Raw genomic sequence first — 94,808 nt, 5'->3', positions numbered from 1 at the left:
CACTTCCACAACCTTGGCGGCGAAGCGGATGTTCATGCCGGCCAGCGGGTGGTTGGCGTCGACCACGGCTTTGCCGTCGGCGATGTCGGTGACGCGGAACAGCAGCAGTTCGCCGGTTTCCGGATCATCGGCTTCGAATACCATGCCGACTTCCACGTCAGCCGGGAACACTTCCAGGTCTTCCACGCGGATCAGCTCTTCTTCCGGATCGCCGAAAGCGTCGTCGGCGGTCAGCTTGACGTCAACGGCATCGCCGACGTTCTTGCCTTCCAGCGCCTCTTCCACCAACGGGAAAATGCCATCGTAGCCGCCGTGCAGGTAGCTGATCGGCTCTTCGGTCTTGTCGAGCAGGTTGTTTTCGGCGTCGAACATCTCGTAGTGGAGCGTGACGATGGTGTTTTTGGCGATTTGCATGAGTCGATTATCCGTGAGGATGGTAAAAAAACTTGACAGGGGCAGGCACCAGGGTGTTCCTTCCTCCGCAAGATAGGGCGTCTGTGCGCCTGGCCGTATTGTAAACCATAGACGGGTGAATGAGCCCGTGAAAAAACCGATGAATACTGTAAACCTGCTGGGCGGCATGTCGCCCGAACAATTTCTGGCCGAGTACTGGCACAAGAAGCCGCTGCTGATCCGCGGCGCCTTGACCGATGTCGGCCCGCATGTCGATTTTTCCGTACTGTCGCAATTGGCGCAGCGCGATGACGCGGAGTCGCGGCTGATCGAATACAAGAAGGAAAAGTGGCATCTGGAGCGCGGCCCTTTCCGCGCCTCGCGTTTCCGCCGGCTGGGCGAAACCGACTGGACGCTGCTGGTGCAGGGCGTCAACCATCACCTGCCGCATATCGACGACATCCTGTGGCGTTTCAACTTCATCCCTTATGCCAGGCTGGACGATCTGATGATCAGCTACGCGCCGCCCGGTGGCACCGTGGGGCCGCATTTCGACGCCTATGATGTGTTTCTGCTACAGGTAGGCGGCCAGAAGCGCTGGCAGATCTCTTCACAGCATGACGATGACTTCATCGAAGACGCGCCGATCCGCGTGCTGAAGGATTTCCGCATGGAGCAGGAGTTCGTGCTGGAACACGGCGACATGCTGTATCTGCCGCCGCATTGCGCGCACTACGGCGTGGCGCTGGAACCGGGCATGACGTATTCGATCGGTTTCCGCGCGCCGCCGGCGCAGGAGCTGGCGACGCAGTTCCTAGTGTATCTGCAGGACCGCATGTGCTTGGACGGCGTGTATGCCGATCCGAATCTGAAGCTGCAGGCCGAGCCGGCCCGCATCGGCGATGAGATGATAGAGCAGGTGGCCGGTTTGCTGTCGCAAATACGTTGGGACAAGGACACGGTGTGCGATTTCCTCGGCCATTACCTGACGGAGCCTAAGGCGCATGTGTTCTATGACGCGCCGGAAGATGAACTCGATGAAGACGAGTTTGCCGAGGCGGTGGCGGCGCGGGGCTTGGCGCTGGATCGCAAGAGCCAGATATTGTTCTGCGACGCCTGCGTCTATTGCAATGGCGAAAAGGTGGAAACTGCGGATGAAGATCTGGATGCCTGGCGGCGTTTTGGCAATCTGCGTCGACTGCCGGCGGGAAGCTATTCCGATGAAATGCTGGCCACGCTGTTCGATGGTTATCTGTCGGGGTACTGGCATTTATCAGACGTTGTTGTAGAATGACCACAAATTCTTGGCTTGTATCGAATTGGCAACGCTCGGAACGTGAATATTTCGCGTGCAAACGCCCGTTTTTGCGTCTGTGCGGCCTATTGGCCGGCTCGGGTCGGCTATGTGGTTTTTTTAGATTTTTGCCCTCTATACAGCCATTTTTTTCGTGATACAATTTGCTCACTGATGGATTTTCAGTCGCGCGGCTTTTCGTCGAGACCGTGCGATAACTGACGTCTTGTTCAACTTATCCTCAAAGGTAAAGAAAAAATGAAACAGTCGCTCCTCGTTGCTGCCCTGCTGGCCGTAGCCCTGTCCGCTTGCGGTAAGAAAGAAGCTCCGGCTGAAGCTTCCGCTCCGGCTGCCGAAGCTTCCGCTCCGGCCGCTTCCGCTCCGGCTGCTGAGGCTTCCGCTCCGGCCGCTTCCGCTCCGGCTGCTGAGGCTTCCGCTCCGGCTGCTTCCGCTGCTAAGTAATTCGCGGAAAGCAACAACAAAAAAACCGGCTTCGGCCGGTTTTTTTGCGTTCTTTTTCCAGGACGTATGTTTGTCTATTGGCTGATTTGATGCAAAAACCACAGAATCGCTTGCAAAATACAAAGCGTTACATACTGGCGATTAGCGCTTGAACGCGCTTGCGCAACGGACTGATCAATCATCAAGCCGGTCAATCAGATGAGTTATGCATAAAAACAGCCCGCATTGCGCGGGCTGTTGCATTTGTGCTGACGGCTGTTGTTTTATTGCAGTTCGGTCTGCAGTTTGCCCAGCGCGGCTTTGACGAATTCGTCGGACAGCGGTTTGCCTTGCTTGTCCTGGATCTGCAGCGAAGTGGCGCCGTTGTTCAGCTCCTGCAGCTTGATCCGGTATTCCTGCTCGCTCGGTTTGACGGTCTTGCCATCGCTGCTCTTCCAGAAGGCCAGGCTGGACCAGAAGCCGCCGCTTTCTTCCTTGTCGGTTTCGCTCTTGGCCGGCTTCACGTAGTACAGGCCTTGCGAGCGGTCGCGGTCGGTGACGACCAGGCCGACGCGGTCCAGCGCCAGGCCGACGCGGCGCCAGGCGCGGTCGAAGCCGTCGGACAGCTGCAGTTGGCCGTCGATGATCGGGTCCTGCGGTTTGACCGGCTTGGCCAGCGTCTGCTGAACCTGGGCTTTCGCCTTGTCCTCGGTCAGGCCCAAACGGATCATGAAGCGGCCAAGCAGTTCGGCTTCCAGGTTCGGGTCGGCCGGGCGGGCCTGCCAGATGGTGTTGGTCTTGCTGTTATCGGCGTAGACCTCTTCCATGCCGCGATGCGAGAAGTACACCTCGGTGCCTTGCGGCGTGTTTTCCAGGCGGATGCGGAACTTGTCGCGCTCGCCGGTGGAGTAGACGCTGCCGAGGCCCACGGTTTCCAGCAGCTTGCGCAGGCCGTCGTTGGGCAGCTTGGCGCGGTTTTCCGCCCAGTCCGTCTCCATGATGCCCAGGCTCGGGTCTTCGGTCTTGATGACGAAGCCGTTTTCCTGCCAGAACGCTTTCAGCACCGGCCACAGCTCGGCGGCCTTCTTGTTGCCGACCAGCAGCCAGCGTTGGGTGCCGGCGCGCTCCATCTTGATGTTGTCCAGCTGGTTCACGGCGACCGGGGAGGATACGGCCGGCGCGGTGGCGTCGTCAGTGGCGGAGACCACGCCATTCGGCAGGTTGTATTTGTTCTGGACTTGCGGCGCGGTCAGGTCCGGCGGCACTTCCAGGCTGTTGCCGGTGGTTTTCGGCGCATCGGACTTGTAGTCCAGATTCTTGCTCAGGGGTTGTTGAGTGCTGCTGCACGCGGCCAACAGGCCGGTTGCCAGCAGGATCGCGACGGACGCGCTGCGTTTCATGCGGACTCCCATCAAGCAGGGGATGATCAAATGACTTCGGCTTGTTTCATGGCCGCTTCAACCACCGCTTCAGCGGAGGCGCTCAGCGGCGTCAGCGGCAGGCGTATGCCGGCGGGGATGCGTTGCATCCGCGTCAGCGCCCACTTGGCCGGAATCGGGTTCGGTTCGACAAACAGCTGTTTGTGCAGGCCTTGCAGCTTGTCGTTGATGGCGCGCGCCTTGGCGGTGTCGCCGGAGGTGGCGGCCACGCACAGCTCGCTCATCAGTTTGGGGGCGATATTGGCGGTGACCGAGATCACGCCATGGCCGCCGGACAGCATGAAGGCCATGCCGGTGGCGTCGTCGCCGGAATACAGCGCGAAGCCTTCCGGCGCGCGCAGCGCCAGGTCGCAGGCGCGCCCGATGTCGCCGGTGGCATCCTTCAGGCCGACGATGTTCGGGTGCGCAGCCAGGCGCAGCGCGGTGTCGTTGCTCATGTCGGCCACGGTGCGGCCCGGCACATTATAAAGAATGACCGGCAGCGGGCTGTGGTCGGCGATAGCCTTGAAATGTTGATAGATGCCTTCCTGGGTCGGCTTGTTGTAGTACGGGACCACGGACAGCACCATGTCGGCGCCGGCTTCGGCAGACAGGCGGCCCAACTCGATGGCCTCGCTGGTGGCGTTGCCGCCGGCGCCTGCGATCACCTTGATCCGGCCTGCGGCGTATTTGACCACCGCTTTGACCACTTCGATGTGCTCTTCCACCGACAGGGTGGCCGATTCGCCAGTCGTGCCGACGGCGACGATGCCGGATGTGCCGTTTTCGATGTGGAACTCAACCAATCGTTGCAGCGCCGCAAAATCCACCTCGCCGTCGTTAGACATCGGGGTCACGAGCGCTACCAAGCTGCCGGTAAGCATAGTTCTGCCTATCTGGAATAAGGATTTACAAGGTTTACGATTGTAGCGGAATTCGTCTGGCTGGCAAAAGTTCATGGCGAACAACCGCGGGAGGCTTCGGGAATTCATGGCGCTTGTGCTAGAATCCTACGTTTTTCCGATACTTACGGCTTACGGCTGAAGGATCCTCAAGCGTGATTACCACAAGCAATATTACGATGCAGTTTGGCGTGAAACCTCTGTTCGAGAAGGTTACCGTCAAATTCGGCGAAGGCAACCGTTACGGCCTGATCGGTGCCAACGGTTCCGGCAAATCCACTTTCATGAAGATTCTGGGTGGCGACCTGGAGCAAACCGCTGGCGAAGTCGCCATCGAGAACGGCTTGCGCCTGGGTAAACTGCGTCAGGACCAGTTTGGCTACGAAGATCAGCGCGTGATCGACGTGGTGATGATGGGCCATACCGAGATGTGGGCGGCGATGAGCGAACGCGACGCCATCTACGCCAACCTCGAAGCCACCGAAGAAGATTACATGCACGCGGCCGAACTGGAAGCCAAGTTCGCCGAATACGACGGCTATACCGCCGAGGCGCGCGCCGGCGAGCTGTTGATGGGCGTGGGCATTCCTGTGGAGCAGCACTTCGGCCCGATGAGCGAAGTGGCGCCGGGCTGGAAGCTGCGCGTGCTGCTGGCGCAGGCGCTGTTCTCCAATCCGGACATCCTGTTGCTGGACGAACCGACCAACAACCTGGACATCAACACCATCCGCTGGCTGGAGAACGTGCTCAACGAGCGCAACTCCACCATGATCATCATCTCGCACGACCGCCACTTCCTGAACTCGGTGTGCACGCACATGGCGGACTTGGACTACAACACCATCCGCATCTACCCGGGCAACTACGACGACTACATGATCGCCTCGGCCCAGGCCCGCGAGCGACAGCTGAGCTCCAACAGCAAGGCCAAGGAGCGCATCCAGGAACTGCAGGAGTTCGTGGCCCGCTTCTCCGCCAACAAGTCCAAGGCGCGCCAGGCAACCAGCCGTCTGAAGCAGGTGGACAAGCTGAAGTCCGAAATGGTGGAAGTGAAGCCATCCAGCCGCCAGAACCCGTTCATCCGCTTCGAGATGGACGACAAGTTCAAGCTGCACCGCCAGGCGGTGGAAGTGGAAAACCTCAGCAAGGCCTACGACAACAAGGTGTTGTTCAAGGACTTGAACCTGATCTTGGAAGCCGGCGCCCGCCTGGCCATCATCGGCCCCAACGGCGCGGGCAAGACCTCGCTGGTCAAGCTGCTGGCCGGCGCATTCGATCCCAAGTTCGCCGAAGGCCTGACCGCCGACTACGGCACCATCAAGTGGGCGGAAAAGGCGCAGATCGGCTATTTCGCCCAGGACCACGAAGCCGAATTCGACAGCGACGCCACTCTGACCGAGTGGATGCGCGAGTGGGGCCAGGAAGGCGACGACGAGCAAGTGATCCGCGGCACGCTGGGCCGCCTGCTGTTCGGCGGCGACGAGGTGGGCAAGCCGGTGCGCGTGCTGTCCGGCGGCGAAAAGGGCCGCATGCTGTACGGCAAGCTGATCCTGCAGAAGCCGAACGTCATGATCATGGACGAGCCGACCAACCACATGGACATGGAGTCGATCGAGTCCCTGAACATGGCGCTGGAAAAGTACAAGGGCACGCTGATCTTCGTTTCGCACGACCGTCAATTCGTGAGCTCTTTGGCCACTCACGTGCTGGAGCTGGACGGCAAGGGCGGTTACGACTACTACACCGGCAACTATGAAGATTACCTGGCCAGCAAGGGCCTGGAGTAATTTGGTTACGAGCTGTCGCGGCTCGTAACTTTACCGGCGGGAGGGGGTGCGCTATATTGCAGTGCACAAACTCCCGCCTTTTTCATGCGTCCCACTCAGGCGCGATAACAATAATCAGGGACCCGGCCAGGGAGGTCGATGCCGGAGACATCTGGTCCTCATCCGCCCTCGGGCGACCTGATGAGATCTGCAAAGCAGTGAGAGAAGGAAACCATATGCGCTTAAAAGGGAAAGTCACCATCATCACCGGCTCCGCCAGCGGCATCGGCAAGGCTACCGCGGAGAAGTTCGTCAAGGAAGGCGCCATCGTCGCGGTGTGCGACCTGAACCAGGAGGCAGTCAACTCCGTGGTCGGCGAGCTGAAAGCGCTGGGCGGCGAAGCCTATGGCTACAAGGTGGATGTGACCAACAAGGGGCAGATCGCCGAGATGGTGGCGGATCTGAAAAACCGCTGCGGCCGCATCGATGTGCTGGTCAACAATGCTGGCATCGTGCAGGACGCGCAACTGACCAAAATGACCGAAGACCAGTTCGACAAGGTCATCGACATCAACCTGAAGGGCGTCTACAACTGTGCCCGCGCCGTGGTGGACACCATGGTGGAGCAGGGCGGCGGCGTGATCCTGAACGCTTCGTCCGTGGTGGGCGTCTACGGCAACTTCGGCCAGACCAACTACGCGGCGGCAAAGTTCGGCGTCATCGGCTTCGTCAAAACCTGGGCCAAGGAGCTGGGCAAGAAGGGCATCCGCTCCAACGCCGTCTGCCCTGGTTTTGTCGCCACGCCCATCCTGAAGGCCATGCCGGAAAAGGTGTTGCAAGCGATGGAAGACAAGGTGCCGATGCGCCGCATGGCTGATCCGGTGGAGATCGCCAACGTCTACGCATTCCTGGCGTCGGACGAGGCCAGCTACATCAACGGCGCCGCCATCGAAGTGACCGGCGGCCTGACGCTGTAAGCGCTGCGCCGGCATCATGGAAAACGCCCCGCTTGCCGGGGCGTTGTCGTTTTGGCCTGATGCGATGGCGCATGCCAGGCATTTCAGTTGAGCCACGAAATCCACGAAAAACACGAACCATCAAGGGGTGAGCCTTCCGGGTATTCGGTTTGACGATGTGGGCCGGCGACTTACCGCTTTCGTGTCATTTCGTGGGGTTCGTGGCAATGAACTGCTTGGGTTTTGCGCTTGTCGCTGCGGCCGGGCTGGCTGGAGAAGCTATTCATCCAGATCCACATCATGCGCCAGCAGCGCCGAATCCACCTCGCGGCGATGCAGGTGCGGCGCGAACAGCTCGATGAAGGTGTAGGCGAAGCCGCGCAAATAGGCGTCCTTGCGGATGCCGATCTTGGTGGTGGACGGTTCGAACAGATGGCTGGCGTCTATCGCCACCAGATGGCGGTCGCGCTCCGGCTCGAAGGCCATGCTGGCGATGATGCCCACGCCCAGCCCCAGCGAGACATAGGTCTTGATCACATCGGTGTCGATGGCGGTCAGCACCACGTTGGCGTTCAAACCCAGATCGGCGAAGGCCTTGTTGATCTTGGAGCGGCCGGCAAAGGCGAAATCGTAGGTGACGATGGGGTACTGGGCGATGTCGGCCAGCGAGATCGGATGCTTTAGCTCTGCCAGCGGATGGCCTGCGGGCACCACCACCGAGCGATTCCACTCGTAGCAGGGCAGCATGGCCAGCTCCTTGTACAAGGAGATGCCCTCGGTCGCGATGGCCAGATCGGCTTCGCCGGAGACCACCATTTCGCAGATCTGCGTCGGGCTGCCCTGTTTCAGCGACAGCCGCACCTTGGGGTAGCGGCGCACGAATTCGGCGATGGCCTGCGGCAGCGCGTAGCGAGCCTGGGTGTGAGTGGTGGCGATGGTCAGCGCGCCTTCCGATTCGCGCGAGAACTCCTCGCCGACGCGCTTGAGATTCTGCGCCTCGCGCAGGATGCGTTCGGAGATGCGCAGCACTTCCTTGCCTGGTTCGGAGACCGATACCACGCGCTTGCCGTTGCGGATGAATACCTGGATGCCCAGCTCATCCTCCAGCAGGCGGATCTGTTTGGAGATGCCCGGTTGCGAAGTGTGCAGTTTCTCGGCCGCTTCCGAGACGTTCAATCCCTGCTTGGCCACTTCCACCAGATAGCGCAGTTGTTGTAGCTTCATGTTGACGGCCTGTCCTCTATAAAACCTGTAGTCATTAAATACTAACACAATATTCTTTTAGGTTTATAAGCCCTTTGGTTAGGATGAGCTCGAACCATTCCCGGAGCGCTTGATGAGCTTGGAATCCAAACTGGCCGCTACCACGGCGCTGCTGCAAACCATTGCCGCCGAGCATCCCGATGCCTTGCTGGCCAACAGCTACGGCGCCGAAGACATGGTGCTGACCGATCTGATCGCGCGTCTGAACCTGCCATTGCGCAGCTTCAGCCTCGATACCGGCCGCCTGCCGGCGGAAACCTATGATCTGATGCAAAAAGTAGCCGAGCGCTACCCCAGCCATCCGGTCACGGTGTATTTCCCGGACACCGCCGCCACCGAGCAATACGTCAACCTGCACGGCATCAACGGCTTTTACCAGAGCGTGGCGCTGCGCCAGTCCTGTTGCGCGGTGCGCAAGCTGGAGCCGCTCAAGCGCGCGCTGGCAGGCCGCTCCGCCTGGATTACCGGCTTGCGCCGCCAGCAATCGCCGACGCGGCAGGATCTGGCGGACAAGCAATACGACGCCGACAACAGCCTGTGGAAGTTCAGCCCCTTGCTGGAGTGGAGCGAGGCCGAGGTGTGGCAGTACCTGAAGGAAAACCAGGTGCCGTACAACGCGCTGCACGACCGCCACTATCCATCGATAGGCTGCGCACCCTGTACCCGCGCCATCAGCGTGGGCGAGGATGTCCGCGCCGGCCGCTGGTGGTGGGAAAACCCGGAAACCAAGGAGTGCGGGCTGCATGCGAAGGCTAGCCCGCTGCAAAGCCCCGTCTGACCCGCCGGCCATCGCCGTCGGCATTCCCGCTGGAATCCAACCATGTATCGATACGATGAAGTAGATCATCGCCTGGTGCGCGAGCGCGTCGACCAGTTCCGCGACCAGACGCGCCGCTTCCTGGCCGGAGAGTTGTCGGAAGATGAGTTCCGTCCGCTGCGGCTGATGAACGGCCTGTACATCCAGCGCCACGCGCCCATGCTGCGGGTGGCCATCCCGTACGGCCATTTGCGCAGCGAGCAGCTGCGCAAGCTGGCCGACATCGCCCGCCGCTACGACAAAGGCTACGGACACTTCACCACCCGCCAGAACATCCAGTTCAATTGGCCGGCGCTGGAAACCGTGCCGGACATCCTGGAGGAGCTGGCCACCGTCGAAATGCACGCGATCCAGACCTCCGGCAATTGCGTCCGCAACACCACGACCGATGCCTTTGCCGGCGTCTCCGCCGATCAGTTGTTCGATCCGCGGCCGTATTGCGAGATCATCCGCCAGTGGAGCACGCTGCATCCGGAATTCGCCTTCCTGCCGCGCAAGTTCAAGATCGCCGTGTCCGGCAGCGTGGAGGACCGCGCCGCCACTATGGTCCACGACATCGGCCTGCACGTCAGCCGCAACGAAGCCGGCGAAGCGGGATTCCGCGTCATCGTCGGCGGCGGCTTGGGACGCACGCCCATGGTGGGCGAGGTGATCCGCGAATTCCTGCCCAGGCAGCACCTGCTGACCTATCTGGACGCGGTGCTGCGCGTGTACAACCGCTTTGGCCGCCGCGACAACAAGTACAAGGCGCGGGTCAAGATCCTGGTCAAGGCGATGACGCCGCAAGGCTTCGCCGCCAAGGTGGAGGATGAATGGCTGCATCTGAAGGATGGCCCGGCCACACTGCGCGACGAGGATGTCGCCCATTACGCCAGCTTCTTCGCCGATCCCGACTATCCTCCGCTGTTGGACAACCCGGCAGAGCTGACAGGCCTCTTGGCTGAAGACAAGGCGTTTGCCCGCTGGTATGAGCGCAACACCCGCCCTCATCGCCAGCCTGGCTATCGCTCCGTGGTGCTGTCGCTGAAGGAAACCGGCGCGCCGCCGGGCGACATCACCGCAGAGCAAATGGAGGCGGCGGCGGACTGGGCGGACCGTTTCGGCTTTGGCGAACTGCGCGTCGCGCATGAGCAGAACCTGGTGCTGCCGGATGTGGCGCAGAAAGACCTGCACGCCTTGTGGCAGGAGGCTCGCCGGCACAGAATGGCCACGCCGAACATCGGCCTGTTGACCGACATCATCAGCTGCCCGGGCGGGGATTTCTGCTCGCTGGCCAATGCGCGGTCGATTCCCGTCGCCAATGCGATCCAGCGCACTTTTGATGATCTCGATTATCTGTACGATCTGGGCGACATCGCCTGCAACTTCTCCGGCTGCATGAACGCCTGCGGCCACCACCACATCGGCAACATCGGCATCCTGGGCGTCGATAAAAACGGCGAGGAGTGGTATCAGATCACGCTGGGCGGCAGCCAGGGCAGCGACACCGCCATCGGCAAGGTGATTGGACCCTCATTTGCGCAGGCCGATGTGCCGGTGGCCTTCGGCAAAATCATGCAGGTTTATCTGGAGCGGCGGCTGGATGGCGAGCGCTTCATCGACACCCTGCGCCGCGTCGGCGTGGAACCATTCAAGGAGAGGGTCTATGCCCCGGTACATTAAGGATGGCAAGGCGCAGATCGATACCTGGACGCTGCTGCGCGCGGACGAGTCAGGCGCGCTGCCCGCCGCGCCCGCCGACGCGGATGTGATCGTGCCGCTCGTGGCCTGGCTGGCCGATCCGGCAGGCTGGCAGGCCCGGCCGGGGCGCGTAGGGGTGTGGCTGGCGCCGGATGACGAGCCGGCGCGGCTGGCGCCGTATCTGGCCAGCCTAGCCGTGATAGCCGTTGACTTTCCGGTTTTTACCGATGGGCGTGGTTATAGTCTCGCCAGACTGCTGCGGGAGCGTTATGATTTCGCCGGCGAGCTGCGGGCCGTCGGCGACGTCTGGCAGGATTTGATCCATCCTCTGTGGCAGGTAGGTTTTGACGCCTTCCTGATCAAGGATGGCAAGGCGCTGAATGAGGAAGATTATTACAATACCTTCAGCGATGGCTATCAAGTGACATATCGGCAGCCGCAACCACTGTTTCGCCGGCGCGTCACACTATCGTAATGTGTCGCGTGTGAGAGACAGGTCTTAACGATAATTAGCGAAATGTGATGCATTTGTGCAACGTTTGGCAGGCTTGCCGGCCGGCCTCGTGTTGACATGGTGTTGCTGGATTCCTATAGTGCGGGTTAACTGCATCAACACAGCATGTAGCCATCTCTGATGTTTGCAGTCAACTTGTTCGCGTGGTCTTTGCGTCAGCCCGCATTGCTACCCATTTTATAGATTAAAGAGGGAATAACATGACTAAACAGCTGAAACTGAGCGCACTGGTTGCCGCCCTGTTGGTTTCTGCTAGCGCTTTTGCTGCTAAACCGGGTTATGCCGTTGACCAGTCCACCGACTCCGTGGTCCGCAACAACTATGGCGAATGCTGGCACACCGGCACCTTCGACAAGGCCGCCAATGGTCTGGTTGAGTGCGGCGACCGCGAAGCAGCCAAGCCGGCTCCGGCTCCGGTAGCTCAGAAGCCGACCCTGGTTCCGATGAAGGAAAAAGTGACTCTGTCCGCCAAGGTGCTGTTTGACTTCAACAAGTCGGTTCTGCGCGCTGACGCCAAGAACGAACTGGACCCGCTGGTTGCCAAGCTGAAGGCTCACGCTGGCAAGGGCTACCTGAACGGCGTGGAAGTTGACGGTTACACCGACTTCATGGGTTCCGACAAGCTGAACAACGCTCTGTCCCAGAAGCGTGCTGACGCCGTTAAGGCCTACTTCGTGAACGAAGGCGTGCCGGCTGACAAGGTTACCTCCGTAGGCAAGGGCAAGGCCGAAGCCAAGATGACCGAAGAGTGCAAGGCCAAGTTCCCGAAATACGCGAAGAACAAGAAGCAAAATGCCGAAATCAAGGCTTGCATCGAGTCTGATCGTCGCGTTGAAGTTGTGATCGACGCCGTGAAGGAAACCATGGTTGAGCAACCGGCCAAGTAAGCCAAACGCTCCGATTGGAAAAGCCCCGCGCCATGCGGGGCTTTTTGTTTGCGCGTCAGATGGATGACGGCTGGACGCTATTGACCGCGGGCGGCTACAATCGACGGTTTCAGGACGTGTACAAAGACCGCAAATGCAGGTATTTCTGGGGGATCCGCGTCGTTTCGCCCTGCCGGGCTGCGCGTTGACCATAGGCAATTTCGATGGCGTGCACCAGGGGCACCGCCGCATGCTGGAGAAGCTGCGCCAGGAGGCGCAAGCGCGGGCATTGCCGACGGCGCTGCTGACGTTCGAACCGCATCCGCGCGAATTCTTCAGCCGCGCCAAGCCGCCGGCCCGGTTGTCCACGCTGCGGGACAAATTCGTCTTGCTGCGGGAGCTGGGTCTGGTGGACTATGTGTTTGTCTACCGTTTCAATCACAGCTTCGCCAACATGACGGCGGCGGATTTTGTCGACCAGGTGCTGGTTGAGCAATTGCAGACGCGTTATCTGCTGATCGGCGATGATTTCCAGTTTGGCGCCGGCCGCCAGGGAAATTTCCAGTTATTGGCCGATTGCCGGCATTTTGCCACCGAGGCGATGCCGTCGGTGCTGGTGCAGGGCGAACGGGCCTCCAGCACGCTGGTGCGGGAGAAGCTCGCCGCCGGCGATCTGCCCGCGGCAAACGCGCTGCTGGGGGACATCTACCGGATTTCCGGCAAAGTCATGCATGGCAAGAAGCTGGGCCGCACCATAGGTTTTCCCACGGCCAACATCCATTTGCCGCATTTGAAGCCGGCGCTGCAGGGGGTGTTCGTGGTTGAGGCGGATACGCCGCACGGGCGGCTGGGCGGCGTGGCCAGCCTGGGCCTGAACCCGACGGTCAGCGACACGCCGGACTACAAGCTGGAAGTGCATCTGTTCGATTTCGCCGGCGACCTGTACGGCCAGCGGCTAACGGTGCGCTTCCTGAAAAAACTGCGCGACGAAGCGCGCTATGATGATTTGGCCACCCTGGTGGCGCAGATCGAGCGCGACGCGGCCAGCGCCAAGACCTATTTGACAAGTTTGCAGCGAGAGCAGGCATGACCATTGATTATCGTAAAACCGTAAACCTGCTGGATACACCTTTCGCCATGCGCGGGGATCTGGCCAAACGCGAACCGGCCTGGGTCAAGCGCTGGCAGGAAGAGAAGCGCTACGACAAGCTGCGCAAGCTTTCCGCCGGCCGCCCCAAGTTCATTCTGCATGACGGTCCGCCGTACGCCAATGGCGACATTCACATCGGTCACGCCGTCAATAAGGTGCTGAAAGACATCATCGTCCGCTCCAAGACGCTGGCCGGTTTCGACGCGCCGTATGTGCCGGGCTGGGACTGCCACGGCCTGCCGATCGAGCTGATGGTGGAAAAGCTGCACGGCAAGGATATCCCGGCCGCCAAGTTCCGCGAGCTGTGCCGCGAATACGCCAAGGAGCAGATCGCCCGCCAGAAGAAGGACTTCATCCGTCTGGGCGTGCTGGGCGATTGGGACAATCCGTATCTGACCATGGATTTCAAGACCGAGGCCGACATCGTCCGCACCCTCGGCAAGATTTATGAAAACGGCTACCTGACCAAGGGCGAGAAGCCGGTGCACTGGTGCATCGAGTGCGGCTCGTCGCTGGCCGAGGCCGAAGTCGAGTACGAAGATAAAGTATCGCCGGCGATAGACGTCGGCTTCAAGGTGGTCGACGCCGACAAGGCATCCGCCGCTTTCGGCGCGGATGCCGCCGACGCGATGGCCGTGATCTGGACGACCACGCCGTGGACCTTGCCGGCCAACCAGGCTGTCGCCGTCGGCGCCAACCTGGATTACCAGCTGATCGACACTCCGAAGGGCAAGCTGATTTTGGGCAAGGACCTGGTCGAATCGGCGATGAAGCGCTACGGCGTCGAAGAGTGCCGCGTGCTGGGCGAGGCCAAAGGCCAGGCGCTGGAACTGATTGCGCTGCAACATCCGTTCTACGCCCGTCAGGTGCCGGTGATCCTGGGCGACCACGTCACCACCGATGCCGGCACCGGCCTGGTGCACACCGCGCCGGCCCACGGCCTGGAAGACTTCCAGGCCGGCCTGCAGTACAAGCTGCCGGTAGATAATCCGGTCGCCGACAACGGCCGCTACAAGAGCACGACGGAGATTTTTGCCGGCATGCTGGTATGGGACGCCAATGCCCGCGTGATCGAAACGCTGGAAGCCAACGGCGCGCTGGTGCACCAAGCCAAGCTGGAGCATAGCTATCCGCATTGCTGGCGCCACAAAACCCCCATCATCTTCCGCGCCACGCCGCAATGGTTTGTCAGCATGGACCGCCAGGCCCACGGCGGCGAGACGCTGCGAGAGATCAGCCAGCGCGCGGTGGATGCCACCGAGTTCTTCCCGTCCTGGGGCCGCGCCCGCCTGGACGCGATGATCAAGAACAGCCCGGACTGGTGCGTATCGCGCCAGCGCAACTGGGGCGTGCCGATGACCTTCTTCATCCACAAGGAAACGGGCGAGCTGCATCCGCGCTCCGCGCAATTGCTGGAAGAAGTGGCGCTGCGCATCGAGCAGCAGGGCATCGAAGCCTGGTTCAGCCTGGACGCCAAGGAGCTGTTGGGCGAAGAGGCCGAACACTACCGCAAGCTCAGCGATACCCTGGACGTGTGGTTCGACTCCGGTTCCACCCACTTCGCTGTGCTGAAACAGCGCCCGGAGCTGGCCTGGCCGGCCGATCTGTACCTGGAAGGCTCCGACCAGCACCGCGGCTGGTTCCAGTCATCCTTGAAGACGGGTTGCGCCACCATCGGCCGCGCGCCTTACAAACAGCTGCTGACCCATGGTTTTGTGGTGGATGGCAAGGGCATGAAGATGTCCAAGTCCAAGGGCAATGTCGTATCGCCGCAAAAGGTCAATGATAGCCTCGGTGCCGATATTCTGCGTTTGTGGGTGGCATCGACCGACTATTCCGGCGAACTGGCTATTTCCGACGAAATTCTGAAGCGCGTGACAGAAAGCTATCGCCGTCTGCGCAACACCATCCGCTTCCTGCTGGCCAATCTGTCCGATTTCGATCCGATCGAGCACGCCGTGCCGCTGGCCAATATGGTGGAGCTGGACCAGTACGCGCTGCTGCGCGCGCGCCAGATGCAGGAAAAGGTGGTGGGCGAGCTGTACTCCCGCTACGCCTTCCACCACGTGGTGCAGGAAGTGGTCGGCTACTGCTCGGAAGATCTGGGCGCGTTCTACCTGGACGTGATCAAGGATCGCCTGTACACCACTCAGGCCGACAGCCGCGCCCGCCGCAGCGCCCAGACCGCGCTGTACCATATCACCCGCAGCCTGTTGCTGATGGTGGCGCCGATTCTGTGCTTTACCGCCGACGAGGCGTGGAACGTGCTGGTGGACAGCGAGGAAGAGTCCACGCTGTACCACATCTGGCACGAATTCCCGGCGCAAGCCGTGGAGCGGGAGGAGGCGCTGTCCATCAAGTGGCAAGCCATCCGCGAGCTGCGCGCCGTGGTCAACAAGGAAATCGAGGAACTGCGCAGCGCCGACAAGCTGGGCTCCTCGCTGCAGGCCGAGGTGGAGATCGATGCGCCGGCCGACTTGGCCCGCCAACTGCTGAGCCTGGGCGAAGAGCTGAAGTTTGTATTGATCGTGTCCAAGGTGACGGTGCGCGAGGCGGCCGAGCTGGCCATCCGCGTATCGCCTGCCGCGCATGAGAAGTGCGAGCGCTGCTGGCATTACCGCGCCGATGTGGGCAGCCATGCCGGCCACGGCGCCGTCTGCGGCCGCTGCGTGGACAACCTGGACGGCCAGGGCGAGCAGCGTCTGCACGCCTGATCCGTCGGTAACGGGGCCGCGCGGGCGGCCCCGTCAGCAATGGGAAACCCATAAATGGATTCTGCAATGACTATGCCTGGCGCAAGCCGCTGGTCCAAGTGGTTCGTGCTGGCGGCGCTGGTTGTTGTGCTGGACCAGATCAGCAAGCTGTATTTCAACGGCAACTTCCAGTACGGCGAAGTGCGTCAGGTGATAGCCGGCTTTTTCAGCTTCACCCTGATTTACAATCCGGGCGCGGCGTTCAGCTTTTTGCATGATGCCGGCGGTTGGCAGAAATATCTGTTCACCATCCTGGCTTTCGCGGTGTCGGGCTGGCTGGGCTGGAGCATCGTCAAGGGCCGCTTCAGCGGCGTGATGAATCTGGCTGCCGCCTTCATCATCGGCGGCGCGCTGGGCAATGTGATAGACCGCCTGGCTTACGGCCACGTGATCGACTTCATCCTGGTTCACTACTACAACCAGTGGTACTACCCGGCGTTCAATCTGGCCGATTCCTTCATTTGCGTCGGCGCGGCGCTGATGGTGCTGGACAGTTTCAAAAAGCCATCGCGTTGAGCGGACTAGGATTGGATTCAAAGCAATGGCCCGCGGTGCGGGCCATTGGCGCATGCGCCGGGTAAAACCCTGGCTTGAATAAGGAAATACGGATGTCGAAGACCATCATGCTTGCCAACCCGCGCGGCTTCTGCGCCGGCGTGGATCGGGCCATCGCCATCGTCGAACGCGCCATCGAACTGTATGGCGCGCCCATCTATGTGCGCCACGAAGTGGTGCACAACCGTTTTGTGGTCGATGATCTGCGCGCCAAGGGCGCCGTGTTCATCGAGGAGTTGAAGGACGTGCCGCCTGGCAGCACCTTGATTTACTCCGCCCATGGCGTGCCGCTGTCTGTGCGCGCCGAAGCTGAGGCCTTGGGCCTCACGGTGTACGACGCCACCTGTCCGCTGGTGACCAAGGTGCATATCGAGGTCAAGCGCATGCGGCAGGCGGGCATGGAGATCGTCATGATCGGCCACGCCGGGCATCCGGAAGTGGAGGGCACCATGGGCCAGGCCGATTCCGGCATGTATCTGGTGGAGAACGAGGCCGATGTGGCCAAGCTGCAGGTGAGCAATCCAGAACAGCTGTCCTATGTCAGCCAGACGACGCTGTCGGTGGACGAGACGCGCGACATCATCGCCGCCTTGAAGGCGCGCTTCCCGGCCATCCATAGCCCCAAGAAGGATGATATTTGCTACGCCACGCAGAATCGCCAGGATGCGGTGAAATTGCTGGCCGAGCAGTGCGACATGGTCGTCGTGGTGGGCTCGCCCAACAGCTCGAACTCCAACCGCCTGCGCGAAGTGGCGGCGCTCAAGGGCGTGGACGCTTACATGGTGGACAATGCCGATCTGCTGAAGCCGGAGTGGTTTGTCGGCAAGAGCCGAGTCGGCGTGACTGCCGGCGCCAGCGCGCCGGAGGTGCTGGTGCAGGCGGTGATAGACCGCATCAAGTCTTTCGACATCAGCCAGGTGACGGAACTACCTGGCGTGGAGGAGACGACGGTGTTTGCGCTGCCGCCCGCGCTGCGGCCGGCTTGATTTATCCAGTTTCGCCGCGAAAAGGCCGCCCGATTGGGGCGGCCTTTTTGTTTATTCCAACAGCGGGGTTTTTGAGTCTGGAGGCGAAAAGAATGTATACGTTAATTTACAGATCGGCACTATTTGAATAGGATAATGGAATGAAATCTATATCAATGCGCCGACGCCAACTGATAACTTTTTTGCCGGATGAACATCTCTATGAAATCTATTAAGGCTCTCTTGCTGTTGTTAGTTCTACTGCTGTCTGCTTGCGCTGTAACGCCCTCCAGCATTAAGGAAAGCGAGGATGATCAAAGCTGGAACGCTCCAGATTATTCGGTAGGTAGTAATATTCCACATCATGCCAATGGTCGGACGGAAACTTTGTCTGACCAAGCGCAGCAAGAGCTTGCCAATCAGATCTTGAATGGCAACCCTGCTAGGGTTAACAAATAAGTTGCCTGTACTTTCATTCTGAGAGCTAGAACGGAAGTTCCGGCTGCACGCCTTGCGGATGTTCGATCCGCGCCTCGGTGCTGCCTTCGGCCAGCCGCAGCGTCACTCTTTCATGGTCTTGAAGTTCGGCCGGGTTCTTGACTGCCTGGCCGTTCCGCTTTTGCACGATGGCGTAGCCGCGCGCCAGCACCGCCTCGGGGTTGAATGCGGTCAGCGTGGCGGACAGTTGCGCCAGTTGCTGGCTGCGCCGCTCCAGCAATCGATCCTGCGCGCGTTGCAGCCGGGCTTGCTGTTGTTGCAGGCGCTGGCTCTGCGCAGCCAGGTCCGGCTGATGACGCGTCAGGTGGCTGGCTGCCAGTTGCAAGCGCCAGCGGCCCTGATCGAACATGGTGTGTACCCGTTGCCGCAGGGTTTGGGACAGGGCGCCAAGCTTGTCGCGTTGCGCTTGCAGCTTGGAGCCGGGGTGGGTCAGCCGGCGTCCCAGGAAGTCCAGCTGCTGCGTCTTGTCGGTCAACAAACGGCCCAGCGCCCGTTCCAGCGCGCGCTTGGCCTGTTCCAGCTGAATGGCCAGATGCTCGCGGTTTGGCGACACCAGTTCCGCCGCCGCGGTCGGCGTCGGGGCGCGTCGGTCGGCGACGAAGTCGCAGATGGTGAAGTCGGTTTCATGGCCGACGCCGCTGACGGTCGGGATCGGGCAGGCGGCCACGGCGCGGGCGACGATTTCTTCATTGAACGACCACAGGTCTTCAATGCTGCCGCCGCCGCGGCAGATGATCAGCACGTCGGCCTCGCGCCGCTCGCCGGCCTGGCGGATGGCATTGGCGATCTGCTGCGCGGAGCCTTCGCCCTGAACCTGGGCAGGGTAGAGAATGAGCGGAATGCCGGGCATGCGGCGTCGCAGCGTGCTGACTACATCGCGCAACGCGGCGGCGGCCGGCGAAGTGACGATGCCGATGGCCGCCGGATGGGCCGGCAGCTCGCGCTTGCGGCTGCTGTCGAACAGACCCTCGGCCTGCAGCCGCGCTTTCAGCCGTTCGAACGCTTCGTACAGGCGGCCTAGGCCGGCGGCGCGCATCTCGCCGACACTGATCTGGAATTCGCCGCGGGCCTCATACAGCGTCACCTGGCCGCGCAGCTCCACCTGCATGCCTTCCTGCGGGCGGAACGGCAGCAAGGCCAGTTTGTGGCGGAACATCACGCAGCGCACTTGGGCGCCGCCATCTTTCAGCGAGAAATAGCCATGGCCGGATGCGGCCAGCGTCAGGTTGGAGATTTCCCCGCCTATCCAGACTGGCGGGATGCCTGCTTCCAGCAGGTCGCGCGCCATCCGGTTAAGGGAGGAGACGCTGATCACATCCTGGTTGCGATCAAGAAAATTAGGTCTTGTCAAGTGATCCACAATCGCTCGCTGGAGTAAATATTCAATCTTGGCCACGGAACAAGCGTTGGCGTAGCGTTTGATATCTGACTGAATAATCAATCAAATCAATGGTTTGATAAAATCTGTCCCCGGGTGGGCAAAAGCAATGCAAGCCAATGGCTGCGGGCGTTTACCGCAGCTATGCACCGGCTTATCAACAAAGTTATCCACAGCCGGCGGCAGAATTCCGCAAGGCCACGGCTAGGCTTGGCAGAGCGGACTTTATCGCCGTACGTCAGCTTGACGTGATGGATAAAGGCTGAGTAAGCACTTGCTATTTGAACCCGGATGGCGACTGTCGCAGCCGCAACAACAGGCCGCGCAGCCGCAAGGCTACATGATAGCAATCGCGCTACCATCAGGTATATCAAACTGGGGGATGAATATGGACGCACTGCTGCGCAGCATCCAAGCCGACATCACGCAGATGGATGTGGACGCCATCGTCAACGCCGCCAACAACAGCTTGTTGGGCGGTGGCGGCGTCGATGGCGCGATACATCGCGCGGCGGGGCCGGCTTTGCTGGAGGCGTGCCGCGCGCTGGGCGGTTGCCCGACCGGAGAGGCGAGGCTCACGCCGGGCTTTAATCTGAGGGCGGCTTATGTGATCCATACCGTGGGGCCGGTATGGCAGGGCGGCGACCATGGCGAGGCGGCCTTGCTGGCCGCCTGCTACCGCAACAGCCTGGAGCTGGCGCGCTTGCATGAGGCGCGGCGCATCGCTTTCCCGGCCATCAGCTGCGGCGTGTATGGCTATCCCTTGGACGCGGCGTGCGAATTGGCGGTCAGGGAGTTGCGGTCCTGGTTGTCGGAACGGCCGCACGCCCTGCGCGAAGTCTGGCTGGTGGCCTTCGATCCGCGCGCGCTGGAAGCCTACCAGCGCGCGCTCAGCTGACTTCGCCTTTGGCTGGGCGCGGCAATTGACCTCCGCAATGCTTGCAGTACTGGGCGTCCCAGTCGTGGCCTTCGCTAAAGCAATGCGGACACAGCCGGGTGGCCGAGCGATTGTCGCTGCTGACGGGGTCGGGCACGCTGCGGGCGATTTCGGCGCTGACGATGCCGGTGGGCACCGCGATGATGCCATAGCCGGTAATCATCACCAGGCTGGCCAGCGCCTGGCCCAGCGGCGTTTTCGGCGTGATGTCGCCAAAGCCGACGGTGGTCAGCGTGACGATGGCCCAGTAGATGCTGATCGGAATGCTGGTGAAGCCGTGCTCCGGGCCTTCTATCACGTACATCAGCGTGCCCAGCACGATCACCAGCAGGATGACCGTGACCAGAAAGACGGTGATCTTGCGCCGGCTGGCCAGCAGGGCCCGCCGCAATTGCGCGGCCTCGCCCAGGTGGCGGCTGAGCTTCAGTATGCGGAACATCCGCAGCAGCCGCAGAATGCGGATGTCGGCGAGGAAGCGGCTCTCCGGAATGAACAGCCCCAGATACAGCGGCAGGATGGACAGCAGGTCTATCACGCCGAAGAAGCTTTTGACGTAGCGCAGCGGCTTGTGGACGCATACCAGCCGCAAGGTGTACTCAATCGTGAACAAGATGGTGAAAGTCCAGTCCAGCACGGTCAGCAACGTGCCGTACTGTTGCCGGATAGAGGAGACGCTTTCCAGCATCACGCAGGCGACGGACAGCAGGATGGCGATGATCAGCGCCATATCGAAAATTCGCCCGGCGCGGGTATCGGCCTCGTAGATGATGATGTAGAGCTTGCGGCGCCAGCCGGATAGCGGAATCAGATTTTCCTGGGTGGGCATGGGAATCTTGCCTGTGTTGCATTGACTATAACAAAGCCGGTTAGAGAGTATGGCCGGCATTTGGTTTGCTGGATATAAGCAAAGAATATTAGGCTGCCTGTCTGGCATTGATTATGATGCTGGGGAATATCAGAACCGATATTTCTGGTTGATGAGGAATAAGACGATGCGCATTGCCAATACCATCACCGACCTGATCGGCAACACGCCGCTGGTCAAGCTTAACCGCGTTGCCGAGGGCGTCGGCGCCACCGTGGTCGCCAAGCTGGAATTCTTCAATCCGGCGCACAGCGTCAAGGACCGCATCGCCGTGGCGATGCTGGACGCGGCGGAGAAGGCCGGCAAGATCAAGCCGGATACCGTCATCGTTGAACCGACCTCCGGCAATACCGGCATCGGCCTGGCCATGGTGTGCGCGGCGCGCGGCTACAAGCTGGTCATTACCATGCCGGAAACCATGAGCAAGGAACGCCGCCAGCTGCTGAAGGCCTACGGCGCGGAGCTGATCCTGACGCCGGGACCGGAAGGCATGGGCGGCGCCATCGCCAAGGCCAAGTCGCTGGTCGACGAATACCCCGACACCTATTTCATGCCGCAGCAGTTCGAGAATCCGGCCAATCCGGAGATTCACCGCAACACCACGGCGGAAGAGGTGTGGAACGATACCGACGGCAAGGTGGACATCTTCGTGGCCGGCGTGGGCACCGGCGGCACCATCACCGGCGTGGGCGAAGTGTTGAAGGCGCGCAAGCCTGGCGTGCAGATCGTGGCGGTGGAGCCGGACGCCTCGCCGGTATTGTCCGGCGGCGCCAAAGGGCCGCACCCGATCCAGGGCATAGGCGCGGGCTTTGTGCCGGGCATCCTGAATACGCAGATCTACGATGAGATCATCCGCGTCAAGAACGAAGACGCGCTGCAGACCGCGCGCGACGTGGCCACCAAGGAAGGCATCCTGGTGGGCATCTCTTCCGGCGCGGCGGTGTGGTCGGCGCTGCAACTGGCCAAGCGCCCCGAAAACGCCGGCAAGCTGATCGTGGTGGTGATTCCGTCGTTCGGCGAGCGTTATCTGTCGACGGTGCTGTTCGAGCATCTGGCGTAAACCGTTTCGCGGTTAGCGCTGAAGCCCGGCTGCCGCCGGGCTTTTTTGTCGCAATCCGTCATCGATTGTGAAATCCGCGCCATTGACGGCGCAAGGGCCTGACGGGCTACAATGGCCGCCATGAAAAGACTGATCATCGGTTTGACGGTGCTGGGCGGCTTGACCGCCTGCGGCAGCCTGCAACAGATCGCGGCGCCGGTGCATCCTGGCGGCGGCGCGGCCTCGACGCCAACGGTTCGCCCCGCCTCCAGCAAGGTGGACCAACTGCTGGATGAGGCGAATCGGCTGGCCGATCGCGTCAAGTCTGGCGAGCTGACCCGCACCGCGGCGGCCGACCAGCTTGGCGCGGCGCGCTTGCGCATTGCCGGCGCCAATGCCGTCGACAACGACAATTTCGCCATCTACCGCCAGCTGACGGTGGAGCGCGAAGCGGGACGCATCGATTCCGATGCCTTCCGCGCCAGGCTGGAGGCCCATCTGCGCGAATGGATGCGCCGCTGGCCCAAGTACACGCCGAAACCGGCCGATCCCGCTTTCAGCAATTTTCTGCTCAAGTTGTACGGCCTGCCCCCGCTGGGTTACTGAATGAAGTCGAAGAAACACGCCTATGTCGCCTGCCCCTGCGGAGGCGGCGATCTGGCGGCCTGCTGCGGCCGCTATCATCAGCCCGACGCGCCGCCGGCGCCCACCGCGCAGGCGCTGATGCGTTCCCGCTACAGCGCCTATGCGCTGGGGCTGGAAGACTATCTGCTGGCCACCTGGCATGCGTCCACCCGGCCTGAACAATTGAATCTGGCCGAAGACGCTGGCGTGGTGAAATGGATAGGGCTGGAAATCCAGCGTTGCGAGGCCGGATTGGACGGCGATGAGGCAGGGCTGGTCGAGTTTGTCGCCCGTTACAAAGTGGGCGGCAAGGCTGAGCGCCTGCACGAGGTCAGCCGCTTCGTCCGCGAGGATGGACGCTGGTATTACGTGGCCGGCCAAGTATCCTGATCCGCGCTTGCTCTGGCGCAAATGTGCCGCGAACAAGGTTTGACCCCTGGCATGCCATGGCGGGAGCATAGAGTTTTCCATTGCCGGAAAAGTCCATGCTTACCATCTATTCCGATTCCCACCGTCTGCAGCACGGCCGTTCCGAGTTGATAGACGGCACGCTGAAGCCTTGTTTCGAAACCCCTTCCCGCGCCGACATGGTGCTGGCCGCGGTGCGGCAGCGCGATCTGGGCGACGTCGCGCATCCGCGCCGGCATGGTCTGGAGCCGATTCTACGCGTGCACGACGAGGGGTATGTCCGCTTCCTGGAAACTGCCTGGCAGCGCTGGAGCGAGATGGGGCGCGATTATGACGCCTTGCCCAAGATGTGGCAGATCCGCCGCTTGCGCGAGGCCGTGCCGGAGCATGTGGAAGGCCAGCTCTGTTACTACTCGATGGACTGCGGCACGCCGATCACCGCCGGCACCTGGCAGGCGGCCACCGCTTCCTCCGATGTGGCGCTGACCGCGGTGGACAGGCTGATCGGCGGCGAGCGCGCCATCTTCGCGTTGACCCGGCCGCCCGGTCATCATGCCGCGCGCGACTATTGCGGCGGGTATTGCTTCTTCAATAACGCCGCCATCGCCGCCCAGGCGCTGCGCGATCGCGGCGCGCACCGGGTGGCCGTGCTGGACGTCGATTACCACCACGGCAACGGCACCCAGGATATTTTCTATCACCGCTCCGACGTGCTGTTTTTGTCCATCCACGGCGATCCGCGCACGGAATATCCATTCTTCCTGGGTTTTGCCGACGAAAAGGGCGAGGGCGAGGGGCTGGGGTACAACTTCAATTTTCCGCTGGCGGCGGGTTCCTGCGTCAGCACCTGGTTCTTCGCGCTGGACTGCGCGCTGGAGCAGATCGCCCGCTTCGGCGCCGAGGCGCTGGTGGTGTCGCTGGGCGTCGACACCTTCGAGGGCGACCCGATTTCCCGTTTCCAACTGGGCACGCCGGACTTCGTCACGCTGGGGGCGCGTCTGGCGGGACTGAAACTGCCGACGCTGTTCTGCCTGGAGGGCGGCTACGCGGTGGGGCCGATAGGCGACAATGTGGTGAATGTGCTGGCCGGTTTCGAGGCGCGCAGCTAGCCCGGTTTTTTACCGCCGCTTGGCCTATGTTCAAAGAGTCTTCGCCGCGGATGGGGACGCCGCGCGGGGCATGAAACGGAGAGGCTATGGGGAAGAGTATTGACGGCTTGATCGATCGCTTGGGCACGCCGCGTCCGCCTTTGGGCGGCATATCCGCCGTGTCGCAACGCCGCGTCAGCGCGGCGCTGTCTGGCGATCTGGCTTTGGAGTTGATGGCCTTGGCGGCTGTGTTTGAAAACAGCAGCGAGGCCTTGGCTGGGGAATTGTTGGGCGCCGCCATCGCGGATGCCTGGGAGGCGCTGGATGATAGCCAGATGCTGCGCGCCACCCAGGCTTGCCGCGACATCTTGAGCGGCGCGGGGGACGGAGGCCTGCGCAGGCATTAAGTCGAAGTTTGGCGGAACGGGGCGAGGGGACGACGCAGCCGTTTTGCACGGCGGAATGCCGCAAGGCCAATACGCTTTTGCATCTGGCAACGCAAAGGGAGGCAATGATGGGATTGGCCTTGAAAACCCTGCTGACCGCGCTGGAGAGCCAGCGCATCGGCAATGTCGATTCAGGAGCGGAGCTGGATATGCCGACGGTGCGCGTGCTGGAGGTGCCTTTGGATCTGACGGCCTGCCGCGAGCTGCGCGTGTTGGCGCATGTGTTCAATGGCGAGCAGTCGGCTTTGGCGGCGGCGGTGCTGCGCGCCGCCTTGCTGGATATGCAGGCGCATCTGGACGATGAGCTGGATCAGCTGGCGCATTTGGCGCGCAACTCGCTGGATGATTGCCAGTCCTGATGGCGGCAGCGCAATAACAGGCCGGACAGCGATGTCCGGCCTTTTGTTTGGGCGCGGCGTAAGGCTTACAGCAGCTTTTCTATGGCCGTGGCCAGTTCGGCCGGCTCGGTCTGCGGCGCATGGCGGGCGACCACGCGTCCTTCGCGGTTCACCAGAAACTTGGTGAAGTTCCACTTGATCATTTCAATGCCCAGCAAGCCCGGTTGCTGCTGCTTCAGATAGCGCCACAGCGGATGGGCGTCGTTGCCGTTGACCTGGATCTTGTCGGCCATCACGAAGTCCACGCCGTAATTCTTCTGGCAAAAGTCACCGATCTCGTCAGCCGTGCCCGGCTCCTGCGCGCCGAACTGATTGCAAGGGAAGCCTATCACCGTCAGCCCTTGGTCGGCGTAGTCGGCGTGCAGCTGTTGCAGCCCGGCGTATTGCGAGGTAAAGCCGCAGCGGCTGGCGGTGTTGACCAGCAGCAGCACGCGGCCGCGGTAGTCGGTCAGTGATTGTTCGGCGCCATTCAGGCGACGGAAGGAAAAGTCGTAGATGTCCATCAGGTCCCTTTGTTTGCGTGAGCAGGCAAGCATGCGTGCGGACTTAGGGCCTGGCAAGGGGCGGAGCATAAAAAGGGGGCGTAGCGGCAAGGGGGAACCGCGACGCCCCAAGAAGAAACAGCTTGCTGTGCAAAGGGTCGGCACAACCGGGATGTCAGCTAACCCTTTGTTTAGCCTAGAACAGTTGGTGGAAATTGCGAGAGGGTTTTTTGCGGCTGCCGCAAATGCAACAGGATGGCCGGGGCCATCCTGTCTGGACAATCGTACGAAAGTACGGTCAGGGGCGGGGCAGGGTAACGCCCACCTGGCCCTGGTATTTGCCGGCGCGGTCCTTGTACGACACGTCGCAGATTTCATCGGACTCGAAGAACAGCACCTGCGCCACGCCCTCGTTGGCGTAGATCTTGGCCGGCAGCGGGGTGGTGTTGGAGAACTCCAGCGTGACGTAGCCTTCCCATTCTGGTTCGAACGGGGTGACGTTGACGATGATGCCGCAGCGGGCATAGGTGGATTTGCCCAGGCAGACGGTCAGCACATTGCGCGGGATGCGGAAGTATTCCACGGTGCGCGCCAGCGCGAAGCTATTGGGCGGGATGATGCAGTAGCCCTTGCCGGAGACTTCCACGAAGGAGTTGGGGTCGAAGTTTTTCGGGTCGACGATGGTGCTGTTGATGTTGGTGAACACCTTGAACTCGTCGGCGCAGCGGATATCGTAGCCGTAGCTGGATGTGCCGAAGGAAATCAGCTTCTGGCCGTCTTCGTCCATCTTCACCTGATTGGGCTGGAACGGCTCGATCATGCCCTGTTCCGCCGCCATCCGGCGAATCCACTTGTCCGATTTGATGCTCATAGTCGTTGGCCCGTGTGTCGTTTATTGCAATGGCTGCAATTTTAACCGTTTAGCGGCGCTTCCGGCTATGGAATTGACCGGCGGCGGCGTGAGCGTGAAGCGTTTGACCTCGGTCAAGCCGACCCGGGATTGCGACAAATTGTCGCAAGAGGCAAGGAGGCGATTCGATATACTAATGCAAATTATTCCCGTTATTATCAGGACAAAAAACATCATGTCGTCCCTGGACATCTTTCCCGCCGGCGCCCACGGCATCGTCGAGCGGCTGAATCTGGCTGAAGAAGCCTTCCGCCGCGTGGCGGCTTTCGGCCTGGTGCCGGGCTGCCGTTTCCACTTGCGCAAGGCCGCGCCCTGGGGCGGCCCCTTGCTGCTGGAAGTGGGCGCCACCCGCTTCCTGTTGCGCCGCAGCCTGGCGCGCCATATCGAAGTGAGGGCGGCGGCATGAAGCGGTTTGCCTTGATCGGCCTGCCCAATACCGGCAAGTCCACCTTATTCAACCGCTTGACTGGCATGTCGCAGCGCGTGGGCAATTGGCCCGGACTGACCGTGGAGCTGATCAGTTCGCGTTTGCTCTTGGGCGGCAAGATGGTGGAGCTGATCGACTTGCCCGGCGTCAACGATCTGACCGGCTATACCGACGACGAGGCGGTGGTCCGCGACGTGCTGCTGTCCACGCCGTTTGACGGCGCGGTGCTGGTGCTGAACGCCAGCCAACTGGACCGCCAGCTGCCGCTGGCCTTGCAAGTATTGGCCAGCGGCCTGCCCTGCCTGGTGGTATTGAATATGGCGGACGAGGCCAAGCTGCTGGGCGTGACGGTGGATGCCGACGCGCTGGCCGAGCGCCTGCAGGCGCCGGTGGTGCTGGTGTCGGCCAAGCGTATGGAAGGCTGGCCCAAACTCAATGCCGCCTTGAACCAGCTGGCCGCGCAGGATGGCCCCGCGGTGCACGCGCAACTGGAGAACGTGCCGGAGGCGCAGCGTGCCATCGACATGGCCCGCCGCAAGCTGGAAGGCTGCTGGCGCTTGCCGCCGGTGCTGCCGGTGCTGCTGACCGAGAAAGTGGACCGCTGGCTGCTGCACCCGTGGCTGGGCCTGCCGCTGTTCTTCGCCTTCATGGCCTTGCTGTTCAATCTGACCTACCAGATCGGCACCCCATTGCAGGACGCCGTGGGCGGCGTGCTGGACTGGGTCAAGGACCAGGCGCTGGCGCCGGCCGTCGCTTCGCTGCCGGCCATCCTGCAGAGCTTGGTGCTGGACGGCGTGTGGCAGGGCGTGGCGACTGTGCTGACTTTCGCCCCCATTCTATTCGTCTTCTTCGTGCTGATGGCCATGGTGGAAGACAGCGGCTATCTGGCGCGCGCCGCTTTCCTCACGGATGCGATGATGGCGAAGCTGGGGCTGGATGGCCGCGGCTTCGTGATGCAATTGATGGGCTTCGGCTGCAATGTGCCGGCCATCCTCGGCACGCGGGTGATGCGCGAGCGCAAACAGCGGTTGCTGACCATGCTGGTGATCCCGTTTTCGCTGTGTTCGGCGCGCCTGCAGGTGGTGGTGTTCTTCGCCGGCATTTTGTTCAGCAAGGCGCAGGCGCCGTGGGTGGTGTCCGGCCTGTATCTGATGACTTTCGTCGCCGCCATCATCACCGCCTGGGTGTTCAAGCGCCGCTACCGCGGCGACGAGGCCTTCCTGCTGGAAGTGCCGCCGTATCGCCTGCCGGGCGCGCGCCACATGCTGACGCGGGCGGTGGGGGAGGTGAGTGCCTTCCTGCGCCTGGCGTCCACCTTCATCCTGGCCGGCGTGGTGATGGTCTGGCTGCTGACCCACATCCCGGCCGGCCACGACAAGACCCTGGCCTACGTGCTGGGCGAGACGATGTCGCCGGTGCTGGACCCGATAGGCATCCGCGCGGAGCTGGCGGTGGCGCTGCTGTTCGGCTTCATCGCCAAGGAGATTCTGCTGGGCAGCCTGGCGGTGATTTACGGCGTGTCCGAGGCCGGCTTGGGCGGGGTGCTGGTGCAGCATCTGGACTGGGTGTCGGCGATGAGCTTCCTGATCTTCACGCTGGTGTATGTGCCTTGCCTGTCCACGGTGGCGGCTATGCACCGCGAGTCCAAGGATTGGCGTTTCACCGCGATGTCGGTCGGCTGGTCGGTGTTGCTGGCCTGGCTGCTGTCTTTCGCTTTCTATCAGGGCGTGCATCTGATGCGCTGAGCGCCTAGAATGACGGCTTGAATCACCAAGAACAACAGGAAACGATCATGCAAGGCGATCCCCAAACCCTGGCGCTGCTCAACGACCTCTTAGCCGAGGAGCTGTCCGCCGCCGACCAGTATTTCATCCATGCCGAGATGTACAAGGACATGGGGCTGAACAAACTGTTCGAGCGGATTGATCATGAGCGCGAGGATGAGTTGGAGCACGCCCGTACGCTGATTGCCCGCACCCTGTTCCTGCAGGGCAAGCCCAATGTGGCGCGCCGGGTGGCTATCAAGGTGGGCGAGGACGTGCCGGCCATGCTGCAGGCGGACCTGGAGGTGGAGTACCGCGTCGGCGCGCTGCTGAAGCAAGTGATCGCCCACTGTGAAAGCGTGCGCGACTACGTGACGCGCGACGCTCTGATGGTGCTGCTAGAAGAAACCGAAAACGACCACGCGCACTGGCTGGAGCAGCAATTGAAGCTGATTGAGCTGATGGGCGTGGAAAACTACCAGCAGGCGCAGATGTAAGCCGTTTCCTTGTGCGGAAGCGCGCCCAATGCCCGGCCATGAGCCGGGCATTGTCTTTGGCGGCGTAGTTTCTGCCAGGGCGGGAACGAAGGCAGAGGCAAGGATGCCATCCGCCGCAACCTTGACACCGCTCAGCGCGGCGCGAGGCTATTTCCTTGATACTGCGGCGGTTTCAATCCAAACCGGAGCCCGCCATGCCTGACCATTCCTCCATCGACCTGTCCGTCACCTGGCTCGGCCAGACCATGCCTGGCTGCCTGTACAACGCTTCCGGCGTGTGGTGCCGCGAGGAAGACGAGCTGGAAACGGTGCGCGCCTCCGCCGCTGCGGCGGTGATCAGCAAGAGCGCCACCTTGCACGCGCGCGAGGGCAATCCCGAGCCGCGCTACTACCGCACGGCTTTGGGCAGCATCAATTCCATGGGGCTGCCGAATCGCGGATTCGCCTATTACCTGGACTATGCGCGCCGCTACGATTACGGCTGCGGCAAACCCTTGTTTCTTTCCCTGTCCGGCATGACGCTGGATGACAATCTGACCATGCTGCGCACGCTGGCCGCGGCCGGCCTGCCGGCGATTCCGGAGATCAATCTGTCCTGCCCCAATGTGCCGGGCAAGCCGCAACTCGGTTACGACTTCGTGGCGACGACGGAGGCGCTGAACGCCTTTGACCAGGCCTGGCCCGGCCGCTATGGCGTCAAGCTGCCGCCTTACTTCGATCCGGCGCACTTCGCCGCGATGGCGGAGATTCTCAATCGCCATCCGCGGCTGGCCTACGTCACCTGCATCAATTCCATAGGCAACGGCCTGGTGGTGGATGTGGACAGCGAAGCCGTGGCGATCAAGCCCAAGGATGGCCTGGGCGGCCTGGGCGGCGATTACGTGCTGCCGACTGCGCTGGCCAATGTGCGCGAGTTCTATCGCCTGCTGCCGGGCAAAGACATTGTCGGCTGCGGCGGCGTGAAGAGTGGTCGCGAGGCATTCATGCATATCCTGGCCGGCGCGCGCGCGGTGCAGGTGGGCACCTGCCTCTATCACGAGGGGCCGGCGGCCTTTGCCCGCATCGCCGCCGAGATGGCGGAGCTGATGCGGAGCAAGGGCTATCGCCGCTTGGACGATTTCCGCGGCAAGCTGCGGACGCTCTAGTCAAAACGCCAGCACGCCATCGACAGCGAGCCCGCCCGCCAGTCGTCATGCAGCTTTTGGGGCTCCGCATCGTCGCTGGCGGCGCCAAGCGCCACCAAGAGCGGCTGGAAGTGTTCGTCGCTGGGGTGGTTCTCGCGCGCATGGGGCGCGCGCTGGCGCCAGTTCACGACATCGTCGCGCCGGTTTTCCGTCAGCGCTTGATCCATCCAGCCGGCGAATTCCGTCGCCCATGGCGCCGGCGCGCTGCCTTCCGGCTGCAGTTCCCACAGATTATGGGTGTAGCTGCCGCTGCCCAGCACCAGCACGTTCTCGTCGCGCAGCGGACGCAGCGCCCGGCCCAGGGCATAGTGTTCGGCTGCGCCTGCCTGGCGATGCAGCGAGATCATCACCAGGGGAATGTCCGCCTGCGGGAACATCAGCATCAGCGGCGTCCAGACGCCATGGTCCAGCGGGCGTTGCTGGGTCGTCGCAACCGGCAGGCCGGACGCGGAGAGCAGGCCGACAATGCGCTCGGCCAGTTCGAGGTCGGTCGCCGCGGGGTAGCGCAGCGTGCGCAAGACTGCAGGAAAGCCGCCGAAGTCGTACAGCATGTCGGGGCGCGCTTGCAGATTGACGGTCAGCGCATGCGTTTCCCAGTGGGCGGAAACGATGACGATGGCGCGCGGGCGCGGCCAGCCGCGTCCCAGCGTTTCCAGAAAATGGCGCGTGGGGCTGTCTTCTATGGGAAGCGTCGGCGCGCCGTGCGAGATGAACAGCGCGGCTTGTCGGGTATGCATGATGTGCTGCCTGCAATAAGGTATGGCGACAGCTTACGCCGCAGCGGCGGGTAAAAAAATCCCGGTTTGCTCACTGAATTGTTTCTTGCTGTTCAATAGTCTTGGCAGGATGCGCGCCATATAGGTCTTGCGCCATCATTGAAGCCAGGCAAAGCCGGCCCACATCTCTTGCAGGATCTTGCGCCAGTCTTGTTTCATCGTTCTCTCCCGGATACTGGATGCTTGCAGTATCCGCAATCCTCATAGTCTTGTTAAATTAATTGTTTGTAGTAAATAGTTAGGGTTTGGCTATGGCCCAGCGGCCAGCGCGCCGTTCGGGCGTAAAAAAACCCGGCCAGGCCGGGTGGGGTTTGCTTGGGTAGGATCTTAATCCCAGGGCACGTCGACGGCATCGCCTTTGCTTGGCGCCGACGCGCTAGCCTGGGGGGCAAGCGGCTGCGCCTGGCTGTCTTCCAGTCCGCCCAGCGCTTCCACCAGTGCTTCCACCAGTTCGCCCAGCTCTTCGCTCATCAGAATGAAGGTGGCCTGGAACAGGCTTTCGCGGTCGTCCCCGGCCTGGCTGGCTTCGTCTTGCAGCACGTCCAGGAACTGGATGCGCTTCAGTTGCAGCGTATCGGTCAGTTGGAAGCGGATTTTCTCGTTCCAGATCAGGCCCAGCTTGGTGGCCTGTTTGCCGGTGGCGATATGCTGGCGGATCTCGTCGCTGGTCAGGTCGATGCGGCTGCAGCGTACCACCGCGCCGTTTTCGCTGCCGTCTTTCAGCTCGCAGTCGGCGTCCAGCTCGAAGCCGCCGGGCGCTTCGCCTGCGGCCAACCAGTCGGTCATGGCGGTATGCGGCGCGATCTTGGTGCGCGGCAGCGCGGCCGGGAAGGGCGGCAGCGCCTCGCGCAGTTTGGAGATCAGCGCCTCGGCCTTGCTGGACGACCCGGAGTCCACCATCAGCCAGCCGCGGGCGATGTCCAGATAGGCGCTGGTGCGGCTGCTGCGGACAAAGGCGCGCGGCAGCAGGTCGTCAGTCACTTGTTCCTTCAAGGCCAGCTTTTCCTTGCGGCCTACCTTGCGCAGCTCCTTGTCTTCGATCTCCTGCACCTTCATTTCGACGAAGTCGCGGATCACCGAAGCCGGCAACACCTTGTCCTCGCGCCGCATCGAAACCATCAGGCTGCCGCGTGCCGCATATACTGGCGCTTCTAGATGGGAAGCCGGCGCAACCCACCCTTCGCTGAACCAATCGAGCCCCATGCAGGGTTGGAATGGGCGTTTTTCCAATGCCTGCAACAGCTTGTCGGCGTCCACCAGGCTTTCTTCGTTCAAACGATAAAAAGATAGTTGCCTAAACCACATATTTGTTCCATAATGCGCGTCCTCTGAAGCCGCTGATTGTACCGCAGCAAGCGATGCAGCAGCAGATTTTCAGACAAGCAGTTTTGACCGGTCGTCGGAGTGTAGCTTAGCCTGGTAGAGCGCTACGTTCGGGACGTAGAGGCCGGAGGTTCGAATCCTCTCACTCCGACCAGTTAAACAAAAATCGCTTGTCAGAAAACAGTAAACGAGGTAAAGTAGCTTCCCTCGGCGCTAGCTGAGGAAACAGTAAATCGGAGTGTAGCTTAGCCTGGTAGAGCGCTACGTTCGGGACGTAGAGGCCGGAGGTTCGAATCCTCTCACTCCGACCAGAATTCAAAAAAGCCTTGATTTTCAAATTCAGAGAATCAGGGCTTTTTTAACAGATTGGATTGCCGGTATAGCTCAGTTGGTAGAGCAGCGCATTCGTAATGCGAAGGTCGTAGGTTCGACTCCTATTACCGGCACCATAAAGAATCAGGCTCGTCAGTTTGGTTTATCTGTCGGGTCTTTTCTTTTGCTTGCATCTGTATGTTTGCTGATTTCTGCGGGTGAGTGGTTTATTGATTGCCCAGCGCAAAAGATAATATAAAACGCTTGCCAGAATTAATCAGTTAAGGTATAGTTCTTTTCTCTCAAGTCGCTGCGCGGTTTGAGATAGTGTTGGCAGTTAGCTCAGTTGGTAGAGCATCGGATTTTGATTCCGAGGGTCACAGGTTCGAGCCCTGTACTGCCTGCCAGAATTCAGAAAAAGCCCTGGAGTCAATCCGGGGCTTTTTTGCGTTTGTTCACTGGATGTGAAAAAGCCCGCGGAAGCGGGCTTTGTTTATTATTGCCCGCTGGGAGCGAGCAATGGCGCGTAGCCCAGTTCGCGCAATTTCTTCATGGCTTCGTCAGCCTCGGCCCGGTTTTTGAACGGGCCGACCTGGACGCGGGTGACGGTGTGCGCCGCAATGCCGTGTTTCTGCAGTTCTTTCACCAGTTTTTGGGCGTTGCCCATGCTGGCGAACAGGCCTAGCTGCACTTGATAGCCCACAGAGCTGCCGGCGGGTTCGGCTTTGGCGGGAGCGCTTGGCAGGGCTGTCGCGACGGGCGGCGCAACTTTTGGCGCGGCGGCGTTGTCCATGCTGGGCGCTGTGGCCGCTTCGTTGCGCGCAGGCGTGCTGGGTGGGCGAGCGCTTGCCGTTTTGCTCGGAGGCGTCTCGCGTTCCTGGCTTGCGGCTTTGCTGGCGGGTTGCGTCTGGCTTGGCGCCGTTGCGTGGGGGCTGGCCGGGTGTCGGCTGGCCGCTTGCTGGTTGGCGATGGCGGGCGTTTTGCTCAGGTCCGGCGTGGTCGGGGGGGGTGCGGCAGGCGCGACGGGCGCACCATTGCCGGCTTCCGCTGTCGGCGCGCTGCTTTGCTGCGCGGGCGCGCTGGCGATCTTGGGCGGCGTGATGATGCCGGCCTCGGGGCTGGATGCCGGTTTGACGATCTTGCCGGAGCTGGGAGTGGGGGCGTCGCTGCTCATCTCCACTTTGGGTTTGGTCAGCGCGTCCATCAGTGGAATGGCGGCCACGGCGACGGCGACCAGTCCGCCGGCAATCCATAGCCGTTTTTTCAGCTTGCTGTTGAGGTCGGATTCGTCCGGGCCGATTTGCGGCGCTTGCTGCTGATTTTGTTCTCGCATGGTGCCTGTATGGAATGTGCAGCACGTGTTTGAAAACGCTGCTAAAATAGCGGGTTCGTCAGAATTGGGTAACCCGAGTGGCGTCATAATACTCAAGTTTAGCCACTTGTCTTGTCGTTAGGGAGAATTTATATGGCAATCGAACGTACCTTGTCCATCGTTAAGCCGGATGCCGTTGCGAAAAACGTAATCGGTAAAATCTACGACCGCTTCGAATCCGCCGGCCTGAAGGTTGTGGCCGCCAAGATGAAGCAACTGTCCCGCGCCGAAGCCGAAGGCTTCTACGCCGTGCACAAAGAACGCCCGTTCTTCAACGATCTGGTGAGCTTCATGGTGTCCGGCCCGGTGATGATCCAGGCGCTGGAAGGCGAGAACGCCGTGCTGAAGAACCGCGAGCTGATGGGCGCGACCGACCCGAAGAAGGCTGAAGCCGGCACCATCCGCGCCGATTTCGCCGACTCGATCGATGCCAACGCCGTGCACGGTTCCGACAGCGTGGAAAACGCTGCCATCGAAGTGGCCTACTTCTTCGCCGCTTCCGAGATCTGCTCGCGCTAATCTCGAACTGTAGTTGATTGACCGGAGGCTGCCGCGCAAGCGGCGGCCTCTTTCCCCTCTCGAGGATTGCATGAAAACCAACCTGCTCGACTTCAATCTGGACCAGTTGACCCAGCACTTTGCCGAAATGGGCGAGAAGCCGTTCCGCGCCAAGCAAGTGATGCGCTGGATGCACCAGATGGCCGAAGACGATTTCGACGCGATGACCGATCTCGCCAAGAGCCTGCGCGCCAAGCTGCACGAGCGCGCCGAGGTGCGCGTGCCGTCGCTGATGACCGGGCAGGAGTCCAGTGATGGCACCCGCAAGTGGCTGCTCGACGTCGGCACCGGCAACGGTGTGGAAACCGTGTTCATTCCGGAAGACGACCGCGGCACTTTGTGCGTGTCATCCCAGGTGGGTTGCGCGCTGGAGTGCACGTTCTGCTCCACCGGCCGCCAGGGATTCAACCGTAACCTGAGCACTGCCGAGATCATCGGTCAGCTGTGGTGGGCCAACAAGGCCATGGGCGTGACGCCGAAGAACGAGCGCGTGGTGTCTAATGTGGTGATGATGGGCATGGGCGAGCCGCTGGCCAATTTCGACAACGTGGTCAGCGCGATGCAGATCATGCTGGACGACCATGGCTATGGTTTGAGCCGCCGCCGCGTCACGTTGTCCACCTCCGGCCTGGTGCCGCAGATGGACCGTCTGCGCGAGGAGTGCCCGGTGGCGCTGGCGGTGTCGCTGCATGCGCCGAACGACGCGATCCGCGACGTGATCGTGCCGATCAACAAGAAATATCCGCTGTCGGAGCTGATGGCCGCCTGCAGCCGCTATCTGGAAAAAGCGCCGCGCGATTTCATCACCTTTGAATATGTGATGCTTGACGGGGTCAACGATAGACCGGAACATGCTCGCCAGTTGATGGAGTTGGTGAGGGACGTGCCGTGCAAATTCAACCTGATCCCATTCAATCCTTTCCCCAACTCGGGTTATGATCGTTCCAGCAACAACGCGATCCGCATTTTCCGTGAACTTCTGCAAGAACAAGGCTATGTGGTGACCGTGCGCAAGACGCGCGGCGACGACATCGATGCAGCCTGTGGTCAACTGGCCGGCCAAGTGCAAGATAAAACCAGGCGTCAGGCCAAATGGATGCAAATAAGCGAGGATAAGAAACTATGAATAAATGGCGGGGATGGTTGGCTGGATGGCTGTTGGCATTTGGCGTCGCCACCTCCGCCATGGCGGCTAATTCCAGCGAGCTGGCGCAGATACGCAGCCAGCTTGCCGTGGAGTACGCCAGGATAGGCAATCTGAAGGCGGCGCTGGACAACGCCAATCAGGCGGTGCAGGCGGATGCGTCCTATGTGGCCGCGTATGTCGCCCGGGCCTATGTGCTGGGCTTGCTGCAGCAGAACGATCAGGCGGAACAGGATTTCCGCCGCGCCTTGCAGTTGGACCCGGCGAATTCGGCCGCCAACAACAATTACGGCCTGTTTTTGTGCGAAAACGGCCGAGTGCAGGATTCGCTGCCGCTGTTTCTGAAGGCGCTGGCCAATCCGCTGTATGATTCTCCTCAATCCGCCTATCTGAACCTGGGGCGTTGCAACCTCAAGCTTGGGCAGGCGGACAAGGCCAATGAGTATCTGCTGGACGCTTTGCGCGCGGCGCCCAATTATCCGCCGGCGCTGCGCGAACTGGCGGAGATGCATCTTGGCCAGGGTAATGCAAAACTAGCCGCTTTCTATTTCGGCAGGCTGCGCAGCGCCAGTCCCGAGGGTTTGGGCGCCGCCGACCTGTGGCTGGGAGCCAGAATCGCCCGCAAGACCGGCGACGGCACGTTGGAAAGCGAATGCGCCGGCGAGCTGAAGAACCGGTATCCGGACTCTAGAGAAACACAACTGCTGTTGAGTGGAAGCTGAGGATGGAAAGAACAAACGAACATCTAGACGCTCCGATGCCCAAAGGCATCGGCCCCAGTTTGAAAGCGGCGCGCGAGGCGGCCGGACTGGGCTTGGGGGAAGTGGCTGATCGGCTGAAGCTGTCGATGCGGCAGTTGGAAGCGATTGAGCGCGACGATTTCGACGCTTTGCCCGGAGCCACCTTTGTCCGTGGCTTCGTCCGCAATTACGCGCGCTTTCTGGGCGTGGATCCGGAGCCGCTGATGCAGGCTCTGGAGCAGCATTTCCCCTCGGCCGTCAATGATGTGGCCAATCTGGTAAAAGGCACCGCCGCGCGCGACTTGCCGCACGAGCCGGAGGAGGCACCGGCGGAAAGCCGCGAAGGCTCGTCCATTGGCAAATGGCTGGCGCTGGCGGTGATTGTCGCCGGCATAGCGGGCGGCGGCTTCTGGTACGCCAATCGCGACGATGGCGGCGCCAAGGCGGAGCAGCATGCGGACGACCAACTGGCCCCGATGCTGACCCAGCAGCATGATGCGTCTGCCGTGGCGGCATCCGCTCCGGCGGCTGCGACGCCGGCGAACTCTCCCGCCTCCGCTGCGGTGGCGGCCGCCAAGCCGGCAGCCAGCAGCCCGGCCCAGCTGGCTGCTGCCAAGCCTGTTGCCAGCGCGCCAGCCAAGGCGATTGCCGCCAAGCCGGTGGCGAGCGCCCCGGTCAAGGCCGCTGCGGCCAAGCCGATGGCCAGCGCGCCGGCAGCGGCGCCAGGCAACGACAAGGTCAGCGTCAACGTCAAGGACGCGGCCTGGATATCGGTGCAAGACGCCACCGGCCGCAAACTGATTTACAAAGTCATGCAGCCTGGCGATGCCACCGAGGTTTCCGGCACCGCGCCGTTCAAAGTGGTGGTGGGCAACGCCAGCCAGGTGGAGCTGAGCTACAACGGCAAGCCGGTGGACTTCAGCGACAAGATCCGCGGCACAACCGCCAAGATTCAACTCAAGTGATGCAGGGTAGCGAATGGATAGCGTGAATATCGCGCGCCGCCCCACTCGCCTAGTGCGGGTGGGGCATGTTTTGGTAGGCTCCGCCGCGCCAGTGGTGGTGCAGTCGATGACGAATACCGATACCGCCGACGCCGCCGCGACGGCGGAACAGGTGTATCAGCTGGCGCAGGCTGGTTCCGAAGTGGTGCGCATCACCGTCAACTCGCCGGAAGCGGCGGCGCGCGTGGCGGAAATCCGCCAGCGGCTGGATGATCAGGGTTGCAATGTGCCGCTGGTCGGCGACTTCCACTTCAACGGCGACCGTCTGCTGAAGGAATACCCGGATTGCGCCCAGGCGCTGGCCAAATACCGGATCAATCCCGGCAACGTCGGCAAGGGCGCCAAGGGCGACGACAAGTTCGCCTTCATGATCCGCACCGCGATGGAGCTCGACAAGGCGGTGCGCATCGGCGTCAACTGGGGCAGCCTGGACCAAGCCTTGCTGGCTCGGATGATGGACGCCAATAACCGCTCCGCCGCGCCTTTGCCGCTGCCCAAACTGATGCAGGAAGCGCTGATTGTTTCGGCGCTGGAGTCGGCCGATAAAGCCATGGAAATCGGCCTGTCGCCGGACAATATCATCCTGTCCTGCAAGGTCAGCAATGTGCAGGACCTGATCAGCGTCTACCGCGAGCTGGGCAGCCGCTGCGACTACCCGCTGCACCTGGGTTTGACCGAAGCCGGCATGGGCAGCAAGGGCATCGTCGCTTCCAGCGCCGCGCTGGCCGTGCTGTTGCAGGAGGGCATAGGCGACACCATCCGCATCTCGCTGACGCCGCAGCCGGGCGAGGCGCGCACCAAGGAAGTGGTGGTGGCGCAGGAGTTGCTGCAAACCATGGGTCTGCGCAGCTTTACGCCGCTGGTCACCGCCTGTCCGGGCTGCGGCCGCACCACCAGCACCTTCTTCCAGGAGCTGGCGGACGATATCCAGAACTACCTGCGCGAGCAGATGCCGGTATGGCGTCTGCAATACCCTGGCGTCGAGGACATGAAGGTGGCGGTGATGGGCTGCGTGGTCAATGGCCCGGGCGAGTCCAAGCTGGCCGACATCGGCATCTCCCTGCCCGGCACCGGCGAAGTGCCGGTGGCCCCGGTCTATGTGGACGGCCACAAGGATGTGACGCTGAAGGGCGATAACATCGCGGCCGAGTTCACCGCCATCGTCGACAACTATGTCAAAACCCGCTATGGCGAAGGCGGCGCCAAGCGCCGCGAAAACGCCAGCCGCACCATTCCGATCCAGCCGGTGAAAGCCTGACGGAACCAGAATTCAGCTGATACAAGAAGATAGCAATGGCTCAGAAATACCAAGCGGTCAAAGGCATGAACGATGTGCTGCCGACCGAATCCTACCAGTGGGAATATTTTGAAGGGGTGCTGCGCAAGCTGCTGGCCGACTACGGCTACCACAACATCCGCACCCCTATCCTGGAAAATACCGCGTTGTTTGTCCGTTCCATCGGCGAAGTCACCGACATCGTCGAAAAGGAAATGTACACCTTCATTGACAGCCTGAACGGCGACAGCCTGACGCTGCGCCCCGAGGGCACCGCAGGCACGCTGCGCGCGGTGGTCGAGCACAATCTGCTCTACAACGCCACCCAAAAGGTGTGGTACATGGGGCCGATGTATCGCCACGAGCGTCCGCAAAAGGGCCGCTACCGCCAGTTCCACCAGATGGGCGTGGAAGCGCTGGGCTTTGCCGGCCCGGACGTGGACGCCGAAATCATCGCGATGACGGCCGACCTGTGGCGCCGTCTCGGCATCAGCCAGTATGTGCGTCTGGAAATCAACTCGCTGGGCAACAAGGAAGAGCGCGCCGCCCACCGCGACGCGCTGATCCAGTACCTGGAGCGCCACGTCGACATCCTGGACGAGGATGGCAAGCGCCGCCTGTACACCAATCCGCTGCGCGTGCTGGACACCAAGAATCCGGCGCTGCAGGAAATGGCCAACGCCGCGCCCAAACTGTCCGACTATCTGGGCGAGGCGTCGCGCGCCCATTACGAGGGCTGGAAGGCGATGATCGCCGCGCTGGGCGTGGAGTATGTGGAAAACCCGCGGCTGGTGCGTGGTTTGGACTACTATAACCAGTCCGTGTTCGAGTGGGTGACCACCGAGCTGGGCGCCCAGGGCACCGTCTGCGCCGGCGGCCGTTACGACGGCCTGATCGAGCAGCTGGGCGGCAAGCCGGCGCCGGGCATCGGCTTCGGCATGGGCATGGAGCGCGTGCTGCTGTTGCTGCAAGACAAGGGCCTGCTGCCGTCGCAGCGCGGCGTCGATGTCTACCTGGTCAACCAGGGCGAGGGCGCGGGCCTGTACTCGATGAAGCTGGCGCAGCAATTGCGCGCCGCCGGTTTCTCCGTGGTGCAGCACCTGGGCGAGGGCAGCTTCAAGTCTCAAATGAAGAAGGCCGATGCCAGCGGCGCAGCGTTCGCCGTCATCGTCGGCGAGAACGAGATCGCCGCCGGCCAGGCCGTGATCAAGGCCTTGCGCGCGGAAATCGAACAAAAGACCGTGGCAGCCGCGGATGTCGCCGCGACGCTGGCCACTCTGAAAGCTTGATTGAATAAGGGGGAACGCAATGGCGTTCGACTTGCAGGAACAGGAACAGATCGATTCGATGAAGGCCTTCTGGCAGCAGTGGGGCAAACTGATCGGCGGCGCAGTGCTGGCGGTCAGCCTCGGCTACCTGGGTTACAAGGCCTATGGCATGTATCAGCGCCAGCAAGCGGAAAAAGCCGCCGTCGCGTATGAAGCAGTGGACGCAGCCATCGCCGCCAAGGATGTCGCCAAGCTGAAAACGGCGGCCCAGCAATTGCAGGGCGAGTTCGCCAGCACGGTTTACGCCAGCCGCAGCGCGCTGGTGCTGGCCAAGGCGGCGTTCGACAAGAACGATCTCGATCTGGCCTCCAGCCAGCTGCAGTGGGTGGTGACGAACGGCAAGGACGAGGCCATGCAGGCCATCGCCCGCCTGCGTCTGGCTTCGCTGCATCTGCAGCAGAAGAAATACGATGCCGCGATTTCTGAGCTCAACCAGCCGCACCCGGCGGCTTTCGACGCCGAGTATCTCGAGTTGAAGGGCGATGTGTTCTCCGCCAAGGGCGATACCGCCGGCGCGCGCGACGCCTACAAGGCCGCGCTGGCCAAGCTGGTGGAAGAAAATCCGAGCCGCGAGCTGGTTCGGATGAAACTCGACGCGCTGGGAGGCTGATCGCATGCGCCGCCAACTGTTGCTTACCGCTGTCATCTCTTCCTTGTCGCTGGCTGGTTGCGCCAGCTGGTTTGAAGGTTCCTCGCAATTTCAGCCGACGCCGCTGGCCGCCATCAAGCCGCTGCAGACGCTGGAGCTCAAGTGGACGCTGCAGCAGGCGGCGCCGGCCGGCAGCTTCCTGCCGGTGTACGCCAACGGCAATGTGGTGACGGCAGACGCTGCGGGGCGCATCCGCAGCATCGATGCCCTGTCCGGCCGTATCCAGAGCGATGTGTCGCTGAAGCGCGGCCTGAGCACCGGCGTCGCCGTCAGCGGCGATACCGTGCTGGTGGGCACGCAGGACGCCAAGCTGCTGGCGGTGGACCGCGTCAGCGGCAAGACGCTGTGGGAGCAGTCCCTGACCAGCCTGATGCTGGAAGCGCCGCAGATCGCCGGCGACAAGGTCATCGTGCGCACCAACGATGCCCGTCTGACGGGGTTCAACCTGGCCGACGGCAAGCAGCAGTGGTCGGTCGGCAACGTATTGCCGCAGCTGACGGTGCGCAACGACGGCTCGATGCGCGCGGTGGGCCGCGAGGCGGTGATGGTGGGGCAGGCCGGCGGCCAGCTCGACATCATCAATCCGCAAACCGGCAATTCGCTGTGGCAGGGCGCTGTGGCCACGCCGCGCGGCGCCACCGAGCTGGAGCGCGTCACCGACGTCACCAGCCGCCCGGTATTCGATGGCGGCCAGGTGTGCGCCGTGGCCTATCAAGGGCGCGTCGCCTGCTTTGAGGCGCGCAGCGGCAGCCTGCAGTGGGCGCGCGAGATCTCGTCCAGCCGCGGCCTGGCGGTGGATGCCCGCAATGTCTACGTGACGGCGGAAAACGGTTCGGTCTGGGCCTATGATCGTCAGAGCGGCCGCAACGTCTGGAAAAACGACGATCTGAAGTACCGCGATGTCTCCGGCCCGGTCATGCTGGGCCGCTTCGTGCTGGTGGTGGATGGCGAAGGCTATGCGCATCTGCTATCCAACGAGAGCGGCGGCATTGTCGGCCGCAGCAAGATCGGCACCTCCGGTCCGGTCAATCAACCGGTGTCGCTCGGCTCCTCCGCCCTGGTACAGGGACAGGATGGCCGCTTGGCGATGCTGAATTTGGGATAAAAGCAGTTTTACATGAAACCTACCGTAGCGCTGGTCGGCCGCCCCAATGTGGGCAAGTCGACCCTCTTCAACCGGCTGACCCGCAGCCGTGACGCCCTGGTCGCCGACCAGCCGGGCCTGACGCGTGACCGTCATTACGGTCACGGCCGGGTCGGCGAGAAGCCGTATCTGGTGGTGGACACCGGCGGTTTCGAGCCGGTGGTGGACGAAGGCATCCTGTTCGAAATGGCCAAGCAGACCTTGCAGGCCGTTGACGAAGCCGATGCCGTGGTGTTCCTGGTGGACGGCCGTTCCGGCCTGACGCCGCAAGACAAGATCATCGCCAACCGCCTGCGCCAACTGGACCGTCCGGTGTTCCTGGCCGTCAACAAGGCGGAAGGCATGAAGCATGCCATCGCCGGCGCCGAGTTCCATGAACTGGCGCTGGGGGAGCCGCTGGTGATTTCCGCCGCCCACGGCGACGGCGTGCGCGAGCTGATGGAACTGGTGCTGGAGGGCTTCCCCGATGAAGTGGAGGAAGAAGACAGCCGCCATCCGAAGTTCGCCGTGATCGGCCGGCCGAATGTCGGCAAGTCCACCCTGGTGAACGCCATTCTGGGCGAGGAGCGCGTCATCGCCTTCGACCAGGCCGGCACCACCCGCGACAGCATCTATATTGATTTTGAGCGCGAAGGCCATACCTATACCATCATCGACACCGCCGGCGTGCGTCGCCGCGCCAAGGTCAACGAGATGCTGGAGAAATTCTCCGTCATCAAGACCATGAAGGCGATTGAAGACGCCAACGTCGCGGTGCTGGTGCTGGATGCCCAGCTGGACATCTCCGAGCAGGACGCCACCATCGCCGGTTTCGCGCTGGAAGCGGGCCGCGCCCTGGTGGTGGCGGTCAACAAGTGGGACAACCTGGACAGCGAGCAGAAAGACACCGTGCGCCGCGAGATCGCGCGCAAGCTCAACTTCCTGGATTTCGCAAAGTTTCATTACATCTCGGCCATCGAGGGCCGAGGTGTGGCAGACTTGTTCAAATCGATCGACGAGGCTTACCGCGCCGCGATGGTGAAGCTGGCGACGCCGAAGCTGACGCGGGTGCTGCAGGTGGCGCTGGAGCGCCAGCAACCGCCGCGCAGCGGCCTGATCCGCCCCAAGATGCGCTATGCGCACCAAGGCGGGCAGAATCCGCCTATCATCGTCGTGCACGGCAACGCGCTCGACAATATACCCAACAGCTACACCCGCTATTTGGAACATACTTTCCGTAAAGTGTTCAAACTGCAGGGCACCCCGCTGAGAGTGCAGTATAAATCGTCGGAAAACCCGTTCGACAACGACGACGGCAAGGAGAAATCCCGGGCCAAGCCTAAGCCGATGTCCAAGATGCGGGGCAGGGAAAAAGAAGTTCGCTACGGCAAAAACAGCAAAAAATAGTACGCCGGAATGTTTTCTGCTAAAAATAAGCAGGCCGCCGCGCTGTTCGCTGTACAGTTAATACAACAATCAACGATTCGGAGAAAAACGAATGAGCTCTAAAGGGCAAATGTTACAAGACCCGTTCCTGAACATCCTGCGTAAGGAACACGTGCCGGTCTCCATCTATCTGGTCAACGGCATCAAGCTGCAGGGTCAGGTTGAATCCTTCGACCAGTACGTGGTTCTGCTGAAGAATACGGTCACCCAGATGGTTTACAAGCACGCCATCTCCACCGTGGTCCCGGCTCGCGCGGTTACCATCCCGCACGAACACCCGGCGCAGAAGCAGGAACAGGCGCAGGACGCCTAAGGCAGCCGGCCTCGCCGCCCGGGCCGATTGGCCGCATCATGCATGCGGCCTTTCGGCCTTTGTCTTTTATCGCCGCACTAGATTGCTACAGCATGTTTGATCGTCCCGACTTAGGCGACCAGGCCGTCCTGGTCAGCCTGGATTTTGGTGATGCCGACTACCAGGAAAGTGTCGCCGAGTGCGCCGAGCTGGTGCGCAGCAGCCATGTCGAAATTCTCGGCATGGTGCAGGGCAAGCGTCAGCGCCCCGACGCGGCCCTGTTCGCCGGCAAGGGCAAGGTGGAGGAGATCGCGTCCATGGTGCGGGCCACCGGCGCCAACGTGGTGATCTTCAACCACGCGTTGTCGCCGGGCCAGGAGCGCAACCTGGAGCGCGTGATCCAGTGCCGCGTGATCGACCGCAACAGCTTGATCCTCGATATTTTCGCTCAGCGCGCCCGCAGCCATGAAGGCAAGCTGCAGGTGGAACTGGCCCAGCTGTCGCATCTGTCCACGCGGCTGGTGCGCGGCTGGACCCACTTGGAGCGGCAAAAGGGCGGCATCGGCCTGCGCGGCCCAGGCGAAACCCAGCTGGAAACCGACCGCCGCCTGCTCGGCATCCGCGTCAAGGCGCTGAAGGAGCGTTTGGCCCAGGTGCAGAAGCAGCGCAACACCCAGCGCAAGGGGCGCAATCGCGCCGGCATCGCTTCGGTGTCCATCGTCGGCTATACCAACGCCGGCAAATCCACCTTGTTCAATGCGCTGACCAAGGCCAACAGCTACGCCGCCGACCAGCTGTTCGCCACGCTGGACACCACCAGCCGCAAGCTGTTCCTGAACCACCAAAACTCCGTCGTGCTGTCCGACACCGTCGGCTTCATCCGCGATCTGCCGCATACCCTGGTGGCGGCTTTCCGCGCCACGCTGGAGGAGACGGTCCAGGCCAATCTGCTGCTGCATGTGGTGGACTGCGCCAACGAGATGCGCGATGCGCAGATCGAGGAAGTGAACAAGGTGCTGGCCGAAATCGACGCCGATGGCATTCCGCAGCTCATCGTATGGAACAAATGCGATCTGAAAGCGCTGCCGCCGGAGATCGAGCGCGGCGAGGATGGCCAGATCGTTTCGGTACGCGTATCGGCGCTGAAGGGCGAGGGGCTGGAACTCTTGCGCGAGGCGATTGCCGAACGGGTGCAACCTTTCGCAAACAACCATAAAGAACCATACGAGCATGTCGCAGAATGACCCGAACCGTGGCCGAAACGGCCAGAATGGGCCACCGGACCTCGATGAAGTGTTCCGTGATCTGAACCGCAAACTGTCCCGCCTGCTGGGCGGCAAGTCCGGCAATGGCGGCCCGAACAATCCGATGGGCCAGGGCGGACGCCCCGGTTCCGGCATGTCGCCGCCGTCGTTCAAAGGCGGCGCCGCCGCCGTGATCGGCGTATTGGCCGCCTTGTGGCTGGCCAGCGGCTTCTACGTGGTGGATGCGCGGGAAGCCGGCGTGGTGCTGCGGCTGGGCAGTTTCAATCGCCTGACCGAGCCGGGCCTGCAATGGCGCGCGCCGTATCCGTTCGAGAAATCCGAGATCGTCAACCTGACCGAAGTGCGCAGCGTCGAAGTCGGTTATCGTGGCAGCGCGCAGAACCGCGTGCCGGAAGAGTCGCTGATGCTGACCGAAGACCAGAACATCATCGATGTGCAGCTGTCGGTGCAGTACGACATCAAGGATGCGCGCGCGTTTCTGTTCAATAACGCCGCGCGCGAGCGCGACGGCAAGGACCTGGTCAAGCAGGCGACGGAAACCGCCATCCGCGAGGTGGTCGGCCGCAACAAGGTGGACTTCGTCCTGAACGAGGGCCGCGCCCAGATCGCAGTCGACGCGCACAAGCTGATCCAGGAAGTGCTGGACCGTTACCAGGCCGGCATCCGCATCGCCAAGGTCAACATCAACGACGTGCAGCCGCCGCAGCAGGTGCTGGCGGCGTTCGACGACGCGGTGAAAGCGGGCCAGGACAAGGACAAGCTGCTGAACGAGGGCATGGCCTACGCCAACGAGGTGGTGCCCAAGGCCAAGGGCATGGCCTCGCGCCTGGTGCAGGAAGCCGAGGCTTACCAGCAGCAGGTGGTGGAACGAGCCGAGGGTGATGCCCAGCGATTCAAGCAAGTGTTGCCTGAATACAACAAGGCGCCCAAGGTCATGCGCGACCGCATGTACCTCGACATGATGCAGCAGATCATGCACAACAGCAGCAAGGTGCTGGTGGATCAGAAGGGCGGCAACAGCCTGCTCTACCTGCCGCTGGACAAGCTGATGCAGATGACCGCTCCCGGCGCCGCCGCGCCGGCTCCCGCCCAACCCTCCGCGAGCCCGGCCCCTGCGGCCCCGGCCCAGCCGGCTAATCCGCCGGCGGCCAAGAACGGGCGCGATACCTCGCGCGGTCGCGATATTTTTGGAGCGGAGCGATGACGCAAAGACTGATCCCAACCCTGGTGGCGATCGCCGGCGCGCTGTTTGTCGCCAGCTTGTCGCTGTTCACCGTCGATCAGCGCCAGTACGCGCTGGTCTTCCAATTCGGCGAGGTGGTCAAGGTGATCTCCCAGCCGGGCATCCAGTTCAAGATTCCGCTGCTGCAGAACGTGCGCTACTTCGACCGCCGCGTGCAGACCATCGATGCGGAAACGCCTGAGCTGTTCAACACCCGCGAGAAGAAGAACGTGCTGGTGGACAGCTTCGTGAAATGGCGCGTGGTCGATGTGTCGCAGTTCTACAAGAGCGTCGGCACCGAGGCTGCCGCCGTGGCGCGTCTGAAGCAGACCATCAATGATGGCCTGCGCGCGGAGTTCGGCCAGAAGACCGTTGCCGACGTCATTTCCGGTCAGCGCGACCAGGTCATGGAGACGGTTCGCAAGCGCGCGGACGCGGATGCGCGTAAAATAGGTGTGGAAATTCTCGATGTCCGCTTAAAACGCGTCGACTTTCCGGATAAAATAAGCAGTTCCGTCTATGACCGCATGCAGTCCGAGCGCCGCACCGTGGCCAGCAAGCTGCGCAGCGAAGGCGCGGCCGATGCCGAGCGGGTGCGGGCGGAAGCCGACAAGCAGCGCGACGTGATCCTGGCTGAAGCCTATCGCAAGGCGCAGGAGCTGAAGGGCGTGGGCGATGCCAAGGCGGGGGCGATCTACGCCGAGGCCTACGGCAAGAATCCGGAGTTCTACGCCTTCTGGCGCAGCATGGATGCGTACAAGGAGTCGTTCAAGAACAAGAGCGACGTGCTGGTGCTGGACCCGAGCAGCGATTTCTTCAAGTACCTGAAGAACCCGCAGGCGGGACAAGGCAAGAGCAAGTAAGCGACAATTTAGTATAAAGAAGACTGGCCGGGGCGACCTGGCCAGTTTGCTGATGACAAGGCGGGGCTCCTCCCGCCTTTTATTCTGTTGAAACGAAATGCGTAATTGGCTGTTACCTGAATATATCGCGGACATCCTGCCGGCCACGGCGCGCCAGGTTGAGTCCGCCAAGGCCGCGATGCTGGAAGGCTTTCGCGTGGCTGGCTACGAGCTGGTGCTGCCGCCGCTGATCGAGTACATCGATTCGCTGGTCAGCGAAGGCGACGTCACGCTGGATCTGAAAACCTTCAAGCTGGACGATCAGTTGTCCGGTCGCCAGCTGGGCCTGCGCGCCGACATCACGCCGCAGGTGGCGCGCATCGACGCCCACCTGTTGGGCGGCCGCACCGGCGTCACCCGCCTGTGCTACGCCGGCAGCGTGGTGCATAGCCGTCCGTCCGGCCTGACCAGCTCGCGCGAGCCGCTGCAGGTGGGGGCGGAGCTGTACGGCTATGCCGGCATTGAGGCCGATCTGGAGATCATCGATTTGATGCTGTCCACGCTGGAAAAAGCCGGCGTGGAAAAACTGCGTCTGGACGTGGGCCATATCGCCATCTACCGGGGCTTGGCCGCGGCGGCCGGCCTCGCGCCGGAGGTGAGCCGCGAGCTGTTCGGCCTCTTGCAGAATAAGGACGCCGCCGGCATCGCCGCGCTGGTGGCCGGCGTGGCCGAACCTTACAAGGGCGCTTTCCTGGCGCTGCCGGAGTTGTATGGCCCGGCTTCTGTGCTAGAGAAGGCGCGTACCCGTCTGCCTTCGCTGCCGGAGGTGGAGCTGGGGCTGATGCAGCTGTCCGCCATCGCCCGCGCGATGCAGGGCAGGGTGGAGCTGAGCTTCGATCTGGCCGAGCTGCGCGGCGACTTCTATCACACCGGCCTGATGTTCGCGGCTTACGCGCCGGGCTGGTCCGACGCCATCGCGCGCGGCGGCCGCTACGACAATGTGGGCCGGCGCTTTGGCCGCGCCCGTCCGGCCACCGGCTTCAGCCTGGATTTGCGCGACCTGCTGCGCATCCTGCCGGAGCGGGACTCCAGCCGAGGCATCCGCGTGGCGGCCCGCCATCTGCCGGCTGCCGCTGAGGAAGTGGCGCGTCTGCGCGCCTCAGGCGAGATGGTGGTGGTGGATTATCTGGGCGAATCGGCGGAAGCGTTGAATTGCGATCGCGAGCTGGTGCCGGCCGAGCAGGGCTGGCAGCTGGCGCCGTTTCATTGATTTTTTATTTGAATCTGACTGACGAAGAGGTTTTTTCCAATGTCCAAGAACGTTGTCGTGATTGGCACCCAGTGGGGTGACGAAGGCAAGGGCAAAATCGTTGACTGGCTGACCGACCACGCGCGTGCCGTGGTGCGCTTTCAGGGTGGCCACAACGCCGGCCATACGCTGTGGGTGAATGGCAAGAAGACCGTGGTGCGCCTGGTGCCGTCCGGCATCCTGCGTCCGGATGTCGAGTGCTTCATCGGCAATGGCGTGGTGCTGTCGCCGGAAGCCCTGCTGAAGGAAATCGACGAGCTGGAAGCCGCCGGCGTCAACGCCTCCGCCCGCCTGAAGATTGCAGAAGGCTGCCCGCTGATCCTGCCGTACCACATCGCTCTGGACCAGGCGCGCGAAGCCGCCATGGGCGCCGGCAAGATCGGCACCACTGGCCGCGGCATCGGCCCCTGCTACGAAGACAAGGTGGCACGCCGCGCGCTGAAGGTGATCGACCTGTTCAACGCCGAGCGCTTCGCCGCCAAGCTGAAGGAAAACGTAGACTACTACAACTTCCTGCTGACCAGTCTGTTCAAGGCCGAGCCGGTGAGCTACGAGGCCATCCTGGCCGACACCATGAAGATGGCTGAGCGCATCAAGCCGATGGTGGCTGACGTGTCGCGCACCCTGTACGACATGGACAAGGCTGGCACCCCCATCCTGTTCGAAGGCGCGCAAGGCACGCTGCTGGACATCGACCACGGCACCTACCCGTACGTGACCTCGTCCAACTGCGTGGCCGGCGCGGCTGCGCCGGGCGCCGGCGTGGCGCCGCAAATGCTCAACTACGTGCTGGGCATCGTCAAGGGTTACGCCACCCGCGTCGGTTCCGGTCCGTTCCCGACCGAGCAGGAAAACGATATCGGCGCCTTCCTGGCCAAGCGCGGCAACGAGTTCGGCTCCGTCACCGGCCGTCCGCGCCGCTGCGGCTGGTTCGATGCCGCCGCGCTGAAGCGCTCCATCCAGATCAACGGCGTGTCCGGCTTGTGCGTGATGAAGCTGGACGTGATGGACGGCTTGGAAGAGATCAAGCTGTGCACTGGCTACATGCTGGACGGCAAGCTGATCGACATCCTGCCGTTCGGCTCCGATGCCGTGACCAAGTGCGAGCCGGTATACGAAACCCTGCCGGGCTGGACGGGCACCACCGTCGGCGTGAAGCGTTGGGAAGACCTGCCGGCCAACGCCCAGGCTTACCTGAAGCGCATCGAAGAAGTTTGCGGCGCGCCGGTCGACATCGTGTCCACCGGTCCGGATCGCGAAGAAACCATCGTGCTGCGCCACCCGTTCGGCCTGTAAGCCGTTAGCAGGCGCAAGCCCAAGCAAAAGCCCACCGTTCGCGGTGGGCTTTTTTGTTGGCTGCCCGCCTGATCGGGGGCGAGCAGGCTCAGCTCTTCTTCGGCTTGGGCGGCTTGTAGCCGTCGTTCAGCGTTTTCAGGAAGGCGAGCATGTCGTTGATGTCTTTTTCGTCGAAAGCCGCCTTGGCGCCGGGTTTGCCGCCGAATGGCGGCTCCATGTTGACGTTGCCGTGGTAGCGCGCGGGCAGGTCATCAAACTTCGCCACCTTGCCATCCTTGCCCTTCGGGTACCACTTTTCCGGATGCGTGTCGCGCTCGGCGTAGAAGCGCAATACCTGGCGCAGATCGTTGAACGCGCCGTTGTGGAAGAAGGTTTTGCGCGTGGCGACATTGCGCAGGCTGGGCGTGCGGAACAGGCCGCAGTATTCGGGGTGGTTCTTGAGGTCGGTGCGATAAGGACCGCACAGGCCCAGGTCGTAGTAATGGCTGTTGTGGTTGGCGGCGATGGCCGGGTTGCGCGGCGCGCCGACGGCGATGTGGCCGAAATCGCTGAACAGCGGAAACGCGCCGTTTTCGCTGCGCGCGCTCAGGTGGCAGGACGCGCAATTGCCCTTGGCCGGGTCATTGAAGGCTTTCAGCCCGCGCATTTCCTGGGCGCTGAGCTTGGTTTGGCCGCGCAGATAGGCATCGTACTTGCTGTCGTAAGGCGCAAATTCCCTGGGGTTCTGCTGGAAGACTTCCAATGCCAGCACCGCCTTGGCAAAGGCCATGTCGGGATGGCTGAAGATGTCGGCGCCGAATAGCTGGCGGAAGCGGCCGGCAGCGGGCGACGCCTGCAATTTTTTCACTACGGCAGCCGGCGTGCCATTGGCCATTTCGTTGGCGGCCAGCAAGGGCAGGGAGGCCTGGCTGTGGGTAGAGTCGGCGCGGCCATCCCAGGTGAAGCCGCCAGTCGGGCCGGCATCCTCGCTGTCATTGCCATCGTCGTCATGGAAGTGTTCGCTGAAGGCCGGCACGGTTTGCAGATAGCGCAGGGACGGCACGGCGCGGGTGCCCGGCTGCTTGCCATCGGCGCCGCCCAGTTGCACGGCCAGTCCGTTGGGCGGGCCATAGGCATGCGCTGGGCTATGGCAGGTGGCGCAGGACATGGCGCCGGATGCCGATAGCGAGCGGTCGAAGAATAGCTGGCGTCCCAAACTTTCCAAGGCCTTGGCGCTGACCGGGTGGGGGCCGGGCGCATAGGCGGCGCCGACGTGGGCCGGTTGGGCGGGCGGCGCGGCAAGCGGAGCGGTGGAAAGGGCGGCCAGTATCGATAGCGGGATGAGTGTGCGCAGCATGATGTCGGATGAATGAGGTGTGGCGGCGACTGTACTGCGTGAAAGTGACGGAAATGTGACAGCAGGCGATTTGTTTCCCGGATGTGGTGAGGGCGGAGAATGTTAACAACTTGTAAACGTGCTGAAACATTCCATCAGGATAATCCGCACACTCCATCAAACCGCAAGGATGATCATCCCATGCAACGCTTGACCTGTGGCTTTGCGCTGACCCTAATCGGCGCGGCCGTATTGACCGCCTGCGGCGGCGGCAGCTCCTCTTCCGCCAGCGCGGCCCCCTCCAGCACCAGTGGCGTGGTGACCGGCAGCTATTTCCGCCACGCCAAAGTGTGCCTGGATCAAAACGGCAATGGTCATTGCGACAGCAATGAGCCGTTTGCCTACACCGACGACAACGGCGCGTTCTCGCTGAAAGGCAGCGGCGCAGTGCTGGTGGAGGTGGGAACCGATGCGACGCGTTATGATCCCGATACCGGCACGGCCAGCCCGGTAACCGATCCGCTGATTTTCCGCGCCCCGTCCGGCGCCAATAATGTGGTGGTCAGCTCATTGACCACCGAAGTCGCCGACCTGATGGACGGCGGCATGGATCTGCCCACCGCGCGCAAGGCCGTGGCGGATCGCCTGGGCGTCGATCCGGAAAAAGTGATGGCCGACCACAACAAGGAAAGCGATCCGGACGTCAAGGCCACGCTGAAGGCGGCGATCAACCAGAACATCGACGCCATCGCCAGCGCTGTGAAGGAAGCCGGCGCCACCGGCGATATCAAGGGCAATCTGCACAAACGTCTGGGCCTGAGCGATATCAAGAACGTGGTGGTGATCTACGCCGAGAACCGCGGCTTTGATAACTTGTACGGCCTGTTCCCTGGCGCCAACGGCATTCCGGGTGTTAACCCGGCTTCCAAGGGCAAGGTGGAGCCGCAGAAGGATTTTGACGGTTCGGTGCTGCCGGTATTGCCGCCGACGTGGGGTGGCCTGACCGCTGGCGGCCAGAGCGTGAGCTTGACCCAGCAGCAGACGGCGAACTTCGCCAACAAGCCGTTCCAGATCGACGATCCTAAGGGCCTGAACGGCACGGGTGTGGTGGTGTCGCAATCGGTGATCACCCGCGATCTGGTGCACCGCTTCTTCAATAACCAGATGCAGATCAATGGCGGCGCCAACGACAAGTTCGCCGCTTATTCCGATGCCGGCGGCCTGGCCATGGGCTACTACGACGGCAGCAAGATGGCGATGTGGCAGCTGGCCAAACAGTATACGCTGGCCGACAATTTCTTCATGGGCGCTTTCGGCGGTTCTTTCCTGAATCACCAGTATCTGATCTGCGCCTGCGCGCCGGAATATCCGAATGCGGACACCTCGGTCGCCAAGGGCAGCATCTCGGCGATCGATACCGACGCCAAGGGCAATTTCGTGCGCCTGACGCCGGCCGCCAATAGCCCGGCCTCCGTTCTGACAGGCAAAGCCCTATACAAAAATGACAGCACGCTTACGCCTAAATTCAAGAGCGACGGCACGCCGGCAGCCAAGGATGGCAAGTTTTATGCCGTCAACACCATGCAGCCCCCGTTCCAGCCGACCGGCAACGCGTCTGCTGACAAGAAGCAATACGGCGATCTGACGAAGGCTTCTACCTTGCCGGTGCAAACCCAGGCCACCATTGCCGACCGTCTGGACGACAAGAAGGTCAGCTGGGCTTGGTATGCAGGCGGCTGGAATACCGCCCTGGCCGACAGCACCCAGATCTACGGTGGCGCGATCCAGTTCCAGCCGCATCACCAGCCCTTCAACTACTTCGCCAATTTTGATCCGCTGAAACAGGCCGACTACCGCGCCAAGCACCTGAAGGACTTCGACCAGAGCTTCCTCGCCGATGCCGCCAAGGGCCAGTTGCCGCAAGTGGCGTTCTACAAGCCGCAGGGCAATCTGAACCAGCATCCTGGTTATGCCAGCGTGACCGATGGCGACCAGCACATCGCCTCGGTGATTGCCCAGTTGCAGAAGAGCCCGCAGTGGAAAAACATGCTGGTGGTCGTCACCTATGACGAAAACGGCGGTTTCTACGACCATGCCGCGGTGCCGAAGGGCGATGGCTGGGGGCCGGGCACCCGCATTCCGGCGATTGTGATCTCGCCGTTCGCCAAGAAGGGCTTTGTCGATCATACCCAGTACGACACCGCATCGATCCTGCGTTTCCTGACCCGTCGTTTCGGCCTGAAGCCTTTGCCGGGTGTGAACGCGCGCGATGCCGCGCTGGTGAAGAACGGCGGCAAGCCGATGGGCGACTTCCTGAGCGCCCTGTCGTTCAACTAAGCGGGAGCATCGTTCCTTTGCAACCGCCCGGCTTGTCCGGGCGGTTTTGTTTGTGCGGGCGGTGGGCAGCGCCGCGCGTAAGCGAGACGCAATGGTTGGCAGGGAGGATGAGGGGCAGGAAACGGCGTCAGGCAAAGAAAAAGGCAGGCCGAGAGGCCTGCCTTCATGGCGAATTCCAGCGTAACGGCTTAGCGTTCGACGTGGTAGTTCGGCGCTTCCTTGGTGATCTGCACGTCGTGGACGTGGGATTCGCGGATGCCGGCCGAAGTGATCTCGACGAACTGAGCCTTCTCGTGCAGTTCTGCAATGTTCGGGCAACCCAGGTAGCCCATGGACGAGCGCAGGCCGCCCACCAGTTGGTGTATCACCTGGCCGATCGGGCCCTTGTAAGGCACGCGGCCTTCGATGCCTTCCGGCACGAACTTGTCGGCGGCGTTGGAGCTGTCCTGGAAGTAACGGTCGGCCGAACCCTGGCTCATCGCGCCGAGGGAACCCATGCCGCGGTACGACTTGTAGGAGCGGCCCTGGAACAGTTCCACTTCGCCCGGGGCTTCCTCGGTGCCGGCGAACATGCCGCCCAGCATCACCGCGTTGCCGCCTGCAGCCAGCGCCTTGGCGATGTCGCCGGAGAAGCGGATGCCGCCGTCGGCGATCATCGGCACGCCAGTGCCCTTCAGCGCTTCGGACACGTTGTGGATGGCGGTCAGCTGCGGCACTCCCACGCCGGCCACGATACGGGTGGTGCAGATCGAGCCGGGGCCGATGCCGACCTTGACGCCGTCGGCGCCGGCGTCCACCAGGTCCCGCGCGGCTTGCGCGGTGGCGATGTTGCCGCCGATCACATCAACATGCTTGAAGTTTTGCTTGACCCAGCGCACGCGGTCCAGCACGCCTTGGCTGTGGCCGTGGGCAGTGTCCACCACGATGACGTCCACACCTGCGGCCACCAGCGCCTTGACGCGCTCTTCGGTGTCGGCACCGGTGCCGACGGCCGCGCCTACGCGCAGACGGCCCTGGCTATCCTTGTTGGCGTTCGGGTGTTCGCTGGTCTTGATGATATCCTTGACCGTGATCAGGCCCTTCAGCTCCCAGGCGTCGTTGATCACCAGCACGCGCTCCAGGCGGTGCTTGTGCATCAGTTCGCGGGCCTCGTCGATGCTGGCGCCTTCCTTGACGGTGATCAGGCGCTCGCGCGGGGTCATGATGGAGCCGACGGTTTGATCCAGGCGGGTTTCGAAGCGCAGGTCGCGGTTGGTGACGATGCCCACCACCTTGCCGGCTTCGATGACCGGCAGGCCGGAGATCTTGTACTGGCGGGTCAGCAGGACCAGATCGCGCACCAGCATGTCCGGTGCGATGGTGATCGGGTCTTTCACCACGCCGCTCTCATGGCGCTTAACCTTGGAAACTTCGGCAGCCTGCTTATCGACGCCCATGTTCTTGTGCACGATGCCAATGCCGCCTTCCTGCGCCATGGCGATGGCGAGGCGGGCTTCGGTCACGGTGTCCATGGCGGCGGAAACCAGCGGCAGGTTCAAGGTGATGTTGCGAGTGAGGCGCGTAGCGAGCGATACGTCGCGCGGCAGAACTTCAGAATGAGCTGGGACGAGGAGAACGTCGTCGAAAGTATAGGCTTTCTCGATGATACGCATCGCGTTTCCTTAGGCGGCAAAGCCGCATTGTACCGGATCGGCGACTGTTCTGCAAAAACGCGTTCCGACCGCTTTTGCGCGGCCGGATGGCAAGCCTTACAATCCGGGACATACAGCCAGAGGGTTCAGGGATAGCGACAATGAAGTCATCTTTAGTATGGACGTTTTTGCTGGTTTTGCTGACGCCGGCCGCCGCGTTGGCCGAGGTCTACACCTGGACCGACGCCAACGGCAAAAAGGTGTATTCCGATCAGCCGCCGCCCAATGTCAACGCGCGCAAGCTGAACGTGCGGACGCACCCTGCGCCGATGCCGGCCTCCGCGCCGCAACCGGAAAAAAAGGCGGAAAAGAAAGCCGAGAGCAAGCCCGTGGCATCCGACAGCGCGGCCATCGCGGCCGCCAACGCCAAGATCAAGGAGCAGAACTGCAAGCAGGCGCAAAACAATTTGTCCACGCTGCAGCTGAACGGGCGCATCCGCCTGCCGGGCTCCACCGCGCTGGCCACCGACGCCCAGCGCAACGAGATGATCCGCCAGGCTCAGAAAGACGTACAGACTTGGTGCAATAAATAAGTGTCCAAGCCCGAATTCGACTACCGGAACGTATTGCAGAACCTGCCGTCGCTGCCCGGCGTCTACCGCATGCTGGGCGAAGACGGCAAGGTGTTGTACGTGGGCAAGGCGATAGACCTGAAGCGCCGCGTCAGCTCGTATTTCCAGAAGAACGACCTCAGCCCGCGCATCCGGCTGATGGTGCGGCAGATCGCCAATATCGAAACCACGGTCACGCGTTCCGAGGCCGAGGCCTTGATTCTGGAGAACAATCTGATCAAGGCGCTGTCGCCGCGCTATAACATTTTGTTTCGCGACGACAAGTCCTATCCCTATCTGATGCTCAGCGGCCATGCCTTTCCGCAGATGGCGTATTACCGCGGCGAGCCGAAAAAGCCCAACCAATACTTCGGACCGTTTCCCAACAGCTACGCGGTGCGCGAGAGTATCCAGATACTGCAGAAAGTCTTCCGCCTGCGCACCTGCGAGGACGCGGTGTTCGCCAATCGCTCCCGCCCCTGTCTGCTGTATCAGATCAAGCGCTGCTCCGGCCCCTGCGTCGAGCATATTTCCAAAGAAGAGTACGCGGCGGATGTCTCCAGCGCGGTCGCCTTCCTGAATGGGCGGCAGAGCGAGCTGATAGACGAGCTGACGCGGCGGATGACGGCGGCGGCGGAGGCGATGGCTTTCGAACAGGCGGCCGAGCTGCGCGATCAGATCCAGGCGCTGGCGCGGGTGCAGGAGAAGCAGTTCGTCGCCAGCAACCAGAGCCAGCAGGACTGCGACGTGGTGGCGGCGCTGATCCGGGACGGTCAGCCTTGCGTCAATCTGGTGATGATACGCGGCGGCCGCCACCTGGGGGACAAGAGCCACTTCCCGATAGGCGGCGAGGCCGATACCGCCGAGGAAATCCTGCAGGCCTTCGTCGCCCAGCACTACCTGAATGCCACGGTGCCGACGGCGCTGGTCGTCAACGGCCCGCTGGATGACGCGCTGCAGCAGTTTTTGCTGGAGCGGGCCGGCCGCAAGATCGCCATCGTCAGCAATCCGATAGGCGAGCGCCGGGTATGGCTGGAGATGGCGGAAAAGAACGCCGAGCTGGCCATCCAGCAGCGTTTGGGCAGCAAGGCCACCCAAACCCAGCGGCTGGCGCAGCTGAACGAGGTATTGGAGCTGGAGGATGCCGCTCGTTTCGAGTGCTTCGACATCAGCCACACCATGGGCGAAGCCACGGTGGCGTCCTGCGTGGTGTACGACAAGGGCGCGATGCAGCCTAGCGAATACCGGCGCTTCAACATCACCACCGCCACGCCGGGCGACGATTACGCCGCGATGCGCGAAGTCCTGTCACGTCGCTACGGCAAACTGGCGGAAGGCGAGGGCAGATTGCCGGACGCGGTGTTCATCGACGGCGGCAAGGGCCAGGTGGGCGTGGCGCTGGAGGTATTCGGCGAACTGGGGCTGAATTTGCCCATCGTCGGCATCGCCAAGGGCGAGGAGCGCAAGCCCGGGCTGGAAACGCTGATCCTGCCGTACTTGGAAAAGACGCTACAATTGCGCCAGGACCATCCGGCGTTGCATCTGATCCAGACCGTGCGCGACGAAGCCCACCGCTTTGCCATCACCGGCCATCGCGCGCGGCGGGCCAAGGCGCGCACGGCATCGACGCTGGAAGATATCCCCGGCATCGGCGCCAAGCGCCGCCAGCAGCTGCTGACGCGCTTTGGCGGGCTGCGAGGCGTGGTGGCCGCCAGCGTGGATGACCTGACGCAGGTGGAAGGCATCAGCCGAACCCTGGCGGAAAAGATTTACAATGCCTTGCATTAGTTGATTGTAAGCGGCGGGCGCCCCTGATCCAGGCTCGGGGCGCCGGCCCGCGTTGTTGACGAGCCTGAAGCGACAAGACCAAAACCGATGCCCTTCAATTTGCCGATATTACTGACCTGGATCAGGGTCGCCTTGATCCCGATCTGCGTGGCGGTGTTTTTCCTGCCGGACTCCATCTTGCTGCTGCATAGCCGCAATGTCGTGGGGGCCGGCATTTTCGCATTGGCGGCCGCCACGGACTGGCTGGATGGCTTTCTGGCGCGCAAGCTGGGGCAGACATCGGCATTCGGCGCCTTTCTCGACCCGGTGGCGGACAAGCTGATCGTGGCCGCCGCGCTGATCCTGCTGGTGCAGCTGGGCCGCACCGAAGGCTGGATGGCCATGATCATCATCGGCCGCGAGATCACCATCTCGGCGCTGCGCGAGTGGATGGCGGGCATGGGCAACCGCAACAGCGTGGCGGTCGCCTATATCGGCAAACTGAAAACCGCGGCGCAAATGCTGGCGATCACTCTGCTGCTGTACGATGGCGCCTTGTTGCCGGGCATCGATGCCCGCTGGTTGGGAAATTTTTCCATGTACGTCGCAGTCATATTGACTTTATGGTCAATGGTTTATTACCTGCAAATGGCCGCCAAAGAGTTTGCGGGTAAAAAAATAGATGTATGAAGTGTTGACAGCCTCAAACAAATCTCTATAATTCGCAGTCTCTCGCCGCCGCTGACAAAGCAGCAGCGAGATCAAGATGGTTGTAGCAAGTTTATGCAGCGCGGGAATAGCTCAGTTGGTAGAGCGCAACCTTGCCAAGGTTGAGGTCGCGAGTTCGAGCCTCGTTTCCCGCTCCAGCAACTTGAAACAATTTTCGATGCGGGAATAGCTCAGTTGGTAGAGCGCAACCTTGCCAAGGTTGAGGTCGCGAGTTCGAGCCTCGTTTCCCGCTCCAAAAGTCTTGAAAAAATTTGTGATGCGGGAATAGCTCAGTTGGTAGAGCGCAACCTTGCCAAGGTTGAGGTCGCGAGTTCGAGCCTCGTTTCCCGCTCCAAACAAGTTTGAAAAATCTGCACTGCGGGAATAGCTCAGTTGGTAGAGCGCAACCTTGCCAAGGTTGAGGTCGCGAGTTCGAGCCTCGTTTCCCGCTCCAGAATCAAGCTTGAAAAAATTTGCACCGCGGGAATAGCTCAGTTGGTAGAGCGCAACCTTGCCAAGGTTGAGGTCGCGAGTTCGAGCCTCGTTTCCCGCTCCAAATTCAAATGGATCAGATATAATCTGGTCGATACGCCGGTTACGGCGGGGTAGCAAAGTGGTTATGCAGCGGATTGCAAATCCGTCTACGCCGGTTCGATTCCGACCCCCGCCTCCAGATAAAACCCCGTAAGTCAAAGACTTACGGGGTTTTTCTATTTTCCTGTTCAATTCCTTCCCGGCCGTTTTTGCTATCTTTTTCTGGTCAGGTAGTTTTCCATTTTCACTGCCAGCGCCGCAGCAGTATCTGCGGAAATATCTCCATAAAGCGCGTTTTCATGTCCCATCAACCGCGGTAGTCTGCGCAGCAAGCGTGAATTTAACGGCGGGCCCTTAGTCAGACTCTATTCAATCAAGACAATCACCCATGAGCAGCGGGTAGGGCCCATGGACAAAGGAGAAGGCTCGATGATCAATCGCAGGCAGTTTTTGTATCGTGGCGGCCTGGTGCCGCTGGCCTGCGCCGCTACGGGAGGCGTGCTGACGAGCAGGGCATGGGCGGCGGATGTGTCGGCGGCGGATTGGATTGATGAATCGATAGCGTCGGCTAGCCAGGACTCTCGCGTCCGGACGCTGGTGTTTCATTACACCGCCGTCGATTACCCGACTTCGCTGCGTCTGCTGACCGACGCGCAGTACCGCGCCAGCGCGCACTATCTGGTGCCGGACGCCCAGACCCTTGCGCGCAAGCCTGCCGTGTTGCGCCTGGTGCCGGAGGCGCGGCGGGCCTGGCATGCCGGCGACAGCTATTGGCAGGGCGTGCGTTATCTGAATACCAGCTCAATCGGCATCGAGATCGTCAATCTGGGGTATCCATCGCCGCAGCAGGATGAATGGCCGCTGATGCAGCGGACGTGGTTTGACTTTTCAGAAGAGCAGATCGCTCTGCTTGGCAGGCTGGCGTCCGATATCGTGGCGCGGCACCAGATCCCGCCGAGCAATGTGGTGGGGCATGCCGACATCTCGCCGGGCCGCAAGGTGGATCCGGGGCCAAGGTTTCCCTGGGAGCGGCTGTATCGCGATTTTGGCATAGGCGCCTGGCCGGACGATGAGGATATCCAGCACTTCCTGCCGCGGCAATCGGCGCAGCCGGATGTGGCGAGCTGGCAGCGGCGATTGTCGGCCTACGGTTACGATGCGCCGCAAAGCGGCGTGTTGGACGACGGCACGCGCGCGGCGATCGCGGCGTTCCAGATGCACTTCCGTCCGGCGCGCTTTGACGGCGAGCCGGATGCCGAATCATCGGCCAGGCTCGATGCCCTGTTGCGGAAATATGTCGACCCTGAGCACGCTGTCGATAAAGCCGAGCATCCTTGAGGCCATAGGCGTGGTTACGCTGGTTACAGGGTAGGCGGTTTACGTCGCCGGAAGCGGTTTGTAATGTGGCGGCATGTTTTCCCTTTCATGGCATCGCGCCGCGCAGATCCTGTGCGTCGGGAGCCGATGCCCAGTCCGCCAAGGAGTGTTTCTCGATGCGTATCCAAAAAACGTCGGCGCTGGCCGGCTTGTTGGGCTGCCTTTTCCTGTATTCCGGTTTGACCAGAGCGGCAGTGAATGCGCCGCCGGCCATTGCTCAGGTGGTGGATGCGACGATCCCGCCCTTGATGAAGACGCACGACATCCCCGGCATGGCGATAGCGGTGGTGGCCAATGGCCGGACGTACTTCTTCAATTATGGTTTTGCATCGAAACAGAGCCGCCAGCCGGTCACTCAGGACACGCTGTTTGAACTTGGCTCCATCAGCAAGACTTTTACCGGCATCTTGGGCGGCTATGCGCGGAGCCAAGGCAAGCTGTCGCTGTCCGATACGGCCGGCAGCCGCTTGCCGGCGCTGCAGGGCAGTGCCATCGGCCAGGCTACGCTATTGCAGTTGGCGACGTATACCGCAGGCGGCCTGCCGCTGCAGTTCCCGGATGCCGTAAACAGCGGGCAGCAGGCGATTGGGTATTACCAGGCTTTCCGTCCGGCTTTCGCGGCCGGAGAGCGCCGCTTGTATTCCAATCCCAGCATCGGCCTGTTTGGTTATCTGGCGGCGCAAAGCCTGGGACAGCCGTTTGACGAGGCGATGGAAAAGACGCTGTTGCCTAAGCTCGGACTGAGCAGCACCTATGTCCGGGTGCCGGCCTCCCAGATGGATCGCTATGCCTGGGGCTACGCCCGCGATGGCAAGCCGGTGCGGGTGGGTCCGGGCGCGCTCGATTCCGAGGCCTACGGCATCAAATCCAGTGCGGCGGATATGGCCAAATACATGGCGGCCAATTGGGGCGATGCCCGCTTGCGCCAAGCGCTGGACGCCAGCCATGCCGCTTATTACCGGACGGGCGACTTGGAGCAGGGCTTGGGTTGGGAGGGTTACCGCTATCCGGTGAGCTTGCAGCGCTTGCTGGCCGGCAACGCCAATGAAATGGCTTTCCAGCCGCAGCGTGTCAGCTGGCTGACTCCTGCGCGGCCGGCCAAGGAAGCGGTGTTATTGAACAAAACCGGCTCCACCAATGGTTTTGGCGCGTATGTGGCGCTGGTGCCATCCCGCAAAATCGCTGTGGTGATGCTGGCCAACCGCAATTACCCGAATGCGGCGCGCGTGACGGCGGCTTATCGCATCTTGGCGGTGCTGGATTCGGCAGGGCTGTCCTGATTGTCAGTATGTCAATAAACAGTGACGGCATGCCGCTTGGCTTCGGCTCGCGGTAGCGCTTGTAGAGCGGAGGGAAATTACGTCTTGCTGTTTGGATGTGGCGTGATTTCCCTGCTATTTAGGCTTTGAATTGTTGATATTTGATGGATTTTTCTCATTAAGCTGCTGTCTTTTTGTATATAAAAAATTAAAAATGTAAATTGCTGCTTTGTAATGAGAATGAGTAAGATATCTGTATATTATCGACTTGTAATGTTGATCCTTTTCATTGAGGACATTGTCTTTTCTGTGCCAAGCCGGCCTGACGCGCGTTGACAGTTTTTCCCTTTCTGGTTAAAGTGCTGCTCCATCCGCGTTGTGGCAATTCTTTAAAATCAGGCTGTTGTCTTCAGTGTTCCCGCTGTTACCTCTGCTGATCTGGAATTTCCTCCCAGTATCTGAATTTGCCAGTTGCCTGCGACATTTCAGGCCCGCGCGGCAAGGATTCTTGATATTTAAAATGCATTGTCAGTCCAGTTTTGCTGGGCTACAATCGCCTGCTCTGTAGCGGCCCCGGTGGTGAAATTGGTAGACACAAGGGACTTAAAATCCCTCGGCTTCGGCTGTGCCGGTTCGATTCCGGCCCGGGGCACCACGCTGAGTAAGGGCGCGATGATGATTCTGCTAGGCGTACATGCTGTCAGGTTTAATCTGGCAGCATTAAAATGACGCCAAGTGGCGCCCATCGTCTAAACTGGACAAGTGGCCGGTTGCATCACGCCTCTTGATTGGGCAGCATGCGCTGTCTTTAGCATCAATGGATCTAGATAGAAGTTCATGAAGCCAAATACTGAAACGGCACTCGGTGCTGCTCTCAAGTCTGCTGTTCAAAGCTTGTCCAAGAAAAAGCAGACCGAGATGATCGCAGATCACATTTACGGCAAGTTCGACGTGTTTCGTCAGTTCCGGCCCTTGGCGCTCGGCATTCACGAGAGCCTGATCGCTTCGCTCCCCCAGTTCGATTCCGCGTTGATCTCGCGCGTGGTAGCCAACCACTGCCGCAAGCCGCGTTATCTGAAGTCCCTGGCGCGCGGCGGCAAGCGCTTCGACCTGAGCGGCAAGCCGCAAGGCGAGGTGAGCGCGGAAGAAAAACGCGCCGCCGAGTTGCAGATGCAGCCGAAGAACGCCGCTCCGGCAGAAGAGGCCGCCCAGGTGCAGCCGGCTCCGGCTGACGCGGCGCCCGCGCAGCAGCAGGAAGGCCAGGCCGAATCCTGAGCCTGCTTGCCGGATCAAAAAGCCCTGTCTCTGGACAGGGCTTTTTGCATTTTGGGTCTTGAAATGCGCGGAACACCCACCATCTTGCAGCTATCGCCAACCTCAATAACATTGACGACCATGAGTGCACAGAAAGAAACCCTGGGTTTTCAGACCGAAGTGAAACAGCTGCTGAAGCTGATGATCCACTCCTTGTATTCCAACAAGGAGATCTTCCTGCGTGAACTGATCTCCAATGCGTCGGACGCGGCCGACAAGCTGCGCTTCGAGGGCATGGCCAAGCCGGAGCTGTTCGAGGAAGATCCGGAGCTGAAGATCCGCATCACCTTCGACAAGGATGCCCGCACCGTCACCATCGCCGACAACGGCATCGGCATGAGCCGCGACGAAGTGGTGGCCAATATCGGCACCATCGCCAAATCCGGCACCAAGGCCTTCTTCGAGCAGTTGTCCGGCGACGCCAAGAAGGATGCCAACCTGATCGGCCAGTTCGGCGTCGGCTTCTACTCCGCCTTCATCGTGGCCGACAAGGTGACGCTGACCACCCGCCGCGCAGGCGAAGTCGTGGCCACCCGCTGGGAGTCGCACGGCGAGGGCGAATACACGCTGGAGCAGGTGGAGAAAGCGGAGCGCGGCACCGAGATCGTGCTGCACCTGAAGGAAGGCGAAGACGAGCTGCTGAACGACTGGCGCCTGAAGGGCATCGTCCGCAAGTACTCCGACCACATCTCCATCCCGATCGAAATGAAGAAGGGCGCCGGCTACGGCGAGAACGGCGAAGTGACCAACAGCGACGAGCTGGAAGTGGTCAACTCCGCCTCCGCGCTATGGACCCGTTCCAAGAACGACATCACCGACGAGCAGTACCAGGAATTCTACAAGCACGTAGCCCACGACTTCACCGATCCGCTGGCCTGGAGCCATGCCCGCGTAGAGGGCCGCCAGGAATACACCGAACTGCTGTACATCCCGTCGCGCGCGCCGTTCGATCTGTATGACCGCGAGCGCAAGCAGGGCGTCAAGCTGTATGTGCGCCGCGTCTTCATCATGGAAGACACCGAAAAGCTGATGCCGCACTACCTGCGTTTCGTGCGCGGCGTGATCGACAGCAACGACCTGCCGCTGAACGTCTCGCGCGAAATCCTGCAAGAGAGCAAGGATATCGACGCCATCCGCGCTGGTTGCGTCAAGAAGGTATTGGGCTTGCTGGAAGACCTGTCCGCCAATCAGCCGGAAAAGTACGCCGCGTTCTGGAAAGAATTCGGCCAGGTGCTGAAGGAAGGCGTGGGCGAAGACTTCGCCAACAAGGAGCGTATCGCCAAGCTGCTGCGTTTCACCACCACGGCATCCGAGGGCGAGGATCCTACCGTCACGCTGGCCGACTATATCGGCCGCATGAAGGAAGGCCAGGACAAGATCTACTACATCACCGCCGATACGCTGGCGGCGGCCAAGAACAGCCCGCACCTGGAAGTGTTCAAGAAGAAGGGCGTGGAAGTGCTGCTGCTGACCGACCGCGTCGACGAATGGGTGGTCGGCTCGCTGTTCGAGTTCGACGGCAAGCAGCTGCAATCGGTCGCCAAGGGCGCGCTGGACTTGGGCAAGTTGGAAGACGAAGCCGACAAGGAAGCGCAGAAGCAGGTTGAGGAGGCGTCCAAGCCGGTGGTGGAAAAAGTGCAGAAGGCGCTGGGCGACAAGGTGAAGGAAGTGCGCGCCACGGCCCGCCTGGTGGAAAGCCCGGCCTGCCTGGTGGCCGGCGAGCACGATATGAGCGCCCACCTGGAACGCATGCTGAAGGCCGCCGGCCAGAAGATCGAAGGCAGCAAGCCGACGCTGGAAATCAACCCGGAACACGTGCTGGTGAAAAAGCTGGCCGAAGAGTCCGACGAGGCCCGCGCCGGCGATCTGGCCGCTGTGCTGTACGACCAAGCCTTGCTGGCCGAGGGCGGCAAGCTGGAAGACCCGGCCTCCTTCGTCAAGCGCATCAACAAGCTGATGCTGGAGCTGTCGGCCTGATAGCCTGGCAATCCGCTAGAACATTTCCTGTTCTGAAGAAACCGCCCTTTCGCAGGGCGGTTTTTTTATTGCCATTCTCATACAATCAAGTTCCCGCTATTCCTTCCCCAAGCAGGAGCGTGCGATGAACCAGACCAGAGCCTTGCCAGGCGTCTATCCGTGCTTGTGTTACGACGATGCCGTTGCGGCGATGGCGTGGCTGCAGCGGGTATTCGGTTTCCAACAGCGCTTTGCCGTGATCGAGGAGGGCCGAGTGTTGCACTCGGAGTTGAGTCTGGGCAACGCCGTGATCATGTTGTCCAGCCCCAAGCCCGAGCAACAGTGGGTCAGCGCGCGCAGCGTGTCCGGTCTGGCCCAGGCCTTGTGCGTTTACGTGGCGGATCCTGCGGCGCATTACGAGCATGCCAATACGCAGGGGGCGCATATCGTCCAGCCGCTGAAGCGCGAGGATTACGGCGCCAGCGGCTATCTGGCGCGCGACCTGGAAGGCCAGCAATGGTATTTCAGCGACTATCTGCCGGGAGAGTATTGGCAGGCATAGTCGATATGATATGGCATCATGTCGTTTAAATTTTTTGAGACCGAATGATGCCCACCCCATTTTGTTTCACTTCCTCTTCGCCCTTGCTATTGCTGATCGATATGCAACAGGCTGTCGATCATCCCGACTGGGGCCCGCGCAACCATCCGCAGGCGGAGCAGGTGTGTGGTCATCTGTTAGCTGGTTGGCGTCAGCGCGGCCTGCCGCTGATCCATATCCGTCACGACTCCATTGATCCAAATTCAACATATCGGCCCGGCCAAGAGGGCCATGCATTCAAGCCAGAGGTTGCGCCATTGCCGGGCGAGACGGTCATCGCCAAACAGACCAACAGTGCCTTTATCGGAACAGGTCTGGAAGCCTTGCTGCGCGATAAGGGGTGGCTGGAACTGGTCGTCGTCGGCGTCAGTACCAGCAACTCGATCGAGGCGACGGTGAGAATGGCCGGCAACCTTGGATTTAAGGTCTGGCTGGCCGAGGATGCTTGCTTTACTTTCGACAAGACCGATTGGCAGGGGCGTCATCGGCGTGCGGAAGAGGTGCACGCGATGAGCCTGGCCAACCTCGATGGCGAATACTGCCGCGTGCTGACCAGCCAAGACGTGCTGGCCGCGCTGGAGCATTCCTGATTTCATGGGGCGCTCGATGGCCTGGAGGCGCGGCCGGGTCAAGGAACTGGTATCCTAGTCGCCATGATCGCCGTACCCGATACCCCCGCCACCGGCGATGCCGCCGACTTCCAATTGACCGCGCCAGAGTTGCCGCCCAGCGTGCCGATTGCGCACGTTTTCGGCCAGCCGGTGCTGGAAGTGCCGCAAGACTTGTTCATCCCCCCCGACGCGCTGCAGGTCATTCTGGAGAGCTTCGAAGGTCCGCTTGATCTGCTGCTGTACCTGATCCGCAAGCAGAACCTCGATGTGCTGAACATCCCCATGGCGGAGATTACCGCCCAGTACCTGTCCTACATCGACGCGATGCAGCATGGACGGCTGGAGCTGGCGGCGGAGTATCTGCTGATGGCGGCGCTGCTGATCGAGATCAAATCGCGGCTGCTGCTGCCGCGTCCGCCACTGGACGAGGACGGCGAGCCGGACGATCCGCGCGCCGAGCTGGTGCGCCGCTTGCTGGAGTATGAGCAGATGAAGCTGGCGGCGCTGGAGCTGGACAGGATTCCGCAGGCCGACCGCGATTTCGCCTGGCTGGCGGTGCTGGTGGAGCAGTCCGCCGAGCAACGGCTGCCCGATGTCAGCGCCGCCGACCTGCGCCAGGCCTGGATGGCCATCTTGTCGCGCGCCAAGCATAGACGCCACCACAAGGTGGAGAAGGATGAGCTGTCGGTGCGCGAGCAGATGAGCTGGATTCTGCGCTACTTGGACGGCAAGGAGTATGTGCCGTTCGAGGAGCTGTTCGACATCGACAAGGGCGTGGCGCACTTGGTGGTCAATTTCATCGCCGTGCTGGAGCTGGTGAAGGAGGGCATGGTCAAGGTCAGCCAGGACGCGCCGTACCAGCCCATTTATGTGAGGATCGCGCTGGTATGAGCACGATTTGCCTAGCCCTGGCGCAGTATTGCGCCCCGGATGACGCCTCTCGCCGCCTGCCGCTGTTGCGGCAGTGGTGCGCAGAAGCCGCGGCGGGCGGTGCGAGCCTGCTGCTGTTGCCGGAGATGTGGTCCACCGGCTACGCGCCGGAGCGGATGGATCATGCCCATGCCTGGGAGGACGGCGAACCGGCGTTGGCCGCAGTGGCCAGTCTGGCGGCCGAGCATGGTTTGGCTATAGGTCTGACTTATCTGGCGCGCCATCATGGCGCCTTGCGCAACCGGCTGCGCCTGTATGGCGCGGACGGCGCTCTGGCCTTGCAGTACGACAAGGTCCACATCTGCGATTTCACCGATGGCACGGAAACGGCGCTGCAAGGCGGCGATGGTTTCGCCTGCGCTGATCTGGCCTTGGGCGGCGAAACCTTGCGCGTCGGCGCGATGATTTGTTACGACCGCGAATTCCCGGAGGCCGGCCGCGCCTTGATGCGGCAGGGCGCGGAGCTGGTGCTGGTGCCGAATGCCTGCCCGATGCGCCACGATGCCGAGCTGGGCGATGTCCGTCTGCAGCAGTTGCGCGGCCGGGCGCTGGAGAACCGCTGCGCCATCGCCTTGTGCAACTATCCTGCGCCGCAGTATGACGGCGCCAGCTGTCTGATCGACGCGCGCGGCCGTTTGCTGGCGTGTGCGGACGACGGCCCGACGCTGCTGATGGCGGAGCTGGATCTGGATGCGCTGCGGCATTGGCGCGCGGAACAGGACGAGGTGTGGGGCGAGAGCGCGCTGCGGCCCACATATTATCGCTGAGCGTCTGTCTATGTTTTTGTCATTGCTGTGCTATTATTTTTGCCGTGAAATTGACCAGGGGCAGGACGAATGGCGCAGCATCAGGCGGAGGTGTTATGGCAGCGCGCCGGGCAGGATTTTCTGGACCGCCGCTATAGCCGCAAGCATGTTTTGAAATTCGATGGCGGCGCGGAGGTAAGCGGGTCGTCCTCGCCGCATGTGGTTCCCGTGCCGTACTCCGATCCCGCCGCAGTGGATCCGGAAGAGGCTTTCATCGCCGCCTTGTCCAGCTGCCATATGCTGTGGTTTCTGGACCTGGCCGCCCGCGCCGGTTTCCGGGTGGACGAATACCATGACGTCGCCGTCGGCGAGATGGGCAAGAATGAGGACGGCAAAGCCTGGGTCGCGCGCGTCACCCTGCAGCCCAAGGTCGCTTTTTCCGGCGACACGCTGCCGACGCCGGAGCAGCATGAGCGGCTGCACCACGCCGCCCATGCCGAATGTTTCATCGCCCTCTCGGTAAAGACCGAAGTATTGTGCCAGCCGCGGCTGGATTGATTCAGGAGAGCTCCCATGCGCAAGTTTCTCATCCTGCTGTCGCTGCTGCTGGCCAGCGCCGCTACGCTTGCCGGCGATTTGCCGTATGACGAAAAAGCCGACGCACAGGCCGAACTGCGGCAGACGCTGGCCGCAGCGCGGCAAAGCCATCAGCCGGTGCTGTTGATCCTGGGCGCCAACTGGTGCGAGGACTGCCGCGCGCTGGATGCGGCGCTGAAGACGGGCAAGAGCGCCGATCTGCTGGCGAGGGAATTCAAGGTGGTGAAGGTGGATGTCGGCAATTTCGACCATAACCTCGACATCGACGCCGCTTACGGCCACCCTATCGCCAAGGGCATTCCGGCGGCGGTGGTGCTGTCGCCGGACAACGAGGTGATCTACGCCACCCGCGCCGGCGAACTGGCCGACGCGCGGCGCATGAGCGAGACTGGCATCTACGAATTCTTCGAACGCGTCAGCAAAGTCGGGCGGGATGCGAAGTAGGGCGGGCAGGCCCGCAGGCTTTGCCCGCGGCGCGCGTTTTTAACCGGCGCTCCAGTTCACCAAGCCAGTCTGCCAGCTGGCCAGCACGATCAGGCCAAAAGCGATTCGATACCAGGCGAACACGGCGAAGCTGTGGGTGGAGATGAAGCGCAGCAGCGCGCGGATGGCCAGGAAGGCGAAGACGAAGGACGCGATAAAGCCGACGGCGAACACGCCGATGTCGTCCGCGCTCAGCGCCTCGCGGTGCTTGATCAGGCTGTACAGCGAAGCCGCGCCTAGCGTGGGAATGCCGAGGAAGAACGAGAACTCCGTCGCCGCCTTGCGCGACAGGCCCAGAAACAGGCCGCCGATGATGGTGGCGCCGGAGCGGCTGGTGCCGGGAATCAGCGCCAGGCATTGGCACAGCCCCACTTTCAAGGCGTCCTTCAGGCTCAGATCGTCCACCGTCTCCACCGCCACCTTGTGCTGCCGCTTTTCCGCCCACAGGATGATCAAGCCGCCTACGATGAAGGCGACAGCCACGCAGACCGGGTTGAACAGCACCGCCTTGATCTGCTTGGAGAACAGCAGGCCGGCAATGGCTGCCGGGATGAAGGCGATGACAATGCCCAGCAGCAGATTGCGCTCGCTGCCGGGGCGGATGGCGCCGCTGACGGTGCGGCCTATCTTGGCGCGGTATTCCCACACCACCGCCAGCATGGCGCCCAGCTGAATGAAGATCTCGTAGACGTCGCGCTTTTCCATGTCGAGAAAGTTCAGCAGGTCGCCGGTCAGGATCAGGTGGCCGGTGGAGGAAATGGGCAGGAATTCGGTGATGCCTTCCACCAAGCCCATGATCAGGGAGTGGAACAACAGGATCGGGTCCATGGCGTGTCGGTGCGATAGTTGTAGTTGGGGTGGCGCGATTATAAATGAGAAACGCATGCCGTGTTGGCAGCTTGTTGCGGCTGGCTTTGCTATGCGATCTGAAGATTGCCGGCAAAAAAAGCTGCGCCGATAGGCGCAGCCTGATGTCGGTAGCGCGCGGTTAAGCTATAGCCGGAAGCGCGTAGCAACGCTTTGCAGATTGGCGGACAGCGCATTCAACTGGCTGGAGGTGGTGGCCAGCTCCTGCACGGTGGCGTTGTTCTCCTCGGCCATGCGAGACACTTTTTCCATATCCTGCGCCAGGCTCAAGCTGGTGCTGCGCTGTTCGGTCAGCGCGCCGGTGATGCTGTGGATGGTGCGAATGATGGTGTCGGCGCTGGTTTCGATTTCCTTCATCGATAGCGATGCCTGCTCCGCAGTGCCGGACACGCCCTCCACGCAATCCAGGCTTTGACCCATGCTGTGCACCACCTGGCCCACGCCTTGCTGGATGGAGCCTATCATGGCGGTGATTTCCTGGGCCGAGGTGGTGGTGCGCTCGGCCAGCTTGCGCACTTCGTCGGCCACCACGGCGAAGCCGCGGCCGGTTTCTCCGGCGCGGGCGGCTTCGATGGCGGCGTTCAGTGCCAGCAAATTGGTCTGGTCGGCTACATCGCGGATCACGGTGACGATATTGCCTATCTGCTGAACCTCACGCGTCAGGCTGTTCATCTGCTTCGCCGTGTCATCCACCGAGGTGGTGACGAAGCGGATCTTGCCGACGGATTCCAGCACCTCGGTGCCGCCGCGATTGGCCAGCTGCCCTGCGGCCTGCGCCTGCTGCGAGGCCTCGCTGGAGTTGTCCGCCACCTGATTGATGCTGACGGTCAGTTGTTCGATGGACGCGGCGGCCGACGAGGTGGCTTCGGCCTGGGTCTGAGCGCCGGTGGCCACCTGTTGCGCCATGCCGGACAACGCTCGCGCCGAATCCGATACCTGGTAGGCGTTTTCCTGGATACTTTGTACCATCTGGCGCAGGCCGTCGCGCATTTCCTGGATGTCGCGGGCGATCTGCATCGCTTCGTCGCGGGCTGGGGGGATAGGTTCGCTGTCCCCGGCCAGATTGCCCTGCTTGATCTGATGCACCAGATCGGCCGACTTGCGCAGCGGAGAGGTGATCAAGTGCGAGATCCACAATGCGACCACGACCGCGAGCAGCAGCGACGCCAGAGCCGTGGCGAGCAGGATGATCACCGCATCCCGGCTGGACTCCAGCGCGATCACCATCGATTTATCCAGCCGGCCTTGCTGACGGTCGCGCAGCGACAGCAGCGAGTTGATGAAGTTGTTGTTGGCCGGCGCGAACTTGGTTTCCAGAAAATCGCGGGCGGCATCGGTCTGGTGACTGCGAATCAGCGCATACAAGGGCTCGAATAGTGGTCGTTGCTCATCTTGTGCTTGCCGGATTTTCGCGAACAAAGCCCTGCCTTCCGGAGTGGACAGCATGGGCTCCATTTTTTCCAGGTCGGCGCGGTTGCTGTCGCGTCTCGCATTCACTTCCTGAATTTTCTTTTCCGCCGTGCCGCTGTCGCGCGCCAGCACGCCATCCCGCACTTCGCGGCTGATGTAGAGCAGATTCAGGGCGATGCGTTGGGACAGAATGATCTTGGGGTAGCGGTCCTCCTTGATCTCTGTGACGTTGTTCTGAATGGTCTGCAGTTTGTTGTAGGCCACGACGACGACGACGCAGAGCAGCAGGATCAGCAGCGAGAAACCGCCGAGCAGTTTTTGTCGAACGGTGAGTTGGTGCAGCATGCAAGCCTCCTGGTTCGCATTTTTGATTCCCATATAAATGGTTCTAGCGCACTAGATAATGAAAATTCATAAGGGGAAACGCGTAGGAGGGCAGAAAAACGGGCCGAGGGACCGGCTTGCGGAGGGGGCGGACTCGCCCCAATACCGCGCGGCGGCTTGCCGGGCAAGGGCTGAGGGCGGGCAAGAGGGCGTTGACCGCTACCATGCTGGCAGAGCGCGCCGGCGCTCTGCCAATCGTCGCTTACTGGGCGTTAGTCCAGCTCGACTTGCAGATTCGCGGCATAATCCGCCACTTGTCGCAACAGCTGCCTATGCTCGGGCGGGAGCTCGCTTGCCTCTAGCTCCGCCATTTCCCTTTGGAAGCCTGGCAGGGCGGCGGCCAGCCGTTCCCGGCACCATTGCTTCCAGCGACGCTGGTCGCTGTCGGACAAGGAGTCGGGAAAGTTGCGAGCGCGGTAGCGGAACAGCAGTTCCGCCAACTGCGGATCTTCAAACAGCGCCATCTCGCCGGCCAGCTGCGGGGCGGACAGCCGGCGCATTTTCTGCAGCACCTTGCGGTCGTTGTTGGAAACGAAGCCGCCGTACAGGTTTTCGTCGACGTCCAGCGGGTCGCCTGCTTCGCGTTGATAGACGCGGCGCCACAGCGCGGACAGGTCCGGCAAGGTTTTCGCTGCCTCGGCGTGGCGGCGCATGGCGGCCAGGTCCATGCCCCAGCGCGCCGCGGCTTCCTCGCTCAATACCTTGAGATTGGCGACCACGAACGGCGATTTGTTGATGTGAATGGTCTTGATCGGCAGCCGTTGCGTGCCTGCCGGCAGTTCGTCGGCGCGGCTGAACAGGCGCAGACGGATGTCGTCGGCGGACAGGCCGCGCAGCTCGGCCGGATCATGCGCCAGGTCCCAGACGATGACCTCGTTGGCGTTGGTCGGGTGAGCGGCCAGCGGCCACACCAGGGCCAGATTGCCGCGCTCGACGCCATACATGCCGGAAACGTGCAGCACCGGCTTGGGGTCGTGCAAGGACAGCTGCACCTTGACTGCATCCTTTTTGCGCAGCGTCAGGTAGTAATCGAACAGCTTGGGTTGGCGCTGGCGGATCAATCTGGCCAGGGCGATGGTGGCGCGCACGTCGGACAGCGCGTCGTGAGCCGATTCATGCGCCAGGCCGTTGGCGGCGGACAGGTGTTCCAGCTTGAAGCTGACGCGGCCGTCTTCGTGCTGAGGCCAGACGATGCCGTCCGGCCGCAGCGCGTAGGTGGCGCGCACCAGGTCCAGCAGATCCCAGCGCCCGCAGTGGTTCTGCCATTCGCGCGCGTAAGGGTCGATCAGGTTGCGCCAGAACAGAAAGCGGGTGACCTCGTCGTCGAAGCGCAGCGAGTTGTAGCCGACGCCTATGGTGGCCGGCGTGGCCAGTTCGCGTTCTATCACGCCGGCGAACTCATGCTCGGCCACGCCGCGCTCGCGGCATAGCTGCGGCGTGATGCCGGTCAGCAGGGTGGCCTGCAGCGTGGGCAGGTAGTCGGGCGCCGGGCGGCAGTACAGCATCACCGGTTCGCCGATTTCGTTCAGTTCGGCATCGGTGCGGATGCCGGCGAATTGCGACGGGCGGTCGCGGCGCGGCACGGCGCCGAAGGTTTCGTAGTCGTGCCAGAAGAAGGTGTGGTTGGACATGGGGAACCAGGCAATCGTCGATGCGGGCTATTGTCGCATCGACGCGCCCCGATGAGCCAGCCGGGCGTCACTCCAGCCAGGACGGCTTGCGCATTTCGATCAGCGCCTGGATGCCTTCGCGGCCCTCGTCGCTCATGCGCACCGCGAGGCTGTGTTCGATGCAGCGCTGTATCACCTGCGGCGTGATGTCCTGATGCCCGACTTCTCCCACCAGATGCTTGGCGGCGCGCATCGCCGCCGGGCCGTTCAGCAGCAGCTGCGCCAGCATGTGCTGGACGGCGGCGTCCAGTTCATCGTTCTCCAATACCTGATGAATCAATCCCAGCCGTTTGGCCTTGCCGGCATTGAAGCGTTCGGCGCTGATGCAATAGCGGCGGGTGGGGCGCTCGCCGATGGCGCGCACCAGGTAAGGTATCGCCAATGCCGGAATCTGGCCGAAACGGACATCGGACAGGCTGAACAAGGCCTCCGATGCGCCGATGGCGATGTCGCAACAGGCGACCAGCGCCACGCCCAGGCCAAAAGCCGAGCCTTGCACGCGGGCCACTGTCGGCTGGGGCAGGGTGTCCAGCGTGTGCAGCAGCCGTGCGTGCTGCTGCGCGTAGCGGTTGAGGTCGCTGGCGCTGAACTGCGACAAGCGGCGCAGCCAGTCGGGGTCATGGCCGGCGGAGAAGCTGATGCCGCTGCCGGTGAGCACCACCGCTCGCACCGAATTGTCCTCGGCCAGCGTCTCCAGCGTGGCGGCCAGCAGGCTGATGGCTTCATCATCCAGCGCGTTGTGCAGATCGGCGCGGTTCAGCGTCACGGTGGCGACGCCCTGTTTGTCAACATTCAACAGTACGGCTTCAGCGCTCATCGAGTCTTCCCCCTTGGTGTTGTGGCCGCCTCAGCGGGCGCCGAAACGGATGATGCTGCGGACAAAGGCTTCCGCGGCTTCGATGTGCAGCACATGGCCGACGCCGGGGAGGATTTCCAGCTCGGCGTTCGGAATCAGTTCGTGCAACAGCCGGGCCTGATATAGCGGCGTCAGCCGGTCTTCGTCTCCGACCAGTATATGCACCGGTAGTTGCAATTGTGATAGCCAGGTGCGGGAATCGTGCTGCTTGACGCCCTCGATCAGGCGGATCACCGCGTCCCAGTCCACCATGCCGGCCAGCACTTTCAGGTTTTCCAGCATGCCGGCGTTGCCGGAGAGGAAGCGGCTGGAAAACAACCAAGGGACGCTGATCTGGTAGCGCAAGTCCAGGCCGCCCTGGTGATGGGCGGCGATCCAGCTGTCGCCGATATGGCTATTGACGCTGTCGGCCCAGGCCAGCGTGCCGGCCAGCAGCAGCCGCGACACGCGGTCTGGATGACGGTGGGTCAGGTGCTGCGCCACCATGCCGCCGTAGGACAACCCTACCACGTAGGCTTGCTCGATGCCCAGCCACTCCAGCAGCCCGGCGGCCAGATCGGCTTGTTCCGTCAGCTGATATTGCTCGGCGGGCGGATGATCAGTTTGTCCTTGGCCGAGAAAGTCCAGACGCAGCAGGCGGAAATGCTGCTCCAGCGCCGGCACCATCAGCGTCCAGCCTACGGTGGACATGGTGATGCCGTTCAGCAACAGCAGCGGCTGAACGCCATGGCCGCTCTCCTCGTAATAGACCCGGTGTCCGGCGATCTGGGCATGAGGCATGGCGGGCTCCTGTGGCTTAGGTTTGTGTTTTCATTCTAGAACCGCTCAGGCCGCGCTGAACAGAGATGGAATGCAAACGGCGTATGTAATCGAGATGACATTTAATTGTTTTAGATTAACGTTGTTTAACGCAATCGGACTGTCTTTAAAGATCATGCAAACTTGCGTCGAGCCAACCGTGCGGGATGGATTGGCTGGCTGGTGTCACGAACTGGAAGAAATCATCGGGCAGCGCAAGCTGCAGCCGGTATTCCAGCCTATCGTGGATCTGGAAACCGGGGTCATCCTGGGTTACGAAGGGCTGATCCGCGGGCCGTCGGACAGCATGTTGCATTCGCCGATGATGCTGTTCGAGGCGGCCGAGCGGTGCCAGATGCTGCTGGCGCTGGATCAGGCCTGCTTGCGCACTTGCGCGGAACGCTTTGCCGAACTGTCCCTGCCTGGCTTGCTGTTCGTGAATACCAGCCCGGAGACGCTGCTGGTGCAAGGCCAGCGCCCGGCCGCCATCTTTTCATTCTTCAGCCAGATCGGCCTGGACAGCAAGCGCGTGATTCTGGAGTTGACGGAAACCCGCCCCAATGGCGGCTATCTGGCTTTGCGCGAAGTCACGGATCGCTGTCGCCAGGGCGGACTGCGCGTCGCGCTGGACGATCTGGGCGAGGGCTTTTCCAATCTGCGGCTGTGGTCCGAGCTGCGGCCGGATTTCGTCAAGCTGGACAAACATTTTGTACAGAACATCCATCTGGACCCGTTGAAAGAGCAATTCGTTCGCTCGATGGTGGATATTTCCCGCCAATCCGGCGCGCTGCTGGTGGCGGAAGGCATAGAGTCGCCGGCCGAGCTGCGCACCTTGTGCCGGTTGGGCGTGCGCTACGGCCAGGGCTATCTGCTGGCGAGGCCGCAGGCGCATCCGGTGCTGGAGCTGCCCTTGCAGAACGATATGCTGCCGTGGGCCGGCAGCCGCCGCCTGGGGCTGCGCAACCAGCCGCTGGCGCGCGATCTGCTGATGGAAGTGGCGCCGATGGAGTCCAAGGTGGCCAACGAAGCGGCTTACCGCCGTTTTGCCGATCATCCGGACTGCTTTGCCATCCCGGTGGTGGAGGACGGCGTGCCGGTAGGGCTGCTGCGCCGCCATCATCTGCTGGAAAGCTTCGCCAAGCCTTTCAACCGCGAGCTGTACGGCAAGAAGCCTTGCCATATGATGATGGACAAGCAGCCCTTGGTGGTGAACGCCGACATCAATATTCAAGAACTGTCCAGCCTGGTGGTGGCCGCGGAGCAACGCTATCTGGTGGATGGTTTCATCATCACGGAGAACGGCCGCTACCTGGGCATGGGCACCGGTTTCGCGCTGATGCGCAAGATCACCGAGCTGCAGCTGTCGGCGGCGCGATACGCCAATCCGTTGACCGGCCTGCCCGGCAATGTGCCGATCAATGAAACGATAGACCGCCTGCTCGGCATGCAGTCGCCGTTTGTGGTGGCCTATGCGGACCTGGACCACTTCAAGCCGTTTAACGATTTATACGGTTACGCCGCCGGCGACAACCTGATCGAACTGGTGGCGCATCTGTTGCTGGAGCATGCCGATCCGGAACGCGACTTCGTCGGCCATGTCGGCGGCGACGACTTTGTGGTGCTGATGCAGTCGGAGGACTGGGAGGCGCGGCTGCGGCTGATGCTGCGCGAGTTTGGTCAGCAGGCCTCGCAGCACTTTTCCGAGGCGCATCGCGCCGCCGGCGGTTTCGAGGTGGCGGTCCGCAGCGGCGAAACCATGTTCCTGCCGCTGACCACCTTGTCGCTGGGGGTGGTAAAGGTGCAGGCCGGCCAGTATGTCAGCCATCATGAGATCGGCGCGGTGACGGCTGATGCCAAGAAGCAGGCCAAGAAGATGCCGGGCAACAGCCTGTTCGTCGAGCGCCGGCAGCCAGCCAAGCCGGCTGCGGTATGTGATTGCCAGACCGATCTCTCCTCCATTCGCTAACCGTCTGTTTGGCTGGCTTGTTCCTCTGTTCTTGAATGGTCTGCGGCTTGCATGCGACAAGCCGCGGATCGTCCTGGCCCAGGATTTCATCTCGTACTTGTCAAATTTATTAAACATGGCATAGGCTGTGCCAAAGCTGGCGCATCAGACGCCGGCCAAGACAAGAGGAGACATCATGGCTGCCTTTATCGTCATGCCGCCGGCGCGGCTGTCCGCACCTTCCCGCTCGGGCTATTCTTCGTTTAATCTTTTCATGCAGCGCGAAGCTGGTGTGGGCAGGCCATCGGTCCTGACGCTTCCTGCCATGCCTTGCCCGCGTTAGCCTGGTTCAAGTCCGAGGGAGGCCGGCAGGCGCTCCCGTTCCATCGCAGCATGCGCTCAACAGCAGCGGCGCCGCGAGGCGTCGAGTCGGAGGGAGTCAGATCATGTCGGAAGCCATCGCGGCCACTAAACAAGCAGCAGCCATTCCCGCCCGCGGCGCGGCCAGCGCCGCCCCCGCCGTCGAAGAGGCGGCCTACCTGCGGATATCGGGGGTGGTCAAGAAGTTCGGCGATCACCTGGCGGTGGACCATATCGACCTGGACATCCGCAAGAACGAAATCTTCGCCCTGCTCGGCAGTTCAGGTTGCGGCAAGTCCACGCTGCTGCGGATGCTGGCCGGGATGGAAACGCCGACCTCCGGCCGCATCATCCTCGATGGCCAGGACATGCAAGGGCTGCAGCCGTACGAGCGGCCGGTCAATATGATGTTCCAGAACTACGCGCTGTTTCCGCACATGACTGTGGAGCAGAATGTCGCCTTTGGCCTGAAGCAGGACAAAGCGCCCAAGGACGAGATCGCCGAGCGGGTGGCCAAGATGCTGGACCTGGTGCAGATGCGCAAGTTCGCCGGCCGCAAACCGCACCAGCTGTCCGGCGGCCAGCAGCAGCGCGTGGCCTTGGCGCGCAGCCTGGTGAAACGGCCCAAGCTCCTGCTGCTGGACGAGCCCCTGGGCGCCTTGGACAAGAAGCTGCGGCAGCAGACCCAGCTGGAGCTGGTCAACACCATCGAGGCGGTGGGCGTGACCTGCATCATGGTGACGCACGATCAGGAAGAGGCGATGACCATGGCCAGCCGCATCGGCATCATGAGCGAGGGCAAGCTGCTGCAAGTGGGCACGCCGACCGAGATCTACGAATATCCGAACTGTCGCTTCACCGCCGAGTTCATCGGCGAAACCAATATGTTCGAGGGTTCGGTGGTGGTGGATGAGCCGGACCTGGTGGAGATCAACTCGCAGGAACTGGGCGGCATGATCCGCATCGAGCACGGCATCACCGGCCCCAAGGGCATGCATGTCTGGACCAGCGTGCGGCCGGAGGATGTGCGGCTGGACAAGCAGCCGCTGCCGCCAGGCCCCAACCGCGCTGCCGGCAAAGTGCAGGATATCGCTTATCTCGGCAGTTATTCCATCTATCACGTGAAACTGGCCAGCGGCAAGATCGTCAAATCGGTGGTGCCGTCGTCGCGCTGGTTCGACGCCAATGAAACCGCCCCCACCTGGGACGAACCGGTGTATGTCAGCTGGCGCGGCGACACCCCCGTCGTATTGATGATGTAACCGTCCATGGCCCCGGCGTCGCCGGGGCTGCTTTTCCGCTTTGCCCCGCCGAGGACATTCCATGCTGCGTTTCGCCCATCAACCGCATCCGCCGTCGTACTACGCCGCCACCGCCCATGCCTGGGACCCGCTGCCTCCGTTGCGCGGCGAGGCGCATTGCGACGTGTGCGTGGTGGGGGGCGGCCTGGCCGGCTTGTCCGCGGCATTGAATCTGCGCGAGAAGGGTTTTTCGGTGATCCTGCTGGAAGGCTCGCAAGTGGGCTTCGGCGCCTCAGGCCGCAACGGCGGCCAGGTGATCGCCGGTTTCGCCAGCGACATAGCCGGCATCCGCGCCCAGTTGGGCGATGAGGCGGCCAAGGCGCTGTGGGATATGTCGGTAGAGGCGGTGGACATCATCGACGAGCGGGTGCGCAAGCATGGCATCCGCTGCGACTGGCAACGCGGTTACGTCAGCGTGGCGGTCAAGCCGCGCCATATGCAAGATCTGGAAGACTGGCAGCGCGAGGCCGAACAGCGCTACGGCTACGGCGGACAGCAGCTGTGGGACCGCGCCACGCTGCGCGGCAAGCTGGCCAGCGAGCGTTACCAGGGCGGGCTGTTCGATCCGCGCTCCGGCCACCTGCATCCGCTGAATTACACCCTGGGCCTGGCCCAGGCGGCGCGGGACGCCGGCGTGGACATCTACGAGCAATCGCCCGCCACCCGCCTGGAGCAGGGCGCGGCGCCCAAGGTCCATACCGAGCATGGCGTGGTGTCCTGCGGCCAGGTGGTGCTGGCCTGCAACTCCTACATCGGCGCGCTGGTTCCAGAGCTGGAACGGCGCATCATGCCGGCCGGCACCTATGTCATCGCCACCGAGCCGCTGGGCGAGGAAAGGGCGCGCGCGCTGATCGCCGACAATATGGCGGTGTGCGACACCAATTTCGTGCTGGATTACTACCGTTTGTCGGCCGACCACCGCTTGCTGTTTGGCGGCAAGGTCAGCTACTCCGGCCGCGAGCCGCGCGACCTGGCCGGCGCCATGCGCGCCGACATGCTGCGCGTGTTCCCGCAACTGGCCGACGCGCGCATCGACTACGCCTGGGGCGGCTTCTGCGACATCACCGTCAACCGCGCGCCGGATTTTGGCCGGCTGTCGGGCAATGTCTACTACCTGCAAGGCTTCTCAGGCCACGGCGTCAATATCACCGGGCTGGCCGGCAAGGTGGTGGCGGAGGCCATCGCCGGCACCTCGTCGCGCTTGGACCTGTTCAGCAAGATCCGCCATCGGCCTTTCCCTGGCGGCAAGCTGCTGCGCACGCCGGCGCTGGTGTTGGGGATGGCTTACTATCGGATGCGGGATTATCTGTAATCGGTTCGCTTCCGCCGGGCATTGCGACTGAGCGCACGGCAGGGCCGGGCTTCCACCCTATAGGAGTTGCATCAGCACCCGGATGACCGGGAGTGCCAGCGCTGGCGCTAAGGGCTGCGCTCCTTGCTCACTGCCCGCGCATGAACAGCTTGTCCAGATCGCGCATGGTCAGCCGCGTCCAGGTGGGGCGGCCGTGGTTGCACTGGCCGGAGCGTTCCGTGGCTTCCATGTCGCGCAGCAGCGCGTTCATTTCCGGCAGCGTTAGCAGGCGGTTGGCGCGCACGGCGCCGTGGCAGGCCATGGTGGCCAGCAGCTCGTTGCGGCGCTCGGTCAGCACCTGGCTGAGGCCGAATTCGCGCACGTCCTTCAGCACCGCGCGCGCCAGTTCCACCGGATCGCCGTCTTTCAGCCACACCGGCACGCCGCGCACGGCGATCTGGGTCGGCGACAGCGGCGCCAGCTCCACGCCCAGCTTTTTCATTTCCTCCCCATGCTCGTGCGCGGTGGCCACTTCCATGCGGTCGGCGGCGAACGAAACGGGCAGCAGCAAGGGCTGCAGCGGAATGGCGTCGGTTTCCAGCGCCGTTTTCAGCCGTTCGTAGACGATGCGTTCGTGCGCCGCGTGCATGTCCACCAGGATCAGGCCTTCTGCGCACTGGCTGAGGATGTAGACGCCGTGCAGCTGCGCCAGCGCGAAGCCCAGCGGCGGGATGCCGTTCTCGTCGTGGGCGGGCATGGCCAGCACGGCCGGATGCGGCAGCGGCGCGGCGGGGGAGGGCATCGCCGGCTCGGGGCGGGACAGTGCCCTTTCTTCTTCGCGCAGGCCGCCGAACAGCTTGTCGTAGACGCCTACCGCTTCGCGCGCCACGTTCAGCGGGATGGCCTGTTGCTGATAGCGGAAGGGCTGCGCCGGCGGCGCGCTGAATGAGGTCGGGCGCGCGGCGGGCGCGGGCGAGCTGTTGCCGAACAACGAGGCCGATTCGCCTTGAGACAGGGCTGGCGCGGCGTCGGGCGTCGAGTTGTCCACTTGCACCGTCGGCGCGGCGCCTGCGGTGGTGCCCGCCAGCGCCTTGTGCACGCTGTGAAACAGGAACTGGTGCACCGCCTGGCTTTCGCGGAAGCGCACTTCAATCTTGGTGGGATGGACGTTGACGTCCACCCCCGACGGCTCAAGCTGGAAGAACAGCGCGTAGGCCGGGTGGCGGTCGTGGTGCAGCACGTCGCGGTAAGCCTGGCGCAACGCGTGCTGGGCGGTCTTGTCGCGGACGAAGCGGCCGTTGACGTAGAAGTACTGGGCGTCGCGGCTGGCCTTGGAGTAAGTGGGCGAGGCGACGAAGCCGGTCAGCGCCAGCGGGCCGGCCTGGCTGTCCAGCGGGATGGCGGCGGCGACGAAATCCTTGCCCAACAGCGCGGCCACGCGGTCTTCGGCGCTTTGCGCGGGCAGCCGCCAGATCACCTTGCCGTTGTGGCGCAGCAGGAATTCCACGTCCGGATGCGCCAGGGCGATGCGCTCGAATGTCGCCTCGCAGTGCGCGTATTCGGTGTTCTCGCTTTTCAGGAATTTGCGCCGTGCCGGCGTGTTGAAATACAGGTCCACCACTTCCACGCTGGTGCCGTGCGGATGGGCGGCCGGCTCCACCGGGTGCAGGGTGCCGTCGATGGCGATGATCTGGTGGGCGTGGTCCGCGTCGTGCGGGCGGCTCACCAGCGTCAGCCGCGATACCGACGCCACGCTGGCCAAACCCTCGCCGCGGAAGCCCAGCGTCGCCACCGATTCCAGATCGTCGAGCGAGGCGATCTTGCTGGTGGCGTGGCGGTCCAGCGCCAGCGGCAGGTCTTCGGCCGCGATGCCGCTGCCGTTGTCCGTCACCCGGATCAGCTTGATGCCGCCCTGGGCCAGATCGACGCTGACCTTGCTCGCTCCGGCGTCCAGGCTGTTTTCCAGTATTTCCTTCAGCGCGGAGGCGGGGCGTTCCACCACTTCGCCGGCGGCGATCTGGTTGACGAGGTGGTCGGGCAGGCGTTGGATGCGTGTCATGGGCGGCGTTTGATAGTGATGGCAATGCAAAAGGCCGCGCTAAGGCGGCCTTGTCGATTCTACTACGGATCAGCCGCGGGCGGCCGCGCGCTTGTGGCGCCAGATTTCGATCAGCCCCGGCAGGAAGGAGACGAAGATGATGCCGAAGATCAGCAGCTCCAGATTTTTGCGCACAAAGGGCAGGTTGCCGAAGAAGTAGCCGGCGTAAGTGAAGCCGACCACCCAGGCGATGGCGCCCACCACGTTGTACTTCAAAAACTGCGGGTAGTGCATCTTGCCGATGCCGGCGACGAACGGCGCGAAGGTGCGCACGATGGGCACGAAGCGGGCGAAGATGATGGTCTTGCCGCCATGGCGCTCGTAGAAGGCGTGGGTCTTGTCGAGGTAGCTCTGCTTCAGCAGGCGCGGGAACATGCCGAACAATCTCATGCCGACATTGCGGCCGATGGCGTAGTTGGTGGCGTCACCCAGGATGGCGGCGATGATCAGCAGCAGCACCAAGAGGTGCGGGTTCATCTGTCCCATGGCCGCCAGCGCGCCGGCCACGAACAGCAGCGAATCGCCCGGCAGGAAGGGGGTGACCACCAGGCCGGTTTCGCAGAATACGATCAAAAACAGGATGGCGTAGATCCATGGGCCATAGGCCGCCACCAGTTGGCTCAGGTGGGCATCGATATGCAGGATGAAGTCGATCAAAAACGTGATGGCTTCCATGATTTCCGTTTCGAACTGGGAGGGTAAACGCGAAACTGGCCGGACAAGCCGGCCAGTCGTTTAGGTTGCGGAGATCAGACCACCGCTTCCTCTTTTTGTTTCACCGGCTTGATCATGTGCTCGCGCGTCACGCCCAACCACAGGGCGATCGGGCTGGCCACCAGCACCGACGAGTAGATGCCGAACATGATGCCGATGGTCAGCGCCATGGCGAAGCCGTGCAGCGCCGGGCCACCGAATACCAGCATGGACACCACCATCATTTCCGTGGAGAAGTGGGTGATGATGGTCCGGCTCATCGTCGAGGTGATGGCGTTGTCGATGATCGAGGCCACCGGCAAGTTGCGGGTGCCCGGCTTGCGGAAGTTTTCGCGGATCCGGTCGAACACCACCACCGATTCGTTCACCGAGTAGCCCAGCACCGCCAGGATGCCGGCCAGCACGGTCAGCGAGAACTCCCAGCGGAAGAAGGCGAAGCAGCCCAGGATGATCACCACGTCGTGCATGTTGGCGATGATGGCCGCCACGGCGAAGCGCCATTCGAAGCGCAGGGCCAGATACAGCATGATGCCGGCGCACACCAGGATGACGGCGGTCAGGCCGCTGGAGACCAGTTCGGCGCCGACGCTGGGGCCGACGAAGTCCACTTTGCGCAGCTGCACGCCGGCATCGTCAGCCTTCAATACGCCCATCACCTTGTCCGACAACTGGGCCGAGCTGGTGCCCGGCTTGTTCGGCAGGCGGATCATCACGTCGCGGCTGCTGCCCAGGTTCTGCACCGTGGCTTCGCCGAGTTTCAGGGTGTCGACCTTGTCGCGGATCTTGTCCAGTTCGGCCGCTTGCTGGTACTGCACTTCCAGCACGGTGCCGCCGGTGAACTCCACGCTGAAGTTCAGGCCGCGGGTGGCCAGGAAGAACACGGCGAGAATGAAGGTCACCAGCGAGATCGCTGTGGTGAGCCTGCCGTAGCTCATGAACGGGATGTCCCGTTTGATGCGGAAAAGCTCCATGATTAGCCCTTGTTTTCCGGTTTCCACACTTGGCCGATGGCCAGCGTGGTCAGTTTGCGACGACGGCCGTACCACAGGTTCACCAGGCCGCGCGATACCACGACGGCGGAGAACATGGAGGTCAGGATGCCCAGGCAGTGCACGATGGCGAAGCCGCGCACCGGACCCGTGCCGAAGATCATCAGCGCCAGGCCGGCGATCAGCGTGGTGACGTTGGAGTCGAGGATGGTGTGCCAGGCGTGGTTGTAGCCGGCCTGGATGGCGGAGTGCGGCGGCACGCCGTTGCGCAGCTCCTCGCGTATCCGTTCGTTGATCAGCACGTTGGCGTCAATCGCCATGCCCAGCGCCAGCGCGATGGCGGCGATGCCCGGCAGCGTCAGCGTGGCCTGCAGCATGGACAGGATGGCGATCAGGAAGAACACGTTCATCGCCAGCGACAGGCCGGAGAACACGCCGAACAGGCCGTAGTACAGCACCATGAAGGTGACGATGGCGGCAAAGCCCCACAATGTGGCGTGGAAGCCTTTCTCGATGTTTTCCTTGCCCAGGCTCGGGCCGATGGTGCGTTCCTCGATGATGTTCATCGGGGCGGCCAGGGAACCGGCGCGCAGCAGCAGGGCGGTGTCGTTCGCTTCGGCGGCGTTCATGCTGCCGGAGATTTCCACGCGGCCGCCGCCGATCTCGGTGCGGATCACCGGCGCGGTGACCACTTCCTTGCGGCCTTTTTCCACCAGTACCATGGCCATGCGCTTGCCGACGTTCTCGGCGGTCAGCTGGCGGAAGATGGCGGCGCCGGCGCTGTCCAGATTGATGCTGACGGCTGGCGCGCCGAACTGGTCGAAGCTGGGTTGGGCGTCGTTGATATTGTCGCCGGTCAGCTCCACGTCGTTCTTCAGCAGGATCTTGCTCTGGCCGCGCGAGGTGACTTCGTCCAGCAGTTCGTAGCCTGCCGGCACGTTGCCGGCCAGCGCTTCCGATACCTTGCCTTGGTCGTCTTCCACCATGTGGACTTCCAGCGTGGCGGTGCGGCCAATGATGTCCTTGGCGCGGGCCGTGTCCTGAATGCCTGGCAGCTGCACCACGATGCGGTTCGGGCCATTCTGCTGGATGATGGGCTCGGTGGTGCCCAGTTCGTTCACGCGGTTATGCAGCGTGGTGATGTTCTGTTTGACGGCGTCGCTCTGGATCTTGGTGATCTCTTCCGGCTTCAGCGTCAGCAGCAGCTTGTTGCTGCTGTCGTCGGTGCGGATGGCCAGCGTCGGCAGCGCGCGATACGCCACGTCCTGCGCCGATTTCAGCGTGTCGCCGTCGCGCAGTTGCACTTCTAGCGTATTGCCGTTGCGCTTGATGTCGCCGTAGCGGACCTGCTTGTTCTTCAGCTCGCGCTTCAGGTCGCCGGTGTAGCGCTGCATCGCCTTGTCGATGGCCGCCTGCATGTCCACTTCCAGGAGGAAGTGCACGCCGCCGCGCAGGTCCAGACCCAGGAACATCGGGTTGGCGCGCAGGGCGGTCAGCCAGGCCGGGGAGGCCGGCAGCAGGTTCAGCGCGATGATGTAGTTGTCGCCCAGCGCGTGCTGGATGGCGTCGCGCGCCTTCAGCTGGGTGTCGGTATCCTTGAAGCGAACCTTCAGACCGTTGTTGTCGAGGAATACGCCGTCAGGATTGATGTTCTGGGATTTCAGCGCGTCTTCCACGCGCGCCATCAGGGCAGTGTCCACCGGGATGGATTGGCGCGTGCTGGAGACCTGCACCGCGGGGGTCTCGCCGTAGAAGTTGGGCAGCGTGTAGATCGCCGAGAGGATCAGCGCCACCACGATGACGAGGTATTTCCAGAGAGGGTAGCGGTTCATGTTCTAGTTCTGGGATGGAAAATGAGCAAGGCCGCCTGCGGAGGTTTCCGTGGCGGCCATGAGTGGCTTACAGGGTCTTCAGCGTGCCTTTTTCCAGCTTGGCGCTGACGGCGCCGCGCTGTACGTTGATTTCCACCTTGTCCGCGATTTCCAGCGTCAGGTATTGCTCGCTGGTCTTGGTGATGCGGCCGATGATGCCGCCTTGGGTGACGACTTCGTCGCCTTTTTGCAACTCGGACAGCATCTTCTGGGTTTCCTTCATGCGCTTCTGCTGCGGGCGCACCATCAGGAACCAGAACAGCACGAAGATGACGATCATGGGCAGGAAGCCCATCAGATCGAAGCCGGAGGGCGCAGCGCCGCCAGCGGCGAAGGCGGGAGTAATGAAGGACATCAGGGAAACTCCTAAATTCGTGTTATGACTTGCATTCAAACAGGGCATTGTAGCCATGCTCCATGTGTTTTCCAACCACGGAGCGCGGCAAGGGCATGGGACCGGCGGCGAAGCGCCGCAGTTCCCCGCCCGGCCCGCTTAGTTGACGCCGCGCGCGCGCTTGGCGGCGAACTCCAGACGGAAGTCCTCGAAGCGGTCTTCCTCGATCGCCTGGCGCATCTGGCGCATCAGTTCCTGGTAGTAATACAGGTTGTGAATGGTGTTGAGGCGCGCGCCCAGAATTTCGCCCACCCGGTGCAGATGGTGCAGGTAGGCGCGGCTGAAGTTGCGGCAGGCGTAGCAGGCGCATTCTTCGTCCAGCGGCTTCTTGTCGTCCTTGTAGCGCGCGTTCTTGATCTTGACGTCGCCCCACTGGGTGAAAATCCAGCCATTTCGCGCGTTGCGGGTCGGCATCACGCAGTCGAACATGTCCACGCCGTTGGCCACGCCGTGCACCAGATCTTCCGGCGTGCCCACGCCCATCAGGTAGTGCGGCTTCTCGGCCGGAAGCATGTCCTTCAGCTCGGTCAGCATGCGGTACATCTCGGGCTTGGGCTCGCCCACCGACAATCCGCCGATGGCGATGCCGTCGAAACCGATTTGCATCAGGCCTTCCAGCGACTCCCGGCGCAGGTCGGTGTACAGGTTGCCCTGCACGATGCCGAACAAGGCGTTGGGGTTTTTCAGGTCGTCGAAGGCGCGGCGCGAGCGCTCGGCCCAGCGCAGGCTCATTTGCAGCGACTTCTGCGCGGTGGCGTGGTCCACCTGGCCCGGCGTGCATTCGTCCAGCTGCATCACGATGTCCGAATTCAGCACGGTCTGGATCTTCATCGAGATTTCCGGGCTGAGGAACAGCTTGTCGCCGTTGATCGGGCTTTGGAAGGTGCAGCCTTCCTCGGTCAGCTTGCGCATGTCGGACAGGCTGAATACCTGGAAGCCGCCGGAGTCGGTGAGGATGGGTTTGTCCCAGCCGATGAATTCATGCAGGCCGCCGAACTGCTCGACGATCTCCAGCCCCGGGCGCAGCCACAGGTGGAAAGTGTTGCCGAGGATGATCTGCGCGCCGATGTCGTTCAGCTCCACCGGGCTCATCGCCTTGACCGAGCCATAGGTGCCCACGGGCTGGAAAACCGGGGTTTCGACGGTGCCGTGGTTCAGCTCCAGCGTGCCGCGCCGCGCGCCGCCGGAGGTCTTGTGTACGGTAAACTTCAACATTATTCGAAGTATCGCTTCAGGGTTTGTTTAGCAAAATCAGTCCGCTAGTATACAGCAAGCGCGGGGCTTGCGCCGGAGATGCAAAAAAGTGCTTGCCAAGACAGGGGGCTTCTTTTACTATGCACACCTCGACGACAGGCACGTAGCTCAGTTGGTTAGAGCACCACCTTGACATGGTGGGGGTCGTTGGTTCGAATCCGATCGTGCCTACCAAATTCAATGCATGGAGTGGTTAAGTGAAATCCTTACGAACTACCACAACCCGACATACTCACGGAAGCTGAGCCTTGCGGGTTGTACCATGCGAAAAAGAAGTGCGGCTCAGGCCGCACTTTTTTTTTATCCTTTTGCTTTAGACTCGATCACAAAAACCTCTCGCCCTCGTTGGAGTTGACATGCCAGACATTCGCTTGCCGGACGGCTCGGTCCGTTCTTTCGACAAACCGGTAACGGTTCATGAAGTGGCCGCATCCATCGGCACCGGCCTGGCGCGCGCCGCGCTGGCGGGTCGCGTCGATGGCAAGCTGGTGGATACCAGCTACCTGATCGACGGCAATGTCGATCTGGCCATTGTCACCGACAAGGACGCGGACGGCCTGTCCATCATCCGTCACTCCACCGCCCACTTGCTGGCTTACGCCGTCAAGGAGCTGTTCCCGGAGGCGCAGGTGACGATTGGGCCGGAGATCGAGAACGGCTTCTACTACGATTTCGCCTACAAGCGCCCGTTCACGCCGGAAGATCTGGCCGCCATCGAGAAGAAGATGGCCGAGCTGGCGAAGAAGGACATTCCGGTCGAGCGTTACGAACTGCCGCGCGACGAGGCCATCGCCTACTTCAAGAGCATTGGCGAAGCCTACAAGGCCGAGATCATCGAATCGATCCCGCAGGGCGAAGTGCTGTCTCTGTATCGCGAAGGCGAGTTCACCGACTTGTGCCGCGGCCCGCACGTGCCGTCCACCGGCAAGCTGAAGGTGTTCAAGCTGATGAAGGTGGCCGGCGCTTACTGGCGCGGAGACAGCAAGAACGAGATGCTGCAGCGCGTTTACGGCACGGCCTGGGCCAAGAAAGAAGATCTGGAAGCCTACCTGTACATGCTGGAAGAGGCGGAAAAGCGCGACCATCGCAAGCTGGGCGTGCAGCTGGACCTGTTCCACCTGCAGGACGAGGCGCCGGGCATGGTGTTCTGGCATCCCAAGGGCTGGCAGCTGTGGCAGAGCGTCGAGCAGTACATGCGCGCCAAGCTGAACCGCGAAGGCTACAAGGAAGTGCGCACGCCGATGATGATGGACGCGCACCTGTGGGAACGTTCCGGCCACGCCGCGAACTACCGCGAGAACATGTTCATCACCGAGTCGGAAAAGCGCGACTACGCCGTCAAGCCGATGAACTGCCCTGGCCATGTGCAGATCTTCAACAGCGGCCTGCGCTCCTATCGCGATCTGCCGCTGCGCTACGCCGAATTCGGCTCCTGCCATCGCAACGAGCCGTCCGGCGCGCTGCACGGCATCATGCGCGTGCGCGGTTTCGTGCAGGACGATGGCCACATCTTCTGTACGGAAGACCAGATCAACCAGGAGGCCAAGGATTTCCACCGCCTGGTGATGGAAGTGTACGACCGCTTCGGTTTCGACAAGGTGGCGATCAAGCTGGCGCTGCGTCCGGAAAAACGCATCGGCGAAGAATCCACCTGGGACAAGGCCGAGGAAGGCATGCGCGAGGCGCTGCGCGCTTGCGGCGTCGAGTGGGAAGAGCTGCCGGGCGAGGGCGCCTTCTATGGTCCGAAAATCGAATATCACATCAAGGATGCGCTCGGCCGCTCCTGGCAATGTGGTACCCTGCAGCTGGACTTCATGCTGCCGGAGCGTCTGGACGCCGAATATGTGGCGGATGACAACAGTCGCAAGCGTCCGGTCATGCTGCACCGCGCGGCGCTGGGTTCGCTGGAACGCTTCCTCGGCATTCTGATCGAAAACCATGCTGGCGCCTTCCCTCTCTGGCTGGCACCGGTGCAGATGGTGGTGATGAATATCACCGAAGCGCAAGCGGATTATGCGTCTGGAATTGCTCAAGCGCTTGAGAAACAAGGATTCCGTGTCGAGCTCGACTTGAGAAACGAGAAGATCGGCTATAAAATCCGCGAACATAGTCTGCAAAAGTTGCCGTATCAGATCATTGTCGGCGACAAGGAAAAGGCAGACGGACTGGTTGCCGTGCGCGCCCGGGGCGAAGACCTGGGTCAGCTCACGCTGGATGCGTTTATCGCGCGCCTCAAGGCTGAGATGCCTGAGGCCTGATTCAGCGGCGGCGCACTTATTACTCATTAGGAGATTTGGCTATAGCTCAGGAACGCGAAGCACGGATCAACGGCGAAATTACCGCCCGCGAGATCCGTCTGGTTGGTAAGGAAGGTGAGCAGATTGGCATCGTCAGTCTGCGTGAAGCAATGGCTCTGGCCGAAGAGAACGACGTGGATCTGGTAGAGATCTCGCCGACCGCTCAGCCGCCGGTGTGCAAGCTGATGGACTACGGTAAGTACAAGTACGAAATGTCCAAGAAGCGTCACGAAGCCAAGCAGAAGCAGAAGCAGGTTCAGATCAAGGAAATCAAGTTCCGTCCGGGTACCGACGATGGCGACTACAACGTCAAGTTGCGCAACCTGGTCCGTTTCCTGACTGAAGGCGACAAGGCCAAGGTCACTCTGCGCTTCCGCGGTCGTGAGATGGCACACCAGGATATCGGCCTCGCGCTGCTCAAGCGCGTGGAAGCCGATCTGGCGGAAGTGGGCACGGTGGAACAGTTTCCGCGCCTCGAAGGCCGTCAGATGGTAATGATGATTGCGCCGAAGAAGAAATAATCGGTATAATCGTCGTTCCGACACGGCAGAGTGCGCTCTGCCGTGTTGATTTTGTAGGTCGGCAACGTCCTTAAAAGCGTGACGCAGCGGTTTCAAGTGCCTTTCCGGGCCACCCTGTGTCTAATCCAAACAAATTCAGCAGGAGCATTTCCATGCCGAAAATGAAGACCAAGTCGAGCGCGAAAAAGCGTCTCAAAGTGTTGGGCAGCGGTGGTATCAAGCGCTCTTACGCCTTCAAGCGTCACATCCTGACCAAGAAGACCACCAAGAACAAGCGCCAACTGCGTGGCACCACCATGGTGGATGCAACCAATATGGCCTCTGTTCGCGCCATGATGCCCTACGCTTAAGGAGATCTGAAATATGCCACGCGTAAAACGCGGTGTAACCGCACGTGCTCGTCACAAGAAAATCCTCGCCCTGGCGAAAGGCTATCGCGGCCGCCGGAAGAACGTCTATCGCATCGCCAAACAGGCGGTGATGAAGGCGGGTCAATACGCCTACCGCGACCGTCGTCAGAAAAAGCGTCAGTTCCGTCAACTGTGGATTGCTCGTATCAACGCAGCTGCTCGTGAAAACGGCCTGCCGTACAGCAAGTTCATGAACGGCCTGAAGAAAGCCGCTATCGAAATCGACCGCAAGGTCCTGGCCGACCTGGCCGTGTTCGACAAGCCGGCTTTTGCGCAGATCGTCGAAAAGGCGAAAGCAAGCCTCGCTGCTTAATCGCCCAGACGGATCTGAAGGGAGGCACATGCCTCCCTTTTTTTCTATCGGCATCTGCCAGCAGAGCGCTGATCAGATCGGGTATGCCGCATGCCCGCTGTGATCAGCCTTCTATTCGCATGCGGTGTGGAACACGATGAACAACGTTGACGCGATTCTCCAAGCCGGTCTCGCCGCCGTGGCGGCGGTGACCGATCTGATCGAGCTCGAACAGGTCAAAGCGCGCTATCTCGGCAAGAGCGGCGAGCTGACCGAACTCCTCAAGCAGCTGGGCAAGCTGGCGCCGGAAGAGCGCAAGACGGCCGGCGCGACCATCAACCAGGCCAAGCAGGCATTCGAGGCCGCGCACAATGACAAGCGCGACCAGCTCAACGCCGCCAAGCTGGAAGCCCAGCTGGCTGCCGAGGCGCTGGACGTCACCCTGCCGGGCCGCGGCGCGGTGGGCGGCGGCCTGCACCCGGTGGCCTTGACGCTGGAGCGCATCAGCGGCCTGTTCCGCACCATGGGTTTCGAGGTGGCCGACGGCCCGGAAATCGAAACCGACTTCTACAATTTCCAGGCGCTGAACGTGCCGGAAAACCATCCGGCGCGCGCCATGCAGGACACGTTCTACGTAGAGAACGGCGACGTGCTGCGCACGCATACCAGCCCGATCCAGGCGCGCTTCATGATGAACAATGAGCCGCCGATCAAGATCGTCGCGCCGGGCCGCGTGTATCGCGTCGATTCCGACGCCACCCATTCGCCGATGTTCCATCAAATGGAAGGCTTGTGGGTGGAAGAGGGCGTGTCCTTCGCCGACCTGAAGGCCGTGGTGACCGACTTCCTGCGCCGCTTCTTCGAGCGCGATGACCTGCAAGTGCGTTTCCGCCCGTCCTTCTTCCCGTTCACCGAGCCGTCGGCCGAAATCGACGTGCTGGGCGAGCGCGGCTGGCTGGAAGTCGGTGGCTGCGGCATGGTGCATCCTAATGTGCTGCGCAACGTCAACATCGATCCGGAAAAATACACCGGCTTCGCCTTCGGCATCGGCCTGGACCGTTTCGCCATGCTGCGCTATGGCGTCAACGACCTGCGCCTGTTCTTCGAGAACGATCTCAATTTCCTGAAGCAATTCAACTGATCGCGCACGGAGCCGACTATGCAATTTTCCGAACAATGGCTGAGAGGCTGGGTCAATCCGGCGCTGAACACTGAACAACTGTCCGACCTGCTGACCATGGCGGGCCTGGAAGTCGAAGAAACCGTCGCCGCCGCGCCGGCGTTTTCCGGCGTGGTGATCGCCGAAGTCAAAGAGTGCGTCAAGCACGAAAACGCCGACCGCCTGCGCGTCACCAAAGTCGACGTGGGCACAGGCGAACTGGTGCAGATCGTCTGCGGCGCGCCGAACGTGGCCGTCGGCGTGCGCGTTCCGTGCGCCTTGCCGGGGGCCATCCTGCCGGGCGACTTCAAGATCAAGCCGACCAAGATGCGCGGCGTGGAATCTAACGGCATGCTGTGCTCCGGCAAGGAGCTGGGCGTGCCGGAAGACGTGGATGGCCTGATGCTGCTGCCGGCCGGTGCGCCGGTGGGCCAGAGCATCCGCGACTACCTGGGCCTGGACGACCAGCTGTTCACGCTGAAAATCACGCCGAACCGCGCCGACGGCCTGTCGATCCGCGGCGTCGCCCGCGAAGTGGCGGCGCTGACCGGCGCTGCGCTTGCGCCGGTAGCCATCGAGCCGGTGGCCCCGAGCATCGACGACACCCGTCCGGTGAAGATCGTCGCGCGCGAAGCCTGCGGCCGTTACCTGGGCCGCGTGGTGAAGGGCGTCAACGCCGCCGCCGCGACGCCGGCCTGGATGCGCCAGCGCCTGGAGCGTTCCGGCTTGCGTTCGATTTCGGCCATCGTCGACATCACCAATTACGTGCTGCTGGAGCAAGGGCAGCCGATGCACGCGTTCGATCTGGCCAAGATTGAAGGCGGCATCACCGTGCGCCAGGCGCAAGCCGGCGAAAGCCTGTTGTGTCTGAACGAAAAGACGGTCGCGCTGCAGGACAAGCATCTGGTGATCGCCGACGACGCCAAGGTGCTGGCGCTGGGCGGCATCATGGGCGGCGAGCTGAGCGGCGTGACCACCGCCAGCACCGATATTTTCCTGGAATCCGCTTTCTTCGCGCCCAAGGCCATCGCCGGCCGCGCCCGCGAACTGGGCTTCGGTTCCGACTCGTCCTTCCGCTACGAGCGCGGCGTGGATTTCCAGCTGCAGCGCGAGGCGATCGAACGCGCCACCCGCCTAGTGCTGGACATCTGCGGCGGCGCTGCTGGTCCGGTGGTGGAAGAAGTGGCCGAGCTGCCGGCGCGCCCGGCGGTCCCGCTGCGCGTGGCGCGCGTGGCCAAGGTATTGGGCGTGGCGCTGTCCTCGCAACAGATTGCCGAAATTCTGGGCCGTTTGGGTCTGGAATTCAGCCTGGCGGATGAGGTGTTCACCGTTCAGGCGCCGTCGTTCCGCTTCGACATCGAGATCGAGGAAGACTTGATCGAAGAAGTGGCCCGCGTTTACGGCTACAACCAGATTCCGGATGACGCGCCGCGCTCTTCCATGCGCATGCTGCGGCAGCCGGAAGAGCTGCGCCCGGTGGACCAGCTGCGCCATCTGCTGGCCGCGCGCGACTACCAGGAAGTGGTCAGCTACGCTTTTGTCGACGAGCGCTGGGAGCGCGATTTCGCCGGCAACGACAAGGCCATCCGCCTGCAGAACCCCATCGCCAGCCAGATGAGCGTGATGCGCTCGACGCTAATCGGCGGCCTGGTGGACGTGCTGGTCGGCAACATCAACCGCAAGCAGCCCCGCGTGCGCGTGTTCGAGGCGGCGCGCGTGTTCCTGCGCGCGGAGCAGGGTTTCGACCAGCCGGAAAAAGTGGCTGGCCTGGCCTGGGGGCCGCGCCTGCCCGAGCAGTGGGGCGTCAAGGCCGAGCGCGTCGATTTCTTCGACGTGAAGGCCGATGTGGAGGCGCTGCTGCACCCGGTGGCGGCCGAGTATCGCAAGGCTAGCCATCCCGCCTTCCACCCCGGCCGTTGCGCTGAGGTGCGGGTGGACGGCAAGGTGGTAGGCGTGATCGGCGAACTGCATCCGCAGTGGGTGCAGGCTTATGATCTGCCTAGCGCGCCGGTGCTGTTCGAGCTGGATCTGGCCATCGTCACCGCGCGCAGCCGCATCAAGGCGCTGCCGGTCAGCAAGTTCCAGCCGGTTCGCCGCGATCTGGCGTTGCTGGTCGATGAGCAAGTCAGCGCGGCGGCGTTGCTGGCGGCGTTCGAGGCGAAGCGGGCCGACATCGTGACGGAAATCGCATTGTTTGACGTTTACCGTGGCAAAGGCGTCGCGGAAGGCAAGAAGAGTCTGGCCTTTAGCGTGCTGATGCAGGACAATAGCCGCACCCTGACCGACGAAGATGTCGAGCCGGCGATGCAGGCTTTGTTGCAGGCGGCGCTGGAGCTGGGTGCGCAGTTGCGCGTTTGATTGAGAATTGGGCGGGCCGCGTGCCCGCCGATTGGTTCAGATGTTTGAGGGGAATGTCATGACTTTGACGAAGGCTGAACTGGCCGATTTGCTGTTTGACCAGGTAGGTCTGAACAAACGCGAAGCCAAGGACATGGTCGAGTCGTTTTTTGAAGAGATCCGGCTGGCGCTGGAGTCCGGGGATTCGGTGAAATTGTCCGGTTTCGGCAATTTCCAGCTGCGCGACAAACCGCAGCGTCCGGGTCGCAATCCCAAAACCGGGGAAGAGATTCCCATTACCGCGCGCCGTGTGGTAACGTTCCACGCAAGCCAGAAACTCAAGGGAATGGTTGAGCAATACCATGCTAACAAGCAAGGCTGATCTGCCGTCGATTCCATCGAAGCGATACTTCACCATCAGCGAAGTCGGCGAGCTGACCGGCGTCAAGCCGCATGTGCTGCGATATTGGGAGCAGGAATTTTCCCAACTGCGCCAGGTAAAACGGCGCGGCAATCGCCGCTATTACCAGCACCATGAAGTGTTGCTGGTGCGCAGAATACGCGCGCTGCTTTACGATGACGGTTTCACCATACAGGGCGCTCGCCAGCGTCTGGGAATGGGAAGTGAAGGCGAGCGTCCGATTACTGCCCAGGAAGTGCGCGCCGAGTTGGAATCCATCCTGGAATGGCTGGATTCGGGTATTGGCAAAAAATAATAAATCAGTTAGACTACGTTTCTCTTGAGTCGGGGTGTAGCGCAGCCTGGTAGCGCATCTGCATGGGGTGCAGAGGGTCGGAAGTTCGAATCTTCTCACCCCGACCAACAAAGCACAGTAATTTCAAGCATTTAGAGCCAGCG

Annotated in this window: 88 protein-coding genes and 12 tRNA genes; 76 read left to right on the top strand and 24 right to left on the bottom strand. The window is 62.1% G+C overall.

Annotated features, from left to right (window positions below):
* On the bottom strand, nt 1-414 hold a 414-nt coding region (locus tag C2134_RS10865; protein WP_103319949.1), incomplete at its 3' end, for an FKBP-type peptidyl-prolyl cis-trans isomerase.
* Nucleotides 415-553: 139 nt separating this feature from the next.
* Here C2134_RS10865 and C2134_RS10860 point away from each other — a divergent pair.
* Nucleotides 554-1,687, top strand: a complete 1,134-nt coding sequence (locus tag C2134_RS10860) for a ribosomal protein uL16 3-hydroxylase (RefSeq protein ID WP_103319947.1) — start codon at nt 554-556, stop codon at nt 1,685-1,687.
* A gap of 725 nt (nt 1,688-2,412) precedes the next feature.
* Here the strand turns inward: C2134_RS10860 and bamC are convergent.
* Together bamC and dapA are read right to left on the bottom strand one after the other, a co-directional pair.
* Nucleotides 2,413-3,528, bottom strand: coding sequence for an NlpB/DapX family lipoprotein (gene bamC / locus C2134_RS10850; protein WP_103319960.1), 1,116 nt, complete (start codon nt 3,526-3,528; stop codon nt 2,413-2,415).
* Between the two features lie 26 nt (nt 3,529-3,554).
* Nucleotides 3,555-4,430, bottom strand: coding sequence for a 4-hydroxy-tetrahydrodipicolinate synthase (gene dapA, locus C2134_RS10845; RefSeq protein ID WP_103319945.1), 876 nt, complete (start codon nt 4,428-4,430; stop codon nt 3,555-3,557).
* 173 nt (nt 4,431-4,603) lie between these two features.
* On the opposite strand from dapA, the gene C2134_RS10840 reads away from it, so the two are divergent.
* Both C2134_RS10840 and fabG read left to right on the top strand, forming a co-directional pair.
* Nucleotides 4,604-6,235, top strand: coding sequence for an ABC-F family ATPase (locus C2134_RS10840; protein WP_103319944.1), 1,632 nt, complete (start codon nt 4,604-4,606; stop codon nt 6,233-6,235).
* Nucleotides 6,236-6,450: 215 nt separating this feature from the next.
* The gene (gene fabG, locus C2134_RS10835) at nt 6,451-7,191 is read left to right on the top strand and encodes a 3-oxoacyl-ACP reductase FabG (protein ID WP_103319942.1); all 741 of its coding nucleotides are present in this window, start codon (nt 6,451-6,453) and stop codon (nt 7,189-7,191) included.
* Between the two features lie 258 nt (nt 7,192-7,449).
* Here the strand turns inward: fabG and cysB are convergent, their stop codons facing one another.
* Nucleotides 7,450-8,394 carry an HTH-type transcriptional regulator CysB gene (gene cysB, locus C2134_RS10830; RefSeq protein WP_043625171.1) on the bottom strand — a complete coding sequence of 315 codons (945 nt, stop codon included), beginning with the start codon at nt 8,392-8,394 and terminating at the stop codon, nt 7,450-7,452.
* 112 nt (nt 8,395-8,506) lie between these two features.
* Between cysB and C2134_RS10825 the strand changes: the two genes are divergently transcribed.
* From C2134_RS10825 to C2134_RS21205, 9 genes are all read left to right on the top strand, one after another.
* Nucleotides 8,507-9,211 carry a phosphoadenylyl-sulfate reductase gene (locus C2134_RS10825; protein WP_103319941.1) on the top strand — a complete coding sequence of 235 codons (705 nt, stop codon included), beginning with the start codon at nt 8,507-8,509 and terminating at the stop codon, nt 9,209-9,211.
* Between the two features lie 42 nt (nt 9,212-9,253).
* Nucleotides 9,254-10,912: a nitrite/sulfite reductase gene (locus tag C2134_RS10820; RefSeq protein ID WP_103319939.1), complete on the top strand. Its 1,659-nt coding sequence runs from the start codon at nt 9,254-9,256 to the stop codon at nt 10,910-10,912.
* Nucleotides 10,896-11,405, top strand: coding sequence for a DUF934 domain-containing protein (locus C2134_RS10815; RefSeq protein WP_103319938.1), 510 nt, complete (start codon nt 10,896-10,898; stop codon nt 11,403-11,405). The genes C2134_RS10820 and C2134_RS10815 overlap by 17 nt, the downstream gene beginning before the upstream one ends.
* 239 nt (nt 11,406-11,644) lie before the next feature.
* On the top strand, nt 11,645-12,331 hold the full coding sequence (locus tag C2134_RS10810; protein ID WP_103319936.1) for an OmpA family protein: 687 nt from the start codon (nt 11,645-11,647) through the stop codon (nt 12,329-12,331).
* A 133-nt stretch (nt 12,332-12,464) separates the two neighbouring features.
* Nucleotides 12,465-13,400, top strand: coding sequence for a bifunctional riboflavin kinase/FAD synthetase (locus tag C2134_RS10805; RefSeq protein ID WP_103319935.1), 936 nt, complete (start codon nt 12,465-12,467; stop codon nt 13,398-13,400).
* Complete coding sequence (gene ileS / locus C2134_RS10800) at nt 13,397-16,174, top strand: isoleucine--tRNA ligase (RefSeq protein WP_103319933.1); 2,778 nt, start codon at nt 13,397-13,399, stop codon at nt 16,172-16,174. The genes C2134_RS10805 and ileS overlap by 4 nt, the downstream gene beginning before the upstream one ends.
* 72 nt (nt 16,175-16,246) lie before the next feature.
* Complete coding sequence (gene lspA, locus C2134_RS10795; protein WP_233163848.1) at nt 16,247-16,729, top strand: signal peptidase II; 483 nt, start codon at nt 16,247-16,249, stop codon at nt 16,727-16,729.
* A 92-nt stretch (nt 16,730-16,821) separates the two neighbouring features.
* Nucleotides 16,822-17,754, top strand: a complete 933-nt coding sequence (gene ispH, locus C2134_RS10790; RefSeq protein ID WP_103319930.1) for a 4-hydroxy-3-methylbut-2-enyl diphosphate reductase — start codon at nt 16,822-16,824, stop codon at nt 17,752-17,754.
* 201 nt (nt 17,755-17,955) lie between these two features.
* Nucleotides 17,956-18,192: a hypothetical protein gene (locus tag C2134_RS21205; RefSeq protein WP_146042134.1), complete on the top strand. Its 237-nt coding sequence runs from the start codon at nt 17,956-17,958 to the stop codon at nt 18,190-18,192.
* 25 nt (nt 18,193-18,217) lie between these two features.
* Here the strand turns inward: C2134_RS21205 and xseA are convergent, their stop codons facing one another.
* Complete coding sequence (xseA, locus tag C2134_RS10785; protein WP_233196417.1) at nt 18,218-19,519, bottom strand: exodeoxyribonuclease VII large subunit; 1,302 nt, start codon at nt 19,517-19,519, stop codon at nt 18,218-18,220.
* A gap of 478 nt (nt 19,520-19,997) precedes the next feature.
* Here xseA and C2134_RS10780 point away from each other — a divergent pair, with 478 nt between their 5' ends.
* Entirely contained in the window at nt 19,998-20,507 is a 510-nt protein-coding gene (locus C2134_RS10780; RefSeq protein WP_199179920.1) for an O-acetyl-ADP-ribose deacetylase, read from the top strand.
* Here C2134_RS10780 and C2134_RS10775 read toward each other — a convergent pair.
* Nucleotides 20,500-21,372 carry an ion transporter gene (locus tag C2134_RS10775; protein ID WP_103319927.1) on the bottom strand — a complete coding sequence of 291 codons (873 nt, stop codon included), beginning with the start codon at nt 21,370-21,372 and terminating at the stop codon, nt 20,500-20,502. The genes C2134_RS10780 and C2134_RS10775 overlap by 8 nt on opposite strands.
* 166 nt (nt 21,373-21,538) lie before the next feature.
* On the opposite strand from C2134_RS10775, the gene cysK reads away from it, so the two are divergent.
* The 6 genes from cysK (at nt 21,539) to C2134_RS10745 (ending at nt 25,375) form a co-directional block, all read left to right on the top strand.
* Entirely contained in the window at nt 21,539-22,471 is a 933-nt protein-coding gene (gene cysK / locus C2134_RS10770) for a cysteine synthase A (RefSeq protein ID WP_103319925.1), read from the top strand.
* 120 nt (nt 22,472-22,591) lie between these two features.
* Entirely contained in the window at nt 22,592-23,056 is a 465-nt protein-coding gene (locus C2134_RS10765) for a hypothetical protein (protein WP_103319956.1), read from the top strand.
* On the top strand, nt 23,057-23,464 hold the full coding sequence (locus C2134_RS10760; protein ID WP_103319924.1) for a YchJ family protein: 408 nt from the start codon (nt 23,057-23,059) through the stop codon (nt 23,462-23,464).
* A gap of 95 nt (nt 23,465-23,559) precedes the next feature.
* The gene (locus C2134_RS10755) at nt 23,560-24,591 is read left to right on the top strand and encodes a histone deacetylase family protein (RefSeq protein WP_103319922.1); all 1,032 of its coding nucleotides are present in this window, start codon (nt 23,560-23,562) and stop codon (nt 24,589-24,591) included.
* Between the two features lie 86 nt (nt 24,592-24,677).
* Nucleotides 24,678-24,977, top strand: a complete 300-nt coding sequence (locus C2134_RS10750) for a hypothetical protein (RefSeq protein WP_071108202.1) — start codon at nt 24,678-24,680, stop codon at nt 24,975-24,977.
* 119 nt (nt 24,978-25,096) lie between these two features.
* Nucleotides 25,097-25,375 carry a hypothetical protein gene (locus C2134_RS10745; RefSeq protein ID WP_233196416.1) on the top strand — a complete coding sequence of 93 codons (279 nt, stop codon included), beginning with the start codon at nt 25,097-25,099 and terminating at the stop codon, nt 25,373-25,375.
* 65 nt (nt 25,376-25,440) lie between these two features.
* Here the strand turns inward: C2134_RS10745 and C2134_RS10740 are convergent, their stop codons facing one another.
* Nucleotides 25,441-25,917 (bottom strand): glutathione peroxidase, encoded by a 477-nt coding sequence (locus C2134_RS10740; RefSeq protein WP_103319920.1) that lies wholly within the window; start codon nt 25,915-25,917, stop codon nt 25,441-25,443.
* Between the two features lie 277 nt (nt 25,918-26,194).
* Nucleotides 26,195-26,767 (bottom strand): dCTP deaminase, encoded by a 573-nt coding sequence (gene dcd / locus C2134_RS10735; RefSeq protein WP_043625225.1) that lies wholly within the window; start codon nt 26,765-26,767, stop codon nt 26,195-26,197.
* A 214-nt stretch (nt 26,768-26,981) separates the two neighbouring features.
* Here dcd and C2134_RS21550 point away from each other — a divergent pair, with 214 nt between their 5' ends.
* The 4 genes from C2134_RS21550 to C2134_RS10715 all read left to right on the top strand — a co-directional run bounded on the left by C2134_RS21550 (nt 26,982) and on the right by C2134_RS10715 (nt 30,638).
* Nucleotides 26,982-27,212 (top strand): FeoA family protein, encoded by a 231-nt coding sequence (locus C2134_RS21550; RefSeq protein WP_043625227.1) that lies wholly within the window; start codon nt 26,982-26,984, stop codon nt 27,210-27,212.
* On the top strand, nt 27,209-28,978 hold the full coding sequence (gene feoB, locus C2134_RS10725) for a ferrous iron transport protein B (RefSeq protein WP_103319918.1): 1,770 nt from the start codon (nt 27,209-27,211) through the stop codon (nt 28,976-28,978). Before C2134_RS21550 ends, feoB begins: the two co-directional genes overlap by 4 nt.
* 47 nt (nt 28,979-29,025) lie before the next feature.
* On the top strand, nt 29,026-29,493 hold the full coding sequence (bfr, locus tag C2134_RS10720) for a bacterioferritin (protein WP_103319916.1): 468 nt from the start codon (nt 29,026-29,028) through the stop codon (nt 29,491-29,493).
* A gap of 194 nt (nt 29,494-29,687) precedes the next feature.
* On the top strand, nt 29,688-30,638 hold the full coding sequence (locus C2134_RS10715) for a dihydroorotate oxidase (protein ID WP_103319915.1): 951 nt from the start codon (nt 29,688-29,690) through the stop codon (nt 30,636-30,638).
* Here the strand turns inward: C2134_RS10715 and C2134_RS10710 are convergent.
* On the bottom strand, nt 30,635-31,414 hold the full coding sequence (locus tag C2134_RS10710) for a DODA-type extradiol aromatic ring-opening family dioxygenase (RefSeq protein WP_103319913.1): 780 nt from the start codon (nt 31,412-31,414) through the stop codon (nt 30,635-30,637). The two genes, C2134_RS10715 and C2134_RS10710, sit on opposite strands and share 4 nt — an antisense overlap.
* Before the next feature lie 366 nt (nt 31,415-31,780).
* On the bottom strand, nt 31,781-32,758 hold the full coding sequence (locus C2134_RS10705; protein ID WP_103319911.1) for a recombination-associated protein RdgC: 978 nt from the start codon (nt 32,756-32,758) through the stop codon (nt 31,781-31,783).
* Between the two features lie 95 nt (nt 32,759-32,853).
* Here C2134_RS10705 and C2134_RS10700 point away from each other — a divergent pair.
* The 3 genes from C2134_RS10700 to C2134_RS10690 all read left to right on the top strand — a co-directional run bounded on the left by C2134_RS10700 (nt 32,854) and on the right by C2134_RS10690 (nt 33,225).
* Nucleotides 32,854-32,930: transfer RNA gene (locus tag C2134_RS10700), tRNA-Pro, on the top strand.
* 80 nt (nt 32,931-33,010) lie between these two features.
* A tRNA-Pro gene (locus C2134_RS10695) sits at nt 33,011-33,087 on the top strand.
* Between the two features lie 62 nt (nt 33,088-33,149).
* Nucleotides 33,150-33,225 (top strand) — tRNA-Thr (locus tag C2134_RS10690).
* Between the two features lie 359 nt (nt 33,226-33,584).
* On the opposite strand, the gene C2134_RS10680 is transcribed toward C2134_RS10690, so the two are convergent.
* On the bottom strand, nt 33,585-34,421 hold the full coding sequence (locus tag C2134_RS10680; RefSeq protein ID WP_103319910.1) for an SPOR domain-containing protein: 837 nt from the start codon (nt 34,419-34,421) through the stop codon (nt 33,585-33,587).
* Nucleotides 34,422-34,553: 132 nt separating this feature from the next.
* Between C2134_RS10680 and ndk the strand changes: the two genes are divergently transcribed.
* The 15 genes from ndk (at nt 34,554) to C2134_RS10605 (ending at nt 49,954) form a co-directional block, all read left to right on the top strand.
* Nucleotides 34,554-34,979: a nucleoside-diphosphate kinase gene (ndk, locus tag C2134_RS10675; protein WP_043625243.1), complete on the top strand. Its 426-nt coding sequence runs from the start codon at nt 34,554-34,556 to the stop codon at nt 34,977-34,979.
* 70 nt (nt 34,980-35,049) lie between these two features.
* Nucleotides 35,050-36,144: a dual-specificity RNA methyltransferase RlmN gene (gene rlmN / locus C2134_RS10670; RefSeq protein WP_103319908.1), complete on the top strand. Its 1,095-nt coding sequence runs from the start codon at nt 35,050-35,052 to the stop codon at nt 36,142-36,144.
* Nucleotides 36,141-36,884: a type IV pilus biogenesis/stability protein PilW gene (gene pilW, locus C2134_RS10665; RefSeq protein WP_071108191.1), complete on the top strand. Its 744-nt coding sequence runs from the start codon at nt 36,141-36,143 to the stop codon at nt 36,882-36,884. The genes rlmN and pilW overlap by 4 nt, the downstream gene beginning before the upstream one ends.
* Before the next feature lie 2 nt (nt 36,885-36,886).
* Nucleotides 36,887-37,867, top strand: a complete 981-nt coding sequence (locus C2134_RS10660) for a helix-turn-helix domain-containing protein (protein ID WP_146042132.1) — start codon at nt 36,887-36,889, stop codon at nt 37,865-37,867.
* Nucleotides 37,868-37,880: 13 nt separating this feature from the next.
* Complete coding sequence (gene ispG, locus C2134_RS10655; RefSeq protein WP_103319905.1) at nt 37,881-39,164, top strand: flavodoxin-dependent (E)-4-hydroxy-3-methylbut-2-enyl-diphosphate synthase; 1,284 nt, start codon at nt 37,881-37,883, stop codon at nt 39,162-39,164.
* 35 nt (nt 39,165-39,199) lie between these two features.
* The gene (hisS, locus tag C2134_RS10650; RefSeq protein ID WP_071108188.1) at nt 39,200-40,471 is read left to right on the top strand and encodes a histidine--tRNA ligase; all 1,272 of its coding nucleotides are present in this window, start codon (nt 39,200-39,202) and stop codon (nt 40,469-40,471) included.
* Nucleotides 40,472-40,490: 19 nt separating this feature from the next.
* A complete protein-coding gene (locus C2134_RS10645) occupies nt 40,491-41,120 on the top strand; it encodes a YfgM family protein (RefSeq protein ID WP_103319903.1) in 630 nt (209 codons plus the stop codon).
* A 4-nt stretch (nt 41,121-41,124) separates the two neighbouring features.
* Entirely contained in the window at nt 41,125-42,264 is a 1,140-nt protein-coding gene (bamB, locus tag C2134_RS10640; protein ID WP_103319902.1) for an outer membrane protein assembly factor BamB, read from the top strand.
* A 12-nt stretch (nt 42,265-42,276) separates the two neighbouring features.
* On the top strand, nt 42,277-43,689 hold the full coding sequence (gene der, locus C2134_RS10635; protein WP_103319900.1) for a ribosome biogenesis GTPase Der: 1,413 nt from the start codon (nt 42,277-42,279) through the stop codon (nt 43,687-43,689).
* Between the two features lie 91 nt (nt 43,690-43,780).
* A complete protein-coding gene (hfq, locus tag C2134_RS10630; RefSeq protein WP_043625265.1) occupies nt 43,781-44,041 on the top strand; it encodes an RNA chaperone Hfq in 261 nt (86 codons plus the stop codon).
* Between the two features lie 92 nt (nt 44,042-44,133).
* Nucleotides 44,134-45,264 carry a ribosome rescue GTPase HflX gene (gene hflX, locus C2134_RS10625; protein ID WP_103319898.1) on the top strand — a complete coding sequence of 377 codons (1,131 nt, stop codon included), beginning with the start codon at nt 44,134-44,136 and terminating at the stop codon, nt 45,262-45,264.
* A complete protein-coding gene (gene hflK, locus C2134_RS10620) occupies nt 45,251-46,489 on the top strand; it encodes an FtsH protease activity modulator HflK (RefSeq protein ID WP_103319896.1) in 1,239 nt (412 codons plus the stop codon). The genes hflX and hflK overlap by 14 nt, the downstream gene beginning before the upstream one ends.
* Complete coding sequence (gene hflC / locus C2134_RS10615) at nt 46,486-47,370, top strand: protease modulator HflC (RefSeq protein ID WP_103319894.1); 885 nt, start codon at nt 46,486-46,488, stop codon at nt 47,368-47,370. Before hflK ends, hflC begins: the two co-directional genes overlap by 4 nt.
* A gap of 97 nt (nt 47,371-47,467) precedes the next feature.
* Complete coding sequence (locus tag C2134_RS10610; protein WP_103319892.1) at nt 47,468-48,619, top strand: ATP phosphoribosyltransferase regulatory subunit; 1,152 nt, start codon at nt 47,468-47,470, stop codon at nt 48,617-48,619.
* 39 nt (nt 48,620-48,658) lie between these two features.
* Complete coding sequence (locus C2134_RS10605) at nt 48,659-49,954, top strand: adenylosuccinate synthase (RefSeq protein ID WP_103319890.1); 1,296 nt, start codon at nt 48,659-48,661, stop codon at nt 49,952-49,954.
* An 88-nt stretch (nt 49,955-50,042) separates the two neighbouring features.
* On the opposite strand, the gene C2134_RS10600 is transcribed toward C2134_RS10605, so the two are convergent.
* On the bottom strand, nt 50,043-51,290 hold the full coding sequence (locus C2134_RS10600; protein WP_103319888.1) for a cytochrome-c peroxidase: 1,248 nt from the start codon (nt 51,288-51,290) through the stop codon (nt 50,043-50,045).
* A 180-nt stretch (nt 51,291-51,470) separates the two neighbouring features.
* On the opposite strand from C2134_RS10600, the gene acpA reads away from it, so the two are divergent.
* Nucleotides 51,471-53,606 carry an acid phosphatase gene (acpA, locus tag C2134_RS10595; protein WP_103319886.1) on the top strand — a complete coding sequence of 712 codons (2,136 nt, stop codon included), beginning with the start codon at nt 51,471-51,473 and terminating at the stop codon, nt 53,604-53,606.
* A 188-nt stretch (nt 53,607-53,794) separates the two neighbouring features.
* Here acpA and guaB read toward each other — a convergent pair whose 3' ends face one another.
* Nucleotides 53,795-55,258 carry an IMP dehydrogenase gene (guaB, locus tag C2134_RS10590; RefSeq protein WP_103319885.1) on the bottom strand — a complete coding sequence of 488 codons (1,464 nt, stop codon included), beginning with the start codon at nt 55,256-55,258 and terminating at the stop codon, nt 53,795-53,797.
* Between the two features lie 140 nt (nt 55,259-55,398).
* Here guaB and C2134_RS10585 point away from each other — a divergent pair, with 140 nt between their 5' ends.
* The 20 genes from C2134_RS10585 (at nt 55,399) to C2134_RS10490 (ending at nt 68,692) form a co-directional block, all read left to right on the top strand.
* Entirely contained in the window at nt 55,399-55,830 is a 432-nt protein-coding gene (locus C2134_RS10585; protein ID WP_103319883.1) for a DUF4124 domain-containing protein, read from the top strand.
* Nucleotides 55,831-57,636, top strand: a complete 1,806-nt coding sequence (uvrC, locus tag C2134_RS10580; protein WP_103319881.1) for an excinuclease ABC subunit UvrC — start codon at nt 55,831-55,833, stop codon at nt 57,634-57,636.
* Between the two features lie 87 nt (nt 57,637-57,723).
* On the top strand, nt 57,724-58,305 hold the full coding sequence (gene pgsA, locus C2134_RS10575; protein ID WP_103319880.1) for a CDP-diacylglycerol--glycerol-3-phosphate 3-phosphatidyltransferase: 582 nt from the start codon (nt 57,724-57,726) through the stop codon (nt 58,303-58,305).
* A 100-nt stretch (nt 58,306-58,405) separates the two neighbouring features.
* A tRNA-Gly gene (locus C2134_RS10570) sits at nt 58,406-58,481 on the top strand.
* A 22-nt stretch (nt 58,482-58,503) separates the two neighbouring features.
* Nucleotides 58,504-58,579 (top strand) — tRNA-Gly (locus C2134_RS10565).
* A gap of 23 nt (nt 58,580-58,602) precedes the next feature.
* A tRNA-Gly gene (locus tag C2134_RS10560) sits at nt 58,603-58,678 on the top strand.
* Between the two features lie 23 nt (nt 58,679-58,701).
* A tRNA-Gly gene (locus C2134_RS10555) sits at nt 58,702-58,777 on the top strand.
* A gap of 26 nt (nt 58,778-58,803) precedes the next feature.
* Nucleotides 58,804-58,879, top strand: a tRNA-Gly gene (locus C2134_RS10550).
* Between the two features lie 43 nt (nt 58,880-58,922).
* A tRNA-Cys gene (locus C2134_RS10545) sits at nt 58,923-58,996 on the top strand.
* A 290-nt stretch (nt 58,997-59,286) separates the two neighbouring features.
* The gene (locus C2134_RS10540; protein WP_103319878.1) at nt 59,287-60,195 is read left to right on the top strand and encodes an N-acetylmuramoyl-L-alanine amidase; all 909 of its coding nucleotides are present in this window, start codon (nt 59,287-59,289) and stop codon (nt 60,193-60,195) included.
* 155 nt (nt 60,196-60,350) lie between these two features.
* Nucleotides 60,351-61,514 (top strand): class C beta-lactamase, encoded by a 1,164-nt coding sequence (ampC, locus tag C2134_RS10535; protein ID WP_103319876.1) that lies wholly within the window; start codon nt 60,351-60,353, stop codon nt 61,512-61,514.
* A 549-nt stretch (nt 61,515-62,063) separates the two neighbouring features.
* A tRNA-Leu gene (locus tag C2134_RS10530) sits at nt 62,064-62,148 on the top strand.
* A gap of 182 nt (nt 62,149-62,330) precedes the next feature.
* Complete coding sequence (locus C2134_RS10525; RefSeq protein WP_103319874.1) at nt 62,331-62,768, top strand: ProQ/FINO family protein; 438 nt, start codon at nt 62,331-62,333, stop codon at nt 62,766-62,768.
* 120 nt (nt 62,769-62,888) lie between these two features.
* Nucleotides 62,889-64,784 carry a molecular chaperone HtpG gene (gene htpG, locus C2134_RS10520; RefSeq protein WP_103319873.1) on the top strand — a complete coding sequence of 632 codons (1,896 nt, stop codon included), beginning with the start codon at nt 62,889-62,891 and terminating at the stop codon, nt 64,782-64,784.
* 124 nt (nt 64,785-64,908) lie between these two features.
* Nucleotides 64,909-65,325 carry a VOC family protein gene (locus C2134_RS10515; RefSeq protein WP_103319871.1) on the top strand — a complete coding sequence of 139 codons (417 nt, stop codon included), beginning with the start codon at nt 64,909-64,911 and terminating at the stop codon, nt 65,323-65,325.
* A gap of 44 nt (nt 65,326-65,369) precedes the next feature.
* Nucleotides 65,370-65,954, top strand: a complete 585-nt coding sequence (locus C2134_RS10510) for a cysteine hydrolase family protein (RefSeq protein ID WP_233196415.1) — start codon at nt 65,370-65,372, stop codon at nt 65,952-65,954.
* Nucleotides 65,955-66,017: 63 nt separating this feature from the next.
* Nucleotides 66,018-66,866: a segregation and condensation protein A gene (locus C2134_RS10505; RefSeq protein WP_103319870.1), complete on the top strand. Its 849-nt coding sequence runs from the start codon at nt 66,018-66,020 to the stop codon at nt 66,864-66,866.
* The gene (locus C2134_RS10500; RefSeq protein ID WP_103319868.1) at nt 66,863-67,672 is read left to right on the top strand and encodes a carbon-nitrogen hydrolase family protein; all 810 of its coding nucleotides are present in this window, start codon (nt 66,863-66,865) and stop codon (nt 67,670-67,672) included. Before C2134_RS10505 ends, C2134_RS10500 begins: the two co-directional genes overlap by 4 nt.
* Before the next feature lie 69 nt (nt 67,673-67,741).
* On the top strand, nt 67,742-68,209 hold the full coding sequence (locus tag C2134_RS10495) for an OsmC family protein (protein ID WP_103319866.1): 468 nt from the start codon (nt 67,742-67,744) through the stop codon (nt 68,207-68,209).
* 15 nt (nt 68,210-68,224) lie between these two features.
* Nucleotides 68,225-68,692, top strand: a complete 468-nt coding sequence (locus tag C2134_RS10490; protein ID WP_103319865.1) for a thioredoxin family protein — start codon at nt 68,225-68,227, stop codon at nt 68,690-68,692.
* Between the two features lie 39 nt (nt 68,693-68,731).
* Here the strand turns inward: C2134_RS10490 and C2134_RS10485 are convergent, their stop codons facing one another.
* The 5 genes from C2134_RS10485 to C2134_RS10465 all read right to left on the bottom strand — a co-directional run bounded on the left by C2134_RS10485 (nt 68,732) and on the right by C2134_RS10465 (nt 74,698).
* Nucleotides 68,732-69,559 carry an undecaprenyl-diphosphate phosphatase gene (locus C2134_RS10485; RefSeq protein WP_103319863.1) on the bottom strand — a complete coding sequence of 276 codons (828 nt, stop codon included), beginning with the start codon at nt 69,557-69,559 and terminating at the stop codon, nt 68,732-68,734.
* A 165-nt stretch (nt 69,560-69,724) separates the two neighbouring features.
* Nucleotides 69,725-71,353, bottom strand: a complete 1,629-nt coding sequence (locus tag C2134_RS10480; RefSeq protein WP_103319952.1) for a methyl-accepting chemotaxis protein — start codon at nt 71,351-71,353, stop codon at nt 69,725-69,727.
* Between the two features lie 251 nt (nt 71,354-71,604).
* Nucleotides 71,605-73,023 carry an exodeoxyribonuclease I gene (gene sbcB, locus C2134_RS10475; protein WP_103319861.1) on the bottom strand — a complete coding sequence of 473 codons (1,419 nt, stop codon included), beginning with the start codon at nt 73,021-73,023 and terminating at the stop codon, nt 71,605-71,607.
* 67 nt (nt 73,024-73,090) lie between these two features.
* Nucleotides 73,091-73,879, bottom strand: coding sequence for an enoyl-CoA hydratase-related protein (locus tag C2134_RS10470; protein WP_103319860.1), 789 nt, complete (start codon nt 73,877-73,879; stop codon nt 73,091-73,093).
* 30 nt (nt 73,880-73,909) lie between these two features.
* A complete protein-coding gene (locus tag C2134_RS10465; protein ID WP_103319858.1) occupies nt 73,910-74,698 on the bottom strand; it encodes an alpha/beta fold hydrolase in 789 nt (262 codons plus the stop codon).
* Nucleotides 74,699-74,852: 154 nt separating this feature from the next.
* Between C2134_RS10465 and C2134_RS10460 the strand changes: the two genes are divergently transcribed.
* The 4 genes from C2134_RS10460 to C2134_RS10450 all read left to right on the top strand — a co-directional run bounded on the left by C2134_RS10460 (nt 74,853) and on the right by C2134_RS10450 (nt 79,634).
* Nucleotides 74,853-76,682, top strand: a complete 1,830-nt coding sequence (locus tag C2134_RS10460) for a GGDEF domain-containing protein (RefSeq protein WP_103319857.1) — start codon at nt 74,853-74,855, stop codon at nt 76,680-76,682.
* 175 nt (nt 76,683-76,857) lie between these two features.
* Nucleotides 76,858-77,004, top strand: coding sequence for a hypothetical protein (locus tag C2134_RS21545; RefSeq protein ID WP_158248746.1), 147 nt, complete (start codon nt 76,858-76,860; stop codon nt 77,002-77,004).
* Nucleotides 77,005-77,107: 103 nt separating this feature from the next.
* Nucleotides 77,108-78,283 (top strand): ABC transporter ATP-binding protein, encoded by a 1,176-nt coding sequence (locus tag C2134_RS10455; protein WP_103319855.1) that lies wholly within the window; start codon nt 77,108-77,110, stop codon nt 78,281-78,283.
* Nucleotides 78,284-78,344: 61 nt separating this feature from the next.
* Nucleotides 78,345-79,634 carry an NAD(P)/FAD-dependent oxidoreductase gene (locus tag C2134_RS10450; RefSeq protein ID WP_103319854.1) on the top strand — a complete coding sequence of 430 codons (1,290 nt, stop codon included), beginning with the start codon at nt 78,345-78,347 and terminating at the stop codon, nt 79,632-79,634.
* A gap of 127 nt (nt 79,635-79,761) precedes the next feature.
* On the opposite strand, the gene mutL is transcribed toward C2134_RS10450, so the two are convergent.
* The 6 genes from mutL to tgt form a co-directional block, all read right to left on the bottom strand.
* A complete protein-coding gene (mutL, locus tag C2134_RS10445; protein WP_103319852.1) occupies nt 79,762-81,672 on the bottom strand; it encodes a DNA mismatch repair endonuclease MutL in 1,911 nt (636 codons plus the stop codon).
* 69 nt (nt 81,673-81,741) lie between these two features.
* Nucleotides 81,742-82,386 carry a DedA family protein gene (locus C2134_RS10440; RefSeq protein ID WP_103319850.1) on the bottom strand — a complete coding sequence of 215 codons (645 nt, stop codon included), beginning with the start codon at nt 82,384-82,386 and terminating at the stop codon, nt 81,742-81,744.
* 74 nt (nt 82,387-82,460) lie between these two features.
* Nucleotides 82,461-83,396: a protein translocase subunit SecF gene (secF, locus tag C2134_RS10435; RefSeq protein WP_103319849.1), complete on the bottom strand. Its 936-nt coding sequence runs from the start codon at nt 83,394-83,396 to the stop codon at nt 82,461-82,463.
* Between the two features lie 2 nt (nt 83,397-83,398).
* A complete protein-coding gene (secD, locus tag C2134_RS10430; protein ID WP_103319847.1) occupies nt 83,399-85,246 on the bottom strand; it encodes a protein translocase subunit SecD in 1,848 nt (615 codons plus the stop codon).
* 67 nt (nt 85,247-85,313) lie between these two features.
* Nucleotides 85,314-85,640, bottom strand: coding sequence for a preprotein translocase subunit YajC (yajC, locus tag C2134_RS10425; protein WP_043626576.1), 327 nt, complete (start codon nt 85,638-85,640; stop codon nt 85,314-85,316).
* A 138-nt stretch (nt 85,641-85,778) separates the two neighbouring features.
* Nucleotides 85,779-86,894 carry a tRNA guanosine(34) transglycosylase Tgt gene (tgt, locus tag C2134_RS10420; protein WP_103319845.1) on the bottom strand — a complete coding sequence of 372 codons (1,116 nt, stop codon included), beginning with the start codon at nt 86,892-86,894 and terminating at the stop codon, nt 85,779-85,781.
* 136 nt (nt 86,895-87,030) lie between these two features.
* On the opposite strand from tgt, the gene C2134_RS10415 reads away from it, so the two are divergent.
* The 10 genes from C2134_RS10415 to C2134_RS10370 all read left to right on the top strand — a co-directional run bounded on the left by C2134_RS10415 (nt 87,031) and on the right by C2134_RS10370 (nt 94,772).
* Nucleotides 87,031-87,107, top strand: a tRNA-Val gene (locus C2134_RS10415).
* A gap of 182 nt (nt 87,108-87,289) precedes the next feature.
* Entirely contained in the window at nt 87,290-89,191 is a 1,902-nt protein-coding gene (thrS, locus tag C2134_RS10410; RefSeq protein WP_103319844.1) for a threonine--tRNA ligase, read from the top strand.
* Nucleotides 89,192-89,226: 35 nt separating this feature from the next.
* Nucleotides 89,227-89,751: a translation initiation factor IF-3 gene (gene infC, locus C2134_RS10405; protein ID WP_083340992.1), complete on the top strand. Its 525-nt coding sequence runs from the start codon at nt 89,227-89,229 to the stop codon at nt 89,749-89,751.
* A 152-nt stretch (nt 89,752-89,903) separates the two neighbouring features.
* Nucleotides 89,904-90,101, top strand: a complete 198-nt coding sequence (gene rpmI / locus C2134_RS10400) for a 50S ribosomal protein L35 (protein ID WP_043626585.1) — start codon at nt 89,904-89,906, stop codon at nt 90,099-90,101.
* A 13-nt stretch (nt 90,102-90,114) separates the two neighbouring features.
* A complete protein-coding gene (rplT, locus tag C2134_RS10395; protein WP_011134905.1) occupies nt 90,115-90,474 on the top strand; it encodes a 50S ribosomal protein L20 in 360 nt (119 codons plus the stop codon).
* Nucleotides 90,475-90,610: 136 nt separating this feature from the next.
* Nucleotides 90,611-91,594, top strand: a complete 984-nt coding sequence (pheS, locus tag C2134_RS10390; protein ID WP_103319842.1) for a phenylalanine--tRNA ligase subunit alpha — start codon at nt 90,611-90,613, stop codon at nt 91,592-91,594.
* 18 nt (nt 91,595-91,612) lie between these two features.
* Complete coding sequence (pheT, locus tag C2134_RS10385) at nt 91,613-93,970, top strand: phenylalanine--tRNA ligase subunit beta (protein ID WP_103319841.1); 2,358 nt, start codon at nt 91,613-91,615, stop codon at nt 93,968-93,970.
* 58 nt (nt 93,971-94,028) lie between these two features.
* Nucleotides 94,029-94,331, top strand: coding sequence for an integration host factor subunit alpha (locus tag C2134_RS10380; RefSeq protein ID WP_011134908.1), 303 nt, complete (start codon nt 94,029-94,031; stop codon nt 94,329-94,331).
* Entirely contained in the window at nt 94,300-94,665 is a 366-nt protein-coding gene (locus C2134_RS10375) for a MerR family transcriptional regulator (RefSeq protein ID WP_233196414.1), read from the top strand. Before C2134_RS10380 ends, C2134_RS10375 begins: the two co-directional genes overlap by 32 nt.
* Before the next feature lie 30 nt (nt 94,666-94,695).
* Nucleotides 94,696-94,772: transfer RNA gene (locus C2134_RS10370), tRNA-Pro, on the top strand.
* Nucleotides 94,773-94,808 lie beyond the last annotated feature (36 nt).

It is taken from the genome of Chromobacterium sinusclupearum, assembly GCF_002902845.1.
Classification (GTDB): Bacteria; Pseudomonadota; Gammaproteobacteria; order Burkholderiales; family Chromobacteriaceae; genus Chromobacterium; species Chromobacterium sinusclupearum.
This window is presented reverse-complemented; position numbering and strand designations above follow the sequence as displayed.

What these genes read in the sequence shown, in the direction of transcription:
- hisS (WP_071108188.1), top strand. Translation starts at nt 39,200, where the DNA reads ATGGCTCAGAAATACCAAGCGGTCAAAGGCATGAACGATGTGCTGCCG.
- htpG (WP_103319873.1), top strand. Translation starts at nt 62,889, where the DNA reads ATGAGTGCACAGAAAGAAACCCTGGGTTTTCAGACCGAAGTGAAACAG.
- C2134_RS10680 (WP_103319910.1), bottom strand. Translation starts at nt 34,421, where the DNA reads ATGCGAGAACAAAATCAGCAGCAAGCGCCGCAAATCGGCCCGGACGAA.
- C2134_RS10455 (WP_103319855.1), top strand. Translation starts at nt 77,108, where the DNA reads ATGTCGGAAGCCATCGCGGCCACTAAACAAGCAGCAGCCATTCCCGCC.
- C2134_RS10485 (WP_103319863.1), bottom strand. Translation starts at nt 69,559, where the DNA reads ATGGACCCGATCCTGTTGTTCCACTCCCTGATCATGGGCTTGGTGGAA.
- sbcB (WP_103319861.1), bottom strand. Translation starts at nt 73,023, where the DNA reads ATGTCCAACCACACCTTCTTCTGGCACGACTACGAAACCTTCGGCGCC.
- tgt (WP_103319845.1), bottom strand. Translation starts at nt 86,894, where the DNA reads ATGTTGAAGTTTACCGTACACAAGACCTCCGGCGGCGCGCGGCGCGGC.
- feoB (WP_103319918.1), top strand. Translation starts at nt 27,209, where the DNA reads ATGAAGCGGTTTGCCTTGATCGGCCTGCCCAATACCGGCAAGTCCACC.
- rplT (WP_011134905.1), top strand. Translation starts at nt 90,115, where the DNA reads ATGCCACGCGTAAAACGCGGTGTAACCGCACGTGCTCGTCACAAGAAA.
- thrS (WP_103319844.1), top strand. Translation starts at nt 87,290, where the DNA reads ATGCCAGACATTCGCTTGCCGGACGGCTCGGTCCGTTCTTTCGACAAA.
- C2134_RS10440 (WP_103319850.1), bottom strand. Translation starts at nt 82,386, where the DNA reads ATGGAAGCCATCACGTTTTTGATCGACTTCATCCTGCATATCGATGCC.
- C2134_RS10805 (WP_103319935.1), top strand. Translation starts at nt 12,465, where the DNA reads ATGCAGGTATTTCTGGGGGATCCGCGTCGTTTCGCCCTGCCGGGCTGC.
- ampC (WP_103319876.1), top strand. Translation starts at nt 60,351, where the DNA reads ATGCGTATCCAAAAAACGTCGGCGCTGGCCGGCTTGTTGGGCTGCCTT.
- pheS (WP_103319842.1), top strand. Translation starts at nt 90,611, where the DNA reads ATGAACAACGTTGACGCGATTCTCCAAGCCGGTCTCGCCGCCGTGGCG.
- pilW (WP_071108191.1), top strand. Translation starts at nt 36,141, where the DNA reads ATGAATAAATGGCGGGGATGGTTGGCTGGATGGCTGTTGGCATTTGGC.
- secF (WP_103319849.1), bottom strand. Translation starts at nt 83,396, where the DNA reads ATGGAGCTTTTCCGCATCAAACGGGACATCCCGTTCATGAGCTACGGC.
- C2134_RS10705 (WP_103319911.1), bottom strand. Translation starts at nt 32,758, where the DNA reads ATGTGGTTTAGGCAACTATCTTTTTATCGTTTGAACGAAGAAAGCCTG.
- C2134_RS10495 (WP_103319866.1), top strand. Translation starts at nt 67,742, where the DNA reads ATGGCGCAGCATCAGGCGGAGGTGTTATGGCAGCGCGCCGGGCAGGAT.
- C2134_RS10480 (WP_103319952.1), bottom strand. Translation starts at nt 71,353, where the DNA reads ATGCTGCACCAACTCACCGTTCGACAAAAACTGCTCGGCGGTTTCTCG.
- pgsA (WP_103319880.1), top strand. Translation starts at nt 57,724, where the DNA reads ATGCCCTTCAATTTGCCGATATTACTGACCTGGATCAGGGTCGCCTTG.
- xseA (WP_233196417.1), bottom strand. Translation starts at nt 19,519, where the DNA reads ATGGCGCGCGACCTGCTGGAAGCAGGCATCCCGCCAGTCTGGATAGGC.
- C2134_RS10500 (WP_103319868.1), top strand. Translation starts at nt 66,863, where the DNA reads ATGAGCACGATTTGCCTAGCCCTGGCGCAGTATTGCGCCCCGGATGAC.
- C2134_RS10660 (WP_146042132.1), top strand. Translation starts at nt 36,887, where the DNA reads ATGGAAAGAACAAACGAACATCTAGACGCTCCGATGCCCAAAGGCATC.
- yajC (WP_043626576.1), bottom strand. Translation starts at nt 85,640, where the DNA reads ATGTCCTTCATTACTCCCGCCTTCGCCGCTGGCGGCGCTGCGCCCTCC.
- C2134_RS10715 (WP_103319915.1), top strand. Translation starts at nt 29,688, where the DNA reads ATGCCTGACCATTCCTCCATCGACCTGTCCGTCACCTGGCTCGGCCAG.
- C2134_RS10710 (WP_103319913.1), bottom strand. Translation starts at nt 31,414, where the DNA reads ATGCATACCCGACAAGCCGCGCTGTTCATCTCGCACGGCGCGCCGACG.
- hflC (WP_103319894.1), top strand. Translation starts at nt 46,486, where the DNA reads ATGACGCAAAGACTGATCCCAACCCTGGTGGCGATCGCCGGCGCGCTG.
- dapA (WP_103319945.1), bottom strand. Translation starts at nt 4,430, where the DNA reads ATGCTTACCGGCAGCTTGGTAGCGCTCGTGACCCCGATGTCTAACGAC.
- C2134_RS10600 (WP_103319888.1), bottom strand. Translation starts at nt 51,290, where the DNA reads ATGCTGCGCACACTCATCCCGCTATCGATACTGGCCGCCCTTTCCACC.
- cysK (WP_103319925.1), top strand. Translation starts at nt 21,539, where the DNA reads ATGCGCATTGCCAATACCATCACCGACCTGATCGGCAACACGCCGCTG.
- fabG (WP_103319942.1), top strand. Translation starts at nt 6,451, where the DNA reads ATGCGCTTAAAAGGGAAAGTCACCATCATCACCGGCTCCGCCAGCGGC.
- hflK (WP_103319896.1), top strand. Translation starts at nt 45,251, where the DNA reads ATGTCGCAGAATGACCCGAACCGTGGCCGAAACGGCCAGAATGGGCCA.
- C2134_RS10510 (WP_233196415.1), top strand. Translation starts at nt 65,370, where the DNA reads ATGATGCCCACCCCATTTTGTTTCACTTCCTCTTCGCCCTTGCTATTG.
- C2134_RS10780 (WP_199179920.1), top strand. Translation starts at nt 19,998, where the DNA reads ATGGACGCACTGCTGCGCAGCATCCAAGCCGACATCACGCAGATGGAT.
- guaB (WP_103319885.1), bottom strand. Translation starts at nt 55,258, where the DNA reads ATGCGTATCATCGAGAAAGCCTATACTTTCGACGACGTTCTCCTCGTC.
- C2134_RS10860 (WP_103319947.1), top strand. Translation starts at nt 554, where the DNA reads ATGAATACTGTAAACCTGCTGGGCGGCATGTCGCCCGAACAATTTCTG.
- dcd (WP_043625225.1), bottom strand. Translation starts at nt 26,767, where the DNA reads ATGAGCATCAAATCGGACAAGTGGATTCGCCGGATGGCGGCGGAACAG.
- C2134_RS10810 (WP_103319936.1), top strand. Translation starts at nt 11,645, where the DNA reads ATGACTAAACAGCTGAAACTGAGCGCACTGGTTGCCGCCCTGTTGGTT.
- C2134_RS10825 (WP_103319941.1), top strand. Translation starts at nt 8,507, where the DNA reads ATGAGCTTGGAATCCAAACTGGCCGCTACCACGGCGCTGCTGCAAACC.
- C2134_RS10645 (WP_103319903.1), top strand. Translation starts at nt 40,491, where the DNA reads ATGGCGTTCGACTTGCAGGAACAGGAACAGATCGATTCGATGAAGGCC.
- der (WP_103319900.1), top strand. Translation starts at nt 42,277, where the DNA reads ATGAAACCTACCGTAGCGCTGGTCGGCCGCCCCAATGTGGGCAAGTCG.
- pheT (WP_103319841.1), top strand. Translation starts at nt 91,613, where the DNA reads ATGCAATTTTCCGAACAATGGCTGAGAGGCTGGGTCAATCCGGCGCTG.
- ispH (WP_103319930.1), top strand. Translation starts at nt 16,822, where the DNA reads ATGTCGAAGACCATCATGCTTGCCAACCCGCGCGGCTTCTGCGCCGGC.
- lspA (WP_233163848.1), top strand. Translation starts at nt 16,247, where the DNA reads ATGCCTGGCGCAAGCCGCTGGTCCAAGTGGTTCGTGCTGGCGGCGCTG.
- ispG (WP_103319905.1), top strand. Translation starts at nt 37,881, where the DNA reads ATGGATAGCGTGAATATCGCGCGCCGCCCCACTCGCCTAGTGCGGGTG.
- C2134_RS10750 (WP_071108202.1), top strand. Translation starts at nt 24,678, where the DNA reads ATGGGGAAGAGTATTGACGGCTTGATCGATCGCTTGGGCACGCCGCGT.
- C2134_RS10760 (WP_103319924.1), top strand. Translation starts at nt 23,057, where the DNA reads ATGAAGTCGAAGAAACACGCCTATGTCGCCTGCCCCTGCGGAGGCGGC.
- C2134_RS10465 (WP_103319858.1), bottom strand. Translation starts at nt 74,698, where the DNA reads ATGCCTCATGCCCAGATCGCCGGACACCGGGTCTATTACGAGGAGAGC.
- C2134_RS10605 (WP_103319890.1), top strand. Translation starts at nt 48,659, where the DNA reads ATGTCCAAGAACGTTGTCGTGATTGGCACCCAGTGGGGTGACGAAGGC.
- C2134_RS10470 (WP_103319860.1), bottom strand. Translation starts at nt 73,879, where the DNA reads ATGAGCGCTGAAGCCGTACTGTTGAATGTTGACAAACAGGGCGTCGCC.
- C2134_RS10775 (WP_103319927.1), bottom strand. Translation starts at nt 21,372, where the DNA reads ATGCCCACCCAGGAAAATCTGATTCCGCTATCCGGCTGGCGCCGCAAG.
- ileS (WP_103319933.1), top strand. Translation starts at nt 13,397, where the DNA reads ATGACCATTGATTATCGTAAAACCGTAAACCTGCTGGATACACCTTTC.
- bamB (WP_103319902.1), top strand. Translation starts at nt 41,125, where the DNA reads ATGCGCCGCCAACTGTTGCTTACCGCTGTCATCTCTTCCTTGTCGCTG.
- hflX (WP_103319898.1), top strand. Translation starts at nt 44,134, where the DNA reads ATGTTTGATCGTCCCGACTTAGGCGACCAGGCCGTCCTGGTCAGCCTG.
- C2134_RS10610 (WP_103319892.1), top strand. Translation starts at nt 47,468, where the DNA reads ATGCGTAATTGGCTGTTACCTGAATATATCGCGGACATCCTGCCGGCC.
- hfq (WP_043625265.1), top strand. Translation starts at nt 43,781, where the DNA reads ATGAGCTCTAAAGGGCAAATGTTACAAGACCCGTTCCTGAACATCCTG.
- rpmI (WP_043626585.1), top strand. Translation starts at nt 89,904, where the DNA reads ATGCCGAAAATGAAGACCAAGTCGAGCGCGAAAAAGCGTCTCAAAGTG.
- bfr (WP_103319916.1), top strand. Translation starts at nt 29,026, where the DNA reads ATGCAAGGCGATCCCCAAACCCTGGCGCTGCTCAACGACCTCTTAGCC.
- C2134_RS10585 (WP_103319883.1), top strand. Translation starts at nt 55,399, where the DNA reads ATGAAGTCATCTTTAGTATGGACGTTTTTGCTGGTTTTGCTGACGCCG.
- rlmN (WP_103319908.1), top strand. Translation starts at nt 35,050, where the DNA reads ATGAAAACCAACCTGCTCGACTTCAATCTGGACCAGTTGACCCAGCAC.
- C2134_RS10450 (WP_103319854.1), top strand. Translation starts at nt 78,345, where the DNA reads ATGCTGCGTTTCGCCCATCAACCGCATCCGCCGTCGTACTACGCCGCC.
- C2134_RS10505 (WP_103319870.1), top strand. Translation starts at nt 66,018, where the DNA reads ATGATCGCCGTACCCGATACCCCCGCCACCGGCGATGCCGCCGACTTC.
- C2134_RS10755 (WP_103319922.1), top strand. Translation starts at nt 23,560, where the DNA reads ATGCTTACCATCTATTCCGATTCCCACCGTCTGCAGCACGGCCGTTCC.
- C2134_RS21205 (WP_146042134.1), top strand. Translation starts at nt 17,956, where the DNA reads ATGAAATCTATTAAGGCTCTCTTGCTGTTGTTAGTTCTACTGCTGTCT.
- acpA (WP_103319886.1), top strand. Translation starts at nt 51,471, where the DNA reads ATGCAACGCTTGACCTGTGGCTTTGCGCTGACCCTAATCGGCGCGGCC.
- C2134_RS21545 (WP_158248746.1), top strand. Translation starts at nt 76,858, where the DNA reads ATGGCTGCCTTTATCGTCATGCCGCCGGCGCGGCTGTCCGCACCTTCC.
- mutL (WP_103319852.1), bottom strand. Translation starts at nt 81,672, where the DNA reads ATGACACGCATCCAACGCCTGCCCGACCACCTCGTCAACCAGATCGCC.
- C2134_RS10540 (WP_103319878.1), top strand. Translation starts at nt 59,287, where the DNA reads ATGATCAATCGCAGGCAGTTTTTGTATCGTGGCGGCCTGGTGCCGCTG.
- C2134_RS10380 (WP_011134908.1), top strand. Translation starts at nt 94,029, where the DNA reads ATGACTTTGACGAAGGCTGAACTGGCCGATTTGCTGTTTGACCAGGTA.
- C2134_RS10765 (WP_103319956.1), top strand. Translation starts at nt 22,592, where the DNA reads ATGAAAAGACTGATCATCGGTTTGACGGTGCTGGGCGGCTTGACCGCC.
- ndk (WP_043625243.1), top strand. Translation starts at nt 34,554, where the DNA reads ATGGCAATCGAACGTACCTTGTCCATCGTTAAGCCGGATGCCGTTGCG.
- secD (WP_103319847.1), bottom strand. Translation starts at nt 85,246, where the DNA reads ATGAACCGCTACCCTCTCTGGAAATACCTCGTCATCGTGGTGGCGCTG.
- C2134_RS21550 (WP_043625227.1), top strand. Translation starts at nt 26,982, where the DNA reads ATGTCGTCCCTGGACATCTTTCCCGCCGGCGCCCACGGCATCGTCGAG.
- C2134_RS10740 (WP_103319920.1), bottom strand. Translation starts at nt 25,917, where the DNA reads ATGGACATCTACGACTTTTCCTTCCGTCGCCTGAATGGCGCCGAACAA.
- C2134_RS10460 (WP_103319857.1), top strand. Translation starts at nt 74,853, where the DNA reads ATGCAAACTTGCGTCGAGCCAACCGTGCGGGATGGATTGGCTGGCTGG.
- C2134_RS10815 (WP_103319938.1), top strand. Translation starts at nt 10,896, where the DNA reads ATGCCCCGGTACATTAAGGATGGCAAGGCGCAGATCGATACCTGGACG.
- C2134_RS10525 (WP_103319874.1), top strand. Translation starts at nt 62,331, where the DNA reads ATGAAGCCAAATACTGAAACGGCACTCGGTGCTGCTCTCAAGTCTGCT.
- bamC (WP_103319960.1), bottom strand. Translation starts at nt 3,528, where the DNA reads ATGAAACGCAGCGCGTCCGTCGCGATCCTGCTGGCAACCGGCCTGTTG.
- cysB (WP_043625171.1), bottom strand. Translation starts at nt 8,394, where the DNA reads ATGAAGCTACAACAACTGCGCTATCTGGTGGAAGTGGCCAAGCAGGGA.
- C2134_RS10820 (WP_103319939.1), top strand. Translation starts at nt 9,254, where the DNA reads ATGTATCGATACGATGAAGTAGATCATCGCCTGGTGCGCGAGCGCGTC.
- C2134_RS10490 (WP_103319865.1), top strand. Translation starts at nt 68,225, where the DNA reads ATGCGCAAGTTTCTCATCCTGCTGTCGCTGCTGCTGGCCAGCGCCGCT.
- C2134_RS10515 (WP_103319871.1), top strand. Translation starts at nt 64,909, where the DNA reads ATGAACCAGACCAGAGCCTTGCCAGGCGTCTATCCGTGCTTGTGTTAC.